General features: G+C 37.8%; 116 protein-coding genes and 1 pseudogene (1 of these 117 running past the window's edge). 48 read left to right on the forward strand and 69 right to left on the reverse strand.

Translation table 11 applies throughout. The features are described from left to right. The first annotated feature begins 184 nt into the window (after positions 1–184). Positions 185–484 (forward strand): hypothetical protein, encoded by a 300-nt coding sequence (locus EXE10_RS04695; RefSeq protein WP_130112526.1) that lies wholly within the window; start codon positions 185–187, stop codon positions 482–484. Positions 485–529: 45 nt separating this feature from the next. Here the strand turns inward: EXE10_RS04695 and EXE10_RS04700 are convergent, their stop codons facing one another. Beyond that, a complete protein-coding gene (locus EXE10_RS04700; RefSeq protein WP_068974801.1) occupies positions 530–718 on the reverse strand; it encodes a hypothetical protein in 189 nt (62 codons plus the stop codon). Between the two features lie 208 nt (positions 719–926). Here EXE10_RS04700 and EXE10_RS04705 point away from each other — a divergent pair, with 208 nt between their 5' ends. After that, a complete protein-coding gene (locus EXE10_RS04705; protein WP_087554547.1) occupies positions 927–1151 on the forward strand; it encodes a DUF6500 family protein in 225 nt (74 codons plus the stop codon). After that, entirely contained in the window at positions 1141–1488 is a 348-nt protein-coding gene (locus EXE10_RS04710; RefSeq protein WP_130112527.1) for a hypothetical protein, read from the forward strand. Before EXE10_RS04705 ends, EXE10_RS04710 begins: the two co-directional genes overlap by 11 nt. A 10-nt stretch (positions 1489–1498) precedes the next feature. On the opposite strand, the gene EXE10_RS04715 is transcribed toward EXE10_RS04710, so the two are convergent. Together EXE10_RS04715 and EXE10_RS04720 are read right to left on the reverse strand one after the other, a co-directional pair. After that, entirely contained in the window at positions 1499–1813 is a 315-nt protein-coding gene (locus tag EXE10_RS04715) for a putative quinol monooxygenase (protein ID WP_130112528.1), read from the reverse strand. A gap of 68 nt (positions 1814–1881) precedes the next feature. Further along, entirely contained in the window at positions 1882–2397 is a 516-nt protein-coding gene (locus EXE10_RS04720; RefSeq protein WP_130112529.1) for a hypothetical protein, read from the reverse strand. A gap of 193 nt (positions 2398–2590) precedes the next feature. Between EXE10_RS04720 and EXE10_RS04725 the strand changes: the two genes are divergently transcribed. Both EXE10_RS04725 and EXE10_RS04730 read left to right on the forward strand, forming a co-directional pair. After that, complete coding sequence (locus EXE10_RS04725) at positions 2591–2779, forward strand: antitoxin (RefSeq protein WP_068974806.1); 189 nt, start codon at positions 2591–2593, stop codon at positions 2777–2779. Continuing rightward, a complete protein-coding gene (locus EXE10_RS04730) occupies positions 2766–3041 on the forward strand; it encodes a type II toxin-antitoxin system RelE/ParE family toxin (RefSeq protein ID WP_087554542.1) in 276 nt (91 codons plus the stop codon). The genes EXE10_RS04725 and EXE10_RS04730 overlap by 14 nt, the downstream gene beginning before the upstream one ends. 32 nt (positions 3042–3073) lie before the next feature. On the opposite strand, the gene EXE10_RS04735 is transcribed toward EXE10_RS04730, so the two are convergent. Continuing rightward, positions 3074–3904, reverse strand: a complete 831-nt coding sequence (locus EXE10_RS04735; protein WP_130112530.1) for a hypothetical protein — start codon at positions 3902–3904, stop codon at positions 3074–3076. 191 nt (positions 3905–4095) lie between these two features. Between EXE10_RS04735 and metG the strand changes: the two genes are divergently transcribed. The 5 genes and pseudogenes from metG to EXE10_RS04760 all read left to right on the forward strand — a co-directional run bounded on the left by metG (position 4096) and on the right by EXE10_RS04760 (position 10076). Then, entirely contained in the window at positions 4096–6153 is a 2058-nt protein-coding gene (gene metG / locus EXE10_RS04740; RefSeq protein ID WP_130112531.1) for a methionine--tRNA ligase, read from the forward strand. Positions 6154–6865: 712 nt separating this feature from the next. After that, complete coding sequence (locus EXE10_RS04745) at positions 6866–7657, forward strand: segregation and condensation protein A (protein ID WP_130112532.1); 792 nt, start codon at positions 6866–6868, stop codon at positions 7655–7657. Then, on the forward strand, positions 7654–8244 hold the full coding sequence (gene scpB / locus EXE10_RS04750; protein WP_130112533.1) for an SMC-Scp complex subunit ScpB: 591 nt from the start codon (positions 7654–7656) through the stop codon (positions 8242–8244). Before EXE10_RS04745 ends, scpB begins: the two co-directional genes overlap by 4 nt. Positions 8245–8285: 41 nt before the next feature. Beyond that, a pseudogene (gene rluB, locus EXE10_RS04755) lies at positions 8286–9137 on the forward strand (23S rRNA pseudouridine(2605) synthase RluB); the annotation flags it as partial. Positions 9138–9635: 498 nt separating this feature from the next. Next, positions 9636–10076, forward strand: a complete 441-nt coding sequence (locus tag EXE10_RS04760; RefSeq protein ID WP_130112535.1) for a hypothetical protein — start codon at positions 9636–9638, stop codon at positions 10074–10076. A 190-nt stretch (positions 10077–10266) separates the two neighbouring features. Here EXE10_RS04760 and EXE10_RS04765 read toward each other — a convergent pair whose 3' ends face one another. The 6 genes from EXE10_RS04765 to EXE10_RS04790 form a co-directional block, all read right to left on the reverse strand. After that, the gene (locus EXE10_RS04765) at positions 10267–12021 is read right to left on the reverse strand and encodes an ABC transporter ATP-binding protein (RefSeq protein WP_130112536.1); all 1755 of its coding nucleotides are present in this window, start codon (positions 12019–12021) and stop codon (positions 10267–10269) included. 11 nt (positions 12022–12032) lie between these two features. Continuing rightward, positions 12033–13172: an ABC transporter permease gene (locus EXE10_RS04770; RefSeq protein WP_130112537.1), complete on the reverse strand. Its 1140-nt coding sequence runs from the start codon at positions 13170–13172 to the stop codon at positions 12033–12035. A 7-nt stretch (positions 13173–13179) separates the two neighbouring features. Continuing rightward, positions 13180–14118 (reverse strand): ABC transporter permease, encoded by a 939-nt coding sequence (locus EXE10_RS04775; RefSeq protein WP_130112538.1) that lies wholly within the window; start codon positions 14116–14118, stop codon positions 13180–13182. A 15-nt stretch (positions 14119–14133) separates the two neighbouring features. Further along, complete coding sequence (locus EXE10_RS04780; protein WP_130112539.1) at positions 14134–16134, reverse strand: M3 family metallopeptidase; 2001 nt, start codon at positions 16132–16134, stop codon at positions 14134–14136. A gap of 110 nt (positions 16135–16244) precedes the next feature. Further along, positions 16245–18047 carry an ABC transporter substrate-binding protein gene (locus tag EXE10_RS04785; RefSeq protein ID WP_130112540.1) on the reverse strand — a complete coding sequence of 601 codons (1803 nt, stop codon included), beginning with the start codon at positions 18045–18047 and terminating at the stop codon, positions 16245–16247. A gap of 21 nt (positions 18048–18068) precedes the next feature. Beyond that, on the reverse strand, positions 18069–19853 hold the full coding sequence (locus tag EXE10_RS04790; protein WP_130112541.1) for an ABC transporter substrate-binding protein: 1785 nt from the start codon (positions 19851–19853) through the stop codon (positions 18069–18071). 673 nt (positions 19854–20526) lie between these two features. On the opposite strand from EXE10_RS04790, the gene EXE10_RS04795 reads away from it, so the two are divergent. Genes EXE10_RS04795 through EXE10_RS04810 form a run of 4 tightly spaced genes read left to right on the forward strand, consistent with a single transcriptional unit; the run spans position 20527 to position 23059 of the window. Continuing rightward, positions 20527–21261: an energy transducer TonB gene (locus tag EXE10_RS04795; protein WP_165382984.1), complete on the forward strand. Its 735-nt coding sequence runs from the start codon at positions 20527–20529 to the stop codon at positions 21259–21261. Between the two features lie 55 nt (positions 21262–21316). Further along, the gene (locus EXE10_RS04800) at positions 21317–22183 is read left to right on the forward strand and encodes a MotA/TolQ/ExbB proton channel family protein (protein ID WP_130112543.1); all 867 of its coding nucleotides are present in this window, start codon (positions 21317–21319) and stop codon (positions 22181–22183) included. A gap of 14 nt (positions 22184–22197) precedes the next feature. Next, positions 22198–22623: an ExbD/TolR family protein gene (locus EXE10_RS04805; protein ID WP_130112544.1), complete on the forward strand. Its 426-nt coding sequence runs from the start codon at positions 22198–22200 to the stop codon at positions 22621–22623. Positions 22624–22639: 16 nt separating this feature from the next. Continuing rightward, positions 22640–23059: an ExbD/TolR family protein gene (locus tag EXE10_RS04810; RefSeq protein WP_087552331.1), complete on the forward strand. Its 420-nt coding sequence runs from the start codon at positions 22640–22642 to the stop codon at positions 23057–23059. Positions 23060–23167: 108 nt separating this feature from the next. Here EXE10_RS04810 and EXE10_RS04815 read toward each other — a convergent pair whose 3' ends face one another. The 5 genes from EXE10_RS04815 to EXE10_RS04835 all read right to left on the reverse strand — a co-directional run bounded on the left by EXE10_RS04815 (position 23168) and on the right by EXE10_RS04835 (position 25554). Continuing rightward, positions 23168–23635, reverse strand: coding sequence for a hypothetical protein (locus EXE10_RS04815; protein ID WP_130112545.1), 468 nt, complete (start codon positions 23633–23635; stop codon positions 23168–23170). 147 nt (positions 23636–23782) lie between these two features. Next, a complete protein-coding gene (locus EXE10_RS04820; protein WP_130112546.1) occupies positions 23783–24127 on the reverse strand; it encodes a zinc ribbon domain-containing protein YjdM in 345 nt (114 codons plus the stop codon). Positions 24128–24218: 91 nt separating this feature from the next. Next, positions 24219–24569: a DUF488 domain-containing protein gene (locus tag EXE10_RS04825; protein ID WP_130112547.1), complete on the reverse strand. Its 351-nt coding sequence runs from the start codon at positions 24567–24569 to the stop codon at positions 24219–24221. Positions 24570–24596: 27 nt separating this feature from the next. Then, positions 24597–25043, reverse strand: coding sequence for an SRPBCC family protein (locus EXE10_RS04830; RefSeq protein ID WP_130112548.1), 447 nt, complete (start codon positions 25041–25043; stop codon positions 24597–24599). Between the two features lie 142 nt (positions 25044–25185). After that, positions 25186–25554 carry a ribonuclease E inhibitor RraB gene (locus EXE10_RS04835; protein WP_068974907.1) on the reverse strand — a complete coding sequence of 123 codons (369 nt, stop codon included), beginning with the start codon at positions 25552–25554 and terminating at the stop codon, positions 25186–25188. Between the two features lie 198 nt (positions 25555–25752). On the opposite strand from EXE10_RS04835, the gene EXE10_RS04840 reads away from it, so the two are divergent. Then, the gene (locus EXE10_RS04840; RefSeq protein WP_130112549.1) at positions 25753–26373 is read left to right on the forward strand and encodes a ribosomal protein L7/L12; all 621 of its coding nucleotides are present in this window, start codon (positions 25753–25755) and stop codon (positions 26371–26373) included. A 48-nt stretch (positions 26374–26421) separates the two neighbouring features. Further along, positions 26422–27072, forward strand: a complete 651-nt coding sequence (locus EXE10_RS04845; RefSeq protein ID WP_130112550.1) for a hypothetical protein — start codon at positions 26422–26424, stop codon at positions 27070–27072. Positions 27073–27110: 38 nt separating this feature from the next. On the opposite strand, the gene EXE10_RS04850 is transcribed toward EXE10_RS04845, so the two are convergent. Continuing rightward, the gene (locus EXE10_RS04850) at positions 27111–28121 is read right to left on the reverse strand and encodes a metallophosphoesterase (protein ID WP_130112551.1); all 1011 of its coding nucleotides are present in this window, start codon (positions 28119–28121) and stop codon (positions 27111–27113) included. A 96-nt stretch (positions 28122–28217) separates the two neighbouring features. On the opposite strand from EXE10_RS04850, the gene EXE10_RS04855 reads away from it, so the two are divergent. Further along, positions 28218–29846 carry a phospholipase D family protein gene (locus tag EXE10_RS04855; protein WP_068974911.1) on the forward strand — a complete coding sequence of 543 codons (1629 nt, stop codon included), beginning with the start codon at positions 28218–28220 and terminating at the stop codon, positions 29844–29846. A 53-nt stretch (positions 29847–29899) separates the two neighbouring features. Here EXE10_RS04855 and EXE10_RS04860 read toward each other — a convergent pair whose 3' ends face one another. Beyond that, positions 29900–30706 carry a lysophospholipid acyltransferase family protein gene (locus tag EXE10_RS04860; protein WP_130112552.1) on the reverse strand — a complete coding sequence of 269 codons (807 nt, stop codon included), beginning with the start codon at positions 30704–30706 and terminating at the stop codon, positions 29900–29902. Between the two features lie 288 nt (positions 30707–30994). On the opposite strand from EXE10_RS04860, the gene hflX reads away from it, so the two are divergent. The 6 genes from hflX to EXE10_RS04890 all read left to right on the forward strand — a co-directional run bounded on the left by hflX (position 30995) and on the right by EXE10_RS04890 (position 35629). Next, positions 30995–32326 (forward strand): ribosome rescue GTPase HflX, encoded by a 1332-nt coding sequence (hflX, locus tag EXE10_RS04865; RefSeq protein WP_087552324.1) that lies wholly within the window; start codon positions 30995–30997, stop codon positions 32324–32326. Between the two features lie 43 nt (positions 32327–32369). Then, a complete protein-coding gene (locus EXE10_RS04870; RefSeq protein WP_130112553.1) occupies positions 32370–32741 on the forward strand; it encodes a hypothetical protein in 372 nt (123 codons plus the stop codon). A 9-nt stretch (positions 32742–32750) separates the two neighbouring features. Beyond that, positions 32751–33419, forward strand: a complete 669-nt coding sequence (locus EXE10_RS04875) for an LrgB family protein (protein WP_130112554.1) — start codon at positions 32751–32753, stop codon at positions 33417–33419. A gap of 91 nt (positions 33420–33510) precedes the next feature. After that, positions 33511–33960, forward strand: coding sequence for a DUF2147 domain-containing protein (locus EXE10_RS04880; protein ID WP_068974916.1), 450 nt, complete (start codon positions 33511–33513; stop codon positions 33958–33960). A gap of 260 nt (positions 33961–34220) precedes the next feature. Beyond that, on the forward strand, positions 34221–34667 hold the full coding sequence (locus EXE10_RS04885) for a DUF2147 domain-containing protein (protein WP_130112555.1): 447 nt from the start codon (positions 34221–34223) through the stop codon (positions 34665–34667). Between the two features lie 512 nt (positions 34668–35179). Then, on the forward strand, positions 35180–35629 hold the full coding sequence (locus tag EXE10_RS04890) for a DUF2147 domain-containing protein (protein WP_068974918.1): 450 nt from the start codon (positions 35180–35182) through the stop codon (positions 35627–35629). A gap of 118 nt (positions 35630–35747) precedes the next feature. Here the strand turns inward: EXE10_RS04890 and EXE10_RS04895 are convergent, their stop codons facing one another. The 5 genes from EXE10_RS04895 to pdxA all read right to left on the reverse strand — a co-directional run bounded on the left by EXE10_RS04895 (position 35748) and on the right by pdxA (position 40722). After that, positions 35748–36593: a hypothetical protein gene (locus EXE10_RS04895; RefSeq protein WP_130112556.1), complete on the reverse strand. Its 846-nt coding sequence runs from the start codon at positions 36591–36593 to the stop codon at positions 35748–35750. Between the two features lie 214 nt (positions 36594–36807). Further along, positions 36808–37659: a symmetrical bis(5'-nucleosyl)-tetraphosphatase gene (locus tag EXE10_RS04900; protein ID WP_130112557.1), complete on the reverse strand. Its 852-nt coding sequence runs from the start codon at positions 37657–37659 to the stop codon at positions 36808–36810. Between the two features lie 3 nt (positions 37660–37662). Then, positions 37663–38475 (reverse strand): 16S rRNA (adenine(1518)-N(6)/adenine(1519)-N(6))-dimethyltransferase RsmA, encoded by an 813-nt coding sequence (rsmA, locus tag EXE10_RS04905; RefSeq protein ID WP_130112558.1) that lies wholly within the window; start codon positions 38473–38475, stop codon positions 37663–37665. A 362-nt stretch (positions 38476–38837) separates the two neighbouring features. After that, positions 38838–39686, reverse strand: a complete 849-nt coding sequence (locus tag EXE10_RS04910; protein ID WP_130112559.1) for a pilus assembly protein PilJ — start codon at positions 39684–39686, stop codon at positions 38838–38840. Positions 39687–39750: 64 nt separating this feature from the next. Beyond that, positions 39751–40722, reverse strand: a complete 972-nt coding sequence (gene pdxA, locus EXE10_RS04915) for a 4-hydroxythreonine-4-phosphate dehydrogenase PdxA (RefSeq protein ID WP_130112560.1) — start codon at positions 40720–40722, stop codon at positions 39751–39753. A gap of 334 nt (positions 40723–41056) precedes the next feature. Between pdxA and rplM the strand changes: the two genes are divergently transcribed. After that, positions 41057–41485, forward strand: coding sequence for a 50S ribosomal protein L13 (gene rplM, locus EXE10_RS04920; RefSeq protein ID WP_068974924.1), 429 nt, complete (start codon positions 41057–41059; stop codon positions 41483–41485). 12 nt (positions 41486–41497) lie between these two features. Further along, on the forward strand, positions 41498–41884 hold the full coding sequence (rpsI, locus tag EXE10_RS04925) for a 30S ribosomal protein S9 (protein WP_111896195.1): 387 nt from the start codon (positions 41498–41500) through the stop codon (positions 41882–41884). A 147-nt stretch (positions 41885–42031) separates the two neighbouring features. On the opposite strand, the gene EXE10_RS04930 is transcribed toward rpsI, so the two are convergent. After that, positions 42032–42301 carry a hypothetical protein gene (locus tag EXE10_RS04930; protein WP_122071981.1) on the reverse strand — a complete coding sequence of 90 codons (270 nt, stop codon included), beginning with the start codon at positions 42299–42301 and terminating at the stop codon, positions 42032–42034. A gap of 155 nt (positions 42302–42456) precedes the next feature. Between EXE10_RS04930 and EXE10_RS04935 the strand changes: the two genes are divergently transcribed. From EXE10_RS04935 to EXE10_RS04955, 5 genes are all read left to right on the forward strand, one after another. Further along, positions 42457–43134 (forward strand): glutathione S-transferase N-terminal domain-containing protein, encoded by a 678-nt coding sequence (locus EXE10_RS04935; protein WP_087552315.1) that lies wholly within the window; start codon positions 42457–42459, stop codon positions 43132–43134. Then, positions 43134–43571 carry a ClpXP protease specificity-enhancing factor gene (locus tag EXE10_RS04940; protein ID WP_130112561.1) on the forward strand — a complete coding sequence of 146 codons (438 nt, stop codon included), beginning with the start codon at positions 43134–43136 and terminating at the stop codon, positions 43569–43571. Before EXE10_RS04935 ends, EXE10_RS04940 begins: the two co-directional genes overlap by 1 nt. A 15-nt stretch (positions 43572–43586) precedes the next feature. Then, positions 43587–44246, forward strand: a complete 660-nt coding sequence (locus EXE10_RS04945; protein WP_068974930.1) for a hypothetical protein — start codon at positions 43587–43589, stop codon at positions 44244–44246. A 449-nt stretch (positions 44247–44695) separates the two neighbouring features. Further along, complete coding sequence (locus EXE10_RS04950; RefSeq protein WP_130112562.1) at positions 44696–45661, forward strand: hypothetical protein; 966 nt, start codon at positions 44696–44698, stop codon at positions 45659–45661. A 12-nt stretch (positions 45662–45673) separates the two neighbouring features. Next, positions 45674–46207, forward strand: coding sequence for a GTP-binding protein (locus tag EXE10_RS04955; RefSeq protein WP_068974932.1), 534 nt, complete (start codon positions 45674–45676; stop codon positions 46205–46207). On the opposite strand, the gene EXE10_RS04960 is transcribed toward EXE10_RS04955, so the two are convergent. The 10 genes from EXE10_RS04960 to acnD all read right to left on the reverse strand — a co-directional run bounded on the left by EXE10_RS04960 (position 46202) and on the right by acnD (position 55880). Further along, positions 46202–47050, reverse strand: coding sequence for a GGDEF domain-containing protein (locus EXE10_RS04960; RefSeq protein WP_068974933.1), 849 nt, complete (start codon positions 47048–47050; stop codon positions 46202–46204). The two genes, EXE10_RS04955 and EXE10_RS04960, sit on opposite strands and share 6 nt — an antisense overlap. Positions 47051–47565: 515 nt before the next feature. Next, positions 47566–48267: a DUF1003 domain-containing protein gene (locus EXE10_RS04965; RefSeq protein WP_068974934.1), complete on the reverse strand. Its 702-nt coding sequence runs from the start codon at positions 48265–48267 to the stop codon at positions 47566–47568. A gap of 556 nt (positions 48268–48823) precedes the next feature. Then, the gene (locus EXE10_RS04970; RefSeq protein ID WP_068974935.1) at positions 48824–49267 is read right to left on the reverse strand and encodes a hypothetical protein; all 444 of its coding nucleotides are present in this window, start codon (positions 49265–49267) and stop codon (positions 48824–48826) included. Between the two features lie 282 nt (positions 49268–49549). Beyond that, on the reverse strand, positions 49550–49753 hold the full coding sequence (locus EXE10_RS04975; RefSeq protein WP_130112563.1) for a hypothetical protein: 204 nt from the start codon (positions 49751–49753) through the stop codon (positions 49550–49552). A gap of 245 nt (positions 49754–49998) precedes the next feature. Further along, the gene (locus tag EXE10_RS04980; protein ID WP_130112616.1) at positions 49999–50577 is read right to left on the reverse strand and encodes a DUF4126 domain-containing protein; all 579 of its coding nucleotides are present in this window, start codon (positions 50575–50577) and stop codon (positions 49999–50001) included. A gap of 118 nt (positions 50578–50695) precedes the next feature. Continuing rightward, a complete protein-coding gene (locus EXE10_RS04985) occupies positions 50696–50839 on the reverse strand; it encodes a zinc ribbon-containing protein (protein WP_086322766.1) in 144 nt (47 codons plus the stop codon). Between the two features lie 231 nt (positions 50840–51070). Continuing rightward, positions 51071–51433: a hypothetical protein gene (locus EXE10_RS04990; protein WP_130112564.1), complete on the reverse strand. Its 363-nt coding sequence runs from the start codon at positions 51431–51433 to the stop codon at positions 51071–51073. 40 nt (positions 51434–51473) lie between these two features. Then, positions 51474–51989: a DUF4411 family protein gene (locus EXE10_RS04995; RefSeq protein WP_068974073.1), complete on the reverse strand. Its 516-nt coding sequence runs from the start codon at positions 51987–51989 to the stop codon at positions 51474–51476. Beyond that, positions 51982–53160, reverse strand: coding sequence for an ImmA/IrrE family metallo-endopeptidase (locus tag EXE10_RS05000; protein WP_068974074.1), 1179 nt, complete (start codon positions 53158–53160; stop codon positions 51982–51984). Before EXE10_RS05000 ends, EXE10_RS04995 begins: the two co-directional genes overlap by 8 nt. Positions 53161–53264: 104 nt before the next feature. Continuing rightward, a complete protein-coding gene (gene acnD, locus EXE10_RS05005; protein ID WP_130112565.1) occupies positions 53265–55880 on the reverse strand; it encodes a Fe/S-dependent 2-methylisocitrate dehydratase AcnD in 2616 nt (871 codons plus the stop codon). A gap of 236 nt (positions 55881–56116) precedes the next feature. Between acnD and EXE10_RS05010 the strand changes: the two genes are divergently transcribed. The 6 genes from EXE10_RS05010 (at position 56117) to EXE10_RS05035 (ending at position 62557) form a co-directional block, all read left to right on the forward strand. After that, on the forward strand, positions 56117–56839 hold the full coding sequence (locus tag EXE10_RS05010) for a YgfZ/GcvT domain-containing protein (RefSeq protein WP_130112566.1): 723 nt from the start codon (positions 56117–56119) through the stop codon (positions 56837–56839). 151 nt (positions 56840–56990) lie between these two features. Then, positions 56991–57515 carry a hypothetical protein gene (locus EXE10_RS05015; protein ID WP_068974077.1) on the forward strand — a complete coding sequence of 175 codons (525 nt, stop codon included), beginning with the start codon at positions 56991–56993 and terminating at the stop codon, positions 57513–57515. A 140-nt stretch (positions 57516–57655) separates the two neighbouring features. Beyond that, the gene (locus tag EXE10_RS05020) at positions 57656–58798 is read left to right on the forward strand and encodes a hypothetical protein (protein ID WP_130112567.1); all 1143 of its coding nucleotides are present in this window, start codon (positions 57656–57658) and stop codon (positions 58796–58798) included. 71 nt (positions 58799–58869) lie between these two features. Beyond that, entirely contained in the window at positions 58870–60096 is a 1227-nt protein-coding gene (locus tag EXE10_RS05025; protein WP_130112568.1) for a TPM domain-containing protein, read from the forward strand. Beyond that, positions 60096–61283 carry a TPM domain-containing protein gene (locus EXE10_RS05030; protein WP_130112569.1) on the forward strand — a complete coding sequence of 396 codons (1188 nt, stop codon included), beginning with the start codon at positions 60096–60098 and terminating at the stop codon, positions 61281–61283. Before EXE10_RS05025 ends, EXE10_RS05030 begins: the two co-directional genes overlap by 1 nt. After that, positions 61283–62557: a TPM domain-containing protein gene (locus tag EXE10_RS05035; protein WP_130112570.1), complete on the forward strand. Its 1275-nt coding sequence runs from the start codon at positions 61283–61285 to the stop codon at positions 62555–62557. Before EXE10_RS05030 ends, EXE10_RS05035 begins: the two co-directional genes overlap by 1 nt. Before the next feature lie 31 nt (positions 62558–62588). On the opposite strand, the gene EXE10_RS05040 is transcribed toward EXE10_RS05035, so the two are convergent. Continuing rightward, on the reverse strand, positions 62589–62834 hold the full coding sequence (locus EXE10_RS05040; protein WP_130112571.1) for a hypothetical protein: 246 nt from the start codon (positions 62832–62834) through the stop codon (positions 62589–62591). A 258-nt stretch (positions 62835–63092) separates the two neighbouring features. On the opposite strand from EXE10_RS05040, the gene EXE10_RS05045 reads away from it, so the two are divergent. After that, a complete protein-coding gene (locus EXE10_RS05045; protein WP_130112572.1) occupies positions 63093–63911 on the forward strand; it encodes an MBL fold metallo-hydrolase in 819 nt (272 codons plus the stop codon). Further along, positions 63904–64485: a dual specificity protein phosphatase family protein gene (locus EXE10_RS05050; RefSeq protein ID WP_130112573.1), complete on the forward strand. Its 582-nt coding sequence runs from the start codon at positions 63904–63906 to the stop codon at positions 64483–64485. The genes EXE10_RS05045 and EXE10_RS05050 overlap by 8 nt, the downstream gene beginning before the upstream one ends. A 61-nt stretch (positions 64486–64546) precedes the next feature. Here the strand turns inward: EXE10_RS05050 and EXE10_RS05055 are convergent, their stop codons facing one another. The 5 genes from EXE10_RS05055 to EXE10_RS05075 all read right to left on the reverse strand — a co-directional run bounded on the left by EXE10_RS05055 (position 64547) and on the right by EXE10_RS05075 (position 70404). Beyond that, complete coding sequence (locus EXE10_RS05055; RefSeq protein ID WP_068974085.1) at positions 64547–65530, reverse strand: SPOR domain-containing protein; 984 nt, start codon at positions 65528–65530, stop codon at positions 64547–64549. Then, positions 65521–66831, reverse strand: a complete 1311-nt coding sequence (gene folC, locus EXE10_RS05060; RefSeq protein WP_130112574.1) for a bifunctional tetrahydrofolate synthase/dihydrofolate synthase — start codon at positions 66829–66831, stop codon at positions 65521–65523. The genes EXE10_RS05055 and folC overlap by 10 nt, the downstream gene beginning before the upstream one ends. Further along, complete coding sequence (gene accD / locus EXE10_RS05065) at positions 66828–67724, reverse strand: acetyl-CoA carboxylase, carboxyltransferase subunit beta (protein ID WP_068974087.1); 897 nt, start codon at positions 67722–67724, stop codon at positions 66828–66830. Before accD ends, folC begins: the two co-directional genes overlap by 4 nt. Next, complete coding sequence (trpA, locus tag EXE10_RS05070; RefSeq protein WP_068974088.1) at positions 67721–68524, reverse strand: tryptophan synthase subunit alpha; 804 nt, start codon at positions 68522–68524, stop codon at positions 67721–67723. The genes accD and trpA overlap by 4 nt, the downstream gene beginning before the upstream one ends. An 851-nt stretch (positions 68525–69375) precedes the next feature. Further along, positions 69376–70404, reverse strand: a complete 1029-nt coding sequence (locus EXE10_RS05075) for an AraC family transcriptional regulator (RefSeq protein ID WP_130112575.1) — start codon at positions 70402–70404, stop codon at positions 69376–69378. Positions 70405–70571: 167 nt separating this feature from the next. Here EXE10_RS05075 and EXE10_RS05080 point away from each other — a divergent pair, with 167 nt between their 5' ends. Both EXE10_RS05080 and EXE10_RS05085 read left to right on the forward strand, forming a co-directional pair. After that, positions 70572–71447 (forward strand): metal-dependent hydrolase, encoded by an 876-nt coding sequence (locus EXE10_RS05080; protein ID WP_130112576.1) that lies wholly within the window; start codon positions 70572–70574, stop codon positions 71445–71447. 63 nt (positions 71448–71510) lie between these two features. After that, on the forward strand, positions 71511–72401 hold the full coding sequence (locus EXE10_RS05085; protein ID WP_130112577.1) for a metal-dependent hydrolase: 891 nt from the start codon (positions 71511–71513) through the stop codon (positions 72399–72401). 24 nt (positions 72402–72425) lie between these two features. On the opposite strand, the gene EXE10_RS05090 is transcribed toward EXE10_RS05085, so the two are convergent. From EXE10_RS05090 to EXE10_RS05115, 6 genes are all read right to left on the reverse strand, one after another. Next, entirely contained in the window at positions 72426–73421 is a 996-nt protein-coding gene (locus EXE10_RS05090; protein WP_130112578.1) for a DUF2804 domain-containing protein, read from the reverse strand. Between the two features lie 280 nt (positions 73422–73701). Then, positions 73702–75834, reverse strand: a complete 2133-nt coding sequence (locus tag EXE10_RS05095; protein ID WP_130112579.1) for a 3-hydroxyacyl-CoA dehydrogenase NAD-binding domain-containing protein — start codon at positions 75832–75834, stop codon at positions 73702–73704. 11 nt (positions 75835–75845) lie between these two features. Then, positions 75846–77051: an acetyl-CoA C-acetyltransferase gene (locus tag EXE10_RS05100; protein WP_130112580.1), complete on the reverse strand. Its 1206-nt coding sequence runs from the start codon at positions 77049–77051 to the stop codon at positions 75846–75848. A gap of 244 nt (positions 77052–77295) precedes the next feature. Further along, positions 77296–77811: a GNAT family N-acetyltransferase gene (locus EXE10_RS05105; protein WP_130112581.1), complete on the reverse strand. Its 516-nt coding sequence runs from the start codon at positions 77809–77811 to the stop codon at positions 77296–77298. An 84-nt stretch (positions 77812–77895) separates the two neighbouring features. Then, complete coding sequence (locus EXE10_RS05110) at positions 77896–78351, reverse strand: GNAT family N-acetyltransferase (RefSeq protein WP_130112582.1); 456 nt, start codon at positions 78349–78351, stop codon at positions 77896–77898. Positions 78352–78573: 222 nt separating this feature from the next. Then, positions 78574–79584 carry an AraC family transcriptional regulator gene (locus EXE10_RS05115; RefSeq protein ID WP_068974096.1) on the reverse strand — a complete coding sequence of 337 codons (1011 nt, stop codon included), beginning with the start codon at positions 79582–79584 and terminating at the stop codon, positions 78574–78576. Between the two features lie 211 nt (positions 79585–79795). Between EXE10_RS05115 and EXE10_RS05120 the strand changes: the two genes are divergently transcribed. The 3 genes from EXE10_RS05120 to EXE10_RS05130 all read left to right on the forward strand — a co-directional run bounded on the left by EXE10_RS05120 (position 79796) and on the right by EXE10_RS05130 (position 85121). Then, a complete protein-coding gene (locus tag EXE10_RS05120) occupies positions 79796–80914 on the forward strand; it encodes a CaiB/BaiF CoA transferase family protein (RefSeq protein WP_130112583.1) in 1119 nt (372 codons plus the stop codon). 405 nt (positions 80915–81319) lie between these two features. Further along, on the forward strand, positions 81320–82573 hold the full coding sequence (locus EXE10_RS05125) for a carbohydrate porin (RefSeq protein ID WP_130112584.1): 1254 nt from the start codon (positions 81320–81322) through the stop codon (positions 82571–82573). Between the two features lie 151 nt (positions 82574–82724). Beyond that, the gene (locus EXE10_RS05130) at positions 82725–85121 is read left to right on the forward strand and encodes a glucose/quinate/shikimate family membrane-bound PQQ-dependent dehydrogenase (RefSeq protein ID WP_130112585.1); all 2397 of its coding nucleotides are present in this window, start codon (positions 82725–82727) and stop codon (positions 85119–85121) included. 131 nt (positions 85122–85252) lie between these two features. Here EXE10_RS05130 and EXE10_RS05135 read toward each other — a convergent pair whose 3' ends face one another. The 12 genes from EXE10_RS05135 to EXE10_RS05190 form a co-directional block, all read right to left on the reverse strand. Then, positions 85253–85657 carry an NUDIX hydrolase gene (locus EXE10_RS05135; RefSeq protein WP_130112586.1) on the reverse strand — a complete coding sequence of 135 codons (405 nt, stop codon included), beginning with the start codon at positions 85655–85657 and terminating at the stop codon, positions 85253–85255. Between the two features lie 37 nt (positions 85658–85694). Further along, the gene (locus EXE10_RS05140) at positions 85695–86864 is read right to left on the reverse strand and encodes a low temperature requirement protein A (protein ID WP_130112587.1); all 1170 of its coding nucleotides are present in this window, start codon (positions 86862–86864) and stop codon (positions 85695–85697) included. A gap of 113 nt (positions 86865–86977) precedes the next feature. After that, positions 86978–87442, reverse strand: a complete 465-nt coding sequence (locus tag EXE10_RS05145) for a YybH family protein (RefSeq protein ID WP_068974102.1) — start codon at positions 87440–87442, stop codon at positions 86978–86980. 460 nt (positions 87443–87902) lie between these two features. Further along, positions 87903–88244, reverse strand: coding sequence for a YegP family protein (locus EXE10_RS05150; RefSeq protein WP_087553746.1), 342 nt, complete (start codon positions 88242–88244; stop codon positions 87903–87905). Between the two features lie 229 nt (positions 88245–88473). Beyond that, a complete protein-coding gene (locus EXE10_RS05155) occupies positions 88474–88920 on the reverse strand; it encodes a hypothetical protein (RefSeq protein WP_130112588.1) in 447 nt (148 codons plus the stop codon). Between the two features lie 274 nt (positions 88921–89194). Beyond that, positions 89195–90202 carry a hypothetical protein gene (locus EXE10_RS05160; protein ID WP_130112589.1) on the reverse strand — a complete coding sequence of 336 codons (1008 nt, stop codon included), beginning with the start codon at positions 90200–90202 and terminating at the stop codon, positions 89195–89197. Positions 90203–90234: 32 nt separating this feature from the next. Next, a complete protein-coding gene (bioD, locus tag EXE10_RS05165) occupies positions 90235–90882 on the reverse strand; it encodes a dethiobiotin synthase (RefSeq protein WP_130112590.1) in 648 nt (215 codons plus the stop codon). Then, entirely contained in the window at positions 90879–91682 is an 804-nt protein-coding gene (gene bioC, locus EXE10_RS05170) for a malonyl-ACP O-methyltransferase BioC (RefSeq protein ID WP_130112591.1), read from the reverse strand. The genes bioD and bioC overlap by 4 nt, the downstream gene beginning before the upstream one ends. A gap of 19 nt (positions 91683–91701) precedes the next feature. Next, positions 91702–92862 carry an 8-amino-7-oxononanoate synthase gene (locus EXE10_RS05175; RefSeq protein ID WP_171478487.1) on the reverse strand — a complete coding sequence of 387 codons (1161 nt, stop codon included), beginning with the start codon at positions 92860–92862 and terminating at the stop codon, positions 91702–91704. Then, positions 92859–94211, reverse strand: a complete 1353-nt coding sequence (bioA, locus tag EXE10_RS05180; RefSeq protein ID WP_130112593.1) for an adenosylmethionine--8-amino-7-oxononanoate transaminase — start codon at positions 94209–94211, stop codon at positions 92859–92861. The genes EXE10_RS05175 and bioA overlap by 4 nt, the downstream gene beginning before the upstream one ends. Before the next feature lie 92 nt (positions 94212–94303). Then, positions 94304–95032 carry a lipase family protein gene (locus EXE10_RS05185; protein WP_130112594.1) on the reverse strand — a complete coding sequence of 243 codons (729 nt, stop codon included), beginning with the start codon at positions 95030–95032 and terminating at the stop codon, positions 94304–94306. A gap of 42 nt (positions 95033–95074) precedes the next feature. Continuing rightward, positions 95075–95395 (reverse strand): DUF6176 family protein, encoded by a 321-nt coding sequence (locus tag EXE10_RS05190; protein ID WP_130112595.1) that lies wholly within the window; start codon positions 95393–95395, stop codon positions 95075–95077. 137 nt (positions 95396–95532) lie between these two features. Here EXE10_RS05190 and EXE10_RS05195 point away from each other — a divergent pair, with 137 nt between their 5' ends. After that, the gene (locus EXE10_RS05195; RefSeq protein ID WP_130112596.1) at positions 95533–96102 is read left to right on the forward strand and encodes a peroxiredoxin; all 570 of its coding nucleotides are present in this window, start codon (positions 95533–95535) and stop codon (positions 96100–96102) included. Between the two features lie 92 nt (positions 96103–96194). Here EXE10_RS05195 and ftn read toward each other — a convergent pair whose 3' ends face one another. From ftn to EXE10_RS05220, 5 genes are all read right to left on the reverse strand, one after another. Further along, the gene (gene ftn, locus EXE10_RS05200; RefSeq protein WP_068974111.1) at positions 96195–96659 is read right to left on the reverse strand and encodes a heteropolymeric bacterioferritin subunit Ftn; all 465 of its coding nucleotides are present in this window, start codon (positions 96657–96659) and stop codon (positions 96195–96197) included. Positions 96660–96922: 263 nt separating this feature from the next. Next, a complete protein-coding gene (locus EXE10_RS05205; protein WP_130112597.1) occupies positions 96923–98557 on the reverse strand; it encodes a PepSY-associated TM helix domain-containing protein in 1635 nt (544 codons plus the stop codon). A gap of 2 nt (positions 98558–98559) precedes the next feature. Further along, a complete protein-coding gene (locus EXE10_RS05210; protein WP_068974113.1) occupies positions 98560–98850 on the reverse strand; it encodes a hypothetical protein in 291 nt (96 codons plus the stop codon). Further along, positions 98816–99064, reverse strand: a complete 249-nt coding sequence (locus EXE10_RS05215) for a hypothetical protein (protein ID WP_228256780.1) — start codon at positions 99062–99064, stop codon at positions 98816–98818. Before EXE10_RS05215 ends, EXE10_RS05210 begins: the two co-directional genes overlap by 35 nt. 123 nt (positions 99065–99187) lie before the next feature. After that, the gene (locus tag EXE10_RS05220) at positions 99188–101401 is read right to left on the reverse strand and encodes a TonB-dependent receptor (protein WP_130112598.1); all 2214 of its coding nucleotides are present in this window, start codon (positions 101399–101401) and stop codon (positions 99188–99190) included. 345 nt (positions 101402–101746) lie between these two features. On the opposite strand from EXE10_RS05220, the gene EXE10_RS05225 reads away from it, so the two are divergent. Next, positions 101747–102811: an SDR family oxidoreductase gene (locus EXE10_RS05225; RefSeq protein WP_130112599.1), complete on the forward strand. Its 1065-nt coding sequence runs from the start codon at positions 101747–101749 to the stop codon at positions 102809–102811. 56 nt (positions 102812–102867) lie between these two features. On the opposite strand, the gene EXE10_RS05230 is transcribed toward EXE10_RS05225, so the two are convergent. The 7 genes from EXE10_RS05230 to EXE10_RS05260 all read right to left on the reverse strand — a co-directional run bounded on the left by EXE10_RS05230 (position 102868) and on the right by EXE10_RS05260 (position 113104). Further along, complete coding sequence (locus EXE10_RS05230) at positions 102868–103404, reverse strand: DUF6155 family protein (RefSeq protein WP_130112600.1); 537 nt, start codon at positions 103402–103404, stop codon at positions 102868–102870. A 9-nt stretch (positions 103405–103413) separates the two neighbouring features. Continuing rightward, complete coding sequence (ligA, locus tag EXE10_RS05235; protein WP_130112601.1) at positions 103414–105447, reverse strand: NAD-dependent DNA ligase LigA; 2034 nt, start codon at positions 105445–105447, stop codon at positions 103414–103416. Between the two features lie 366 nt (positions 105448–105813). Then, a complete protein-coding gene (locus tag EXE10_RS05240) occupies positions 105814–106863 on the reverse strand; it encodes a cell division protein ZipA C-terminal FtsZ-binding domain-containing protein (protein WP_130112602.1) in 1050 nt (349 codons plus the stop codon). Position 106864: 1 nt separating this feature from the next. Continuing rightward, complete coding sequence (smc, locus tag EXE10_RS05245; protein WP_130112603.1) at positions 106865–110317, reverse strand: chromosome segregation protein SMC; 3453 nt, start codon at positions 110315–110317, stop codon at positions 106865–106867. 27 nt (positions 110318–110344) lie between these two features. After that, entirely contained in the window at positions 110345–111040 is a 696-nt protein-coding gene (locus EXE10_RS05250) for a GntR family transcriptional regulator (RefSeq protein ID WP_087553731.1), read from the reverse strand. Positions 111041–111262: 222 nt separating this feature from the next. Next, positions 111263–112177 carry a hypothetical protein gene (locus EXE10_RS05255; protein WP_130112604.1) on the reverse strand — a complete coding sequence of 305 codons (915 nt, stop codon included), beginning with the start codon at positions 112175–112177 and terminating at the stop codon, positions 111263–111265. A gap of 117 nt (positions 112178–112294) precedes the next feature. Continuing rightward, complete coding sequence (locus EXE10_RS05260) at positions 112295–113104, reverse strand: sulfite exporter TauE/SafE family protein (RefSeq protein ID WP_130112605.1); 810 nt, start codon at positions 113102–113104, stop codon at positions 112295–112297. A 30-nt stretch (positions 113105–113134) separates the two neighbouring features. Here EXE10_RS05260 and EXE10_RS05265 point away from each other — a divergent pair, with 30 nt between their 5' ends. From EXE10_RS05265 to EXE10_RS05275, 3 genes are all read left to right on the forward strand, one after another. Next, the gene (locus tag EXE10_RS05265) at positions 113135–113908 is read left to right on the forward strand and encodes a biotin--[acetyl-CoA-carboxylase] ligase (RefSeq protein ID WP_130112606.1); all 774 of its coding nucleotides are present in this window, start codon (positions 113135–113137) and stop codon (positions 113906–113908) included. An 18-nt stretch (positions 113909–113926) separates the two neighbouring features. Continuing rightward, positions 113927–114658 (forward strand): type III pantothenate kinase, encoded by a 732-nt coding sequence (locus EXE10_RS05270; RefSeq protein ID WP_130112607.1) that lies wholly within the window; start codon positions 113927–113929, stop codon positions 114656–114658. 94 nt (positions 114659–114752) lie between these two features. Then, positions 114753–115343: the 5' portion of a toxin-antitoxin system YwqK family antitoxin gene (locus EXE10_RS05275; protein ID WP_130112608.1), read on the forward strand. 165 nt of this gene lie beyond the right edge of the window; only the first 591 of its 756 coding nucleotides appear in the window; its start codon is at positions 114753–114755; its stop codon lies beyond the right edge, outside the window.

The raw sequence follows: 115343 nt of genomic DNA on the forward strand, positions 1-115343 counted from the left end.
CATCCAATGACAACAACAGCGAAAATCACCCAGATTAAAATATTCATATCTTTCCTTTTTTATAATTGATCAATTTTTCATTAATATTTCCCATACAAACTTTAGCTGATAATTTCGCTATAGTAATTTTTGAATTTATTTTACAAAGTAAATCCTTCATTTTCTAAAAATAATAGGTTTAATCATGTTTCGTATTTTTACTTTAATTTTGACGCTTTTGCTTTCAAATACTGTATTTGCAGGAACTGCTGCCTCATCTGTTCGTACAGATTCAGGGCAAGTTGTTTCAGTGGGAGATAGCCTTGCAGAGATGAGTTCACGTATTAATCAGTCACCAGTTTCAATGAATTCTTATGAAACAAAAGAGGGAGAAACCACTGTAACTGTGTCTGATTATACTTATGATATTGATAATATCCGCTACACCTTCACGATCATTAATAATCAAGTTAAAAAAATTGAATGGATACGTAAAGACATTTAAAAGCCGTCAATTGAATAATTAACAGCTTTTCGTTAAAACAAAAGTTTAAGCATCTTCATCTTTGCCATGTTTTAAATCATTCAAGGCTTTTTCACCTTTCAACAAAGTTTCTTGCGCTTTGTGTTTTAAATTATCTGCCACTTTTTCAGCGCCCAACGTTGCTTCTTTTGCTTTGAGCTTTAAATCATCTTTCACTTCAGAAGCTTTATTTTTTAAATCGTCTAAACTGGTCATAGGCTTATTCCTCATTTGTTTGAAATGAATTACCACAGTTTTGTTATACCAATAGAAAATACTTTAAGGCTTAAAAACTGCAATTTGAAACAATCGAGCAACATACTGTAGCGAAAAAATTTAGCCACTTTCTGCAATCAATGCGCATGAATAAATAGCTATTCTAGGTTAGGATTCTATTTACGCTCATCAGGTTTTAGTCAGCATTATGAATCAATATTTAAGAGATAAAATCATCCAAATCTGTGACGATAAAATTGCCAAAAAAGGTGAAAATGTCGGTCTATCTTTTTATGCATTTTTCGCCAATAAAAATGATGATCCTGAAACCTTGATGCAAGTAGCGACATGGTGGATTCAAACACATCAACTCGATCATTTTGAAAAAGCTGTAAAAATTAAAAATATGATTGAGGATGAATATGGAAAATAAAAAACTGACTTATCTTTGGTGGGGAATAGACTTACACAGTTCTGTGGTGACATACGATACCATTTCATGGCTGACAGAAGACGACCGTTTAAATTCAGAATCTTGTTATGAACTCTCTGAAGATTTATTACAGATTGAATTTAAAGATAAAAATCTGCTCATTGATGTGGGTTGGTATAATCCCTTTCAAACCAAGCAAGGTTTTTTTCGGATTGAACTTATCCAGAACATGAATTGGGAAAGACCGCTGTTTAAGCGAAATTTTAGAAAAATAAATACTTTAAAACGACAAATCTCTCAACTGATCCACCAAATTGAGCAGCAACAATTTCAATGATGCAAAATCTTTAAACTGATCTCAGGGGTGTGAGCAATGCCTCATAACTTTGCAAATGGGTAAACACACCATCCTGTCGTTTATGTGCATCAATCAGAGGAACAAGTCTTTGAAAATGCTCAGATTCAACATGTGCGTCCAAAGCAGCACGATCTACCCATTCTTCTATAAAGACAAAATGTCCTCGCTGTTTTAAATCATGATACAGATCGTAGGCGACACAGCCTTGTTCTTGTTTGGTTTTTTCAATCAATTCCTGATACAAAGGCAACACCACATCAATTTTATCTTCTTGAATAAAATCTTCTGCAATCAATTTCAACATGTATAACACCTTGAATATTTATAAATTCACATCGAGTATGCTTTAAGCCTTTTATATTTAACATACTTTTATAAAGGTGGTAGCTGTAATCCTTTATATTTTCGGGTAAATGGTGCTGTGATTCTTTCCATCAGCGTTCTTTTAATCAATATCAAATATACGGCATTGCCACTCCATATTCCGATCAATAAAGGAATTGAAAATATGCTTAGGCTAATGATACCAAATAATACACTCTCGATAATTTCTCCCATTCTCCCATCTAAAAATTGAAAGAAAAAAATTAAGCCAAACCAAATCATAGCAAACACATGCATTACTTTTAAAAATCTGTGTATTTCAAATATTTTATGCGGTGTTTTCAGCAATCTAAATACCAAGCAAAAAGTGATAAATGCCATAAGCATTAGAATTGGCGTGAGGTAGAGCATCACTTCTATGCCCCGCTGTGCAGTTCGGTCTGATGCTGCGACAAATAAATCACCATGATAAAAATTTAAAAACAAACAAAATGGAATCACCAAGCTGGAAACAGCCATTACACTGGCAAATATTGCCGAAAAAAATAGTGTCCAAGATCGCATTGATATTCTCCTTTTTGATCTTGGATAGAGTGTGCATGTGTGAAATGTGATTTAGATGAGAGCAATGTGAAATTTGGGTGAAGTTTAATGATCAATATTGAATTGATTCAACAAATACCACACTACATTTCTCTTGTTTGATTACATTTTGAATATGCTAAAATATGATCAACAATCAACCTGAGTGATCGTGATGAATGAAGTATTTGATCCTTTCGTGTCAGAATTTGACGATGCGGATATGGAACAAAATTACAATGAATGGCTGAAAAACAAAGTTGAACAGTCTATTGTCGATTCACGCCCATCCATTTCACATGATCAAGTTATTGAACGCATGAAGCAAAAGCGCGAAGAAAGATTAAAAAATGTTGACCGTTAACTGGAAAATAAACGCTGTTCATGACTTAGAGGAAATTATTGATTATATTTTCATTCAAAACCCTGAAGCCGCAATAAATCTCGAAGATGAAATTTTAAATACGGCTGAGAGCCTTGCTGATATGCCATACAGTGGGCGTATAGGTCGAGTTTCTGGGACGAGAGAAAGGATTGTACATCCCAATTACATGATTATTTATCAGGTTTTATTTGATTCAATTGAAATTCTCAATATCGTACATACAAAAAAGCATTATCCATAACTTCAAGTATATAACATCAATAAAATCTGTTTTTATTTCACAGTCGCCATAAAATTCACAGCACTAAACAACCAAATCCAAAGTACAAAACAACGCCCTTGATTAAAATGATTCAGTTCTGTGCCATGCAAAATATTATGACGAGTTGCAGTTACAGTAGAACTATTATCCATTTTATAAGCTGCAAGTTCTGAAAAGTACGGATTCAACTCATGGGCAATTTTTGCTTTATGCCACAAACTCTTAATTTCATGACCTTTTAAACCTGGGACGATTTTATAAACATCAACAAACTTGCTATCTTGTTGTTTTAAATAGCCATGTTGAATCAAAACATCAGTAAGCAAGCCTTCCAATTGTGCATACAAAATTGGCACACAACCTGCATATAAACCCAAATCATACAGTTTAAAAGCTTCTTCAATCACATGCTTACGCGAAGCTTTATTTTCACCAATTTCAAGCGCATCAAAAGCTTCAAAAAACTCAGTTTGAAAATGTTGACCATTCACCACATTCAGAAGATTAAAGCGTTTTAAATCTTCAACTTCATGAATCTCTTGCCAAAAATTCAGTAAATACAAAGCATCATTGGCAACTTTAGCATCCAATTCCTGATTGAGTTCATCCGCAAGTACATTGAAATAAGGCTCTTGTTCAGCCAATTGATGTAAGGTTTTCTGTAAATAACCATGCTCATCTTCAGCAATATCTTCAAGGTAGATTTGTGCTTCTTTTAAGATATTTTTCCCAAGTTGTTGCTGACTGCCTTTATTTTGCGGAATACGGGTGACTTCACGATCAAAGTCATCATGGAAATCGTGATCAAGCCTATCATTATCAAAAGTATTTTTATGAATCATGGTCAGCTCACTCTCAGCAATTACAAATTTGGAAATAGACAGCAATATTCTATCCGAATGGTTCGAAGAAGATGTGAAATTGTATAAAAATCTACATTTGAATAGAATTCACCTATTCTATTGTGCATCTTCACAGCAATTACGTTAAAATCAATGCCCTTGCATTAACTTTGAGAAAGAGAGTTATATCCGTGCGAAATATTTTAGTCACTAACGCCCTTCCATACGCAAATGGTCCGATTCACATGGGTCATTTACTCGGCTACATCCAAGCAGATATCTGGGTTCGTGCCATGCGTGCAATGGGTCATAACGTGACTTATGTCTGCGCGGATGATGCACACGGTACAGCGATCATGCTTCGTGCAGAAGCCAATGGCATTACACCTGAAGCGCAAATCGCCAATGTTCAAAAAGAACATATCCGTGATTTTGATGGTTTTGGTGTACATTTCGATCACTACGATTCAACCAATAGTGAAGAAAATAAAAACCGCTCATCTGAGATTTATATCAAAAACCGTGAAGCAGGCAATATTGCGATTCGCCCTGTGACACAGTTATTTGACCCTGAAAAACAAATGTTTCTGTCTGACCGTTTCATCAAAGGCACATGCCCGAAATGTAAAGCAGAAGATCAGTATGGCGACTCGTGTGAAGTCTGCGGTACAACATACAATGCAACTGAATTATTGAATCCAAAATCAACATTGAGTGGTTCTACACCTGTAGAAAAATCATCAGACCATTACTTCTTTAAACTACCTAACTTTGCAGAATATTTGCAAAAATGGACACGTGATGAAGGTCGCCTACCTGTCTCAATTGCCAACAAATTAGATGAATGGTTTGATAATGGCTTGAATGATTGGGATATTTCTCGTGATGCACCTTATTTTGGTTTTGAAATTCCAGATGCACCAAATAAATATTTCTACGTTTGGGTAGATGCACCGATTGGTTATATGTCAAGTTTTGAAAACTATGTCAAAACCAAACGTCCTGACTTAAGTTTTGATGATTACTGGAAAAAAGATTCTAAAAATGAAGTCTATCACTTCATTGGTAAAGACATCGTGTATTTCCATGCATTGTTCTGGCCTGCAATGCTTGAAGGTGCAAACTACCGTACGCCTACAGGTTTGTTCGTGAATGGTTTCCTGACTGTAAATGGTCAAAAAATGTCTAAATCACGTGGTACATTCATCAAAGCAGAAACGTATCTCAACCACTTAAATCCTGAATATTTACGTTATTACTTTGCATCTAAACTTTCAGATAAAGTTGAAGATTCTGATTTGAACTTAGATGACTTTGTTCAAAAAGTGAATTCAGACTTGGTTGGTAAAGTGGTGAATATTGCGAGCCGTTGTGCGAAATTCATTAATACCAAATTTGATAATAAATTATCTGCAACCTGTGCAGAACCTGAACTGGTACAAAGCTTTATTGATGCTGGTGAATCTATTGCCAAATCTTATGAAGCACGTGAATTCTCAACAGCAATCCGTGAAATCATGGCACTTGCAGACAAAGCCAATCAATATATTGATGAGAAAAAGCCTTGGGCTCTTGCGAAAGTTGAAGGCGAAGAACAACAGGTTCATGACGTGTGTTCTGTAGGTATTAACCTGTTCCGTCAATTGGCTGTGTACCTTGCGCCAGTTTTACCGACACTTGCACAGCAGGTTCAGGATTTCTTAAAACTTGAATCTTTCGACTTCGCTTCAGCAAAAACTGTATTGGTTGATCATGAAATTGCATTGTTCCAACCTTTAATGCAACGTGTTGATCCTAAAGCTGTAACTGCGATGGTTGATGCTTCTAAAGACTCTTTAGCTGCTGCTGCCGAAGCTCCAAAAGCTGAGAAGAAAAAAGAAAAAGCCAAAGAGAAAAAACCTGAACCTAAAGTTGGTGAAGCAGAAATTATTGGTATCGAAGATTTTATGAAAATTGATCTTCGTGTGGCAGAAGTTTTAGATGCTGCAACGGTTGAAGGTTCTGACAAACTTCTTCAACTGACTTTAAATGTCGGTGAAGCTGAACCACGTAATGTATTCAGTGGTATTCGTGAGTTCTATGAGCCTCAAGACCTAAAAGGTAAACTGGTGGTGATGGTGGCGAACCTTGCACCTCGTAAGATGCGCTTTGGTATTTCTAACGGTATGGTTTTAGCTGCAGGCAATGGTGAAGGTGTTTGGGTGATTTCACCTGAAAGCGGTGCTAAAGCAGGTGATAAAGTATCTTAAAACTTAGTTGTTTTAAAGAAAGCCTCTACTGATGTAGGGGCTTTTTTAAATTTATACTGCATCCAAATTTATAACATTACACCAATCTCAACTTTGAATAAGGATTTCAAGCAGTAAAGGCGGATTGCTCTGCATAACGACAGATAGAAATAGGAAAACTGTCAATAAAATGAACTAAAAATACAAAAACTGAAGCCTATCAAACAATCCCCCAAATAGACTTTTAAAAAATATATCAATATTTGATCACGAACACTTTAAATTTTTTGAGTTATTCCACCAAGTAGCTCAAGCCACTTATAATACCGACAAATATCACACTAAATTAAATATTATCAATACATTTCACATATTAACCACTCTATCAAATTGATGAATAACCATAACAATACTTATTAAAATTCACTTTAATTTTCCATACTTAGAATGATATAAAAACAATAAACCATGAACAAAACCATCAAAAATCAAGCATTTCTTTTAACTAATGCACTTCTATTTTGCTTAAACATTCACATCACGCTACAAAATATTCCCTATTTATTTTCAGGTTTTTTATCGTTTTTTGAATTAAACAATGTATTCCTTACAAATTTTGCATTAAAATGAGCCATTATCTTTTCATCATTCGTCACCACCCTCTCCTAAATTTCATAGAGTGGTCGCACGGATAAAACATGCCTTTGAAAATTCGCGTGGCTAATAAACTGTAATGAATCAAGCAACCCATAATTCTATGGAAATGATTACCAACATCCGTGTATTGGATGAATGGCAAGAAGAAATTCCAGAGGATTTATATATTCCCCCAGCTGCATTCGAAATTCTGCTTGAACATTTCGAAGGACCACTCGACTTTTTAATTTACCTGATTCAGAAAAGTGGTTTTGATCTATTACAATTAGATATTGCCCCGATTGCCACTCAATATTTGTCTTATATGGACAATATGAAGTCGCTAAATATCGAACTTACCGCTGACTATATGGTGATGGCAGCTTTGTTAGCAGATTTAAAATCTCGCTTATTGTTACCAAAACCGAAAACAGTCAATATTGAAAAAGATCCAAAACAAGAACTGATTGACCGTTTAGAAACTTATTTACGGATCAAAAAAGCGGCTGAACATTTAGGGCAAATGCCTGTTTTAGATCGAGATACTTATCCAACCAATGTTGCGATTGGTCATATTCCTAAAGTATATGAAGGTTATGACGTCGAGATGTTAAGAGATGCTTTGTATTGCATTTTTAATCGTCCCGAGCCTGTTACGCATAAAATTGAACAAGAACCTGTTTTACTTGAAGAGCGTATAGCCTATATCGAACACATGGTGGAGTCTGGTGAAGTTCTCAGTTTTCAAGAATTACTCAAACCAAACCAAGGTCGTATGGGCATGGTTGTGACATTTATGGCAATCTTAGAACTGACTCGTCAGCAGAAAGTTCAGATTATTTCATCGGGTGTCGAAGCTCCGCTTTCTATTCAAGGAGCAACTGCATGACCATTGATCAAAATAATGCCTTCAATGTAGATGAGCTACATCATGAAGTTCTGATGCAACTTGAAGCGATTATCTTTGCCAGTGATGCGCCAGTTTCGATTGCTCGCTTAAAAGAAGCTTTTCAAAATCAATATTCAAAACAACAATTGCAAAATTATTTACAGCAATTGTCTGTATTACAACATGGTCGCTCAATTGAACTGATCGAAACTGCACAAGGTTATCGTTTTCAAGTTCGTGCCAAATATCGCAATGTGATTGCACAAGTTTGGCCAGATCGACCAACGAGATTATCCCCATCACTGTTAGAAACAGTATCAGTGATCGCTTATCATCAGCCTGTAACCCGTGCTGATATTGAGCAAATACGAGGAGTTACGAATAATAGTCAAATACTCCGGACTTTATTCGACTGGAACTGGATTAAAGAATCTGGTTTCCGTGAACTCCCAGGTAGACCTGCGTTGTTAGTGACAACGCCACAGTTTTTAAATGCTTTTGGTCTAGTATCTTTAGATCAATTGCCTCCCCTGCAGGACGCCAAGGAAGCTTTTATGGCTTTGGATGTGCAAGCTCCAAAATCTTAAATAGGTGCTCTGTTGATGATTATTTCTAAGGTTATGCTGTCATGAGTGAAAAATTGCAAAAGGTACTCGCACGAGTTGGTTTGGGCTCTCGCCGTTATATGGAAGAGGTCATTGCGGCTGGTCGTGTAAGTGTCAATGGGCAGGTTGCTCAAGTGGGCGAACGTATCGAACCAGGTGATGAGCTTCGCATCGATGGTCGTAAAGTTCAGTTCCAAATTGAAGACGAAATTCGTCGCCGTGTCTTGATTTATTATAAACCTGAAGGTGAAATCTGCTCTCGCAATGATCCTGAGTCTCGTCCGACTGTGTTTGATCACTTACCTCCTATTGCCAACGATCGCTGGGTCATGGTAGGTCGCCTGGATATTAACTCTACAGGTCTGCTCCTATTTACAAACGATGGTGAACTTGCCAATCGTTTAATGCATCCCTCAAATGAAATCGAACGTGAATATGCCGTTCGTGTCATGGGAGAAGTAACGCCTCAACTAAAAAACAACATGATGAATGGCGTTGTTTTAGATGATGGTCCAGCAAAATTTGAATCTTTCTCTGAAATTGGTGGAGAAGGGATCAACCGCTGGTACCAAGTCGTAGTAAAAGAAGGTCGTAACCGTGAGGTTCGCCGTATTTTTGAATCACAAGGTCTAAAAGTAAGTCGCTTGCTTCGTACACGTTACGGCACAGTGATTTTGCCTCGTGAACTTCGTACAGGTCGTTGGATGGAATTAGATAAAACTGAAATTGATAATTTGACTAAAGCTGTAGAACTTAAACCACGTCAAGGCACGGGTTTATTTGGTATGGCAAAACGTCGTACTGAACGTATGCAAGATAAACCGATGGCAGCACGTCGCGGTGGTTTCTTACGTCAACAACGTCGTGATAGCGAAGGTGATGATTTTCAATCACAAAATCATCATGGGAATAACCACCAACAGCAAGAACGCCGTGGTTTTCAACCGACTATGAACCAATATGGTCAAAACCGTTCTGAAAATCGTAGCGAAAACCGTTTTGACAATCGCAACGATCGTTCTGACAGCCGCAATGAACGTTCTGAAAATCGTTTTAACAAAGCACGCTCTGCGGGCAATGGCGGTAATAGCTACAATAAAGATCGTAGCGACAATCGTGGTAACACGTTTAACAGCAATCGCTCAGACAATCGTTATGGTCAACAAAACCGTAACAATCGTGTTGAAGGACGCTACAACCCAAATGAACGTTTAGAGACTGGTGACCGTCAAGAACGTGAGCAACCTGAAAAGAAAAAACCATTTGTTGTGAACAAAGGTTTTAAAAAGTTCTAAGTCATCAATAGACTAAAACTTGAAAAGCCACTATCTTTGTATAGTGGCTTTTTTGATTGGGATAATGAAAATAATAAAATGAATAAACGCTATTTCATCTTGATTCCACTATTTTGCATTTGGTTAATTGCGAGTCTTGTAATCGCCTATCAAGGGCAATTTTATTCAGAATACCTGATTGAGTTTCTAAAAAAACAACCACAAAACTACCCATATCCAATTTTCCAAGTGTTAACCTTATCCTTTATTTATGGAATATGGCTTCTCAGTTATGCTTTTCTTTTTTGTTCCAATTGGGGCGTAAAGCATCCTTATATAACATATACCTTGTGTTCAATCCTTCCGATCCTCTTATCGTCCTATGGATTTTTCATCGCCTTTGTATCTTCACTTCATGTCATTGCATTTATTCTCATCAGCATCGCAACCACATTACTGCACTTTTTATTGCTTCCAGTACTGATTCCCGTCTATCGTAAATATGTTTATCCAAACAAAGTACATCTGCATCTTAATTAAGTGCAAAAAAGCCACTGCTTAGAGGGATGAGTAGCACAGCTAAGTAAGATCACTAAAAATTATTTTAGTTATAAGAAGTTCCCCCTCTTTTCCAAAGAGGGGTTAGGGGGAGATTTCAGAATTTTTCCCAATAATTTTACTTAGCCGATCAGTATTAACTCCTTAAAGTGGCTTCATCCAAATAAGACAATCAAATATATTCACTCGTCCCTTGCGGAATCGCACTTAACAAACGCTTGGTATATTCATGCTTCGGGTCTGCATACAACTCATCTGAATTGGCGATTTCAACAATATCACCATGATTCATCACCATGATTTGATCAGAAATATATTTCACCACAGACAAATCATGTGAAATGAAGATATAGCTCAAACCATATTCATCTTGTAAATCTTGCAATAAATTCAATACTTGCGCCTGAACTGAGACATCCAGTGCAGAAACAGATTCATCACAAATCAAAATTTCAGGTTTTAAAGTCAAACAACGTGCAATCGCAATACGTTGACGTTGCCCGCCTGAAAATTCATGCGGATAACGGTGAAATGCCTGAGCAGGTAAACTGACTTTTTCCAGTAAATCCAAAGCCATCTTCTTACGTTCTATATCATTTGCACCGATCTGATGAACTTGCATGGGCTCCATCAAAATTTGCCCCACGGTAAAACGTGGATTCAATGATGCGTAAGGATTTTGGAAAATGATCTGAATCTTACGTTGATACTGTGCAAAATCTTTGTCAGACATTGCCAAAATATCTTTGCCTTGAAACAAAGCCTTGCCGCCTGAAGCTTGTTGCAAACGCATCAGTAATAAGCCAATGGTGGTTTTACCTGAGCCTGATTCCCCAACTAAACCTAATGTTTTGCCTTTAGCCAATTGAAAAGATGCACCTTTCACCGCTTGGAATTCATCTTTAGCAAAGAAACCTTTACGACTAAAAAATGATTTTTTCAAATCTTGCACATCGAGAATGATTTCTTCATTGCCTGTTAAACCACGTTGACGATCAGCCTTTTTCGCTACTGATAAGTTCCCATTTTCAATAGCTTGATCATCTTTTTGCATCATAAAATCATTGATCGTCGGTAAGCGATACGGACGACGTGAAAGTTGCGGACGGCACATTAGCAGTGCTTGGGTATAAGCATCTTGCGGATTTTCCAATACTGCTTTAGCTAAACCTTGTTCACGAATCTCACCATGACGCATCACAATCACTTCATCTGCAATTTCACCAACCAATGCCAAATCATGGGTAATAAACAACATCGACATTTGACGACGCTTACGCAATGATTCTAATAAATCAATAATTTGTTTTTGAATAGTGACATCGAGTGCCGTGGTTGGTTCATCAGCGATCAGTAATTTCGGCTCACAGGCAATTGCCATTGCAATCATGACACGCTGTTGCTGACCACCTGACAATTGACTCGGATATGCATCAATCTTACTTTCAGGTGCTGGAATGCCAACTTCTTTGAGTAACTCCAAAGCACGTGCTCTTGCCTGTTTGCGCCCATAGCCCAAATGAATCCGCATAATTTCAGCAATCTGATCGCCTACGGTAAAGACTGGATTCAATGAAGACATCGGCTCTTGGAAAATCATGGCAATCTCTTTACCACAGATTGCTCGCATTTCCTTAGTACTCAGGCTGAGTAAATCCTTTCCTTCAAATATAATTTTACTTTTTTCAGCAATTTTAGACTGACCTTGGGGCAGTAAACCCATGGTTGCCAAAGACGTAACCGATTTACCACTGCCCGATTCACCCACCAAAGCCACAGTGGTATTGGCTGGAATTTGAAAAGAAATCCCTTTCACAGTTTCCACAAATTGCTTATTTTCACCCTTGAAACTAACGCTCAGGTTTTCAACACTCAACAAAACATCAGAATTTGTTGATGCAGAAGTTGTTGTTGCTTGTTCTAACATCGTTCTGCTCCTTATTTGAGTTTCGGGTCTAATGCATCACGCAATGCATCGGTGAACATGGAGAATGCTGTGACTAAAATCGCCATCGCGACTGATGCAGCAACCAATTGCCACCATTTACCTAAGATCAATTCACTTTGCGCTTCATTCAACATACTGCCCCAAGACACGACACCGACAGGAACACCAAAGCCCAAGAAGCTGAGTATCACTTCTGATTTGATAAATGAAACCACAAGAATCGACATTTGTACCAAGGCAATATGACTCACATTCGGAAAAATATGTACAAACATACGGCGCATATTACTGACACCAATCGCTTTGGCAGCCAGTACATACTCACGAGAAGTATGTTTCAAATATTCCGCACGAATTAAACGAAATACCCCAGTCCATCCTGTTAGTCCGAGAATGAGGACAATGGAAAGAATACCTTTCTGTTGAAGCACCGCAGCGATTGCCAAAACCAAAAGTAAGTATGGAATAGAAGTGAAAATGTTATAAAACCAGTTCAGTACATCATCCACCCATCCACCAAAATAACCAGCGATTGCCCCTAGAATTGTCCCAATCAAAACTGCGACAAATGCTGCGACCACACCGACAATAATTGAGGTTTCAGCACCTTTAATGGTTTTTAACAGAACATCTTGTCCCCATTTATCTGCACCAAAAGGCAAGGTTTGTTTGAGTTCACTTTTTTGATCAAGTAAATGCCCACCCAACTGTTGATCAATCGCTTTCATATCTTCTGCAAGTGGATCTTGAATACCGTAATAATCAATCGCACCACCCGAAGCTTGTTCTGTTGCAATTTCAGCATTCAATTCTTTAATCACATCTTTCAAAGGGTCAACAGGATTTTCAGGCAGTGCTTCGACTGTTGCTGCTTTTTTAGCAGGATCAGTATTGCTTTGATCAGCCCCTATAAAGGTCGGCGGTGCATAGCTGACAGCGACTTCTTTATTCCAATCTTTTGCAATCAAGCCTGTCATCGACAGAATTAACATGACAAAAAAGCATAGCACGACAAATAAGGATGTCATCGCGATACGATCTGCTTTCAGGCGTCGCATTGCCAACTTCCACAGTCCAGGTGAAGTCTGTTCATCTTGAGCATCTACTTTTTTAGATAAAATTCCAAGCATGGCTCACCTACTTCAACTGTACGCGTGGATCGACCACTTTATAAATCAAGTCAGCCACAAGGTTAAAAATCATCGTTGCAGCAGCGACATATACCGTAATCGCTTTAATAACAGGAAAGTCACTCCGTTCCACCGCAATAATCACCTCACGACCTATCCCAGGAATCCCGAAGAATCGCTCAATTAAGAAAGCACCAATCAGCAATGCAGGTAAGCTCGACATCACATCGGTAATAATCGGAATCGAAGCATTACGAAGAACGTGAATACCGAGAATACGTCCCTCACTTGCCCCTTTGGCACGTGCAGTCCGCACATAATCTTGATTGACTTCATCTAAAACAAAACTACGGTATAGACGTAAAGTGGGTGCAATACTCACCACCAACATGATTAGAATTGGGAGTAATGAATATTTGAATAGATTTTCGCTAAAACTATCGCTCCAACCTTGGACAGGAAACCAGCCCATTTTATAAGCCAGCCCATATTGGAACACGATGATGTAAACCAAAATACTGATTGCCATTGCCACCGTACACAGCATCATCACCATACGATCTGTCAAAGAACCACGCACTGAAGCAATCGCTAAAGCAAGGATAATTGAAATCACGGTTTGTAAAATAACCAGTGGAATCATGATAGTGAGCGATGGTCCCAGACGAGTCAAAATAATGTCTGATACTGATTCGCCTGTACTCCAACTATAACCATAGTCAAAAGTGACGATTTGTTTAATGAAAATCCATAACTGCACATAATAGGGTTGGTCAACACCCAACTGTTGACGAATATTTTCAATTTGTTCTGGATTCGCCATTTTCCCTGCAAGGATATAGGCAGGATCTCCACCAACCCAGTTAAATAGGAAGAAAATCAGCAACACGACTCCCAACATGGTAGGAATCATTTGCCAAATACGGCGTGTGATATATGCCAACATAGTTTTAAATCCCGATTAACGTTGACCCGTAATTTCTTTAAAGAACGCTTTGTTATCTGGTTCTCTGCCTAAGAAATCCACCACCAATTGCGCAGCTTTCTTCTGACCACCTTGTGACAAAATCGCCTTACGATAACGCGCGCCAACTTCTGGATTATTTAAGTTATCACCAAATGCTGAGAGCATGTCGAGTGCCATGACTTCCGACCACATATAGCCATAATAGCCAACTTGATAACCGCCCATGATATGACCAAACTGTCCTGGGAACTCTGTGCTTGGGACATGACCGAGTGCCATATCTCCTTCGAGTTTTTTCCAAACATCTAAAGGCTGCGTTTTAAGTGCATCTTTCGTATGCAATGCCATATCAAATTGTGCATATAAAGTCTGACGTGCATAACGCAAACCACGACCATAGTTATGTACTGCTTTGAGCTTTTCAATCAATGCATCATCGACACGTGGACAATCTGGTTTACAGTAATCTGCAAGTGTCGATAAAGTTTCTTTACGACGCGCCCATTCCTCATACATCTGCGAAGGTGCTTCAACAAAATCTCGTTCTACAGAAGTGCCTGATTGTGAGGCATAGCGTGTATTAGAAAGAATGCCATGTAGTGCATGACCAAACTCATGTACAAAAGTTTCTAGTTCATCACTATTCAAACCTTTGCGGTTAAAGTTGGTGACCAATGCTGAAATCGGTTTACGTCCTGTTAAAGTACTTCCGCCATGTACACTCCACACCGCGGCATGACCATATTTGCCTTCACGCGGAAATTTATCCATATACAAGCCACCTAAAAGCTGACCTGTTTTTTTATCAGTGACATCATAGTATTCAACTTCATCTTGCCAAGTTTCAACTTTGGCAGGTTTGAAATCGATGCCATAAAGGTTAGATGAAATGGCAAATAACCAATCTTGAGAAGCTTGAGTTGGGAAATATTCACGTAGTTTTTCTTGATCTACCTTGTATTTTTCTTGGCGTAACTTCTCGCTCCAATACCCCTCACTCCAGCGATTAATCTCGGCTTTTTCAATCGGAATATTTAAAGTTCTAGCTTTAAATTCACGTAAAATTTGTACTTCTTGCTTTTCTAAAGGTGTCACGGTTTTGTGTACATCATTTAGGAAGTTATTGACTGTTTCTGGATTTTTCGCCATGCGATTTTTCAGAGTCCAATCTGCATAACTGGCTTTACCAAACAACTGTGCCAACTCATAGCGCAAGTCCATCGCTTGCTTCAGCAATACTAAATTCTTTTCTGTACCACGACGAGTATAGGCGATTTGATAACGCTTACGTGCTTCATCACTATCAGCTAACTGCATGAATGGAAGATATTCAGGATACTCAAAACCGAGCAGATAATTACCCTTTTCATTTTTCTTCAAATTGGCAATATAACTTTCTGGCAAACCTTTTAATTCAGCTGGGGTAAATTCTAATTTTTCAGGATTATCACGCACATTACGCGCATACTCTTGTTGAATCTTGGTCAACTCGTCCAAAATCACTTTTAAACGTGCTTGCTTTTCCGCAGGCAATTGCACGCCTGTATCTTCAAAACCATCTAAAATATCTTGACGAAACTTTTGATCAATCTCATTGTCCGCTTTGGATTTCACAATTTGCTGATACAAATTTTTATCTTGATATACTTCAGTAAGAAACTGACTAATTTTAACTTCGCAATCATCCGCTGCTTTGCGTAGATCAGCACTTGGATCGACATTACTCATTAGCCCCACTGGACCATAAAAGTCTTCAAATGTTGAGAAAATCTGATCCCACTTTGCTAAAACATCCGCGGCAGATGCATTTTTCTTTAATTTAATTTTAGCAAATTCAGCCAATTTTGCTTTCGTCCCTGCAATATTGGCATCGCACTGTGTAGGAATATCTTTAGCTTGAAGCTTAGGTAAAGTACTACGTTCAGTATTGGCAAAAGCCAATTGCCCCATTCCTATCGTAAGCACACATAGTGTTGTGAGTTTGAATGCTTTCATTTTCCATTTTCTCCATTCTTCAATTTATTAAATTTCTAATTTCAATCTATTTACATTTCAAAATTTAGCCTAGATACCACATCCAGCCTAATGTGAGAAATTGATTTAACTTACTTTTTTAAATCAAAATACATCCATTCAGATGGTAAAATCGGATGCTTTTTAAAACCAATCACGCGTGGTTGCGCCAAGGCATTACGATAACGTGAGGACGCAAATTGCACAGGCATATACACTTCCATTATTCTTGCCATTTTGCGATATAAAGCATCTCTCTCAGGACCCGGTTTCATTTTTTGCGTCTGCTCATACAAACGATCATATTCAGGAATTTTCATACAGCCATTATTGGTGGCATGAATATTTTTGCCATAAAACAACTGCATAAAATTATCTGCATCAGGATAATCCGCCACCCAAGCAGACGCTTTAAACATGGTTTTACACTGCTTTTCTGCTTTTAATGATTCAGCAAATGGCATCGACTTGGTGGCCATTTTGATTTTGATATTATCCAAAGTCTTTTTCCAAAACTCAGCACCCTGCTGACTACGTGCAGTATTCCCTGTCGTCATTTCGATCACCAAAGGTTCACCATTGGGCAATGTCCGCCAACCATCAGCGCCGACTTTATAGTGATAACGATCTAAGAGTAAATTGGCAGCTTTGACTGAATAAGGAATACTGCTTTTATAGTTCGGGTCATGACCGACAATACCTTGTGGAATTGGATATTGTAGTTTTTCAGCATCACCTTTCGATAACACTTTGATCTGTGTATCTGCTGAATATGCCATTGCCATCGCACGGCGTAATGCAATCTTATCTTTGCTTAAACCACCAACAACAGGATTCCGCATATTCCAATAATGATAGTCAATAGATGGATCAAGAATACGAGACAGTTGTACACCTTTTTTGGCTAACTCAGGTTTCAACTTTCCATCCTGAATGGCTTGAACCACCAAATCACCATCTAAAATAAACAGATCAGTTTCATTCTTACTAAAAGACAACCAACGTGATTGTACCTCTTCCATCACTTGAATATCGACCACACCAATTTGAGGCATTTTTTTGCCTTTCATTGCATCTACGATTTTTTGATCTTCAGATGTAGATGCTTTGAAATCCCAAATATAACTACGAAAATCAGGATTGGCTTTGAGGATGATCCGTGAACCTGGCACCCATTTTGATAAGACATAAGGTCCTGTGCCCACTGGATTCTTCATTGCAAATCCTGCTTTATCACGATAGTGTTCAATCACTTCACGTGCAACAGCCCCTGCGGGTTGATGCGCCAACAACATTGGAAAATTTTGATCAGGTTGTGTCAATTTAATCACTAATGTATAGCGATCAGTCGCTTTTAAACCCTCAACTGGACGATCATAATTAAATTTGCCTGTTTTTTTGGCATCTGCAAGAACACTGTCCATTCCTGCCACTTTGCCATCAAGCAACCAGCTATTCGGTGAATGTAAACTAGGATCTAACAGTCGTTTATAAGAATAGACATAATCTTGCGCAGTGAGTTCTCGTGGTTTTCCTTTAAATACAGGATCTTTGGCAAAAAAAATGCCTTTTTGAATTTTAAAAGTATAAGTCAGACCATCCGCACTGACTTCAGGCAATGCCACAGCAGTACGTGGAACCAGTTTTGCAGGTGAGGCTAAATAATCGTATGTGTACAAACCTTCAAAAATAGAATTATGCACATGAGCAGAATAGAGATCTTGTGTACCTGCTGGGTCAAACCCTGTCTCCGCAACTGGGAATACATAGCGTAATACTTTATTTGGGTCTGCCGGACTTTTTGCATCTACATTCATCGTCACTGTCGAAGCCATGCTCGCAAACAGAACACTTGCCCCAATCTGTTTAAACTTCCGATTAAAATTATCCTTCATCTTTTTCTTCAACTTCATCATTTATTTTTTAACTGGCTGAATATCGACATATTGCCACACGCTATTCATCATTGGATGTGCTTTATAACCTTGCACTTGCGGATGCATTAGCCAACTACGTAAGCGTGTGCTCCCCACAATCCATGGATTATCCGCTTCAATTTGACGATTCATTTTTTCATATAAAGGAACACGTTGCTGAGGTAGTAATGCTAAAGCTTGTGTGTAAAGTGAATCATAGGCTTTGGACTGATAACAACTGATATTACCTCGACCAGAGTTCGGTCCATATAAAAGTTGTGCGAAGTTTTCACCTTCGGGAAAATCAGCAATCCATGCACTACCCCACAGCATATATTTACATTGCATGGCGGCTTTCATATTGTCAGCAAAATTACTCACAATAAACTCACTGCGCAATCCAACTGCATCTAAATTCTTTTTCCATAATTCAGATAAAATCGCATCTTTTGAACTACTTTGCATCAAGAATTTGATGCTTAAAGGCTTACCATTTGGCAAGGTTCGATAACCATCTTTACCTTTTTTATAACCAAAGCGATCGAGTAATTTATTGGCAAGTAAAGGGTTATAAGCAATACTACTTCTATATTTAGGGTCATAACCTTGCACCCCCTCTGGAATGAACATTTCAGCTTTTGTTGCTTGCCCTTTATATAATTGTTTGATCGACTCTTCATCATTATAAGACATCGCAATAGCACGACGTAACGCAATCTTATCGAGACTAAAACCACCAATCACAGGATCTTTCATATTGATCGAGGTATAAGTCACTTCAGGATCTTTATTTTGAAATAACTTAATGCCGAGCTTTTGTAGCGCTGGTTTGAGCTGCTTGCCATCTAAAGCTTGCGGGACAGCATTTGAAGTAAGTTTATCGTAATCAAGTTGCCCCGATTTAAATGCTAACCAACGTGATTGTTCTTCTTCGATAATACTGATATTGACCTTGCCGACTTGAGGCATCTGCTTGCCTGACATTTCCTTGACCAGCTGATTGTCCCATGCAGTGCCCGTGGATTTGTAATTCCATGTAAAACCACGATAGTCAGGGTTTGCGACCAATTCAATTTTACTGCGTGGCACATAGCGACTGAGTTGATAAGGCCCTGTTCCAACTGGATGTTGACCTAGACGATCACCATAAAATTCAACCACTTCTCTAGCTGTAGCACCAAAGGTCACATAGGCAAGAATATACGGAAAATTATAATCAGAACGCGCTAAAGTAATTTGTAAGGTATATTTATCCAGTGCTTTTAGCCCAGCAATCGGTGCGTCGTAGTTAAACTTACCTGTTTTTTTTGCAGAATCGACCAGTTGATTTAAGCCAACTATTTTACCGTCGATGAATGAGAACGTTGGTGAAACATTTTTAGGATCACTGATCCGCTGAATCGAATAAATATAATCTTGCGCAGTTAGCTCACGACGCTTTCCTTTAAAAGCAGGATCGTCAGTAAAATAAATTCCTGATTTTATTTTAAATGTATAAACTTTGCCGTCTTGCTCAATTTTAGGTAAGGTCTGAGCGGTGTTGGGAACCAGTACTACTGGTCGAGCAAGGTAATCATATTTTAATAATGGTTCAAAAATTGCCTCTGCAATATTGCCACTATAAAAATTATAAGTTTTGACCATATCAAAACCATCATCTGGTGCTTCAAATGCTAGATTTAAAACTTTATTTGGCTGTGCAGGTGTTTTCGCAACTGCTAGCTCCCCACCACTTATTGCACACGCCAGTAGCACAACTTGTAAAAACTTCGATTCCAAATTCATACCTATCTATTTTTATTTATCAAATTGGGTTAAACATCCTGTTTATATTTCCATCATCTTCATACGCCATTTGGCAATGCTTTAACCAGTAAAATAACACTAGAGAAAATTAGATGTTATAACAGTTTAAATTTAAATCAAATTTCATTTTTTAAGTCCAACTCAACCCAATTTAATTTATTTTTATCTTAGGGTCTGTTGACATTTGTTGCGTAAAAATAAAGAGATAGTAAATTGATTAAAACGAGGAATAAATGCTCTGCATCCTGCACTATATTGTCCTGCATTGTAGTCACATGACTATTTTCCACATCAATCTTTCAGGTGATAAAAATCTTAGATCTTTTGTACTCACCATACGAATAGGATTTTTTTAGTAAAATGCTATATATTTTTTAGAGTTATAGCGATATAGTTTGCACTTAGTTCACGGATAACAATACAGCAATATCGAGAAATACAATAAATAGATAATTTCCAATACAGTTATGACACATATTTCTTAAGCTAACTGATGAGTTTGGTTATCTAAATAATGACGTATAGGTTTTCATTGGTATTTTTCAAATCTTGTTTAGGCAAATTTAGACCAGATTTGTGAAATGATTTTAAATCAATCAAAAATTAAATGTTGTCAATATTTTATTGTTTAACGCTTATTATGGGAGTAAAGATGGGCAAGCGTTTTACAGAATTAGAAAATAGCACAACCAAGCGCTTCGTTAGTTTGGGTATCGTTATTCTCCTACATCTTATCGTTCTCTATGGATTAAGCACGGCGCTATCAAAAAAAGTAGAAACGCCAACAGAAGTTCCTGTCGAAGCCCTTATTTTTCAGGACACTGCACCAAAATCTGAAAGCTTACATGTGGTTAATCTGCAATCTAAATCCGCTGTCGCAGTAAAAAAAACAGCGGAAACGACACACGCCAAAAGCAATAAAAAACCATTAAGGAAAGCTAAATCTACTTCATCCAATTCAGCAAGTTCGGCAAGTTCGGCAAGTTCGGCAAGTTCGGCAAGTTCGGCAAGTTCGGCAACAGATACCGAATTACCAGCTTCAAGTCCACAAGCCTCATCAACATCAACAGCATCCTCTTCAACCACTACAATAAAACCAAAAGGTGAAACACGTGGTGTCACCGCTGGGGAAAAAGCCTGTAAGCGCCCAGAATATCCAGATGACGCAATAGCAAAGAAAGAACAAGGGAGCGTTATTGTTTCACTCTTTGTCAGTCGTAATGGTGTTGTAAAAGAATCGAAAATAAAAAAAACCACTGGGAGCAAAGCTTTAGACCAAGCAGCTGCTAAGGCTTTCAGTTTATGTAGTTTCAAACCCGCATTAAAAGATGGTGAACCTCAAGATGCGTGGTACGACATTCCTTATGAATTTGAACTGGATGAATAAAAACTAATGCACAAATTAACAATGAATAAATTAATAAAAATTTTGGAGATAACAGATGTATAACACGCGATCAATTCAACGTTTTATCTTCGCAGGAATCTTAGCAACGAGCACTTTACTTCCTATTGTTTCAGTGTTTGCAGAAGAAGCGTCCACAACACCTGTAGCTGTAGAAACAACAAATACAGTATCAACTGATGTACCTGTACCTCCACCACAACCTGTTGCTGTTCAGCCTGTAGCTAATCCATACGGCTTTGAAGCTTTATGGAATGATGGTGATGTGATTACAAAGTCAACAATCTTCATTTTATTACTCATGTCAATTGGGACGTGGTACATCATCATTACCAAGTTAATCCAACAAGCAAAAATTCAACGGCAAGGCAAAGAAGCTGAAGTTAAATTTTGGGCAGCGTCTTCAATTGATACAGCCGCTGAAACCTTAACCGAAGCCAGTGTCTATCGCTTTATTGCTGAAAAAGGCATTAACTCTACTAAAAAGCATGGTGGCAACTTACTTGAACGAATCGATTTCAACACTTGGGTGACGATTTCTATCCAACGTGCCATTGATAAAATCCACAGCCATTTAAGTGGTGGCTTAGCTTTCCTAGCAACTGTTGGCTCAACCGCACCATTTGTTGGATTGTTTGGTACAGTTTGGGGAATTTACCATGCATTAACAGCGATCGGTATTTCAGGTCAAGCCTCGATTGATAAAGTCGCTGGCCCTGTTGGTGAGGCATTGATTATGACTGCAATCGGTCTTGCTGTCGCAGTCCCTGCTGTACTGGGTTATAACTGGTTAATACGTCGCAACAAAGCTGTTTTAGACAACATACGTGCTTTTGGCTCAGATTTACATATGGTCTTGCTCAGTGGCGAAATCAAAAATGATTCGAAAAGCGATAGCAAATAAGAGAGCCAACAATCATGGGAATGAATATCCGCTCAGACGATGATGAAAATGATTTGATTGCAACTATCAACACTACTCCTCTGGTGGATATTATGTTGGTTTTGTTAATTATTTTCCTTATCACTGTCCCCGTTGTGATCCATACTGTGCCTGTAAAATTACCTGAGGAAAAAACTGCGCCTTATGTCACTCAGCCCATCAATATTCAAATTGCCGTCAATAAAGCAGGTGATATTTTTTGGAATGAAAAGTACATTGCAGACAAAGCAACACTGATCAGCCGTCTACAAGTTGAAGCTAAGAAAACGCCTCAACCTGAAGTTCATATACGCGGTGACCAAGTTACAAAATTTGCAGCCATCGACGAAGTAATTAGTGCGGTCAAACATGCAGGGATCGGTAAAATCGCTTTTGTCACTACACCTGTCGCAGCACCATAGTTGGGAGAAACATCTTATGGGTATGAATGTTGGTTCCAATAAAGACGATGATGATGTGATGTTAGACGTCAATATGACACCACTTATTGATGTGATGTTGGTATTGTTAATTATGTTTATTATCACCATACCAATTCCCAATAACTCGATTAACATTGACTTGCCTAATGGCGCGCCACCACCACCAACCAATGAGAAACCACCTGAGCCTGTTAACTTAAAAATTGATGCGCAAGGTAAAATTTTTTGGAATGGTCAGCCCGTTGCAGATAAACAGGCTTTAGAAGTTTTGTTTAATGGTGTAGCACAACAAAAAGATCAAGACACGATCAAAGTGCAACCTGACAAAATGACTGAATATAAAGATGTTGCAATGGTCATGGCGGCTGCTCAACGCTTAAATGTGAAAAAGATTGGTATTTCCGCCAGTCAATAAGCGTCAAAATTGATCTAAAACCGCTCAACATAATTGTATGGGCGGTTTTTTATATAAGTAAAAGCGGTTCTTTAATAATTCATAAAGACTGTACAATTACTCAAACCGCTACATCCGCGTTTGTTCAATTAAATCAAATTGTTCAGAAGAATCATGTTGTGCAATCGTCGCGTGTAACGCAAAGTTTGCCCCACCTACATTATTCCAGTGCTCAATAAACCACTGCATACAAACCTGTGAAGCAACAGACCAAATATCTATGCCTTGCGCTAAATATTCAGCCTCGAATGACTGAGGATAAACCCCATCAATCAAAATCAAGCTTGGATCAATGACACTCGGATAACGAGCTTCGCCATTGACTAAAACAAAATGTTCAGAATGATTTTCATCTAAAAAGAACACTCGAATTGGAAATTGTTCTGTAAATTGCTCAGAGAATATCTCAAAAGCTAAAGTTTTCACTTCAAGCGGATAACGCTGTTGAATGAGTTGCACTAATACAGGTACAAGTAAGCCATCGAATGTTTTTAAATGGTTTAAGATCTGAGATTGAACGTCTTGATTTTGATTCATCTTCGCTATTCTTATTCAACAGTTATACACAAAAGGATGCTATTGAATATTCAATAACATCCTTACAACACACCCAGCGAAGAGTGATTAAAACTCTCCGCAGTTCTCAATAGATCACGATTGTTGTTTACTCAACCTCAATGCGTATTAAGCTTTTTTCACAAACTCAGATTTTAGTTTCATCTGACCAATACCATCAATTTTACAATCAATATCGTGACCATCACTGCTATCTGCAACTAAGCGAATATTCTTCACTTTCGTACCGACTTTCACCACTGACGATGAACCTTTGATTTTCAAATCTTTAATCACAGTGACCGTATCGCCATCTGCTAAAGCATTTCCAACAGCATCTTTAATTATGGTTTGCTCATCGGCTTGCCCTTGCTCATCCTCTTTCCACTCATGGCTACATTCAGGGCAAATCAACAAATCTGCGTCTTGATAAGTATATTCAGAATTACATTTTGGGCATGCAGGTAAAGACATAATAAAGCTCAAGAACAATTCAAAAAGACGATCATATCATTTATATATTTTTCATCAACTTAAAAACCATATTTAAATTAAGGAATAAATACTATTTCAATGTCGTCAATACATCGATCAATACCGTGACATGATTATGCCCTTCATTTTTCGCTGCTGTAAGCAAGGTCACCGTTTCATCATCGGTCAATTGCTTTAACTCAGCCAATTGAGACTGAACACTTTGCAACTCAGCCTTATACCTTTGCTGAAACTCATCCCAACGATTTTTAATATCTTCGTGATACCATTTACGCAGTTCATTGGATGGCGTGATTTCTTTTAGCCACAGGTCAATTTTAGCATCTTCTTTTTTAATACCACGTGCCCACAAACGATCAACTAAAACTCGTTTACCGTCATTTTCAGACGGCACATCATAAATACGTTTGGTTTGAATCATTTTTATGCCTTATTTCTTATTTAAATTTTACTGATCTGGAATACTTGGGTTCACAAGAAGCCCGAACAATTGTAGTGATTCTTGCCATCCTAAATAACAAGCCTCAACAGGAATCATCTCTGGAATTCCAGACTGAGTAATATTGACCTCAGTACCAACAAGCACGCCTTTGATCTCGATAATCACTTCAATTTCCCCTGCTAGTTCAGGGTTATCAAAATGATCAAAATACCGAATCCGCTGATTGGGAATCAGTTCAACATACGTTCCGCCAAAAGAATGTGTCGAACCTGTAGAAAAATTGGTAAAAGACATCCGATACGAACCACCAACTGCTGCATCCATCTGATGAACCTTGGCAGTAAAACCATGCGGTGGCATCCATTTTACAATAGCATCTGGGTCTAAAAAGGCTTTATACACTCGTTCTGGTGGGGCACTAAATACACGGTGCAATTTCACAGTATTGCTCATACTCATATCCTTGAGTGTTTTTCTTAAAAATTCAGTCTACTGCGATCTATTATTGAGCTTTGTATGGCTTTAGTAGTTTGAAACTTAAATAAAAAAGCATATCAGACAAGATATGCTTTTTTTTACTTTCGATCGATAAGAATTATTCTTCTAAATCTTCATCATCAAAGACATAAGCTGTGCAGCCCCAACCATCGTATTCGCCTTCATGTTGCTCTGCGATCTTGGTAAACCATTGTTCTAAATCGTCAATGTCTTCATGCTCAGGATACATATTGACATAAACCGTAATCACCCATTCATTCGGATCAACTTCCTCATCTAAATATAAAGAAATTTTCTGTTCTTCATGAAGTAAATAAATGGCACACTTTTCAGCCAATTGCTGAGTTTTAAAATACAAAGAAAATTCAATTTCATGAATTTCTTCAAGATCGTCACCATCTTCGTGCATTTGCCAAAGCAAATTACCATTGTCATTTTCTGGGAATTTTTCTAAATCACGAGTCATGGCATCGTCCTCATTTCAGTTTTAAGTATTGAATTTACAATATCAAAGATTTATGACAGTTTTAAAATATTGCCGATTCACACACAAATTACTACTTTTATTTCACATTGTTTTGTAATAAAAATAAATATTATCAATTGAAAATGACACGCCTGATGTGTTGGGCGAAAAATAATTAAAGAAAAATATAGGTGTAGAATGCCACAATTTAGCCCACAACAACGCCAAGAAATTTTCTCACTCCTTCAACAAAATCGTAAAGTTGAAGCGGTCAAATGGGTCAAGGAACATTCAGGTCTAGGCTTAAAAGAATCTAAAGACTGGGTTGAACAACTGATTGAAAATCCTAACTTTGATGATAGCGATAGTCATCATCTCGACTCTGGTAATTTAGACTTTGAACCCGATGAAACGCTTTACCCTCTTCATAGCAGTACTTATAAGGCACTTCAAAGCCAATATGACACAGGTGAAATCTATATCTTTTATCAAGATGGTCGCAAAGAACTCATCGATGAAGATCATCCTGAATGGGATGCCATCATGGATCAATTTGCTCATGGAGAACACTTTGAAACAGCCGATGAGTTTTTAGATGCAATGGAAGTGAGAAATGAGGAAATTTTTCATCGAGATTATCAAAGTGACACTACAAATACTTCCCAAAACCAACACTCATACTCTCGCCCTATGTCAACACAGACTCAACCCGTAGGCATCGAAGATCAATCTAAGAAAAGTGGTCTTTCACGTCTTGTTATGATCATTGTGATCGTGATTATTGCGGTCATGGCTTATCAGTTTATTGGCAAGTCTTGATATTCTATTGTTCGTCAAACCAAGCCTTTACATAGGAAAATAATAAAAATGAACCAATTAAAGGAACTTAATCCTGAACAGTTACAGACCTTTATTGATTACATACATACTGATCGATTAGATCAAGCTGAAATGTTCTTGATCGAAACAATCAACTTAAAACCCACTGCGGCAAATAATTTGGTTCAACTTCTGCACGAAGATGCAGATGCACTGCAAATGTTTAAAGAAAATCCTCAAATTTTAGATCAACAGCAAACTGATTCAAACACGAAATCCAAAATAGAATCAAACACTTTTGAATTCAGCTTTCATTCTAGTAAAATTAAGATGACGGATAAAGATGGAAAAACCACCGAAATTAATGATCAAAGCCCTGAATGGGACAATATCAAAAAACAACTTAACATCGACTTATCGCAACCCGATGCGCTATCCAATCTTGCAAAAAACTTGATGGATGGACATTTACACATGAATAGTACCGAGTCCAAAGGCTTTGATTCGAAAAGTTTTGACTCAATTTTTACCAACAATCAAACCACCGAGACCACACAGCATACAACTTCAAATCACCCCAATATGCCTAATTCCGGTGTAGAAGATTTAACAAAGTCGAAGAAATCTAACTCAATTTTACTTATCATTGGATTGATAATTTTCTGTGGCATTCTTGGATTGTACTATTTTAAAGCTTGAAGACTTTAATCTGAGCTCACCCAATGCTCCACAAATAACTAACTCAATTCAATAATATCAATGGTTGGCGGTACTCGAAAACGGAATGGAACACCAACCATTCCCGTTCCAACACTGACAAACACATCCGCATTGGCATGTTTATATAATCCACGTTTATGTCCCAAAATTGATACTTTTTTCATGACATAACTGGTCAGCCACGGCAATTCAACTTGTCCACCATGGGTATGCCCTGACAGCATCAAAGGACGTGTTGAAAGTACTGGAACCATATCCACAGTATCTGGATTATGCGAAAGAATTAACCAAGGTTTATCTTGTGGTAAATCAGGCATATAACGCATATCTGCTTTACCTGCCCACAAATCACCTACCCCAATCAGCCTAAAATCATCAAATTCGACAATTTTACCTTCAATATCCATGACATTATTGACTTCAAGCGCATGTGCCAATAAAGCTTGAATCGGAGGTCCAGGATATTGTTCATCGTGATTACCATTGACAGAATAAATAGGTGCTTGAATGTCTTTTAAAATCGACAATTCTTCTGCTAATTTATTTTCAGGCTCGTAAGTCCAATCTCCTGCAACAACAACAAAATCAGGCTGTTCCAAGTTCACTTTTTTGACAATGGTTTTGAGTTGACGCTCATGCCCTGAAAAAAGTCCAATGTGTAAATCCGCAAGTAGCGCCACTTTAATCGGTTTAGTAAAGGCTTTTTCTTGTCCTAATTTATATTGGATATGTTGAACATGCACCGTATGCGGCTCTATAAAGCGTGCATAAATCAATAAAGCACTAAGCAAAAATATAAAAATACTTTCATGTAAAGAAAATTGACCGATCCAACCTGCATAAATGCTAAAAAATAACAACGGAATTAATAAATAAGACAGGTAGAATGCTAATAAATGGACAAATGACTTAAAAGGATGGATCGTTTCAGTTCTAGACTGGCTTAACCATGCTTGGCTTATTCCCCAAACTGCAAGCACGATAAAGCTAAGATAAAAAATTGAGCTTATAGTTAGGGTTGGAAACATATTCAATCTCTTAAGTACAAAGTACTCGTCATCTCATTATTTATCTTTCAGAATATCCTGATTATACTCTAGCACGGATGAATCTCAGAAAATATTATGCAACGAACGATCAATCGTAATACTCAATTACAGCAAAAACATGACAATCAACCTGCAAAATCATGGTTAATTGTGATCAGTTCATGCCTTTTTCTTAGTCTTTCAGCTTGCAGTACACTTCCGAAACAGGAAACAATTAAGCCAGAATATGCTTTTGACACAGACACTCAAGATACTGATTTAGCAAAAATTATCACACCTCTAAAAAGTCAAAATCCTGAACTCACAGGCTATCATGTTTTATATGATCCTCTTGAAGCGATTGCCGCACGAATTAATCTAATCGAAAAAGCTGAAAAGACTTTGGATCTACAATATTACATTTGGGACAATGACAAAATTGGTTCATTGGCATTGTATAAAATCATCGAAGCCGCAGATCGTGGGGTGAAAGTTCGCTTACTTATTGATGATAATAATGCAGGTAAAATGGAAGGTGTTTATCTGGCACTTGATCAACATGCCAATATTGAAGTAAAGCTCTTTAATCCCTATCGTTTTAGAAGTTTACGCCCTGTAGATATGGTTTTAGATTTAAAACGTATCAACCGCCGTATGCATAACAAAACATTTACCGCAGATAATCAAATTTCATTGATTGGCGGGCGCAATATGAGTAATCAATACTACAATGTCAGTGATAATTATCAATTTTCAGATGTAGATGTGATGCTCGTTGGACAAGCAGTTGATGATATAGCACATTCTTTCGATGAGTATTGGAATCATAGCTATGCCTATCCCGTGAGAAATATCGTTAACCATAACAAATACACCTTACGCTATGACAGCTTAAAAGAACAACTCACCAAACATTATCAAGAAATTACCGTACAAAACTATTTAGATCTTAGTAACCGTACTCACGATTTTGATCAATGGCTCAACCATAACATTCAACTTGATTGGGTCAAAGCTGAAGTTGTGAAAGATGCACCAGATAAAATCCAAGCAAAAGCCAAGAAAGAACAGCATCTTGACTTCCAAATGGTTAATCGCTTAGAAACACCAACTGAAAAAGTAGATCTAATTTCAGCTTATTTTGTCCCTCAAAAAGAAGGGAAAGAAAAACTGACTGAATTGGCGAACAAAGGTGGGAGTGTTCGTGTTCTGACCAACTCATTTAAAGCCAATGACGTTGCTTTAGTTCATGCTTTTTATGCAAAATATAGAAAAGAATTACTCAAAAATGGAGTAGAACTTTATGAGTTTCTGCCTGCTGTTTCGGAAGAAAATCTATATGCAAACTCCAAAGAAATTTCCAAAAAAGCAAAAGTGAGTTTAAAAGGTTTAAGTCGTTCAAGCCTACATGCAAAGCTTATGGCACTTGATTCAAAACAAGTTTTTATAGGTTCTTTTAATTTTGATCCGCGTTCAGCCAATTTAAACACAGAAATCGGCGTAATTATTAACAGTCCTCCATTGGCAAATGCAGTGCATAAAACCATGGATGATAATTTAAAAAAATATGCTTATAAATTAGTGCTTGATTCAAAACAAAATATTAACTGGCTCAAAGAAACGCCTTCAGGCATCGTGACGCTACGTAAAGAACCTAAAATGAAATGGTGGCAAAAAGCTGGAGTTAAGATGATTTCATGGTTGCCAATTGAAGGCTTTATGTAAGCCTTCAATAGATAAATCATGTAAAAAATTCAAAATAGATTAGGCGCTTAAACTTACCCTAATACTTCTTTTTGCAAATCTTCTAAACCCTGTTGCATCGTTTGCTGAACCAATGCCGTCAAACTTTCAACAGTATGACCCTCGGTTGAAATTGCTGGAAAAGTTTTTAAATGTGCTGTGACTTTCGGCATTTCCAACACACCCTGCACATTTTCAACAAAAGTTTCATTGCCGATAAATGGTACAACGTTGTCTAACTGACCTTGTTTATTGACATAGCAAATTACACAAGTTTGCACTGGTTTTTTCGCTTCAATCGCTGCACCGAGGATACGACCATGGACTTTTTTAACTTTCGTGCCATCGGTCGTAGTCGCTTCTGGGAAGAATAAAACGGGAATATCTTTCGTTAAAAATTCAGCAATTTGCTCGCGAATACGAACTGAATCACCCGACCCGCGTTTGATGAATAAAGTCCCTCCACCTTTAGCAAGATTGCCTAAAACAGGCCAACTCTCGATTTCAGCTTTCGCCAAAAAAAAGACTCGCGCACCTGAACCCAAAACAGCAATATCTAACCAAGAAATATGATTACTCACCCACAGCGCAGGTTCACGTGGAATTTCCCCATGCACACGAACATCGACATTAAAGACTTCGCTTAAACGACGGCAGAAATACTGAACATAACGAGTATTTTTAGGATTGTTTGGATCTTTGTAGAGCTGATGGCGATAAACCAAATAAAAACCTTCAGCGACCGCTGAAGTCCCTGCCACCAATTTTTTACTGTATAAAAATAGTTTTGAGAATGGATTTAAACTTGATTTCGACTTTTTGGTTGCTTGTTGTTGAGTCATAGACATTCACTAAACAGAATATATTTCATATTAAACTGAGATTATTGTATACGCATCTTGAACAACTTGCATTGATCATAAAGACATAAACGATAATTCGTACACTTAAAATTTAGCATGGCAAAATGCACAAAAATAAGCATGATTTAATTTTAAATGTTTCATAAAAATTTACTTTCAAATCAAACCCCATGAATTTAATTGTCATACTCAAGCGCCTGTTTAGGATTTACAGCACAATTTCCTTTAGAATGAATCTATTCATTTAATGTTTGAGTTTAATCATCTGTGGAATACTTACAGCAAAATCAAGGTGGTGAAAAAACCATTTTAGTCAGTGTTAATGTACAAATCTTGGAGGATTTGGATGCTGAAGAATTTCGTTTGCTGGCAAAATCTGCAGGTGCGGAGATTTTTGAACATTTAACTGTACAAAGAATTAAACCTGACCCTAAGTTTTTTATCGGTTCAGGAAAAGCAGAAGAAATTGCTGAACTGGTGCATGTTGAAGAAGTACAACTGGTGATTTTTGACCAAGCCCTTTCCCCTGCTCAAGAGCGTAATTTAGAACATATTTTAAAATGTCGTGTGATTGACCGCACAGGCTTAATTCTCGATATTTTCGCGCAACGTGCGCGTACCCATGAAGGTAAATTACAAGTTGAACTGGCTCAGTTAGATCACCTTTCTTCACGTTTAGTTCGTCGACATAGCAATCTCGACAGTCAAAAAGGCGGGATCGGTTTACGTGGACCTGGTGAAACCATCCTTGAAACAGACCGCCGTTTACTGCGTATCCGTATGGATCAACTTAAAGATCGCCTAGAAAAAGTCCGTAAAACACGTATTCAAGGTCGTGCAGCACGTCAAAAAGCCAATATTCCAACGGTTTCTCTGGTTGGTTATACCAATGCTGGAAAATCAACGCTATTTAATATTTTAGCCAAAAGTGATGTTTACGCAGCAGATCAGCTCTTTGCTACGCTAGATCCGACATTGCGACGCTTAAATTGGGATGGGATTGGTACATTGGTTCTTGCTGATACTGTCGGTTTTGTGCGCAATCTGGCTCATTCTTTGGTCGAATCTTTTAAAGCGACTCTAGAAGAGACTTTAGAAGCCACATTATTGCTCCATGTGATCGATTCAAGTAGCCCAGACATGATGGAACAAATTGATGCAGTAGAAACAGTCTTGCATGAAATAGGGGCTGATATTCCGACCCTAAGGGTCTATAACAAGATTGATCAAAGTGGTGAGGAAGCTAAAATCATTTATGCAAAACCTCATCAACCTGAACGTGTATATGTCTCAGCCCATAGCCAACAAGGCTTAGACTTACTCCGCCAAGCAGTACATGAATGTTTAATGGGGCAAATTCAGCGCTTTGAAGTGCGTTTAAAACCAGCTTATGGAAAATTGAAAAATCAACTCTATGCACTGAATGTCATTGAATCTGAGCACTATGATGATGAAGCAAACTTACTTTTAAATGTCCGCATGGCGCCCCATAAGTTAGAACAATTAATTAAACAAGCGCATTTACCCATTGATGAAATCCTAGGAACGAAAGCCAATCAGTTCAAAAAACCATTAGAAGAGTTTGAAATAAAGCCTTAAATCGGTTAAAACGTGAAAGATCAAACTTTATAAATCAAAACACATGGAACAGTTAAAACGCGTTGATTGGCAAGCTTGGATTTTTACCATCGGGTTAATTATTTTTTTCCGAGAAGCTTCTGTTTGGGTCATGTCACAGTTTAATCATCCTGAACTTGGAAATTTAACAGGGCTTCTTAGCTTGTTATTTGTACTGGTCATTTGGCGTAGATTTAAAAAGATCCCTGCTCGTCTGGTCGATACGAATAATAAATTGATGAGAGAAAGCGGTTTTGCTTTTTTACCCGTCTGCGCAGGCTCACTGATCATGCTCGTCAGTATGGGCAAAGAAATTCCGTTATTTTTGGTTGTCATGTTTATTAGCACGCTGATTCCATTGTGGATTTACGCAAAAATGGCAAAAAAGTGGTTATAGGAGATTGAAATGTTAAGTGTACTCACCGGATTTTTCATCACCCTAATTGCTTACCTTGCTGCAAAACCGATAAATAAGCGTTTTCCTCAAGTTCCACTTTTAGTGATCGCGATGTTTCTCGTGATCGGTATCTTGCTTATTTTGAGAATACCTTATGAAAAATATAATGCGAATATGAATGGATTATTTAGCCACCTCTTAGGCTATGTCACTGTAGCTCTAGCAATTCCTTTGGCATCCATGCGCTATGACGATCTACCACTCAAATCTGTGGTCGGTATTTTAGTCTTCGCCAGTGTCAGTGCAGTTGCCTTACCGATGAGCTTGGCATACTTACTGCATATGTCTGAACCAACCATCATGGCGTTTGCAACACGTGCTGTCACCACGCCAATTGCGATCAACATCGCAACTTTGTTGCACTCACCAGTCACTTTAGTGATTTTAATTGTTATTTTATCAGGTGTGATTGGATCAGCATTTTCATCCATTATTTTACGTAATATCAATGATGAACGTGCCTCTGGTCTTGCTCTAGGCCTTGCAGCACATGCGATTGGAACTGCTCAGGCATGGCAGCGCGGTACAGTTGCGGGTCGTTATGCTGCGTTTGGAATGGCAGTAAATGCTGTATTCACCGCAATCTGGTTGCCAACATTTATACTTTTTATAAAATAATTGCGACTTTATTCACTTTTCACGTGATTGCATAGAGTAATTATTCAGCTTAAGATAAATTAAATTACCCATTTCGATAAGGATTCGATAAATGAGGCTCAATAAATTTATCTTAAGTGCTTTATTCTGTTCTATAAGTTTTAGCAGTATGGCAAAGGACATCACTGGTATTTGGAAAAATATTGATGATAAAACAGGCTCATCTAAAGCTGTGCTCGAAATTCGCAAAGAATCCAACGGAACCTATACAGCTAAAATTATTAAAATTACACCACGCCCAGGTTACACACCTAAAGAAACTTGTATCGACTGCCCTGCGCCCTATACAAACAAACCAATCTTAGGTATGGATGTACTTAAAAACCTTAAACAAACGGATGAAGATGATTTTACTGGTGGACGAATTATAGACCCGCTAACAGGTAAAATTTATTCAATGAAAGCCAAACTTAATCCAACGGGTAACCGTTTATCACTCAGAGGATATGTCGGTGTTTCAGCATTGGGGCGAAGCCAAACTTGGATTCGTGAAAGCCAATAAATCGCTAATATTGCCCAATAAGTCTAGTCTGCTGATCTTTGATCAATGTGGTTCTTAGTCACACACCGACTAAGATTACTACTCTGCACTAGACTCTGCATATTATTCGAAATTAAAACACCAAACCAAAATTTTATAAATAATGAGCAATAATGTTTCTCTCCATGTATATATTTGTATATAAATCATAGGACTTGGTTTTAGATGGATGAAGCAATAATAATTTTTATGCCAAACAAGGCTTTACTAGGGGTGTATAAATGAAAAAAGGACTTTTCAGCTGTATATTATTAGGGATAACAAGCTGGACACATGCAGCCGATATTATAGGAACTTGGCGAACTGTTGACGATAAAACAGGATATGTACGTGCTTATATTAAAATTGAAAAACAAAGCGATGATACTTATATCGGTAAAATTATCAAAGACTTTCCAGCACCTGGTGAACCCCCACTGACTCAATGCCGTAATTGCCCTGCTCCATTTACCAATAAACCGATTATTGGGCTTACTATTCTGCAAAAAATGAAAGTTGATCCAGATAATCCCAATCACTATATTGACGGTGAAGTCCTTGATCCTCGTGCAGGAAAACTTTATCACGGGAAGGCACGCCTAAATGCAAGTGGAAACCGCCTAACGCTAAGAGGCTATATCGGTATTTCCATGATTGGGCGTAGTCAGACATGGATCAGACAAGAATAGCGAAAGGATTCATTTGCTCTGTCGAATAGAGTAAATCACGTCTTTATATTAAAAACTAATTCTACTCAATAAAAACCACTGCAATATCAATACTTAGTAAATTGGCTATATCTCTTAAGTTTTAAATATAGTCAATTTACTGCTATTTAATACAGCACAAAAAAATATTCAAACAAAAACTCACATTAATATTTTTTTTTGTGATATAAAACACAATAATATTTAAGTCATTCATAAACACATTATTAATTAATAGAATTTAATTATATAATGTAGATTATGAATTAAAACTAAATAAATTTATTTTTGTTAAAGTAAAACGATCTATTGGTGATATACATAAGCTTTAACAAATGAGAAAAAATTCTTCTCGAAAGCTATATGGGTATCACCGTACTCGGTCATACCTAAGCAAGGTTAGAAGTTGACTCAATGCCAACTTTAACTACGGTGGTTTCAAAATGGAGTTCTCTTAAATCAAACCTCATTTGAACTATTTAAAGGAATATAATATGAAAAAATTTAATAAAATCATTTTATCAGCATGCTTACTTGGATTTAGTAGTGTCACCCTAGCTCAAGATATTCTAGGCATGTGGCAAAGCATCGATGATAAAACAGGTGCGCCAAAAGGCGCTGTTAAAATCACAAAAGATGAAAATAATATTTATACAGGTACCATTACCAAATTGACACCGCGCGTTGGTTATACACCTAAAGAATTTTGTGTTGACTGCCCTGCACCATTTACCAATAAACCCATGATTGGACTAGGTGTAATTCAAGGTTTGAAAAAGGTCGATGACTTCAACTATGTTAATGGAAAAATTTTAGATCCCAATACAGGAAAAATCTATAGCTTAAAAGCAAAATTAAGCCCTAATGGCAAACGTCTCGTTTTAAGAGGCTATATGGGGGTATCTGTACTAGGAAGAAGCCAAACATGGATTCGTTTAGACTAAAACCTAGTTCTACACTAACAAATGCTGATCATATTTTCAAAACATGATCAGCATAAACTTAAATCCAAATATTAAGTCAACAGCTCGCCCAAAATAATAATCAGCACTGATAACAATATTAATCTGTTAAATGATGGAGACCATGTAAAGTCATCATCAAACCTTCTTTTGCAGGAATGGCTAAACTAAAATTATTTTTTAAACTCGCAGCAAAATCACCTTGATAAATTTTCATGCCTTGATGGGTTAAATTCGACTTGGCATCAATATATATTTTCTCTCCAATGCCTTCCCATAAACGACAAAAACCGTAGTCTTCAGACAGATAACGTCCCGTTTCTGGATCAACCATGACATCAAAGAAACGATAATGCAGTCCTTGATCTACGACATCTAACGAGTCTGGTACATATTTTAACTCAGGATAATGTTTCATCAATTTTTCAAATACTGCGCGTTTAATCACCATAAATCCTGTTGGTGCTTCACTCATTTCGATAAAGCCATCTTCTTGAATGTAAATATCAAGATGTTCTTTACCTTCTTCAACTCGCGCATTAACCGTATACCTCTGATAATTTGCTAAAAATTGCTCATAAGTCATCTTTTCAGGTAAGCCATCGGCAGGCCAGTGATCACGTTTCAATGGATAAACACCTGCTGCAATATCATAATCCGCTTGTAATAGACGGAAAGCTGCCTCTGCGCTAAATCCAATATCAGAATCAATCCAAAACAAATGTGTCCATTCAGGATTTTCTAAAAATGTCGCAACACAGTTATTTCTTGCACGTGTGATTAAGCTTTCACCTTGCATCAATAAAAATTGCAAAGGCATACCCTTATGTAAAGCTTGATGCTGAAAATTAAGCAGTGAGGTCAAATAATTATGAAAAAACTTGCCATCATGACTTGGAGTCACAACTAGCGGATAAATCGACTTTAGCTCTTCAATTGTTAACATTTTTTATTTCCATCATTATTCAAAGCCAATGAGCACAAACTTTATTAATTCAATATTTTCTTTAAATTCTAAAATAATCATTTTAGTTTGCAACGCTTTGATATTATAAAAAATCAATCTTCGAAACAATTGAAATCATCGTGAATTTAATGATTATTTATTTTCACTCAAAAAGTAGCGAAAAAAAATGCCACAAATCAGCGGCATTTTTTAATCATTCCGAAAACATTGGATTATCGACTTTAAAAACCTCTTTATCCTCTAAACGATAAGCAATCAATTGACGTCCCCAAACACAGCCACCATCGACATTTTGAATATGAGGATTAATCGTCCTGCCCTGTAACGCAGCCCAATGCCCAAAGACAATTTGATGCGTTTGGGCTGTTTTAGACGCATACTCAAACCAAGGTTTAAAGCCTTCAGGCATTGGCTCATCTAAGGCATCTTTAAAGCTAAACTCTAAACGCCCGTTTGTATCCGTTAAACGCATACGAGTCAAATAATTGGTAATGCAACGTAAACGTGCATTTCCTGTTAAATCATCTGACCAGACATCTGGTTCAGTGCCATACATTTCTGTTAAAAATGTATCTAAAACTGCAAAATCCTCATGTGAAATAACCGCTTCGACCTCTTTGGCATATTGAGCCGTTTGAGCTGCATCCCAAATATGCGGAATACCCGCATGGGTCAAAATGGTTTGATCATTAGGAAATACACACAGGGGCTGTTTACGCAACCAGTCAATCAAGTCATCACTTTCAAGTGCGTGAATCACATCATCGATACGATCTTTGTCTTTGAGTTTTTTAATCCCACGCGCCACAGCAAGTAAATTTAGATCATGATTTCCCAGTATCGTTGCTGCCGCACCACGTTCACAGAGTTTTTTAATGAAACGAATCGCACCGACTGAATTTTCACCACGTGCAATCAAATCACCTGCAAACCAAATAAAATCTTGGTCTGAATCAAACTGGATTTCTTTTAACAAAGCTTTTAGTGCTTCAAAACAGCCTTGTACATCACCAATCACATAGTTATATCGAATTGCACGGGTCATCTATTAAGCCACCATTTGATCTGACAATGCCACAAATTGTGCCAATGTTAATGTTTCAGGGCGTGCCATTGGATCAACCCCTGCATTTTCAAAACCGTCTTCCACCAACATACCTTTTAAGCTATTACGTAATGTTTTACGACGCTGCGTAAAGACATGTGATACCAAACGCGCTAAAGCTTTTTCATTTTTTGCCACAATCGGTTTAATTGCATAAGGCTCTAAACGGAACACCGCAGAAGTCACTTTCGGTGGTGGATTGAATGAACCAGGCGGTACTTCAAATAAGAATGTCGGTTTACAGAAATACTGAATCATCACCGACAAACGACCATATTCTTTGGTATTTGGCGAAGCTGTGATGCGATCTACCACTTCCTTTTGCAACATAAAGTGCATGTCTTTAACTTTGTCACCAAACTCCAAGAGATGGAATAAAAGCGGTGTTGAAATATTATATGGCAAGTTTCCAACAACACGTAAAGGACGATCTTGCTGGAAAAGTTCAGTGAAATCATATTTCAAAGCATCTGTTTCAATGATTGTTAAACGCTCAGGATGCGGCACACGTCCTGGTAAACCGGCTGCCAAATCACGGTCAAGTTCAACCACTGTGAGTGCATCACATTCACCGATTAAAGGCGAAGTTAATGCTGCCAAACCAGGTCCAATTTCAACAATATTGTCACCTGAACGAGGTGCAACAGAACGTACAATTTTAGCAATCACACGTTGGTCATGTAAGAAGTTTTGTCCAAAACGCTTCCGCGTATGATGCCCTTCATCTTTTGGGTTTAAGGCATTAATTTGATACATAAAAAAATCCAACGTGAAAAATTGATACAAAATCAGTAATAAGTGAAATCAAGCACCGAATGAACAGCAGCAATTAGACCAGTTTTGAATACTGTGATGCTAAGAAGGAGAAACGGTACACATAATTTACAAAAATGAATGAGTCTAAAATCATGCGATTGCTTTAGCTCATTTTGAGATTTTAACACAGCTCAAGCTTAAACGTGATACATCACTCAATCCACAACGATCTTTTCAATGATCTAATCTCCAACTATACATAGATATTGAATCATTCAACAAAAAGGCATAGCGCAACATTAAAGTCTTGCTATGCCTAGTTGATATATGATGCCAATTATTTTACAGCATTGGTTTTATCATTAATGTGAATTCATCTCTAATCTATTAATACGCGTAAAAAGATCTTCTGATTTGCTAATATTGTCTTGTGAAGCAAGAAAGACTCGCATTAATGAATCTCTATTTTTCTGTAAATCTATTGTGGCTGCTTTTAAAACCTCATCGGTATCTTGCTGAATGGCAAGCAAACTGTCTCGTAATTCTTTCGCTGTAATTTTATTGACACCTAATTCTGCATTTCCTTCAAGTTGTGCTTTTAAATATGCGTTAAATGTTTCTAGATCAGCTTCAAAATCTTCCATACTTGAACGAGAAAACTCATCATTTTCCATCATATTGGTTAATGATCGCAGAATACGTTCAGCGATAAACACTTGATTTTTAGCAACAACCACTTGAGTTGAAGGATAGTTATCTCGCGCCATTTGATCAACCATCAAATTATATTCAGCTTGAATACCTGGAATGACATCCATAGTTGCTATTCTAAGATCATATAAATGATTAATTTGTTTACTATTCTTTACAAGAATATCAATATTTGCACTAATCTCTTGTCCATCTTGCAATATTTGATTGGCTTCTTTGTCATTTGAATAATCTTTCTGAATCACAGCTAAAGCGTCTTTGAGTTTTGTTTGGCTATTTTCGAGTGCTTTTATTGTTTCTATGCTTCCCGAAGCCATTACCTGTTCAGTTTGTTTAGGAATCAATAAAGATAGAACCTTTAGATCACAAAGACTTTTCTGATCTGTCCCCAACGAGCAGGCAGACAGCATGGAGGCGATCATGACCGCCCCGATCATACTCATCCACCTAAAGCTCAATAAGGAATAATCTGCTTTTTTATGGCGTATCTTGTTATACATTTTCAAACCCTTTCTTATGTTGTTTTAAAGCAATTTTTTTAAATAATAATTTTTAAATAACCAATTATTTACGACGCGCTAACTCCAATGCCAAATCCACAGCTACATGTAAACTTGAGCTTTTGGCTAAACCTGTTCCTGCCAAATTAAGTGCAGTACCATGATCCACCGAAGTTCGTATAAATGGTAAGCCCAAAGTAATGTTAATGGCTTCACCAAACCCTTGAGATTTTAGCACAGGTAAGCCTTGATCGTGATACATTGAGAGAACAGCGTCTGCATCTTTTAAATTTTCAGGGGTAAATAAAGTATCCGCCGGCATGCTCAGACTCATATTCACGCCTTGCACTCGATAGCTTTCAAGCACTGGATTAATGGTGTCAATTTCCTCATGCCCGAGATACCCCCCCTCACCTGCATGTGGGTTTAAACCACATACAAGAACACGAGGATGCTCAATTTTAAATTTGGTTTTTAAATCATGATTTAGAATGTCGATGACTTGATGCAAACGCTGTTTGGTAATCGCATCTGCAACATCACGTAAGGGTAAATGTGTCGTTGCTAATGCCACACGTAGCGTTTTGGTGGCAAGCATCATGACTACACGATCCACACCAGCAAATTCTTGGTAATACTCAGTATGCCCACTGAAATGAATGCCAGCATCATTGATTACGGACTTTTGTACAGGTGCAGTTGCCACGCCAACACTTTGCCCTTCCATTGCAAAATAAGCAGAACGACGAAGCTGTTCTAATACATAAGCTGAATTTTCAGGATTTAATTCACCTAAAACCACATCTTGATTTAAAGGCACATGCTCGACAAATAATTGACCTTGCAGTGATGATTGCTCTTGTTGTTGATATTCAATAATTTCAATATTTTTATTTAAAATTTTGGCACGATCACGCAACATATGAATGTCTGCTAAGACCACGACTGGGCGCTCATCGGCACGATCTGCCAAACTCAAACAAATATCAGGACCTATACCTGCAGGTTCGCCACTTGTGACATATAAAGGAAGCATGACAATCCACTCAAGCCAATCTAAATTAATTCTATTATACGCGTGAATAACTATTTTTCTTTTCTAAGCTTTTAAATATTTGCTCATCAATATTCATGGTTATTCAGCTTCGATTTTGATTATCAATTGAGCGCTCCTCAATTCTAATACACTGATTAAACAGCTCAACAATTCATCCCAATTAAGCTTTGCTTTTTAAATCAACAATCAGTACAATAATGCACCTGAAATTCTAAATTTCGATTGTGGATTCTTCATGTTTCAGATAGAATTCGCACTCCTTTTGTTTGGACAGATTCCATAGTCCAAACCAACTATAATAGGTAGTGGTTTAATGAAAACTCTCAGCGCTAAGCCTGCTGAAGTTCAACACGACTGGTACGTTGTTGATGCTTCTGGCAAAACTTTAGGTCGCCTTGCGACTGAAATCGCTCGTCGTTTACGCGGTAAACACAAAACTTCTTATACTCCTCACGTTGACACTGGTGACTACATCGTTGTTATCAATGCTGAGCAAGTACAAGTGACTGGTAAAAAAGCACTTGATAAGAAATACTATCGCCACACTGGTTTCCCTGGCGGTATTCGTGAAACTAATTTCGAAAAATTAGTTGCTCACAAACCAGAAGAAATCTTCGAACGTGCTGTTAAAGGCATGTTGCCAAAAGGTCCTCTTGGTTATGCAATGATCAAGAAAATGAAAGTGTACGCTGGTACTGAGCATCCACATACTGCTCAACAGCCACAAGTTTTGGACATCTAAGGGATACTGCACATGGCTACTAATTATGGTACAGGTCGCCGTAAGACCGCAACTGCACGTGTTTTCCTATCAGCTGGTACTGGTAAACTCGTAATCAACAACCGTACTCTTGAACAGTACTTCGGTCGTGAAACTGCTCGTATGGTTGTTCGTCAACCACTTGAGCTTTTAGAAGCTACTGAAAAATATGACCTTTACATCACTGTTGCTGGTGGTGGTATCGGTGGTCAAGCTGGCGCTATCCGTCACGGTATTACTCGTGCATTGATCGCTGCTGACGAAACTTTAAAACCTACTCTTCGTCAAGCTGGTTTCGTTACTCGTGATGCTCGTGAAGTTGAACGTAAGAAACTTGGTTTACGTAAAGCGCGTAAACGTCCTCAATTCTCTAAACGTTAATTCGTTTACCGAATCGGACAAAAAACCTTGGCTTTTGCCAAGGTTTTTTTATGTGCTAAATAAGCTTGAAATCCAATATGATTCGATAAATCAAATCTCCAACACTGATAAGTTCACTACATTCTTTATTAATCAATAATTTTTAAATTACTCATGACTTGCATATGCATCCCCACCTGGAATTTCAGGGGCTAGTGGTGTGTGTGAACATACAGCCGCATGAGGATTATCTTCACAAGGTACGACTACAGTACAATTTTCTATGCCAGCGCAAGCGTCTTCAGACAAATGCTGTTTTGTATCGTCCTTTTGATCTACTGTATTTGGTTTTGCCACTTGTGCCATCTCAGCTAGTTTTGAACTAGGAACACTGTTGCACGCACTCAACAGAAATACCACAACCAAGTTAAAACACATATATTTACTCATTATTTTATTTAACATTTTCCATTCCTATTTCTATCTATTTAACCCTATAGACTAATACTAGACTTAAAATGCTCGACGGCAGATGATTTTGTTCGCTAATTTTAGTATCCTATCCTATTCACTTTAACACCAATTTGGGAAATATGACCGTCGAAAATGCACCTCTGCAAGGGATTACACTGTATAGCCACGAGGATGACTTTCGCTCACATTGGATTAGATTTCTACTTGCTGAAAAGCAAATCAAACACAATTTAATTATTGTCGATGAAGATGATGAGGATTTAGCAAGCCTGAACCCATACAATCAGTTGCCAATGCTCATTGAGAATGACTTAAAACTATTTAATACCACAATTATTTCTGAATATCTTGATGATCGTTATCGTCAAAACAAACTCTATGCTGACGCCCCTGCGCCACGGGCAGAACAACGACAGTATATTTGGCGTTTAGAACAAGACTGGCTAAGACTTGCTGACATCATGTTACGTCATCCAGACACACTTGATCAGATCGCTAGTCAAAAAGCACAAAAACAATTACGTGATACTTTGGTTTCACTCACCCCACTATTTCAACATTTTCCATATTTCATGTCGGAACACTTTACAATTTTAGATTGCATGTTAGCGCCAATTTTCATACGGTTAAAACAAATGGGAATTGAATTACCCAAACAGCAATGTCGTCCAATTTTTCTATACTGTCAGCGGATTTTTAGCCGCCCTGCTTTTCTGAAATCTATGACATTTCAGGAAAAAAACCGATATAGTGAATTTTTAAATCCATCGTTAGCAAATCAAAAGAGTAATTTCTAATGTCTGAACAAGAATTAAACCTCACTCCAACGCGTCCATATCTTGCCCGTGCAATTTATGAATGGATTTGCGACAATAACTTAACACCATATATGCTTGTGGATGCCACTAAGCCTTATACAGATGTTCCGCAACAGTTTGTAAATGATGGACAAATTGTTTTAAATATCGTTCCTCATGCAGTACACATGCTAAATATTGGCAATGAAGCTGTGACTTTTTCAGCACGTTTTGGTGGTGTATCCAAGGACATTTATGTTCCAATGAATGCCATACTCGGACTCTATGCCAAAGAAAATGGACAAGGATTATTCTTTGATCCTGACGAATATGCCAATGTGCAAACAGATGAAGATGCTTTAAAATCAAACACTAGCCAAGAGGCTGAAACATCAGACACGACTAAGAAGAAACCAAGTTTAAGAATCTTAGAATAGAGCAAGGAGAACTGAATGGCTTTTGATCTCGTACAATACTTCGTTGAGCAGGTAAAAATTCAAAAGCCTCAGCTCCTATCTCAGTTGTCACCTGAACAACGTCAAGCAAATATTGAGGAAATTAATGCTTTGACTTTAGGTAAATTGATCACGCTATGGCGCAAAGATGAAGACGTCCTGTACCAAGAAATTTTTACACCAAATCATCTATATATCCAAGAAATTTCACGCCATCTCACAACCTCGACACAGAACAAATCTAGTTTAGAAAAAAAAGTGCTTGAACAGGCCACTACAGATATTCTTGAATTACAAATTTTAGAATTAAAACAGCTTGATACCGCAGGTAGTTTAGGTAAACGTGGTTTAAGAGAGTTGGTCATTGGTCAAATTGAACATCTTTCTGGGCAAGCTAAAGATTGGGTTTGGTCAACAAATGAACTAACCGAACTGATTGGCTCTCAACCTATTGAGCAAGAAGAGATATCATTAGATGAAACGATGAAGGAGTTCAATCAAATGGTTAATGTTCAACATACCGATGCACACACAGATCACCCTGAAACAACTGTAATAGAAACAGTAAATCCAACTTGGGCTAAAATTGCTGAACCAATCGTGGCACTGGTTGTGTTATATATTCTTTTTGAAGCTGTTACTAAAGTATTTGCTTAGTTTTTTTAAAACATCACTTAAAAAATAAAAGCGATAGAAAGCGGTCATGATGATCGCTTTTTTTCATAATTAAAAAATTTTAATCCTTTTATTTTTTTAGTGATTAAAATCACAAGATAATAAATATTCATGATTGCAACTACATTAATTTCATTTATATTAAGTTTAACTAAATAATTTATTAGAATATTTAAAATATATAATTAAATTAGGGATAGATTTTCCATAATAATTAGTGTTAATTTAAAGTTATGGAAAAATTGAATTTTAATCACAAGTTAATAATTCATAAAGAAAATATCATTAAGGATTAAAAATCTTTAAATCATATTTATCAGCCATAGAAATACACTTGAATTTATAAAATGAAAGAATCAACCATTAATTTTAATTAACAACACCTGTTAAAATAAACAGACATTTTAATTTCTAATTTGATAAGTGATATTATGAACAATCAATATATCAATATCGCAATCTCAGGGTTAGGTTTAACAACTTCTGATGATCTTAAAATAAGACTGAGAAAAATTTTACCAACGAGCATAGGTATAAATTGGACAACGATTGCCGATCAAAATATAAGCTGCATTTTGATTAATGAACAATTTTTTGAAAATTCCAATATTCAAAATATTATTCAAAATAAAAATATTCCCTATCTCAAAATTTCAAAGCATAGCGAACAAACTGAAAGCGCGGAAAATAATTTACTCTGTATTCCGATCTATGATGAATGTACTTTAAAAAATTGGGTCAATGTTAGACTTTTAAATCGTACAACTGATACAGAAGAGACAATTACGAACAATAAGATTTCGCCAGATCAAAACCAAATTAAAGACAGTGATTTTTTTGCAGCGCTCTACAAACAAGAAAGCCGTAAAATTATTTTAAGTGATCAACTGGGTACGGTTGCGATCATTGATCACTATGCGCACCTTGTCTGGTTAGAGGCAACGCGTGATGAATATCAAACTGACCGCTCAATTTCCTATAAGGCGGCGACGACTTCTGACTTTATTAAAGTTTCACGAAAACGTCAGTTGAATTTAGAAAATTGGCTATTTAATCTGATCTGGAAAAATCCAGACCTTGTCAGCTTAACCCCTATAAATCATCATTATCGATTAAAATTTTGGGTTCAGCCCAATGAAATGGATAAAAAGCTTTTGTTACAACTCACGGCTGCATTTATCAGAGGGGCTGATATTCAACATGTCTCAGATAAACTCAATATTCCTGTGACACTCGTTCAACATTTTATTTCAGCCAATTTGGCGATTCAAAATGCTGAAATCATTTCAGCAAAAGAAAGCTTATTTGATAAATCACAACCCCATGATGAGCCTTCTGAAAATAAAGGAATCTTGAAAAGCTTTTTTGGAAAACTAAAAAGTAGATTTAAGTTCTAAAGGATTACTCAAATGATTATGCAGAAATATAAAATCGTATTTGCAGGTTCTATGGGTGCAGGTAAAACTGAAGCCATTAAATCACTTTCTGAAGTTCCTGTATTGGCAACGGAAGTCTTCAATACAGATGATCAAAGCCACAAAAAACTCAATACCACTGTTGGGATTGATTATGGTGAAGTAACTCTAGATGATGGCAGTAAAGTTGGGCTTTATGGCACACCAGGACAAGGACGCTTCGACTTCATGTGGGGAGTGATCTGTAAAGGGGCGATTGGGGCAATCTTATTGATTGACCATAGCTTAGAAAACTCTTTAGATGAACTCAGTTATTATATTAAAACCTTTAAACAATATAGCGATAACATTGTCATTGGCATTACCCATATTGATGATGATATGAACAAATCAACCCATCAATACCGCCAATGGCTCATGGATCATCGACTTGATTTTCCAGTATTTTTTATGGATGCTCGTCAAAAAAGCGATGTATTACTCTTGTTAGAAACCTTGATCACATCCATTGAAGTCAAATACTTATAGTGGCTTTTGAATCGTAGTTTGCGACTTTCCTTGTGCTTTAGACTGATACATCAGCACATCTGCTTGATGCGTTGCTTCATCCATATTTTCAGGTAACTTATTATAAATATGGATCCCCATGCTGAAATCCACACCAAACTGTTGTTTCAATCCACTCAACCCAAATCGTTCACGCAGTCTTTTTGCATAATCTTCAATGCCTGACAAGTCTGTATCGTGTAAAATCACCACGAACTCATCTCCTCCCAAACGAGCAACCACATCTGAATGACGTGTTGCCTGCTGAAGCACTTGCGCAAATTCAATCAATACCGCATCACCTTTACTATGCCCATAGGTATCATTCACAGCCTTAAAGCCATCTAAATCAATGATTCCCACAGCCAGTGTTTGTTCTTTTTTAGGGTTTCTCTTTTTTAATATTTGATATTCTAAATTCAAAGCACGTGTATTATTTAAAGATGTCAAAGAGTCCTTCATTGCCATCAAGGTCATATCATTTAAATTTCTTTTGATTCTCAGCAATAAAAACGCCACTGTACTAAAAAAAACCAGTCTGACACAGGCATTCCAGAAAGGAATTACAGGATTTGAATAATGATGACCTGCACCATAATCTGCATATAACCATGTCAATGCAGATAAAATGACAGTCGCAATCACGATATATTTATTGTCATACCATGCTGCGATTGAAACTGGGATTAAATAGAAAACTGCAAAGGAATACTCATAACCTGTTGCGAGGTCAATGATTCCCCAAGTTAATATAATAAGCAGAAGAGTCAAACGACGAATAACAGATGAATCAATAAATAAAAATGTCTCCAATTGTTTAATCATATAACCCTATCCTTGATGACAAAACACAAACGAATCAACATGATTCAAAGCAAACTTTATTAAAAATTAAAATATTCAATAAAACAATGTAATTTATATAATTATTTTTAAAAATTCTGAGGGTGAGTGGGAAAACACAACTCTGGTTTACTTCAACTATTAAAACTTGGTAAGTTTTAATCCTATTGCCTATACACTTTTGATCTATAGCGTCCTAAGCCGAATCGAGACCTTTTGGGTATGTACTACACGCACGTTGTACGCAACTGGTAGCAATCTACTCTTTCCGATCCCTTCACCCTTGAAGTAAATATTAGCGAAACTGAGTCAGAATTATTTCCCTATGATTCAGCGTTTTTGGGTAAATAGAGGAAATTTTCCCGTGTATTGCAATAAACAAAGAATTTTTTATTCTCAAGTAATTTTTAATCCCATTTTATTCTCATAAACCATAACTTATAAGAAATATATTTCTCACACATTTAAAACATTAAATTTTTTCAAAGACGCCGTCATTATTTCTTTTTACTCATCTCAGACAACAAGTCCAATTGAATCTCCTGAATTTTGGCGAGTTTATCCCACTGATGCATCAATAGATGATCAATTTTTTCATGTAAATGACGTATTTCTAATTCTGCCTTTAAATTGATCTGATAATCATTTTGTGAGCGTAAACGATCTTTTGCTTCTTGACGATTTTGACTCATCATAATGATGGGAGCTTGCACAGCTGCTAGGCATGACAAAATCAAATTCAGCAGAATAAATGGATAAGGATCAGCTGGTTGTTTCACCATAACAACGGTATTCACTAAAATCCAAATCGTCAAAAATAGTGTGAAGCAAATTAAAAAAGCCCAACTACCACCAAAAGTCGCTATTTTGTCCGCAAGTCTCTCCCCCAGTGACCAATTTTGTTCAACTTGCCCTTCGGTATTTTTTGTTATCAATTCATGTTGTTGCATACTATTTAAGACTTCATACTCAAGGTTTGAAACTTCCCCTTGCTCAGATTGAAGCAATGTTTGCACATACTGCATACGATATTTGGTTAAATCTGCTTTACATATAAAATCTTGCTTGGAACAATCGGGGTAATCTTTAATAATTTCTTCCATAATCACGCTACGAATCGCACCCAAAGGAACAAGGTGATGCTGTGGGAAAGATTGCTTACATACCAAACAGACGTGATTTTCAATTTTTCCATTCATCAAATGATCCCCTTATGATTGAAATACGAAATATTTTTCATTTATTTAGGATATTTTAAAATGGATTAAATACCTGATCTATCTTGGAATTGCTTTTATTTTAAAACAGCTTAGTTTCTTAATGCTTTAGATTTTTAATTTCTTATTATTTACAACGAATTTTTTAGGGCGAGTGGGAAAACACAACTCTGGTTTACTTCAACTATTAAAACTTTGTAAGTTCTAATCCTATTGCCTATACACTTTTGATCTATAGCGTCCTAAGCCGAATCGAGACCTTTTGGGTATGTACTACACACACGTTGTACGCAACTGGTAGCAATCTACTCTTTCCGATCCCTTCACCCTTGATGTAAATATTAACCAATTCGGCTCGGGATTATTTCCCTGAGATTGCCCCAATTAAAGTTTATTTGAAAAATTTTCCCAAATAATTTCACCATAAAAGAAAAAATTTCCAAATAGGCATTATTCATGATTTTTTATTGCAAAAAACCATGAATATCTGCAAATTTAAACATCAAGTTTAAGTGGGTAAATCATTCAACATCATCAATTAGGCGAGACGTTGCTCTTGTAGCTTTTTCTTGTGCAATAATTGCTTATATTGCTCAGTCATTGCCTCAACATTCTCTTTTAAGAATAAATCTAGCTGCTCAGACACCTTGGCTTGATTTAAATTTTTATAAACCAAGTCGTAGTTTTTCTTACGTGTTAACAAGCCTAAAAATTCTTTATTTTCAGTCACCACTTGAATATTACTTTCAACTTGAAAGACGGGTTCTGATTGACTCGACTGGGTATTGAGCTGAATATCCAGATACTGCTGTGTTTCAGTATTTAATACAGCAAAGGAAATTTCAGTCTTATTCAATGGACTCATAAATATTCGACGCCAATTTATGGCATAAAACTTCGCCTGAATTTGGTTAATGTCATCTGTTTCAAATGACTGGGTATTTTGCTCAGGCAAATTAATCTCGACCTCAAATTTACTCATTGTATTCACCTATCCATGTGATATTTGTATTATGGTTAATTTAATAGCACTTATATAACTGTTTTAAAACAATTATCTTATGTTAACACATTAAAATTTCTTGAATTTTAATGGCTATTTTTCACACTTTCACATCGTTTTTTTGACGTAGTTTTGCTTAGTTTTTATACGCCTTTGGTCTATATGCCTTTTAGACGTATTTATAATTTAACTGCATTGTTTAAGTTTGATCGCACTGCCCTTGTGAATAACACCAAAACAGTGCGTAGACGTAGATACCAATTATTTACAGCATATTTGACACAGGCTTATTTTCTCACGTGGCCAATTGGTTCTTGCTCTTTTTAGCGCCAAATCCCAAGTTGCAAAGAAGCCCAATTGGTTTTGATTTTGAGCCATAGGTAAATGTTCACAACCTTTGCTCATGTTATGAATTTCATACGTACCATTGGCTTGTGCTTCGGAATTGATAATGAATCTGTCCATATAAAGTTCCCCCAAAATTTATTTCACAAGTGTTTAATTTATTAATCCATACAATAAGTATGCCTTTTATTAATCCCATACTAAAAATATGGTTTTATTGAGCAAAAATCAATCCTTTATTGCTGAAATTTATTCTTTTTTTAATTTCAAATTGTAAATATAAAACAATTACTTAATTTATTGTTCTGATTTAAAAAATGCACTCTAAGAGTGCATTTAAGATGGAACGATGATCATCCTAGTGTTTAGGATAATGGACTGACTGCATTCTCTTTTTTCTTTTTCATCACCCAGCGTACAACAATGATCATGGCAATAATACCAACGATCACCACCAATACAGGAACAACAAAAGACAGTAATGAAACGACGAGCGCACTGATCCATTCTCCTGTCGATACTACAGGGTTTGCAATCCCACCTGTGGTTGCTGTGGATACGCCACGTACGGCAACGGTACTGAGTTGTACTGCGGATGCTGTTCCACCACCCACAATCAGTGCTGCCGCCCAACTGGCAAATTGTGACATTTCCCCTGTACTCACAGCCATAGTCGTCAGTGTTCCTGCAACTAATGCTGCTGGTGTTGCAATGGTATCGAGTACGTTGTCCACCCAAGGTACATAGTAAGCCCCGATTTCACAGACTGTTGCCACTGCAAGCCCGATACAGACCGATGGCATCGTGAGCCATTCAAAACCTTTCATCGGTTCAAACCATCCCATGATGGCTGCAACACTCATGACCAATAAAGGTACAAATACACGAAAACCGCATGCCGCACTTAGACCAATACCAATACATAGACTGAGGATTGTTTCGATCATGACGTGTCTTCCTTGTTTTATTTATTGTTTAAACTTTTTATACGTTAACAAAAAAGCCCTATGGGATGATAGGGCTTTTTCTTAAAACAGTGAGTAACTGTTTTGTTGGTGCTGCTTAGGCATTCTTGTTGTTGAATTGATTGCCAAGGCATTTGGTACACGGTGGTAGACGATCTGTACCAATTTCTAAGTAGGTGCGGTGTCCGCATTTGACACAAAAATAGAAGCCTGTTCCGGGTTTTTGACCAGCAGTAACCATTTTTGTTCTCCATAGGTATTTAGAAATGGTGAATTCAGTATACTGCTATCGAAGTAAATGTCTATTGTCTATTTTGAAAAATGATGATGTCATTTTTGCAAGAAATGACCTGAACGAATTTATTGTCATTTTTATTGCAATTTTGAGATATAAATCGCCACTTTTTGTTTTTTCTTCGCTTATTTTTTCCAAATTGAATCGAATTTTCTATGCAATTCTATTTGTTTCAATTTATTTCTGCATATCGAGTGGCATGCCGTCTACTCCAAATACAATGCCTCTCTCTTTGAGTTTTTCACAGGCTGCGTGATGGACAACGCCTCGTTTGCTGACTTTGGTTTCGAGTAGTCTGCGTAGTGTGGCTTCGCTGACGTTGGCATGGTGGACGACTTCCATGCGTACTCCCCAAAATTTGTCGTTTGCAAAGCGGTCGAGGATCTCAGCATCTGCATCGGGGTTCATGGCAGCAGTCGCTCGAATCGCTTGATTCGGGTCAGTTAAGAAAGGTTCAAGTTCGGCTGTATTGGCTGCACCACTTGCCAAAATATAGCGGCGTTCTTCTTCGGCTTTTTGTTCGGGGGATTTTTTGGGCATAGTTACAATTTTTAATTTTACAAGTAAAAAACTCTACTTTTTATAAGTTCTTTATAAGATCTAATAACTCAAGAAAATTTATACATTCAACATTTACAGACGACAATGCACATACTCTTGGAATTTTATAGTTTGTCGGCAACGCTCCTTTATTCCCCGAATTAACAGGTTGCTTACTCTCTTCGGTTACCAATATCGCTTGTCTGATTTTCGCAGTTGCTACGCAAAATAAATCCCCTTCATCTACCCCTTTACGTAAATTATTTTTAATTTCTGCATCTGTAATACCTAATTCCATCTGAATATTTACAGCTAACTCCAAGATTTCTTGTGTAGGAGTTAGTATAACTATACCCAACCCCTTAAAATGATTATGAATTTCTTCACTTTTACTCTTCACTTCTTCAAAATTTCTTCTTGTTACTACTATTATTTCTAATTCAACTAACTCCTCGATTTGTTCCCAAAGTTGTTGAAAAACTTTTAGATCTCTTGGGAATCTCTGCCAAATATCAATAAGCGTTGAAGCATCTAAGATATAAATATCTTTACCCATAGATACTCCTTTCAATTTCTTGAATATTCTTTATTTTTACTCCATCAAGATAATTACTAGCTTTATTTAAAGTAACTAACTTACTATGTAAAGCTTCAATTACAACCCGCACATATCCATCACCAAAAATTTGTTTTGGTTCTAAAGATCTTCTTCTCGGTATGCCCTTTTGTTCTTTTACAATGCTAAATCTATTCCTCTCAAACTCTTCTTTACGATATAACCTAAAACTATCATATTCAAATTGACTAATTAAATTGAACTCCTTAAGACGTAATAATATTACATCTGGACTTACAGATAGTTTATCTGTTATAGGTTTAAGCCATTGAGCAAACCTCTCAACTTCTTCTGGTTTTTCTTTTATATCTAACTGCTTAAGCACATTGTCACTTACGAGAATATTAGCAGCTAATAGATTTGCCTCTCTTTCGATTCTTTTATCAGAGTAAATAATTTCATTCGTATCAATAATTGTTTTCTTATGCAAAAGTATATGTGCTAATTCATGGAACAAAGTAAAGACAGATAAGCTATCACTAAACTCATTATCCTTCTTAATGAAAATGAGAGGTACTTTTTCATTATAAAAACTAAAGCCAATCACAGTGCTATCATTAGGAATTTTCCATGCGCCACTGTATCCAGAACTTAGAAATACAAGAATATTTTTATCTTCTATTAGCTTTCTGTAGTCCTTAAAAGTCATTTTTTTAGAATTATCAATTCCTAACCATTTACGAATTTTTTCACCTTGCTTAGTAAGAGAGTGATTTTTCAGATCAGGACTTTGAAAATACTCAACTTCAATATCTAAATCATTTTGTAAACCTAAGTAAACTTCATGCTGAGCAATAACATTTTCAATAATTTTTTTGATTTTTAGATCTATGATTGGCATTTGAGAGTCAAACGTACGAAATTGAGGTACAAATATCTCTTTCTCTTCAATCGGCTCATTTTTAATAAAAAATAGAATGCTTTCGCCAAATAAGTCAGCCAATTTTTCAAGCTGGTTATAAGTTATTGTTGGATCTTCATTTTCTTTTAATAAGCCTTCCAACTTTTCAACTTTCACATCAATTTTTTTTGCCAAAAGCTCAACACTGACATCGTACTTAAGACGACACCATTCAATTCTATCGGGGTTAACTCTAATATATTCACTCATGATGAAATAATAGTTCTTAATGTGAACAGAGTAAATTTTTTATTTGTTTAATATGTATTTAACTGTATCGTACTTCGGTATCGAAGTACGATACATTATTTTAATTAAACATTCCCTTCCAAGAAATCCTGTGCAAAGCGTTGTAACACACCACCCGCTTCATATACATGCACTTCTTCTTCAGTATCCAAGCGACAAGTTACAGGCACTTTCACGATCTCATTCTTACCATCATTCGTAGAACGCTCAATCACCAAAGTCAGATCAGAACGAGGCGCAATATTACCGATCACGCTATACAACTCAGTACCATCAAGCTTCAAGGTCTTACGATCCGTACCTGCTTTAAACTCAAGCGGTAACACGCCCATACCTACAAGGTTAGTACGGTGAATACGTTCAAAACCTTCCGCAACGATCACTTCAACACCTGCAAGACGCACACCTTTCGCAGCCCAATCACGGCTAGAACCCTGACCATAATCTTTACCTGCAATAATGATCAGCGGTTGCTTACGATTCATATAAGTTTCGATCGCTTCCCACATACGCATCACTTCACCCTCAGGCTCAACACGCGCTTTCGAACCTTGCTTGATCGTACCGTCAGAACGAACCACCATTTCATTGAACAGTTTAGGGTTGGCAAATGTTGCACGTTGCGCAGTTAAATGGTCACCACGGTGCGTTGCGTATGAGTTGAAGTCTTCCTCAGGCACACCCATTTTGTGGAGGTATTCACCTGCTGCCGAATCCATCAAGATGGCATTCGATGGCGACAAGTGATCGGTGGTGATATTGTCAGGAAGAATTGCAAGTGGACGCATATTTGCCAAAGTACGTGGCGCAGCCAAAGCCCCTTCCCAATATGGCGGACGACGGATATAAGTACTTTGCGGACGCCAATCGTATAGCGGGCTCGCAGCCTGTACACGCTCACCCAAATCAAACATTGGGATATACACTTTCTTAAACTGTTCAGGCTTAACCGCAACTTTTACCAGTGCATCAATTTCTTCATCCGATGGCCAGATGTCTTTTAAGTAAATTGGATTACCGTCTTTGTCATTGCCCAATGAATCTGTTTCGATGTCAAAACGAATCGTACCCGCAATTGCATACGCCACGACCAAAGGAGGCGAAGCTAAGAACGCTTGTTTTGCATAAGGATGGATACGACCGTCGAAGTTACGGTTACCTGAAAGTACCGCAGTTGCATACAAGTCACGGTCAATAATTTCCTGTTGAATCACAGGATCTAACGCACCTGACATACCGTTACAGGTCGTACATGCATACGCCACGATACCAAAACCAAGCTTTTCAAGATCACCCAACACGCCTGCTTCTTCAAGATATAAAGCTGCTGCTTTAGAACCTGGTGCAAATGATGATTTCACCCAAGGTTTACGCACTAAACCAAGTTCATTGGCTTTACGAGCCAACAAGCCTGCTGCAACAGTATTACGTGGGTTTGATGTATTGGTACAAGAGGTAATCGCAGCAATGATCACCGCGCCATCTGGCATTAAGCCTTCAGCTTCTTGCGCGCGAGCAGCTTCTAAATTACCTGCAATACCTTTGGCTTTTAAATCAGCCGTCGATACACGTGCATGTGGGTTTGATGGCCCTGCAATGTTACGGGTTACAGTTGAAAGATCGAAACGTAAAACACGTGGATATTCAGCTTGTTTCATATCCGATGCCCAAAGACCGATTTCTTTGGCATAAGTTTCAACAAGTTTAACCTGATCTGCTTCACGACCTGTCAGTGTTAAATAATCAATGGTGTTCTGGTCAATGTAGAACATTGCCGCAGTTGCGCCATATTCTGGGGTCATGTTGGAAATCGTTGCACGATCACCCACTGACATGCTGTCTGCGCCTTCACCGAAGAATTCTAAATATGCACCCACCACACGCTCTTTACGCAAGAACTCAGTCAATGCCAATACGATATCCGTTGCAGTAATGCCCGCTTGACGCTGCCCCACAAACTCCACACCAATAATGTCTGGAAGACGCATCCACGATGCACGACCCAACATGACATTTTCAGCTTCGAGTCCTCCGACACCAATCGAAATAACGCCAAGCGCATCAGTATGTGGTGTATGAGAATCTGTACCCACGCAAGTATCAGGGAATGCCACACCTTCACGGTTTTGCACCACTGGAGACATTTTCTCCAAGTTGATCTGGTGCATGATGCCGTTACCCGCAGGAATTACGTCGACATTTTCAAACGCAGTTTTTGTCCATTCGATGAAGTGGAAACGGTCTTCGTTACGACGGTCTTCCACAGCACGGTTTTTCTCAAATGCATCAGGGTCAAAACCACCGTATTCCACTGCCAAAGAGTGATCTACGATCAACTGGGTTGGTACAACTGGGTTTACTTTTGAAGGGTCGCCACCTTGATCGGCAATCGCATCACGCAGACCTGCAAGGTCAACCAATGCAGTTTGTCCGAGAATGTCATGGCACACCACACGTGCAGGATACCAAGGGAAATCGTGGTCTTGTTTGCGGTTAATCAGTTCTTTTAAAGATTGTTCGAGAATGGCTGGGTCACAGCGACGAACTAGCTGTTCAGCCAATACTTTTGAAGTGTATGGAAGTTTTGCGTATGCGCCTGGCTGGATGTCTTCAACGGCTTGACGCACATCGAAGTATTCGAGCTGGGTACCTTGCAGTGGTTTGCGGTAATTGTTATTCATTGAATTGTGCCTCTTGCATCATTTTGTACTGCGTGTCTGATGCTCGAATAGTACACTGCCGAAAACCCATTTCCCAAATCGTTTATATTTCATAAACTTAGATACAAAAACAGGGGTTTTGGAAATATTTAGTAACAACTTGCTCGAATTATTTTTCTTAAATGTGCATTTTTTATAAAAATAGCGGAAAATAAGGCTAATTCTTTAGTATTAGATTTAAATTGGATGAATATTTCATGAGCTATTTAGCGTTCTCCTCTTTCACTTTAATCGGTGTTGATGCACAAAAATTCCTGCAAGGACAAGTGACTGTAAATACAGAAGCTTTGGCTGAAAATGTATCGCAATACACTGCAATTTGTGATTTGAAAGGCCGTATTCATTTTGGTTTGTGGTTAAAAAAACGTAATCCTGAAGAATTTGAAATCGTGACCACGCAAGACCAAGCGGAAGAATTTGCCAAACATATTAAAAAATATGGTGCATTTTCCAAGATGAAACTTGAGCAAATTGGCGCTGTTTTTCCAACTTTAAATGGCACAACAACTGACTTTTCTGACAGTGAAACTGATATTTCTGCTTGGGAAGTTGCTGCGATTCAAAATGGTCAAGCTTATATCAATCAAGCGATTGAAGGTCTATTCCAACCTCAGGAATTGCGTTTTCATCAACGTGGTGCTGTGAATTATGACAAGGGTTGTTATTTGGGTCAGGAAGTGATTGCACGTCTTTGGTTTAAGGCAAAACCGAAAGCATGGTTACATGTGGTTCAAGGTTCAGGTGATGTTCCTGCGCAAGGTGAACAATTGAATAAAGGCGTGCAAGTGGTAAACAGCACTGCTTTTGAAAATGGTTTTATTGCCCTAGTCGTTGCTCGTCCTGAAGCTTTGACTGAGCTTGAAGTGACTGTTTTAGACTTACCTGAAAGTTTAAGTGGTGATGTGGCGAGACCGCAGTAAATTTTTTTTGTATAAAGGTAACCACCAATCTATGGTTACCTTTTATCTTTTTTCCAGTTTTTAATTTATAATAAAACAATAAAATTCATTATTTTAAATTAACCATTTTTTAACTATACTGTTTCAAAATTATTGAACAATAAATATTACCATGTCAACTCAAACACATTTTAAAGACCCAAAACATAAAATCTTCGCGTTGTATTATGGCATTTTTGCAGTACTTGGTATCATCTTATTAAGTTATCAACTACTTTCTATTTCTTTATCTATCATTGTTTTTATTCTTGTTTTTATACTTTATGCTCAACTCGTTTTCATGCTTATTGGCGCTATTAAATATTGGAAACTGGAAGTCACTGGTTTAAAAATCTTATTTTGGATCAGCTTGAGCCTTGTCCCTCTTTTTATTACTCCATTAATTACTTACATTCCCAAAGTAACTTCGGGGCTGTTTTTTTATATACAAAGTTCTTTTGGAGCAACTGGAGTAGGCTTTGACTTTCACATTGCTTATGATACTCGACTCACGCTTTTGAACCACTCAGCATGGGGTTTTGGACTGAATATCATTGAATTTTTTATATGGATTCGATTTAAACATATTGCAGAAATCAACCATATTTCTATTCCACCTTTTAAAAATGAAGATTTAGAACTTAAAATTTATGATTAAAAAGGCAAAAATTATGACTTTTCGTTCTCTTATGAGAGCTCTTAAAAGTGTGGAAAGAATTAGACCTAAGTAATAAAAACTTGGGCTTTTTCTTATTTCTGTTTAAAATCTTTAAGAATATCTAAAAATATATGATAAAAATGCAACTATTAAAATATTCACTATTTCAAAATTTCTTCGTTTTCATTTTCACTCTATTGTTCAATGTAAGTACCTACGCCCTATCACCTGAGCTTTTACAACAACTTCAACAAGAAAATATAGTCGATACTACTTCAGGTCTTGCTCCACAAGAGATCCAATTACTTAAGTCTCAAAATGAAAAGCTTGAGAATGAACGTCATGTTTCGGTAAAAATACTCATCTTAAATGATGCATCAAAACAGATTGATGACCCAAAGCAATTAGATGAAATTTCAGACCAAATTAAAAGTTCAGAACCTAATATCGAAGATCATATCTTCATTTTAATTGGTAAAAAAGATCATATTAACCGCGTAATTTTAAATCATGATAATAAAAATATCGTCAACGAAACTCATGAATATGGAAACTATATTAGCCATAACAATAAGCTTACACCAATCGAATACATCATTTTAGAACCGCTTTTAAAAGAAAATAAATTGTACCCAGCCTTACAAGCATCTCAAACATATATAGAGGAAATTTCACTAAAACAGCAACCCAGCTATGAGACGTTTTATTATGACAAAAAACGGTATGAAGACAGCCTACAGGCGTACTACATTTTTTATATCAGTGGGGCTTTCGTTTTTTTGTTTTTCAGTATTGCACTGTGCCGATTTTTTTATCAAAGCATCAAAAACCACACAGAATTGGTCAACAAAGCTCAGAAAATGTACAATTTAAGTCTTTCTTCCACTAGCATGAATAAGTCTAAAATTTACATTTTTTCAGCCGTTTACTTAACATTTCACATACTCCTAAGCATTACACTCAGTGCTTACTACTTAGACTTAAATTTTTTATTTCTATTGATTAGCAATATCGCTATCTTGTTATTTTATTTATCAATACTTTGGTTTTCATCAGCAAAGACATTAGACGAAATTTTCAGTTTTAAGAAAGTATTAGGCACTACTGGGGTTATTTTTCTAATTACCATTATCTTTACTATTTTGCCAACGAGTAGTTTAGGTCTCTATTTCGTATTTATAAGTTTTATGATTATTGTTTCTTATTTTTACAACAAACTTATTTCATCTATTCTAAAGTATTTATTTAAGGTCGATAACTTTGATTTTCATTCAATATATTGAAGATACGGAGATCCATGTAACTTACGCAATTGATTATTTTAAATTAAACAAAATTCGGATAAACCATCCTTATGCAACATGATTATAAAACACTGTATCAGCAGTTGATTCTTTTTACCTGTACATTACTGCTCAGTGTCATCAGTCATGCCCTGTCACCTGAGCTTTTAAAACAACTTAAAAAAGAAAATATAGTCGATACCACACTGACGCTTTCGGACAATCAAATTGCTAAATTGAAAAGTCAAAATGAGCAACTCTACCAAGAGAAGAAAATTGATCTTAAAATTCTTATGATACCTTCTACAAATGACTTGTCTATTGAACAGTATACAAATAAAGTTTTTAATACACTTAAAATTGGTAATCAGAAGCTCGATAATGGTCTACTTTTAGTTGTTGCGAAAAATGACCATAAAATGCGTTTTGAAGTTGGTTATGGTTTAGAAGGTGATTTTCCAGATATTCAAGCAGGACGAATGATCCGTAATACCCTTGCACCAAATTTTAAAAATAATGATTATTATCAAGGTTTTTATCAGGTACAGCAGTCTCTTTTAAAACTCGATATTTTATTTAGCAACACCCTAGATAAGCAAAAAAATATACTGACTGCTTTCAATTTTTATGTGCAATTATTTTTATCCATTTTACTCTGTATTCCATTATATTGGTTGTATACAAGAGCAACTGTGAATTGGGGAACCAGTGCAGGATTCGGTATATTTACAGCATGTTTAGTTTTTGAGATATTTATACATATATTTATTTTTTCTTATTTGCAGACACCTAAAATTGCTTTTTTTATTTGCTCACTCATTCCACTTTATGCACCTTTATTAATACTTATATTCTTACCCAAAAATCAAAATCATAAATTGCTCAAATCTGTTTTATATAGTTTACCTCTACAGATTTTTTCAATATTTGGATTGGGGATCTTTTACTTTGTAGACTTTTTCCCAAAAGCTGCACTCGTTTTACTTCAATGTTTAGCCATCATTTTTATCTTAATTTTTTTACGCTATCTACAATTTTTATACCGCTTTCATCATCATACTGAAAATGCTTATCTCACTTCATTTTATAATCAATATCTAAAAGAAAAAGAACGTCAACAAGCGATTGATGAAGAATTTAAACGAACCAATGTAGCAAATCATTCAAACGATTCATCCTCAAGTAGTTCATCATCTAGTAGCAATAGTTCAAGTAACTCAAGTAGTAGTTCATCATCAAGCGATGATCGAGATTCAGGCGGAAGTTCTGGTGGTGGCGGAGCATCAGGGAGTTGGTAATGAACAAGTTTATCTATGTTTTTATTCTTCTTTGTATCACAACACTCAGTCATGCCCTGTCACCTGAGCTTTTACAACAACTTAAAAAAGAAAATGTGGTCGATACCACACAGACGCTTTCGGACAATCAAATTGCTGAATTAAAAAGTCAAAATGAGTATTTATATCAAGAAAAGAAAATTGATTTAAAAATCCTCATGGTGCCATCTACAGAAGGCGCTTCAATTGAACAATATGCTGAGAAAGTTTTTAATACAATTAAAATTGGAAATAAAAAACTCAATAATGGTCTACTTTTAGTCATCGCCAAAGATGATCGTAAAATGCGTTTTGAAGTGGGTTATGGTTTAGAAGGTGAGATTACCGATATTCAAGCAGGACGAATCATTCGCCATATACTTGCACCAAATTTTAAAAATAATGATTATTATTATGGAATAATTGCCGCACAACAAAGCATTGCACAATTAAGTGAAGGCTTTGTAATTACCGATAATGGTGGATATAGAGACAATCAACTAGAGCATGCGATCTTTATCTTCAAAACAAGTGTTAAATTATTATTTGGTATTTTGATCGTTTGGCTTTGGTTTTACGCCTTCAATAATACGGCTGGAAGTCGTGATGCTCGACAAGGGGTCGCATTTTTTGTCACCCTATTTTTCAGTCTTTTTTGCACTGTTTTTTTAAACGTAATTTTTGATCTTGGTTTTTGGTCTTTCATTGGCTTAAGTTTCTTATCAGCATTTTTCAGCGCAAGTATTTTTCCAAAATATCATCAACATCCTCGATTCAATCGCATTGTATTGATTTCATTAACTGTTATATTTTCAATTACACTCACTTATTTGATATTCTGCTATTTATTCAAATCACAAAAAGGAGCTGTCTCAGAAGATTTTTCAAATATTTTATCTTTTGCACTTTCCTTTGTTCCAACTATTTTGATGGTCGTTGTTGGAATGTTTATCAGTAATAAATTATTTTCAAATAAGAAAGAAGATCCCAAACGACTTCCAGACCCATTTCCAAACACTTCTCCGAGTTCCAATACAACAGATCGTTCTTCATCGAATCGCTCATCATCTAGCAATAGTTCAAGTCATTCTTCGAGCAGTTCATCATCAAGCAATGACCGTGATTCAGGCGGAAGTTCTGGCGGTGGCGGAGCATCAGGGAGTTGGTAATGAATAAGTTTATCTATGCTTTTATTCTTCTTTGTATCACAACACTCAGTCATGCCCTATCACCTGAGCTTTTACAGCGACTAAAAAATGAGAATATCGTTGATACAACGTCGACGTTGGATCAAGCACAGATTGAAAAACTTAAACAAAATAATGAGACTATTTTCAAACAAGAAAATATTGATCTGAAAATTTTGATGATTCCCTCTTTAGCGGGTGAGTCGATTGAACACACTGCCTTACAAGTCTTCAATACCATTAAAATTGGCAATGAAAAACAGGACAATGGTGTATTACTGCTCATCGCAAAAAATGACCGAAAAATGCGGATTGAAGTCGGTTATGGCTTAGAAGGCAAAATTACCGATATTCAATCTGGACGAATTATCCGCAATACACTCGCGCCGAATTTTAAAAATAATGATTACTATACAGGCATTGCACTTGCACAAAATCAGATAGGTCAAATACCAGACCTAGATATCTCACTTCCTCAAACTGTAGAAAATCTGCAACAGAATCAAAATGAAGAATTAGAGGCTTCATCTGAGAACAATTATGTCTATGTAAGCCCAAACACTGAAAATCCAGATACGATTTATTTAGATCAACCATCAAAACATTTCATGAATTACTTCATCGTACTGCTGTGGAATGTCATGGTTAGTGCGATCATCGTGATTTATTTTGCACCGATTTACCAAACACTCAAACAACGCAATATCAAAATCCAAGGCATGTCTTTGTTCATGATCATTTTTATGCCCATTCATCATTTATTTAGTTGGATCGTGACTGGCTTAAATTTCTTCTTACTTTTCGGTTTGTATGCACTTGTGCTTTGGCTAGTTGCTAAATTCAACCAACACTGGGATATTTATCAGCATTTCAAATATCGCTCTTTTTCTAAAAAAGGGGCATTAAAATACGCCAGTTTCTTTATCGTGATTCCACTCGGATTATCTTTCTTTCTTCCCAATACATTTATTCCAGTGGCTTTATTTTTCTCTTTTTGTCCTTTCTTACTATTTTTTCTATGGGCAATTATTGCCATAATCGCAAAACCTTATAAAGCGTATTATCCACCTGAATACCAAGAATGGTTTAAAGATGCCCCACCGAGCTCAAGCAATTCTTCATCATCTTCAAGCAGTTCATCCTCTAGCTCTAGTTCATCGAGCAGTAGCTCTTCGTCTAGTTCAAGCTCGTCTTCGAGTAGTAGTCGAAGCTCAGGTGGCGGTTCTGGTGGTGGCGGAGCATCAGGCGGTTGGTAAATAAACAGGGTTCAATAGGTTTTGATGCAACTCAAAACCCATGAAAAAGTTTATTCATATCCTTACAGACATAATCTTTAAAATGGTAAGCACGCGCATGTTTGGCATCAAACTTTGCCGTTAAATCGCCCTTTTGAAAAACATAAACCCGATCGTCTTTACTCACCAAAAATTCTGCACCTAGTTTCATCAATAAGGCATCAATTTTATCTTGATCTGCAATACTGTCATCGGCTGCAACTTTGTCATAATTACGTTTAATGCTTTTGATAAACATGTGATTGCTCGTACTGTGGGTTGAATAAATTAGAGGGTGCGATTTAAGCAGAAATACGAAGAAAAACCTATATTTTGCATGCTTATTTTATGATTTTCATCCGCTAAAGCGATGACAAGTACCAAATCAAAGGATGATCACTTAACTTGATTGAATTTTCAAATACTTAACAATTACATAAGCACATCATTTTTAAATTGGTATTTAGCTCAATTCAGTTTATAAACGATACAACAATCCTAAAAATAAATTTAGATTATGATTTACAACGTACATCATTTACATTGTGGAACCATGTGCCCTGTCTGTGCGCCTTTGTATGGACAAAAAGGCATTCATGCGAAAATGGTCTGTCATTGCCTGCTGATCGAAACAGATAAAGGACTGGTTTTGGTCGATACCGGTTTTGGGATGCAAGATTATTTGCATCCTCAAGCACGTTTAGGCAAACTTTTTTCAAAAGTGAGCGCCATTCAATCTGACTTTAATCTCACGGCAATTTCACAAATTCAAAAACTAGGCTTTAAACCATCCGATGTTAAACATATTTTGGTCAGCCATTTAGATCTTGATCATGCAGGTGGAATTTCAGATTTTCCACAAGCCACTATTCACATTTTATCCAGTGAATATAATGCCGCGCAAAAAATATCGGTCATGAATAAGTTACGTTATCGACCACAACAATTTAAAAATCACCGCTATTGGAATTTTCTAGAACCTCGAAATGGTGAAGCTTGGTTTAACTTTCACAAGGTACAAGGCTTTAATATTTTCAATGATGAAATTTTACTGATTCCACTGTTAGGACACACCACAGGACATTGTGGTATTGCCATTAAACAACAAACGGGATGGTTATTTTTCTGTGGCGATGCATATTACAGTCACTTAGAACTTGACCGTAAGAATAAGTTACCGCTTTTAGATAAACTTGAATTTGCCTTTGCTGAAAATAATTCTCTACGCTTAAAGACATTGTCTGAAATTCAAAACCTTGCACAAACAGAACCTCAAATCGACATCATTTGCGCACACGATCCTACTGACCTAGACCGATATATTCAAAATGCTTAATTCATTATTACGCTACACCATCATATTATCAGCCAGTGTACAACTCACGGCATGTATCACGACCTCTGCACTTCCTGATCATGAACGTCCACAGCAATGGGGAACACTGGTTAATCAGCAACATAATTTTTATCGCATCAGTGACACCGTATTTCGGAGTGAACAACCCAATGCCGAGATTATTCCTGAGCTGAAAAAGCATGATATTGATGTAGTGATTAATTTAAGAAGTCGTGATAAAGATAAAACCGCTCTTTCACAGCAAAATTTTCAATTGGTACATGTGCCAATTCATACTTGGGCACTGGATCGTAATAATCTGCTGTCGGTGATGAAAACCATCAAAACTGCAAAAAATAAAAACCAGAAAGTATTAATTCATTGTTATCACGGTTCTGATCGTACTGGTGCAAGTGTGGCGATGTATCGGATTATTTTCGAAAATTGGTCAACGCAGGATGCTCTGAATGAAATGAAATACGGCGGCTATGGTTTTCATCCAATTTGGGTCAATATTGAAAAGCAATTTAGCACTGAAAATATTCAATGGATTCGCCAACAACTCGCAATCTAAGACTCAAATACAAAAAAAACCTCTTTCAGAAAAAGAGGCTTTTTTGATTATTCAATGAGAATTAACGGCGATCTAAAGGCGTCCATTCATTCACCCAAGCCGATTTCATACCTAAACTCGCATCAGAATTAATTTTCTTACGCATTGCATCAGCGGCTTCACGATCTTTCGATGGACCGACCATGATACGAATCCCCTTCGATGTTGGGCTCTTGGTCACCTTATAGCCTTTGGCACGTAATTTTGCAGCAACAGCATCGGCATTGGCTTCATTGGCAGCCAGTGCCACCTGAACCATCCATTGCTTATCACCATTTTCCAATAAATCACGTGCTTTATCCGCTTCAGCCTTTTTCTTCTCGGCTTCTTGAGCTTTACGTTTTTTCTCAGCGGCTTCATCAGCAGCTTTTTTATCTGCTGCTTTCTTTTCAGCAGCTTTCTTCTCTGCTTCAGTTTTACGCTGTTCTTCAGCTTTACGTTTCTTTTCTTCTGCTGCTTTTTTCTCTGCATCTGCGGTAGCTTGACGCTTCTGCTCAGCTAACTTTTTTTCAGCATCAGCTTTTTGTTTGGCTTGTGCATTTTGCTGTTCAAGTTTTTTCTGTTCTGCTGCTTTTTGTTGCGCTTTGGTTTTTTCATCCTGAACGAGTTCAGGTGGAATGTCTGTACCTTCTTGAGCAGCGGCACCACGTCTTGCATTGGCAGCCGCATATTCTTCGGCAGCTTTACGTGCTGCTTCTGCTTCCGCTTGTTGTTGCATACGTAAGAATTCGGCAGCTTTGGCTTCTTGTTCAGCCACAGCTTTTTCACGAGCACGTTTTTGCTCTTCAAGCAAACGTTTTTCCGTTGCGACATCTACTGTTAATGGTTGTAACTGTACGGGTGCACCCGCAGGTTCAACCTTTTTCGGCTGTACTTGCCCAGCCTGTGGTGCCGTTTGATTTTGGTGAATTTCTTCTTTGCCTTTGAGAAGCAATGCTGCCAATAAAACGCCACCACTCAATAAAACAACACCGCCCATCCAGCGTTGTTTGTTATTCATTGACATTCTTCTAAATACTCCCAGACCGCTTCTAAGGTATGAAACGAACCACACACCAAAATCAGCTGATTATTATTGGTTTCTGCAAGCGCTGATTTAAATGCTGCTTGTACACTATTAAATTGTTCAACTGTCTCACCCTGCAAAGCAGCTTGCAATTGCTCCATTGACGCTGCACGAGGCACAGTGAGTGGTGCAATTTTCCACTTTAATACAGTATTTTTCAATAACTTGACCACAGAATCTATATCCTTGTCAGACAGCATTGAAAAAACAGTGATAACTTCTGTGTACTGTTTATTGTATTCTAAGAATTTTCGCAATTGCTTTAACAAAAAATCAACACCATGCGGATTATGTCCCGCATCAAAAATAACAGTTTTTTCTTGTGTTTTTGTGAATTTATCTTGAATTGTTCGTATTTCAAAACGCCCTTGTAACTGCGCATTTTGAATTCCTTGAGCAATGGATTGCTGTGAAACTTTTAACCCACTCACTAAAATTGCAGCCACAGCAGTCGAAATATTTTCAATTGCCAAATGACCCAATGGTAATTTTAAAGTCACACCAGAACCCGCAAAGTCCCACGTTTGACCATCACTTGAATCTTTGTAGAAATAATCACGACTTACGGCATAGAGTTTTGCACTACATTCATTCGCTTTATTCTGAATGGCTTGCGGAAGTTCTTGTACACCGCCAAAAACCACAGGAATATTGGGGCGAATGATTCCTGCTTTTTCAAAAGCAATTTTTTCAATGGTATCGCCTAACCAATCGGTATGATCTAAACCAATATTGGTGATGACTGCGACATCAGGATCAATGACATTGACCACATCTAAGCGACCACCTAAACCGACTTCAAGCACCCAGACATCACATTGCTTTTGTTTAAAAATGACAAATGCAGCCAGTGTTGTGGCTTCAAAAAATGATAGGGATAAATCACAGATACGACGTGCTTGATCGACTTGAACAAAGGCATCAATTAAGGTTTGATCATCAACCTCTTGCCCTGCCAGTTTGACACGTTCATTAAAACGATAAATATGCGGTGACTGATATAAGCCAACATTGAAACCTTGTGCATTGAGAATGGCAGCAAGCGTTGTTGTCGTTGAGCCTTTACCATTGGTTCCAGCAACCGTTAAAACCTTTGCATTGGGCTTCATGACACCCAATTGTTCAGCCACAGGAATGACGCGCTCTAAGCCTAAATCAATCCCTGTAACGTGAACATGGCTCCAATAATCGAGCCATGTTTGTAAATCATCAGTATTTAATGGTGCTGTTTGGTTGTTCAAGGCAAATTCATCAGTTTCGCTACAATACGATATACAGTATCACGTAATGCATGACGATGGACAATTTGATCGACTACACCATGATCAAGCAAGAATTCTGCACGTTGGAACGGTTCTTCCAGTTTTTCACGTACAGTTTGTTCGATCACGCGCTTACCTGCGAAACCGATCATTGCTTTAGGTTCTGCAATATGTACATCACCGAGCATTGCCAATGATGCGGTTACACCACCGTATACTGGATGAGTTAACACCACGATATAAGGTAAATGTGCATCTTTCATTTTTTGAATCGCGGCAGAAGTACGTGCCATTTGCATCAAAGACAACATGCCTTCTTGCATACGCGCACCGCCAGAAGCAGCAAAACAGATCAATGGTTGTTTATCTTTAATGGCTTTTTCCGCAGCTTGGACAAAACGGTCACCAACTACAGTCCCCATAGAACCGCCCATGAAGTCAAATTCAAAGGCACATGCAACCATAGAAATATTTTTAACTTGTCCTTGCATCACCACAAGTGCTTCAGTTTCACCTGTTTTTTCCTGCGCTTCTTTCATACGCTCTGGATAAGGTCGGCTGTCGACAAACTTTAATGGATCTTTAGCTAAAAACTGTTGACCCAATTCAGAACTAACATTGTCAAAGAACCAATTTAAACGATCACGTGCTTTCATTTTCAAATGTTCATCACATGATGGGCAAACATAGGCATTGAAAGACATCGCAGTACGCGTCACAAGTGCATGACATTCAGGGCACTCAATGGTCGGTTCAGTAAACGTCGCTTTAAGTGTCTGTTGTTGGTCAGGCATATGAATGCCTGGAACTGTGCGATCTGTCCACGGCGTGGTTGCGCTGAGGATTTTCCCTGATTTCACTTCTTGATTCATACTAACTCATCGAGCGCTGCTCGAAGCTCCTTGACTTTATTCACCGCGGCTTCAGCGGCTTGTTCTGGTGCAAGATTTGCAAATGGTTTAACAAAAGCACTACCGACAATCACAGCATCGGCAACTTGACCCACTGCTTTTGCAGAAGCTGCATCACTGATCCCAAAACCAACACCGACAGGAATATCTGTCACCTGTTTGATTTTTTCAATACGTGCTGCCACTTCTGTGGTATCCAATGTTGCTGCACCTGTTACACCTTTTAATGACACATAGTAAATAAAACCACTGGCTTGATTCACTACATGTTGAATACGCTCATCAGTCGATGTTGGTGCAAGCAAGAAAATTTGATTCATATCGTACTTTTGTAAGACTGCATCTAAATCTTTTGCTTCTTCTGGTGGTAAATCCACAAGAAGTACACCATCTACACCACAGTCATTCGCATAAGCCACAAACTTTTCATAACCAATCACTTCAACTGGGTTTAAATAGCCCATTAAAACAACAGGTGTTGTGGTATCTTTTTGACGAAATTCTTTGACCATATTCAAAGCATCAAGGGTATTGGTACCTGCTGCGAGCGCACGCTCTGCTGCAAGTGCAATCACTGGACCATCTGCCATTGGATCGGAAAATGGTAATCCAAGTTCTACAACGTCTACGCCCGCTTCAACCATTTGATGTAACAACGGTACAGTTACATGTGGTTGAGGATCGCCCGCCATAACATAAGAAACCAAAGCCTTACGCTGTTGAGATTTAAGCTGTGCAAAACGAGTGGCTAAACGTGACATAGGGTTGTACATTCCTTGAATTGTTTAAACTTGAGGAGTTTTAGATGAATAAATTGTTTGGAAGACTTTAGAATACATTGACTTATTCTTTTCATCATCCAAATGTATAAATACAAGACATCGCCCAGCATTGTAACGCTATTTTTTACCCAAAGGATAGAGTCACATGAACGCCGAAACGTATCTGTTTTATATCACAACTCTGCATCAAAAATCATAAAACAACCCACGGGTACATTTAGCGCTATTTTCAAAAACAGAACAATGATCAAAGCTACCTATTTTCAAGCATTAAACAAAGTGAGTTATTTTAAATAAAATAAATATAAATCATACATATACAATAAAATCATTCGATTAAAATATGATGCTTATTTTTCTAAAAATTGCAAAAGCTATTTATTCTCATTGCCATCGAAGGATTTATTTCAGGCAAAATAGAAAATTAAGCAACTGATGTTACGCAGAAAGTATATTTTAGGACACGCCTACTTTTAAGGTTTGAGTGGCTCATTATCGTCGATGAATATCACTAAACAATTGGTGATTGTGATTTCAAATCAGTAGTGCTATCGCGTTAGGCGACAGGGATTTCGCCGTTGGACATGAGGAATATATTCCGAAGACAGGAGATCTTGCGAAGCTTTGCTTTTCATATCCAACAAGGGATTTTGGTTACCTTACGAAATATATTCCTCATCCTTCAAAGTGACAAACGCCTACCCAAAGCAATTCAAACTTTGCAAGGCAGATGGGGCTGTGCTAGCTTAAGAATATTGTTATAAAAATTTTGAGCACTCTCAGTTTTAGACGTAGTTTAAATGCGTAACATCAATTTTTAATAAACCTATTTATTTCAACTGCTGTTTTTTCTGCAACAAAGTCTGCCCACTAAACGCTTTATACGCTCTCGCCAAAGCAGACTGATCAGAATACCCCAAACGCATCGCAATATCGGTCAACTGCACATGACTTTCCAATAACTGCTCACAACGTTTCATTCTTTCAACTTCAACAATCTTTTTAAATGAGCTGTCTAATTCACTTAATTGACGCTGTAAAGTACGGGTTGAAATATGTAATTCCTGTGCAATATCTTCAATTTTTGGTGCCTGTTCTTTAAGTTTTAAATATTCAGCCACAATCAAATGTAACTTATCGACCAATGTTTCATACTTTTGCTTAGATGCAATCGCTTCCTCAGCTTGTCTCACCAGAAGTTGCATCAAAGACGGATCCGCTTGCTGGATTTTAAGATTTAAGCCCTCTAAACCCAAAACAAAACGATACTCAGGCTGATTAAACAGCACCTCACAATTGTAAAACTTTTGATAATGGTAAATCGCCTTTTGCGGTGGATGCGCAAAATGCACACTCAACAATGGAAATTGATCTGCGGGAACAATTTTACGTGCCAAATGCATCATCAACGCATTGGTAAACTCATTGATTAAAATATAGCGCTCATGATGAAAAGGCCAAATCAAGTGAACATCTGTCCCTTGTTGCACCATTTGCATCGGAATAATTTCATCCCCATCGATCACTAAACGGCTAAATCGCAACACATTTTGCAGTGCTTCAGCGACAGTCGTACTCCGCGAAGCCATATAGCCCAACACACCAAAATGCTCAGGGCGTACATATTCCGCAATTTCAAAAACCAATTGTGGACAATCCAAAGCCTGTTTGGTCTTTTCCATCAACTGATGGAAGAATAAATAGGAAGATTGGGTATCTATAGGCAGGGATAAAATTTCAAGTAAGCGTGTTTTTTCATCAACATTGAGAAAATCAAGTGTTGCTATTTCCATTCCTCGTTCAGACACAAACATCTGCCAAAGATGAAAATAACCATTCGGAATCTGTAAATCTTGCATTTTCCTACACTCTTTTAATTCTTAGGATCAATTTATCGTACTGATCATTTTGACATTACACATTTTCATTCTGTCGTAAAATGTATAAAAATTGGCAACATCTGTCAAAACAAACTTGTAAATAAGCGACATACTGAAATCATCTAAAGTGATGCAAGTAAAACAAAATGAATGCATTAGTGAAATATCAAGTTGATCCTGTGGTTCGCACCAAGCTCGACTTTAAACTAGAAGAAGTACCACGCTTCTGGTTCGGTGGTGATCCATTCCGTACTCGATTATTTGACGCACTCAGCCTGACCTTTCCAGATGGTGAGCGTTACTTTATCGAAAGTGTGCGTTTATTTCGTGACAAAATCACTGATCCTGATTTGCAACAACGTGTTGCCGATTTTATTCGCCAAGAAGCCCAACACGGTCTTGCCCATGACAAAATGAATCAAGTCATGAAAGATCAAGGCATGCCTGTTGATCAATTCATTACTTTTTTACATAAAATTTTTAAATTTGAACTGACGCAACGTTCGCCACAATACAACATTGCCATGACTGCTGCGGCTGAGCATTTGACCGCATTAATGGCAGATACTTTTTACAGTAAAAAAGAAACCTTAGCTGAAGCTCATCCTTATGTCCGTGCCTTGCTCGCTTGGCATTCTATTGAGGAAATGGAACATCGTGATGTGGCATTTGATGTGATGAAACAAGTCGGTGAAGTTCCGGAAAATTTAAGAAAGTTCACCTTGGCTTTTACCACATTTATGATGATTAATTTCACACTCTACCGTGCCAATATCATGTTAAGGCATGATGGTTTTAGTCGTATAGAACGTTTGAAAATGGCAGCCAAAGGCTTGCCGTGGTTCTTTGGTCAGAAAGGCATTTTTTCTGCCATGAAAACTGAATATATGGATTGGTTTAAAAAAGATTTTCACCCCAGTCAGCATCCTGTTATTCGTCAATACCAAGTTTGGGTGGATACCATGGCTGAAACCAATGATCCAATCCAAGCGGGTGAAGCTTTTTGGCAAGCAGGTTTATAACAACTCAATGATGTAAATCATAAAGCTTGGTTTAAATTTTGAATAATTGCGAGAAATAAAACAATGAATGCATATGTAAAAGGAAAAAATGAACAACATCAGGTTGATCCTGTTGTTCGTAGCAACCTCGATTTTAAATTAAATGAAGTGCCCCGCTTTTGGTTCAATAATGATCCATTCCGCACTCGAATGTTTGATGCTCTAAGCCTGACCTTTCCCGTCGGTGAGCGCTATTTCATTCAAAGTGTTCGTGCGCTTCGTGACAAAATTACCGATGCTGACTTACAGCAGCGTGTTTCAGATTTTATTAAACAAGAAGCTCAACACGGTATTGCCCATGACAAAATGAATGAGGAAATGCAACGCCAAGGCATGCCTGTTGATCAATTTGTTAAATTCATGAGTGCTCATTTTGATCATATTTTAAAAAATCGATCTAAGCAGTACAACATTGCCATGACCGCTGCAGCTGAACATTTGACAGCACTGATGGCTGAAACCTTTTACAGTAAAAAAGCAACCTTAGCGGAAGTTCATCCTTTTGTTCGTGCTTTGTTTGCGTGGCATGCCATTGAAGAAATGGAACATCGTGATGTGGCTTTTGATGTCATGCAAGAAGTTGGTGAAGTTCCCGAGTATTTAAGGAAATTTGCTTTGGCTTTTACCACGGTACTGATGTTTGGTTTTACCTTTTATCGTACCAATATCATGCTAGGCTATGACGGTTTTACTCGCATACAACGTGCAAAAATGGCAATAAAAGGTTTACCTTGGTTCTTTGGTAAAGACGGAAAATTATCCGCTATGCGTGAACAATATATGGATTGGTTTAAACCTGACTTTCACCCGAGCCAGCATCCTGTTATTCGCCAGTATAAAGTTTGGGTGGACACTTTGGCAGAAACCGATGACCCGATTGCAGCAGGTGAAGCATTCTGGAAAGCTGCGCTTTAATCAAATCAAAATATTAGAACAACATTACCACTTGGCATAATGTTGTTCTAATAAACCATACTCATGATTTAACTGAATAATCTCACCATTTTCCATCTCTATTGAGCCACTAATTCGTGATTGCCACTGACTAAATTGACTACCAATTAATCTCAAATTTAAATTTTCAAATCTCCGCCAACCTGTTTCGACCGTTAGATTTAACCGCTGATCCAAAGAGCGAATTGACCAAACATTATTGTCTATCTTTTCAAATAATACGTCTGCAATTGCAAATAATTGACCATTCACCCAAAGACAATTTTCATTGCCAAAACTTTCATTGACACCCGAAGCAAGGTTTAACCCAATCCGATGACCATTTTGATCCCAAAAATTACACGACAACCAAAACCATGCCGTTTCTGGTCTTAAAAAGCCACAAGTATCATCTAATGAAGCTAAAGTTTTCTCATTAAAATGAATGATCTCTTTATTTTTATTAATAAAAAAACCTTCAACAGCCAAAGTGGTTTTCTTCTGTGTATATGTCCAACCATTGATGCCATTTGGACTACATAAACTTAATGGCTCAGTGCCTGCACAAAAAATTCGTGCTTTAAGTTGCACCTCTCCATGACGTGTCGCTTGTATATAACGCACCCCATTGGCATGTTGTATTTCAAATTCAAAAGGCGACTTACTAAAATAACTATGGCTATACTGTGGTTGTTCATCCAAAACAGTACCACGACCTAAAATCGTATTGGCATTCCATTCTAAAACTTCATCATTTGAATGGTTATAGAAATAAATAAAACCATGACCTGCCCATCCAATATCAGCAATGGCGATGCCAATCGAATAGTGTTCATGCTGAATGCTACAAAATTTAAATTTCTTATATTTTAATTGCTTGCGCCAACCTGTTAAGGTCTTTCCATAAGGGGTTTTATAAATATATTGATCTACGCCAATCACAGATGGAAGCTCCTTGAAACGCCCATAACGTGGTTGACCATTACTTTGTATTAAATCCATGTGAATTCCCAATCCTTTATTTAAGGGAAATTATTAGACTTTAGTCGATCTTTTGATTATTACTATTTTTAGCTATTTAGCAACATCCTGATCACTCAAAATATATCATGTTAAATAATTATTCTAGGATTTCCCTCCAATCACCATGAAATGAATAAAAGTACAACTATGACAATACGTTCAATAATCAAAAAAAAGAAAAGAGGCTTTTGCCTCTTTTCTTTTATCTACTTTTTAAACTCAACTATTAAATTGCCACTTTAAAATTGATTCAAATGTCTTAATCAATTTTTCCACGTGAAACAGCATCTTTCAGCCTTTGTGGCGCTTTGAAACGCTCACCGTATTTGGCTTCAAGTTCATTGGCACGCGCTAAAGCTTTGTCTAAACCATATTGGTTTAAGAACTGAATCGCACCACCTGTCCACGGCGCAAAACCGATTCCGAAGATCGAACCGATATTGGCATCGACCACAGACTCAAGGACATTTTCTTCATAACAACGTAAAGTGTCGAGTGATTGAACAAACAAGATCCGGTCAATCATTTCCTGTTCAGAAATATCAACATCCTGTTTCCAGTGGCTCAAACCATCCCAAAGATGCTTTTTGCCACCTTCTGGATAATCATAGAAACCTGAACCCGCGGCTTTGCCTTTGCGGCCAAACTCATGAATCATGGTTTTCAGTACATCTTCAGCTGGAGAATGTGGCAAGTCTTTACCTTCAGCTTGCAGAGCCTTACGGGTCTCATTGGTCACATGCTCAGATAAAGTCAATGCAACTTCATCCTGAATCGCCAATGGACCTACAGGCATACCTGCTTTAAGCGCTGCCATTTCGATACGTGCAGGGTGTACGCCTTCTGCAAGTAAACGCAGACCTTCATTCACAAAGGTACCGAATACACGGCTGGTGAAGAAACCACGACTGTCATTCACCACGATTGGTGTTTTACCAATTTGCTGTACGTAATCGTAGGCTTTGGCTAAAGTTTCAGCAGAGGTGTTTTGTCCTTTGATGATTTCAACTAAAGGCATTTTGTCGACAGGGCTAAAGAAGTGTAAACCGATGAAGTTTTTGTCGTCTTTAGAGGCTTTTGCTAAACCTGTGATTGGCAATGTCGAAGTATTTGATGCAAATACACCACCATCAGTAAGGAATGCTTCTGCTTCCTGAGTGACTTTGGCTTTGAGTTCCTGATTTTCAAAGACCGCTTCGATAATTAAATCACAACCTTGTAGATCAGACGCATCAGCCGTTGCAGTGATTAAGCTTAAGACTTGATCACGTTTCTCAGCAGTCATACGCCCTTGAGATACTTTTTTGTCCAAAAGTTTTTGGCTATAGGCTTTGCCTTTTTCTGCATTTTCAACAGAAACATCTTTCAGTACAACAGCGATGCCTTTAGAAGCAGTTGAATAAGCAATACCTGCACCCATCATCCCTGCACCAAGCACACCCACTTTGGTCGCTTGCCATTTTGCGACATCTTTTGGACGGCTTGCACCTGCTTTAATTGCATTTAGACCATGCCAGAATGTCCCGATCATGTTTTTCGCCACTTGCCCTGTTGCAAGATAAGTGAAATAACGTGATTCGATGGTCAGTGCTGTATCCACATCGACCTGAGCACCTTCAACCGCAGCAGCCATAATCGCTTCAGGCGCAGGATAGCAACCTTTGGTTTTATCACGCAGCATTGCAGGAGCAATCGCAAGAATCTGAGCCACCGCTGGGGTTTTCGGATCACCACCTGGAATTTTATAACCTTTCACATCAAATGGTTGTTGTGATTTCGGATTAGCTTTGACCCATGCAATTGATTTCTCCATCAATTCTTCAATTGAGTCAGCCGTGTCATGGATTAAACCTAAAGATTTGGCTTTATCAACACCAAACTGCTTACCTTCCATCAGGAATGGGAATGCATTTTGTAAGCCCAACAGGCGTACCATTCGCACGATCCCGCCACCACCTGGCAGTAAACCTAGAGTCACTTCAGGTAAACCAAATTTAGACTTTGGATCATTTAAGGCAATACGTGCATGACAGCCGAGAGCAATTTCCCAACCACCGCCAAGCGCTGTACCGTTCAATGCTGCAACCACAGGCACACCTAAAGTTTCGATGTAACGCAGTTCTTTTTTCATCAGCTCAACGATTGCCATGAATTCTTTGGCATCTTCAGGGCGAGCCTGAATCAAATCGTCTAAATCACCGCCTGCAAAGAAAGTCTTTTTCGCTGAACGGAAAATAACGCCTGTTACACCTGAATCCGCTTTAAATTTTTCTACAGTTTCAGTCAGTGCTTTTTGGAAATCTGCATTCATGGTGTTTGCAGATTGGTTTGGAGAATCCATAGTCAGAATAACAATGCCATCCGCATTTTTTTCATATTGAATTGCGCTCATTCTTATTCTCCTTATACCAACTCAATAATGGTCGCAATACCCATGCCACCACCTACACACAATGTCGCTAAACCACGTTTTTTGCCTTGACGCTCAAGCTCATCAAGTAAAGTACCTAAAATCATGGCACCTGTTGCACCCAATGGATGACCCATGGCAATCGAGCCACCATTTACATTGACTTTTTCCACAGGAACATTTAATTCGTTAATGAAACGCATCACCACAGATGCAAATGCTTCATTGACTTCAAACAAGTCAATATCATCAATCGTTAAGCCTGCTTTAGCTAAAGCTTTACGTGCAGCAGGTGCAGGACCTGTCAACATGATTGTAGGGTCTGTTCCTACAAGTGCTGTTGCTAAAACTTTGGCACGTGGTTTTAAACCTTGTTCTTTGACTGCTTTTTCTGAAGCAAGCAGTACCACCGCAGCACCATCCACAATACCTGATGAGTTCCCTGCATGATGCACGTGATTGATCTTTTGCGCTTCAGGATATTGTTGAAGAGCAACCGCATCAAAGCCCATACCACCCATCATTTCAAAGCTTGGGTTTAATTTTGCCAAGCCTTCAGCAGTTGTCGTTGGTTTAATAAATTCATCTTTATCTAAGATCACGACGCCCGCTTTGTCTTTTACAGCCACGATGGATTTATCAAAATGACCTGCCGCTTGTGCAGCTGCCGCTTTACGCTGTGAGTTTGCCGCAAACTCATCCACATCGGAACGGCTATAGCCGTCTAAAGTCGCGATAAGATCTGCGCCAATACCTTGTGGGACAAAGTTTGATTTTAAATTAGTTTCAGGATCAAGCGCCCAAGGTCCGCCATCTGAACCCATCGGGATACGTGACATGGACTCTACACCACCTGCAACCACGACATCTTCCCAACCTGAACGGACTTTTTGCGCAGCCATATTTACAGCTTCAAGACCTGATGCACAGAAACGGTTGATTTGCACACCTGCAACATCATTGTCCCAACCTGCGGCAATTGCAGCAGTTTTGGCAATATCCCCACCTTGGTCTGCAATCGGTGTCACACAGCCCAGTACGATGTCGTCTACTTTAGAGGTATCAAGATTGTGACGATCTTTTAATTCATTGAGTAATGTGGTGAGTAAGGTAATCGGTTTGACACTGTACAGTGAACCATCTTTCTTTCCTTTTCCGCGTGGTGTGCGAATGGCATCAATGATGTAAGCCTCGCTCATAGCTGTTCCTTCTTATGACTTCTAAAATTGTTATGTGACTTTGAGTGTACTTTATAAAGTGTAGAGTTCAATGACGAGAACGAAACAGTTCAATGATATTTTTTGTCAATGCATCATGGGACCCAATTTTTAATTTTTACAACAAATCATTAACTTATAAAATTATTTTAAAATAATATTTGGTAGAAATAGCAAATCAGCCACTTTTTTACACTATAGCGTTCAATTTAGATCATCTTAAGCATCACAGTTTTAATTGCATTGCACAACGTGTCTCAGCGTTAAAACCGAATTTCACTTCATTCTCCAAAGTTTGTTTTAAATAATCTGGCTGTTCAAAGCTTTCGAGAATGATAAAACCTAATTTCTCATAAAATGGGCGATTCCAAATCACGTTTATAAAAGTCGTTAAGGTTACGGTTTTGAAATTTTCTGTTATCGCAACAGTAATTGCATGCTCAATCAGTTTTCGTCCAATGCCCTGCCTTTGCAAATCTGACCTCACATCAAATTCAATAATATAAAAGTCTTGATCTTGCTTTTCGGCATATAAAAAGCCCACCACTTGATCTTGCTCATTTACAACAGAAAAAGCATGCGCATCTGTAATCAGTTCATGATGAATTTCAGCCGATAATACGGGGGCATCAACCAACCAAGCCAAGTTTGGAACACTTAAAAATGCTTTCGTTGCTGATTTTTCCACTTCAATAAGTTGTGAAATATCCGATAGCTCAGTTGCTCTTATCAAGTATGACATTTGCAATAAACTCTTTTAAATTTAATCACTTTAAGTAATAACATTTGACCCAAATTATAAATATTTATATTCAAACTTCACTCATTATAAATCAAGATGATAAAACTGATTAAATGCAGAATCTTCATAATCCGAAAATGTATCTCCTTTACGAAAGCCAAACTGTTTATACAGCGTCAAAGCTGGTGTAAAAGATTCATGCGTCCCTGTTTCTAAACTGAGTTTTTGATATTCTCGCTGACGAGCAATCAATAACAAATACTTCAAAATTTCTGTTGCTGCACCTTTACGTAAATGTTTTGGATGAGTACGCATTGATTTCAATTCAGCATGCGTAGCTGAAAGTTCTTGAATCGCACCACACGCTAAAAGCTCTCCATCATCCCAAGCAGTATAAAAACTGATATCTGGTTTTTGTAACCGAGATAAATCAAGTGCAAAACTATTTTCTAATGGGCTGTTTTCATGCATACCATTCAGATGAATTCTTAATAAATCTTGGACTTGAGTATCGTTAAAATCACCGAGTTTAATGAGCATATATTTATCCTTATTTCTTATTTAAATTGATTGTATATAGCTTTGAAATTTACTCTACTTTTAAATCAAAGAGCAGAAGAAAAATGAACCAATAATAAAAACTCAACAATTCGTAAAATAGGATTTTTAAAACTCAAATACCCTTTTCGATTTTCATAAAAGAAGCCCAAGACAAACTTGAGCTTCTATTTACTATCAATATTTATGCATTCACATGATTAATTACAGATAACCATGTAATTGACGATAAAGACCTGGAGTCACACCAGTCCACTTTTTAAATGCACGGTGGAAAGTACTGGTTTCACTAAAACCGACTTGCTGTGCAACATCTTCCAAAGTTAAATCAGGATTTAACAATAAGTGAATGGCTGCATCACGGCGTAAAGCATCTTTAACACCTTGATAGCTCTTGCCTTCTGCAGCTAAACGACGACGCAAGGTCTGTGGTGATAAATACAGCATTGAAGCCACATCGTTCAAAGTTGGCATTTCCTCACCAATTTGACTCTTCAAAACTTCACGAATACGCGAAGTTAAAGAGTTGGTGTTTTTGAATTTCACCAACAATTGTGCAGGCGCAGCTTTTAAGAATTCTTCTAGGCTAGCTTCATCTTGACGAATCGGTAAATCTAAATAATCTGCTGCAAAAGTAATTTCTGTACGTGGCATGTCAAATTGCATTACAGGTGCAAAGAACAATGCATCATATTCATCTGCGTGATTCGGACGCGGATAACCAAAGTGAACACGCTCCAAAGGAATACGGCGCTCGATGAGCCACGATGCCAAGCCATGCCAAATCATCAACATACTTTCTGTGATGAAGTGGTCTGGGTCCATGGTTTTTGGAATAAGTGGAACAAGACGTGCTTCATGCTTATCACGTTCCACCGCAACAGACCATTCATCACCGAATAATTTATAGAATTGTGAAGATAATTCTAAAGCTTCACCTAAAGTCTTCGCGTGAATAATCAGTTGACACATGATGGCAAAAGAACCCAAACGACGTGGTTGAATATCAAATCCAACATGCTCATCCTGAGTCACCATCCACAACATTTTCACAAAGCGAGTATATTGCTCTGGCGAAATACGTGCTTTAGGTTGACGAAGCAACTCCGCTTCTATGCCCACATGTGACAGTAAAGTGTCTACATCCATGCCTAGGCGCTTAACACCGGTTAAGGCTGCATTCACAAAATGGATACTAATCGTATCACGACTCATGGTTAATCCTTCAGTCTCTCTGATGTTCACTAACAATTGACCTAAATGACGCTAAAAAATATTTGATTGGCGATTTACAACAGTGTAAATTGCCGAATCACATCATAAATTGCCGAAATGATCAAGGTAAATGGCTGAACATGACATTGTTTTGTTAATTTTATATTTCTAATATAGGTATAAAATCAACACTATATTGGTAAAAACAATTATGACAGCAGCTTTAAAGGGATTGAAAGTTCTCGATTTTTCAACTTTGTTACCTGGCCCATTTGCAACTTTATATCTTGCAGACTTAGGTGCAGAAGTGATCCATATCGAATCACCAACTCGTCCAGATCTGGTTCGCCTCTTCCCTCCTTATGCCAATGGACAAGCCACATCGCATAGTTATCTGAATCGCAATAAGCAATCAGTCACTTTGGATTTGAAAGACCCTGCCAGTGTTGAATTGGTAAAACAAAAAATTTCCGAGTTCGATATCGTCGTTGAACAATTTCGTCCAGGAGTAATGCAACGATTAGGCCTAGATTATCAAACTTTGGCTGAAATTAATCCTCGTTTGATCTATTGTTCAATCACAGGTTATGGACAAACAGGTTCGTATAAAGATAAAGCTGGGCATGATATTAACTATATTTCTTTGTCTGGTGTTGCAGGTCATAGCGGTCGCCAAGACAGTGGCCCACCACCGATGGGAATCCAAGTTGCAGATGTTGCAGGTGGTTCTTTACATGCAGTGATCGGTATTCTTTCAGCGGTTGTAGAGCGTCAACAAAGTAATCTTGGGCAATATATTGATATTTCCATGACCGATTGCGTGGTTGGGTTAAATAATATGGCAGCTGCAGCAAGTTTGGCTGGTGGTCAACATCAACGTCGGGAATCAGAACAACTCAATGGCGGCACATTTTATGACTATTATGAAACAGCAGATGGTCGCTATTTGTCGATTGGGAGTTTAGAGCCTCAGTTTATGACAGGTCTCGCAACAGCACTAGAATTGCCTATTTTAATGGCAAAAGGCGCTTCTTTTGATCCTGAAGATCGAAAAGAAGTGAAACAAGCACTGCGTGAAAAAATTAAAACCCGAAATTTTGAAGATTGGAATCAACTCTTTGCGCAACTCGATGTGTGTGTAGAACCTGTTTTAAACTTAGAAGAAGCTTTAGATTCAAACATTGCCAAAGAACGCCAATGGGTAGTGAATGTACCTTTAAAAGAAAATTCTGAGCAAACTGAACCTCAATTGGCTTGCCCAATCAAATTCTCACGCTCACAAATGCAATATCAATACATTGGACAACAACTTGGTGAAGGATCATGGTGAAATATAAATTCAAAAATAAAATCATGATTTTTGTGTGAATCTTACTTACAAATTGGTTGTTTTATTTACAATTTATATAATCTGTAATCATAAAAAGCGATGTAGTCTACCTAAAAGATTATGTCGTTTTTTTAATTTTAGATATTTCCCAACCATAAATATCAGCTCATAAGCCTACCTTAAGCCAAGTTAAAATCTTTTACAAAATAATAAATTCATCAACAAAATCAAATAAAAAGTTAAATTACCTCGATTAATTATTATCTAAAAATTACAAGCAAAAATATCACAATATGATAAAAATATTGCAAATATACAAAATAACTGTAAATATTATTATAATTTTATACAAATATGAGAGTACTATATACTTTAAGTTACAAAGTGTTATTAAGGTCACCAAATATGAATAAATCTAAAGATCATTTTTTTTGGGCGACAAGCCTTCTCTCTCTATGTTGTACTTTTCAAGCCGTTCATGCTGCTGAAGCATTTGATGTTGAAAGTCCATGGATGTTTGGTGATTGGAATGGCAAGCGTACCGAACTTCAACAAAAAGGTTATGATTTCAGTTTTGGCTATACAGGTGAACTCGCCAATCTACTCGATGCAAATCATCACTCTAGCCATGGCACAGAATATGCTGATCAATTTGCGATAGGTGCACATGTCGATTTAGACAAAGTCTTAGGCTGGAAAGATACCGAAGCTCAATTCACCATCACTGAACGTAATGGTCGTTCACTTTCACAAACTTCTGATGCTCTAGCAGGACATTTAAGCTCAAGCCAAGAAGTCTGGGGGCGTGGTCAAACGTGGCGTTTAACTGATTTTTGGATCAAGAAAAAATTCTTTGATCAAAAACTAGATGTGAAAATCGGGCGTTTTGGCGAAGGTGAAGACTTCAATACTTTTGATTGTGATTTCCAAAATCTTGCACTCTGTGGTTCACAAGTCGGCAACTGGGTGGGTGATCAATGGTATAACTGGCCAGTCAGCCAATGGGCAACCCGTGTCAAATACAACCTCCAACCAGACTTATATACACAAGTTGGGGTTTATGAATATAACCCTGAAAATCTTGAACGTGGTAAAGGCTTTAATTTAAGTACTGATGGTTCAAAAGGTGCAATCATTCCTGCTGAAATCGTATGGCAACCCAAACTCAGCCCAGCTCGATTATCTGGTGAGTATCGCTTAGGCTATTACTACAGTACAGCAGATGCGACCACCATCAAAAACTCATACAAAACTGATCATAAACAAGGTGCTTGGGTTGTAGCGAAACAACAACTCACTGCACACAATGGTGATGCAAATCGTGGCTTAACAGGTTTCATCAACTTAACATTCCATGATTCAGACACCAATACTGTCGACAATATGCAAAATATTGGCTTGGTTTATAAAGGTCCTTTCGACGCTCGTCCAAAAGATGATATCGCAATTGGTTTTTCTCGTATCAGCATCAACGACGATGTCAATAACATTGAAACTCGTCAACAAAATGAAGAATACAACACTGAAATTTACTACGGTGTTCATGCAACCAATTGGTTAACTGTGCGCCCAAATATTCAATATATCCGCCATGTTGGCGCATATAAAGATGGTGAAAATGCGTGGGTTGGCGGGATCAAACTGCAAACCGCATTCTAGTTTATAGATAATAAATATTTTGGTGTGAAGTTGCATGCTGTGATCTATACCAAGATATTTAAAATCTAAAAATTCAAAAACTGTGCTTAATCAATCCTGTGAAGGATGAATCAAGCTTTCAATTATTAATCAGATATATAGGTGGTCTATTATGCAAACTCCATCTTCAGGGCTGAGAACATTTACTGTTGCGATTGCAATCGTATTTGGACTGGTTCTATTGATCGGTGGGATATATCTTGCAGTGCTTGGTGGGTCTTGGTATTACATCATTGCAGGTTTACTATTCTTAATTACCGCAATTTTATTACGCAAATTAAAAAGTTCCGCATTATGGGTCTATGCCATTTTGGTATTAGGTACTGTGGTATGGGGCTTATGGGAAGTTGGTTCTGACTTCTTCGCCCTTGCCCCACGCTTAGATATTTTAGGCGTATTTGGTTTATGGTTACTTATCCCTGCAATTACCCGTGGCTTTGTGAATAGTAAAGGTGCAAAAGTTGCCTTAACAGGTTCTTTGGCAATCACGATTGCTGTGATGATCTATTCGATTTTCAATGACCCTCAAGAAATTCGTGGGACATTGAGCAGTCAGCAACCAGCAACAGCACAAGCAATTGCAGGCGTTGCAGAGGGTGACTGGCCTGCTTATGGTCGTACTCAATCAGGTTTACGTTATTCTCCACTTGCTCAGATCAACTCAGAGAATGTCAAAGATTTAAAAGTTGCTTGGACATATAACACGGGTGATTTCAAAACTGACAATGACTCAGGTGAAACCACCAATCAGGTAACGCCAATTAAAGTCGGTGACAATATGTACATTTGTACAACTCACCAAAAATTGGTTGCTTTAGATCCAACAACAGGTAAAGCAAAATGGACATTTGATCCGAAGTTAAAAGCGGATAATACCTTCCAGCACTTAACTTGTCGTGGTGTATCGTATTTTGATGCGAACAATACTGTTGGTTTTGAAGCAAGTTTAGCTACGAAAAAATCTACTTCTGAACAATGTCCACAGAAAGTGATTTTACCTGTCAATGATGGTCGTTTAGTCGCGATCAATGCAACGACGGGTAAACCATGTACTGACTTCGGTCATAATGGTGAAGTGGATTTACAAAAAGATATGCCTTTCCCTTATCCAGGTGGCTATATCCCAACCTCCCCTCCTGTTGTCACAGGTACAACCATTATCATTGCGGGTTCAACCACAGATAACTATTCAACTGAAGAACCATCGGGTGTCATCCGTGGTTATGATGTGAATACTGGCGCATTGTTATGGGTCTTTGATACAGGTGCAGAGGATCCAAATAAAATTCCAGGTCCAGGTCAAAAATATGTCCAAAACTCACCAAATGCTTGGGCGCCTTTAGCATACGATGCAGCACTAGATATCGTGTATGTGCCTACAGGTGTAGGAACACCAGATATTTGGGGAGGTAACCGTACTGAGCTACATGAACGCTATGCAAACTCAATGCTTGCGATCAATGCAACCACGGGTAAATTGGTGTGGAATTTCCAAACGACCCATCATGACTTATGGGATATGGATGTACCATCACAACCAACCCTTGCAGACATTCAGGACAAATCAGGTAAAACAGTGCCTGCAATTTATGTCTTAACCAAAACTGGGAATGCCTTTGTTTTAGATCGTCGTACAGGTGAAGCGATTGTTCCGATCACTGAAAAACCAGTACCACAAACGGTAAAACTTGGTCCACAGACCAAAGGTGAACGTTATTCTCCAACACAGCCATTTTCAGATTTTGATTTAGCGCCAAAAGATAAATTAACCGATAAACAAATGTGGGGCGCAACCATGTTTGACCAGTTAATTTGTCGTGTGTCTTTCCACAAACTCAACTATGACGGTATTTATACACCACCTTCAGAAAATGGAACATTGGTTTTCCCTGGTAACCTAGGTGTGTTTGAATGGGGTGGTATGTCTGTCAACCCAGACCGTCAAATTGCGGTGATGAATCCAATCGGTTTACCATTTGTGACCAAACTAATCCCAGCTGATCCAAACCGTAAACAAACTGCAAAAGGTGCAGGTACAGAAGCAGGCGTGCAACCGATGTATGGTGTTCCATATGGTGTTGAAATCAGTGCATTCCTTTCACCATTTGGCTTGCCTTGTAAACAACCTGCATGGGGTTATGTAGCGGGTGTAGATTTGAAAACCCATGACATCGCTTGGAAACGCCGTATCGGTACCATTCGCGACAGCTTACCAGGTATTCCATTACCTCCATTCAAAATGGGTGTGCCAATGTTGGGCGGTTCAATCTCAACAGCGGGTAACGTGATGTTTGTTGGTGCTACGCAAGACAACTACATCCGTGCGATCAATGTCAGCAATGGTGATGAACTTTGGAAAGGTCGTCTTCCTGCTGGTGGTCAAGCAACCCCAATGACTTATGAATCAAATGGTAAACAGTATGTTGTGATCATGGCGGGTGGTCATGGTTCATTTGGTACCAAAATGGGTGATGCTTTAGTGGCTTATGCACTTCCTGATAAAAAGTAATCTATTGAGATACTAAAGACCAAATATTCCATTTAGATACAAAACAAAAACAGGTCTTCGGACCTGTTTTTTATTACGCTCAATAAAACATTACTTAAAGCTTATATACTTTTCGCTAATCATTTTAAAAATCAAAAGCTTCGGCTTTTCACTTCACCATTAAAATAAAAACAATCTTCAACTCGTATTTTTTGAACAGGTGATAGCGCATCAAAATCAAACCATTCATACTCAGAATGCTCATCACTCAGCTGAATCATCTGCCCTTCTGCCAATATACATCTAAAAATAAATGCATGAGAATTTACAGCGGAATGAAAATACACACCCGATAAATATTCAATTGAAATATCGCAACCAAGCTCTTCTTTACATTCTCGAACCAAAGCCTCATGTATGGTTTCCCCCTGATCCAAACCACCGCCAGGGAGCTCCCAAGCACAATCAGCATAAGTAGCTTTTAACAATAGAACTTGTTGTTGATCATTCAATATCACGGCATGCGAGCTTAAACGATAAAAATCATGGAATCCCATAGCCTCATCTCACAGAACATTCACCTACGAAGAAATATTAACGTGCCAAAAAGCATTTAGAAAAAATTAACCGCAAAGCATAAACAACCGAAATTGCAAATATTGCATAACCGATATGTTCAAACCATATCGGAATCATACAGATAATGACTGCTGAAATTGGATAGAGCCATCGCTTTATACCTGACAAATGGTGAATATCTTGAAGTAACCACAAACTCGAAGCATAGACGATGAGCGAAAATACAATAAAATAACATACAACTTGTGAGGAGACTTCTGCTTGCCCTGCCACGACATTGACCGCAGCAGCCAAACCTGCACCCAAAGCAGCAATACTGACAAAAATCAAGAAATGCCCATAGCCCCACGTAAACGCACGCTTACGACTATTTAAATACTCAGCAACATCATGATCAAAATATGCCCACCACATGGTAAACATCATCAATAAACCACCGATACAGAGAAATATCAGTTCTGTACTCAATAATTGATGGTTGATCGCATCGGATATCGCATTAAAACAACCAATAATCGCCTCACCCAAAACGATAATAGTCAATAAAGCATAACGTTCTGAAATATGATGCGGATGCCACGGCGTCATATTATTTGCTTCAGCAAAAACTGGTACAAAAAGTTCAGCAACAACAAGTAGTAAAAACAAATAGATTGTGAAATTAATCGGTGTAAAATGGAAAAGTAACCAGCCAATTTGTACAAAAATGATTCCATATGCATAACGTAGTGCAGTACCTTTACGTTCAGGATCATTATGAGCAACACGGAACCACTGTGTCACTAAACCGACCCGCATAATGAAATAACCAATAATAATCACATCAAAATCTTGCTGTTGGAATGCTAACGGAATTCCCGCAGCGATCACCAATGAACCAATGATCTGAACAAACGTCACGATTCGATAAAAAGCATCGTCATTATCATATGCAGAAGCGAACCAACTAAAATTCATCCACGCCCACCACAATGCAAAAAACACCATAAAATATAGTGTTAGCCCATGTGACAAATGATTTTCCACTATACTATGATGTAGTTGCTGCCCTGCTGTTGCAATGACAATCACAAAGATCAAATCAAAGAGTAACTCAAGCGATGTCGCAACACGATGATTTTCTTTAGGATCTCGTGGACTAAGCGGTTTTAGCCAACCATATTTTTCTAAGCGTGAATTTGACATTATTGGTGCATTTTTGAGGTTATTTTACTAATTTTTTCAAAAAATCGGCAATCAATCAACAAAAATAAAGCCCTAAATAGGGCTTATCTGATAAAGACAAAAAATTCTCGGTATCAAACCACCAATCTCAATTTTGGCTTATCTTTAAGTACAATTGCTTTACCTGTTGCCATATCGATAGGCATAGAAATATGTTGATGCACAACCAACCATTGCCCTGCTTTCTTTTGTAGACACAATGTCGTTCTACACCAAGGCATTTGTAATTTATCTTTGAGTAAAGCGTTTTCAACTTTTGAATGACAATGCAATACAGCCAAATCATCTGATGCATGAATCTTCATATCACGTCGTACGATTTGCATATGCTCATTGAAATATGGGCTCAATTTTTCCCATTCTTTTTTATATTCATCTACGCCATCAAGTTGTGAGCTAACATCAAACATACTGACATCATCAGCACACTTGCCTACGAGGTTCTCAATCTTTTGACCAATGACAGCGGCATCCCATAATTTAATTTGTGAAATGACTTCATTCGCAATATTTTGATTACCATCGATTTCAACTTTCATAAAAAACACCTCAGTTATTTTTATTTGTGATGAATTTAACACTTTATGTGTTTTTAGTTAAATAATTAAATGTTATTTTTTAGTAATAAAATCATCAACTTTATTTACTTATTCGAATCACAAGAATATTTGTTTAAATCATAGAACAAAAGATATAATAACATTATTTTTTTCAATTAGTTACAACCAGCAAAAGGATATTAATAATGATAAAAGTGAAATATAAGCTTATATATTCATAATTATTATTTAGATAGTTTTAACAAATAGTCAAAAACTAGTCTTAATTTATTTTTATTATTCAGATCAACTTCAAAAAATTTTGAAAACTTATCTTAAGATCCCTCCAAAAATTTACTTTTGATTACATTTCATACCAAAAGCCATAATCATTACGTAGTTATTTCTGTTCTAAATCAAAAAAGGCATACGCCAAGTGCATGCCTTTTTTGATTCAAGATCAAGACTCAACAGTTAAGTCTTTAATTTTATCTGAGGGTCCATTTTTCTTTACAGATTCAATACCATTGTCACGTGCTGCATCACCTGAGTAAAATTGACTAGTGCCAATGATTTGATGATTCGCAGCTTTCAAATTAAAGTAAGGTTTTCCATTCTTCGCTTCTAAGCGATCATAACGTGCATCATCTGGGCTGTTTTTCTGTATTGATGCTATACCATTTTGTGCAGAAGCTTTTGCTTTGTATAACTCACTGGTCAGAATCACTTCTCCATTTCCAGCTTTTAACACAAATCGATATTGACCGTCTTTTGCTTGACTAATTTCATACCATCCTGACATGGCTCACCTCTTGATTATTTTCAGTTTATTGTATTACACAGCGTTGAATGCATAAAAATTACGCTATTGATATGAAATATAAATGACTTTGTCTTTTTTAAAAAGACTATTTTGTTATAACTTTATGGTTAATGTAACTGTATGTATTCACGTCACACTATATTTATAATAATTAATTTTCAATAAGATAAAACGAGACAACGCGCAACACATGTAAAAAAATATAGAGCTATCTTCTTCCCACAAGTTGAGGATATTTAATATTTAACAATCGCTCGACTTCAGCATCATTGCCGTGTAAAAAACGCTCGATACCTGTACGAAAAACATCAAAAGGAGTCTGCTCATTGTCAAAACTAGGCATGACTTCTGACTTAAATAACCCAAATAAATGTGATTTCGGCTGCTTTTGATAGATCTCAGCATGACAAATAAAATTATAATCATTCGGTGTATAGGTCACAAAAAGTCCACCTATTTTCCGCTCTGAATGAATATGTTGGATTTCGAAATAGGGAAATGTACCATGGTTCTCTTCCATAAAGCCCCAAGTTGCTTGTTGTATCCAATTGATTTGATCAAAGCTATTGAGAATATGCACTGCGGAACTACTCTCAAAGTCCAACAAACTTATTTCTAATTCTTTAAATAATTCAATCTTAATCTTATAACCCATATCACAGACCTTTTTATTTAAATTTGCGTTCCAATCGAGCTGTTCTAATTCTTTATGAGACTTTAATAGAATTATTACACAAAAAACGCAATAAAATTAAATAAAAAGCGATAAAATGATAAAATTCTTACACTGACAGAATAAGCAACAAGCTCATTAAAGCGTGCTTTTTTTGATACACAAACAAATCATCATCGACGATCGCTATCTCATTATTCTTTTTATAAAATATAAATCACGAAATTTTATTTTCACACCAAATCAATGAATCTGGCTATAAATATCGATAACCTATCGTTTCCACAGCCTTTTTCACTGTTTCTGTTTCATCTACAGGATGCAGCATAAATACATAACTGTCAGAATCCATATCCACAAAACCAATCTTTAGACCCTGTTTCAACACGACCTGATGATACTGCTCAAAAACACCATCCTCTGAAACCACAGCATCGTCACCCAATAGCGCAAGATCAGGCAATGTTAATTCCAGTTGCCAGTTATCCTTGAGCATACTTCGTAAATGCCACTCCAGATCTGTCACTTCCTGCTTCCAGTCCATAGACACAAATAAACGGATATTTTCCTGCCATAAATCATCCATCAACTGCCCGATACTGCTGAAAAAATCATCATCTGTATTTTTCATCTGATGAATATAATCAAGTGCAACACTTTTACGGGGATGCTGTTTCAGACAGATTTCAGCCAGTTGTGCATACGCCTGTTTCAGATGTTCATCCAGTTCAGGATACTCTTCAGAACATTCTTCAGAATCTGCCCCAAGCTCTGACTGTTCATGCAAAGGACGACCAGCAAACTCAATGGCGGTTTTTTCCTTTAAAGCACTCAGGCTGTTTTTAATTTTATGAATGATTTTCGGATCAGTCACTTCTTCATGTAAATCAGGAATCTGAAACCATTGCACACCTTGACCTGCCTGACACTGACGAAGTTCAAGCTGATCACCCAGTTTCGCAATAAAGTAAAGCAGTGTAGGAAAATTAGCATCATCCACATCATAAAAAATCAGTGAAACAGGCAGAAAAAAACTGCCTTCCTGCGTGGTATAGGGAATACCATCCTTAGAAAGTTGCACATAGCGAAAGCAGGCGTTGTCTTTCCCAAACAGTCGCTTAAAAAAACCTGATTCAGGTGTGGAAAACTCATAAAGTCGATGTTCAGCCTGAGTGAAAATTTCATCAAACTCAGATGAACTCAAAATCTTCTGATCCAGCACCTGCCCTGCAAGCTGTTCAGATTTATAATAAATTCTGGGCATTTCAGCTAACTTCTGTTCTTTTAACAGCCAAGTTACACAGAAATATCAGGAATATCCATCCATAAACTGTGTGGAAAATGTTTAACCAAATAAGTTTTTAAATATTCCGCAGTATCTTTGGAAATCAGTTCATCCTGAGATTGATCTTTTAAGTTATAAGCCAATGCATAAAGTTCCAAACCACGACTTTTCAATGCTTCCAGACTCAAGATCGTATGGTTAATACTGCCCAAACGCCCTGAAGTCACGAGAATCACAGGCAATTTTTTCTCAGCTACATAATCAATTGTAAGTAGTTCTGTGGTTAACGGCACCATCAAACCGCCTGCACCTTCGAGTAATACGACCTCATATTTTTCAACAAGTTGAGCAGTCGCATTTTCTATTTTTTGAAAATCAATCTCACGACCATCGATTTTGGTTGCCAGATGTGGCGATGCAGGATAGCTAAAAATCTCAGGCATGGTCAGCTTGCTTTCATCTTCAGGAAACCAACCCATGCCCATAATTTCACGGTGCTGTTCAATGTCTTCTGAAATATCTACATTACCCGTTTGGATCAGCTTTTGCGTGATGGTTTTCTTACCTTGTTCGTTCCATAACTTTGCCAGATAGCCTGTGGTGTAGGTTTTGCCAATGCCTGTGTCGATTCCACTGATAAAGTAAACTGAACCTGTCATGGCATTCTCCGCGCGATACAATAAATCGGATGATAGGACAAAGGATATGACGCTTTACCCAATTCATCCTGTGTTAAAAACTGCTGATAATTCAAATAAAAATCCTGCAAACTTTGCTTTGTCCAACGGAAGTTGGAAGCTGTAGCCGTCACACCTGTGGCTTTTAAATGTTGCAAAATTTGCTTTGGATGTTCGAAATTTAAAGCTTCAATCTGTTCGGAAATATGCAGAATTTCAAAACCATTTTTTAGTAGCTTTTCCTGAATATTTTCAAGGCTTAAATAATCTAAACCCTGCCCTGTTAACGTCTTAATTTCCTGTAAATTCTGCTGACCAAACGTCGAAAAACACAACAAGGCTTGAGGATTTAAACTGTGTCGTGCTTTGGCGAATACAGCCTCTAAATCCCCCATCCATTGCAGAACAGAACTTGATGCAATCAGGTCGTTATTTTGAGGAAAATTCAACTGTTCAATATCACCTATCAGGAACTCAATCTTTTGCTGAGTTTGAATCGCTTGAATCCGATCTGACTGAAAATGTTGCTGAACTTCGGAATAGAGATCATTCAAAATCAGATGCTTGATCTGCAAATTTTCAATGAGTAGATGACTTAAATTGCCTGAACCACAACCCATTTCAAAAACTTGATTAAACTGCTTAGGACAATATTGTGCTATTAAATCAAATAATTGCTGTGCAATTTTACGTTGCACAATGGCATGTTCAGGATAGCTTTGCCCTGCTTGTGCAAAGCGCAACGCCACTTGCGTTTTATCAATATGTTGTGGATTTTTCATTGCAATATTCATCATCAATTCACAACAACGTCACAAGTTGCTCAAGCTCAGATTGCTTGATTTGTGCAGTGAGCGAAATGCGTAATCGTGAACTGTTTTGTGGCACTGTCGGTGGACGCACAGGCATGATGTAAAAGCCTGCATCCTGCAATGCTTTGGCTTTTGCCACTGTTTTTGTAGATTCACCGATAATTACAGGCACAATATGCGAACTTGAAGGACAGTCAAAACCTTGATTTTTCACTGCATCTTGTAGATATGTGCTGAGCTGTTGTAAATGCTGACGTTGCAAATTTAAATTCAGTACTTTCTGAAATATAAAATTAGTCCACGCCATACAGATCGGTGGTTGTGCTGTACTGAAGATCAATGGACGCATCGCATTGATCAAATAATCCCGAATAATTGCATGACAAATCAAATATCCACCGACTGAGGCAATGGCTTTACCAAATGTCCCGACCAAGAGGTCAATATCATCCATCACGCCATATTGTTCCGCACACCCCAAACCTAGCTCGCCTCGTACACCAATCGCATGCGCTTCATCGACATAGAGCATCACTTTAGAAAATTGCTTTTTGATCCGAACCAGTTCAGCCAAATCCGTTTCATCACCATCCATACTGAAAATAGATTCAGTCACTACAATGATTCGATCATAAGCTTCATCATCATGATATTTCTGTAAAAGTTGAGTGAGATGAGCTAAATCATTATGGCGATAACGCACATATTTCGCAGTCGATAAGCGAATGCCATCAATCATACTTGCGTGAATCAGTTTGTCGGCAAGAATCAAAGTTTTACTGTCTGCAAGTGCAGGTAAAATCCCGATATTCATGTGATAGCCACTGTTAAATAACAGTGCAGCACGACCATGAAAAGCCTGACTTAAACTCGCTTCAAGCTGTTCATATTCAGGAAAGTTTCCTGTGAGTAAACGAGAAGAAGTCGAACTCATCCAGCGTTGATTGTTCGGTGTTTCATCAAAGAACTGTTCACGTAATTGCAGATCAGCATTCAGCCCCAAATAGTCATTCGATGCGAGATTCAACATGCGTCGATCATTGATTTGAATATAACGATCATGCTGAATATTGGTGGTGAATTGACGGAAATTGCCCTGTTGCTTCAATTGATCAAGTTGTGCTGAAAAATGCTCCAGTAAATGACTCACGATGCATTCTCCATATCGCTTTTCATATTTTTAACGACGTCAACCAGTTGTTCTAACAGTGTTTTCAATTCATTTTCAGAAATAATATAAGGTGGCATCACATAGACCAGTTTGCCAAATGGACGAATCCAAATCCCACGGCGCACAAACTCTTGTTGCAGGGTTTTCATATCGACGTTAAAGGTCAATTCCACCACGCCAATCGCACCTAGAACACGCACATCTTTGACAAAATCAAGCTGTGCCAAAGGCTGTAAATGACTTGATAATTGCTGTTCAATGCGCTGAATATTCGCTTGCCAATCCTGTGAAATGAGCAATTCTGTACTTCGTACCGCCACCGCACATGCCAATGGATTTGCCATAAAAGTTGGACCATGCATAAACACGCCTGCTTCGCCCTGACTGATGGTTTCAGCCACTTTTTTTGTGGTCAGCGTCGCTGATAAAGTCATATAACCGCCTGTCAAACCTTTGCCGATGCACATAATGTCAGGCTCTACACCTGCCCATTCCCATGCAAAAAGCTTGCCTGTACGTCCAAAACCTGTGGCGATTTCATCGAAAATCAGCAGAATATTGTATTTTTCACAGAGCAATTTGGCTTGGCGTAAATATTCAGGATGATAAAAACGCATCCCCCCTGCACCTTGTACAATTGGTTCAAGGATTAAGGCAGCTATAGTTTCATGCTTTTCGGATAAAGTTTTTTCGAGTTCAGCAATGTCAGATGGATTCCATTCCTCATCAAAAGCCGTTTGTGGTGCAGGTACAAAAATTCGATTGGGCAAACTTGAACCAAAAATCTGATGCATACCTGTGACAGGATCACAGACCGACATCGCATTCCATGTATCACCATGATAGCCTGAGCGCGGTGTAACAAAGTTGGTCTTAGCAATTTTGCCTTGCGCAGACCAAAACTGAACTGCCATTTTCAACGCCACTTCTACAGCAACAGAACCTGAATCGGCATAGAAAATTTTATCCAAACTCGGTGGAGTAATTTTGAGTAGTAATTTTCCAAGTTGAATCGCAGGATCATGGGTAAAGCCACCAAACATGATGTGCGACATATTCTGTAATTGATCTGTCACAGCTTTATTCAGTTCAGGGTGGTTATAACCATGTATCGCACACCACCATGAGGACATGCCATCAATCAACTGCCGACCATCTTCAAGTTCAATAATCGCACCGTGTGCCCTTTTCACTTTAAACGTCGGTAGCGGGTTGGTCATAGACGTATAAGGATGCCAAATATGTTGTTGATCAAATGCCTGATCACCGAGTTGATCATTCAACGAATCATCTAACGTTTGGCTTGATTCAGTATTTGAATCGGTCATCCTTAACTCCATGTAACATTTATCACAATAAATCTATTTTACAGATGTTAAACCTGCATGAATGATAAATAAATTGCGAGATGCACCACTTATCAGGATGTTTGCTTTATTTTTTGTAAATATTGGCAGATTTTGTCAGTGATTAGCTCAACTTGGAAAACAGGCAAACTATGTGAGCCACTGATTAGCTCAGCCTGCAAAAACTTTGCATCTAATTTCTGAAGATTATCCAAGACTTTGTAACTAACTAAGTAATCCTGCTTTCCAAAGAGATGGTACTGATGACCTGCGTAGCTTTTTAAAATATCAACAAGATTTAAACCCTCTAACAGGTTTAGTCCATCCTGTAACAGTTCTATTTTCTGCGCCTGAATCAAACTTTGCAACTTTACAAAATCTGCTTTAGTACTTTCCACACCCTGGCAGACCATATAGCCAAATTTCTTTAAGGTCTCAATTGCATCAGTTTCAAAGGATTGTTTAAAACTTTGGAATGTCATTTGTGGCATTGCAGTTTGCCACGCATCATTGGCAACAAAACAGGGATTGGATGCTAATGTAATCAGCACTTTTTGTTGCTGATATTGCTTGGAAATTTGATAAACCAATAAAGTGGCAAGTTGTCCACCCAAAGACCATCCGATAATCACATCATAATCTTTGGCATTTTCAGTTTGGCGTTGCAATTCTGCATTATCCAAAGCATTGAAAATATTGATCAGTTCAACTGCATGCCCCTTATTTTCTAAAGCCTGTTTAAATGATGCCAACAGTTTTGTACCACCGCCCCAACCTGTGATGAGTAAAATTTTTTGGTTCAAAGTAAACTCGAAAATATTCTAAAATTAGAAATAGTATAAAACCTAAGAATTATCCAAATCTACCAGCAACGTTGCTTTATAACCCTTTTCCCAATTTTGCTTAAACTGTTTATGCATCGCATCTATTGGAAACTGACTTTCACGTCCGACTTGTTGCGCTTTGGCAATGTCTTCCACTCGCATATAAGCAATCAAATAATCCTGTCCATCAAGCGCCACATGAAACCATGATTCAACAAAAACACCTTCAGCTTTTAAAGTTTCAATCGCCTCAGCTTTTCGTGCATTCAATTCAGTCTGCCATGCTTCAACATTCTGCATTGAATTAGCTTTTAATTTAATCAGCACTGCACCGACATCCATTGTTTTTCTCATTGTATTTATTGAAAATGTGAGAATAGATCATAAATTTATTTCGCATAAATACCAACACTTCTCATCGCGCATACAATCTAAAATTTGCTATGATCAAAACAGCTTAAATGTAGGAAAAATCTGTAATGAAATTCGTTAAACTCGTAAGTATGAGCCTACTTTCCATTTCTACATTAGGCATGTTTAATTTCGCTCAAGCTGAAAGCTCAATTTTTTCCAAAGTCGATGCTGATCAAAAACAATGGGTGGGCAAACCAGCACCTAGTTTTAAATTACAAGATCAAAATGCAAAATGGCATGAACTCAGCCAATATAAAGGCAAATGGGTCGTACTCTATTTTTATCCAAAAGATAACTCACCAGGTTGTACCCAAGAAGCCAATCAATTTAAAACGCTTTACCCACAATTTATTAAAAATAATGCCGTGGTTTTAGGCGTAAGTTTAGATGATGTCGAGTCACATCAAAAATTCTCTGAAAAATTAGGTTTAAACTTTCCAATCCTTGCTGACAATGATCATCAACTTGCAAGTCAATTGGGGATTATTCGAAATCTTGGTATTACAAAAATCGCTAAACGGGAAACCTTTCTGATTGATCCACAAGGCATTGTGACCTATCACTATAGCAGTGTGAATACACAAACCCATGCAGGGCAAGTTTTAGCAGATATTCAAAAGTTTTCTAAAAAGTAGCCCATAAAAAAGCCTTTAGACATTTACCTAAAGGCTTTTATTCCACCTGATCCCAACCTTCTCCTCAAGGAGAAGGAATGAACAAAGTAATCTTACATTTGCGATTGAATATAGTTTGGTAGACCAATCAACTCAATCAAACGCATTTGTTTTTCTAACCAATACGTATGATCTTCTTCAGTATCCGACATTTGCTGACGAAGCATATCACGCGTGACATAATCACCTTTTTCTTCACACAGCTTCACGCCTTGCGCTAACTTTTCACGTACATGATATTCAAGTGCCAAGTCTGCTTTTAAGCAAGTCACCACATCTGTACCCACTTCGATGTCATCACGATCCATATTTGGTGTTCCCTCAAGGAACAAGACACGGCGAATCAAAGCATCAGCATGTGCACCTTCTTCTTGGCTTTCATGGTCGATACGTTCGAAAATTTTGCTTAAACCCCAATCTTCGTACATACGAGAATGGATAAGATATTGATCACGAGCAGCCAGTTCACCACCGATCAACATGTTTAGATAGTCTACAACTTCTGGATTGCCACGCATTTCAAAAACTCCATACCCTTTTGCGATATTATGGACAAATTTAGTTTGGATTGCAAAATTTAATATGTGTAAGTTTATGATTTTTATAAACATAAAATGAGAAACATACGCATTTACAGTCACATTCATAAATTTTTCAGATAAAAAATAAGCCCTTGCAAGGTTTAACTCACATTGCAAAGGCTTATTTATGTATAAATCTGCGACTGCTTAATTTTGTAACCATTACTAATGGTTCTTATTTCAAACAAGATACATGCAAATTATGGCTCAATTTTCGCATTTGACCAAATTGATCCAAGCTCGGCATGCTGTTGTCTGGTCCGTGCTTGTTGGTAAAAGCGTAGAAAAGCCAGAGCGAATAAAATGGCAATAAGATCAATCCACCACAAACTTCCATGTGAAGCCCATAAACCAATATTAGGTATTAACAATGCAATGATCGAAGTCAAAGGCAATAAAAACAACAGGATTGCAGTCATTAATAATAAATGTGGCAATGCCGTCGCCGCACCTCGAACAAATGCATAAATCACAGCAAAGACAAAGATGGTGTAATAGCTATACATCAACACCTGATTCATACTATTTAAGTTCGGCTGAACTACAAAGCTCCATTTTCCGAGCAACATTCCACCTGCAATTGCACCAACACAGCCGATACACGAACCCACAGTCAATGCAGCGATAAAACGTACATCTTTACGTTGTTGCGGTGGAGCTAAGTTTGGGTTCTTTAGCCGTTTATGCCGTGATTCAATCCATAAAATATTACCTGAGTAAAACAAGAAAGCCCCACCAATCCCCAAGATCACATAGAGCCAACGGGTAATATTTCCACCATAATTACCAAAATGCAGACTGAACATCGAGCGGATAACTTTGTCCATTGCACTGCTATGGGTATTTAAATTATTGGTATTATAAGCTTGAGTTTGATAGGGGTTGAACATCATCACATCAAAACTTTCCCCACGCAGCATTTGATCTGGACTATACACACTGGCACGTGCAGAGGCATTCGCTGGCTTGTCGAGATTATTAAAACTAATTGAAGAGATTTGATAACCTTGCGCCTGCTCGCCTATATGTTGTAAAACTTTTTCAACATCCAACTTCGGTGCGGGATCTACAATTTTGACTGCGGCAGGTCGTTCAAACAGTGGCTTGTTTTTACTGACCAAAGTCCCCATCGCATCATAAAATAAGTCATGAAATGCAAATACGATGACTGAAACACTGATCAAGATATGAAATGGCAAACTGGTGATGCCGACAACATTGTGTGCATCGAGCCAAAAACGTTTTTTGTTTTTGCCCTTTCTGATCGCAAAATAATCTTTCACCAATGTAGGTAACAAGACAATCAAGCCCGTCATGATGGCTAAAAAGTACAATACCGCCACAATACCCATCGCATAAACGCCCAATGCATGATGTCCCAACATGCCTGGAATCCCTGCTGTTTCATGTAGTTGTTCGATGAGCCAGCCGAGTTTGGAGAGATTCTCCTGCTCAACCTTTAAAGTACCATCTGCATTTAAGGTCGCAAGCATGGCATTTTGATGGGTATCAAAATCATGATCATCTTGCCCTTTCTTCTCAGGTGCTTTCCATTGGATGGGTGCTTGATGAAATTCTTTCGAGTTTAAGTTCAATTGAAAACTTTTTAAGGTTTCAGGGTAATCAGCCTGAACTTTACTTACCAATTCATTATATTGATTGGGCTGTATCATGGCTAAATTTTGCGAAGGCGGAGATGCCCAACGACTCAAATCGTGTTGAAACATACTCAATCCACCTGCAAAGAAACAGATGAACAAGAGGATTCCTGAAGTTATACCGACCCAAGTATGTAATTCTTTGGCTAATCGGATCATGTCCGTACGAACTTTCATGTCTATCTCCGCAACCAAAACACAAGACTATAAGCGATGATATTCAGTCCCAAATAAAGTAGAAAAGCCTGCCATCCACGTGGAATAAAATAGGCGATAAAAAACAATGGACACCAAATCCATGGAATCGACCACATCCCGAGTTGTGGCGCAACGCCACGATCAATGTGTTCAATACCCCACATGGTAATTAATGCAGAACAGGCAAATGCAAAACTTAATCCTAAGAATAAACCGACAAAAGTTTTACTCCACCAATCAGGTTGTATCTTTTGAGCGGATCGCATCTTCATACGGAATATACCTTTTCAGTAAGGGAATGAAGGGAATAAAAGACCAAGTCACAATCAGTGTCATACACCACATCAATATCGCCACCAATTTTGGCAATGCGTAAATCAATAAAGGCAGTGATACACAGACTAGGACGACACCCAAATAGAAGAATTTTTTTGTAAGCGGTATTTTTAAAATATGTTGATTGACATGACTGCTATAAATCAACACGCTCCCCAAAAAGCATAAAAATATTGTGAATAATTTCATTGCCATACACTCTAAGTATTTAATGCAAATCTCGATGTATAAAATGCAAAAAAGCCCTCTGCATCGCAAAGGGCTAATCATTTTTTAGAAATCGAAAGTCACACCGAGTTTATAGGTACGCCCTTCACCCACAATTGCGTAAGCATCATTAAAAACGCCTGACCAGTAATTTTTATCTGCAATGTTATTTACATTTGCTCTAAAGGTTGTTGCGACACCACCAATTTTAGTTGCATATTTCGCACCCAAATCAATAATTGTAAAATCTGGAATTTCGTACTTATTATCTGAGGTTAAATATTGCTTGCTTACATAGGTTGCACGCCCATTTACACTCAATCCCTCTACTTGAGGAATTTTATAATCAAGTGATAAACCTGCTGTAAAGTCTGGAACACCGTAAACTGTTTTACCTGTTTTATTGGCAGTGCCTGATTTAGTATATTCCGCATCTGTATAAGCCAAATTTGCCAATAGACTTAAATCATCAGTTATATTTCCAGCAGTAGATAACTCCACACCACGTGATCGTGTTTGCGCATCATCTTTTACCGCTTTTGTCACGGTATCCAAATAAACTTCTGGCTTTTCTATTTGATATAAAGCAAGTGTATTCATCCAAGAACCCACTTGGAATTTACTACCTAACTCATATTGCTTTGTTTGATATGGTTCAAATGTTTCACCTTGATTTGTTGCTGTTGGATAAGTTAAGGCTGATACAGTCACACCTTCAGATAAGCCTTCAACATAGCTTGCATAAAAAGACAGATTTGCATCAAATGGTTTTACAACGATACCTACACTCGGTGAAACTTTGTCTGATGAATATTGCGTTTTCTTATATAAATTTTTGGTATCAATATCCTGATAACGCCCACTTAAAATCAATTGTAAGCGATCATCTAACATCGACAATTGATCTGTTAATGTATAACTAATGTACTTATTATCCCCATATGGTCCTACAACTGGATAAGTTGAAGGCATTGTTACACCTGATCCAACATTTGTATCGTAAATATTAGTCACAAAATACTTTGTAACAGGTGAATAATGTTGATCAAATTTACGTGTTAGATAATCCGCACGTAAGCCTAAGGTATGCTTGATTGAGCCTGTTGCAAACTTACCTTCAAAACCTAAATTAGCGGCAACATTATGTTCTTGGGAACCTACTCGATAATACTGCGCCAATGCATAATGATCAGTGCCTGCATAACTTCCAGTTAATCCATTTCCTTTTGTCCCAGTAATACTACCAACCATCATACGTGTGCCAAACAAATGCCCACTATACTCACGTTCAGCATAACCTACGCTACCATATACTTTAAAATCCGGTACGATTTTATACTCAGCAGATAAACCCGCATATTGGCTAGATTCTTGCCCCTGTAAATTCTTGAAATAATTAGAATCACCATCGGGTGCTTTGAGCACAGTGCCTAATCCCGTAATCCCTAAGGACGGGTTTGAGCAAGTAAAGCAAATCATGGCTGGAGAACCATTCTCTCGCTTATCACGTACAGCATACGCATCAAAATTCACTTTTAATCGATCAGTCGTATAATCTAAAGCAAAAACACCTGAAGCATTTTGATCGTCCATACCATCTATAAGATGTTCGCCTTGCCCATAACTTCCACTTGCACGAACTCCAAACTCACGGTCTTGTCCAAAGCGTCTTGAAACATCAAAGCCAGATTTGTAGTAACCGCCATCTTCATATGTTGCAGAAACTTGAGTTAAATCTTTACCTGCACGTTTTGTTTGTGCCATAACAACACCACCAACACTACCCGTTGGCGACATACCCGTAGTTAAGGCACTTGGTCCTTTTAAAACAGTTATAGAATCTAAAATATCAGTTGAAGTTCGTCCTGACGGTGCAACCCCATAAAAACCATTCAAATTCATATCTTCCCAATTTACTGAAAAACCACGAATTTGAAAATTTTCATTTAAATGTCCTGAGTTTGTTGTCGCACGCACACTCGGATCATTTTTGAGGACATCTCCTATCGTCGCTGATTGAAAATCCTCCATCACTGCTTTTGTATATTGATTAAAGGAGAAAGGAGTATCAATAACTTCTTTATTTCCCAACGCACCTAGATCTGCACTTTGTGATAACCGACCATTATTAAAAGTTTTCTTTGACTGTTCTTGTTCTGCATTTACAGTAATCGTCGGCAAAGTTGTCGTATCATTCGCCCAAATTGTTTGTACACATCCAACCCCAAAAATTGCGGATGTAATTGAATTGACCAATAACTTCTTTGAAAAATGATTCATAAAAATGCAAGCCGACATAATGAGAATGATTATTATATACACTGTGATTATTATTAAATATTGTAAATTTTAATGTTAAATTAAGTTTAATAGTAAAACTCGATAAATGATAATTATTAGCATTTAAACCAATTTAATCTGTTTCCTTGCCAGTCACACCTCTTCACATATCTCACTAGATATTCATATCTATTCAAACTAAGATGAATAGAAATAAAAGTGCGCGAAAATATGAATTATTTAATTAAATTCAAACCATTGGTCTCTGCCAAATAACAGTGATATAGATCGAAAAAATCGCTCACTTTAAATCTTTATTGAAATCCACATTGAAAGGAAAAGATGATGTCTCAGGGAAAAACATCAGCGCCAATTCTCGTGACGGGTGCAACAGGTTATATTGCCAGTTGGGTGATTCAAAAACTCCTCGAACAAGGTTATACAGTACATGCCACGGTTCGTGATTTAAATAAAAAACCAAGTTTTGCACATTTAGAAAAAATCGCAGAACAGACCTCAGGTACATTAAAGCTATTCAAAGCCAATTTACTTGAAAATGGTTCATTTGATGAAGCGATGCAAGACTGTGAAATTGTTTTGCACATGGCCTCGCCTTTTGTCGTGACCAACTTTAAAGATGCGGTTAAAGATATTATCGAACCTGCGATTTTAGGGACTGAAAATGTTTTAAACAGTGTCAACAAAACTGAATCGGTCAAACGTGTTGTCGTAACCTCAAGTATTGCTTCAACCTATGGCGATGCTATAGATATTCTACAAACAGCCAATAATGAATTTGATGAATCCAACTGGAATACAACAAGCTCAACGACTCATCAACCCTACCCTTATTCTAAAGTGATGGCTGAACGTAAAGCTTGGGAAATGGCTGAGGCGCAAGATCGTTGGTCTTTGGTCTGTGTTAATCCAGCCCTAGTTCTTGGTCCATCACTCACGGCGAATACGCAATCAGGCAGTGTGGAAGTGCTTGAACAGTTTGCCAATGGGATGACCCTGCTCGGTGTTCCGCCAATGTGGAATGGCATTGTCGATGTACGTGATGTGGCTGATGCGCATATTTTGGCAGCATTGAATGACAATGCATCTGGGCGTTATATCATTTCAGGTGGTTCACTCAGTTTATTGGAAATGGGGAAAATTTTACGTCAGCATTTCGGACAAAAATTCCCGTTCCCGCGTAATCAAGTGCCTAAAAAAGCATTTAAATTCATTGGTCCTATCTTTGGATATTCAAAAGACTTTATTGAAAAGAATATGGGTTATCCGATCTTTTTTAATGCCAATAAGAGCAAGCAAGAATTGGGCATGAGCTATCGCAATATTGAAACCAGTCTCACAGAGCATTTTCAACAGCTATTAGATGATGGTGTGGTGAAGAAGTATCTTTAATTATCAAATTGCGAAGAGCATCAATTATCAAATCTCTTCGCAATCATCTCTACACGCTATTCGTTTGACAATATTTCTTCATCATAAAATTCATCGAATGTGTCACATAACTGATCATGGAATCCCCAACCTATACCTGAGGTTGCATAGCAGATTGATTCCATTCTATCTTTATAAACTTCTAGCAAATTGAGTTCTTTCATCCATTCAAGTGCCTTTAAATACATGCCTTCCATACTGTTATAGAAGCTTTCACTAATATCGCCATAATTACATGTATATTGCACACCCTTTTCAACATAAAAAACTGCTAGATCAATCAAATTATCCTTCATCCCAAACAGTTTTTTAAAATCCATCACTGCTTTTCTCGCAACAGATAAACGACTATCACCAAAACCGTTCCTCGGGAAAAACTCATTTTGAATAATCGCTTTTTGCTGTTGAAAATAGTCTTCTTCGGTTAGCGTATTCAACTGCGTGTCATAATATGCTTTAACCGCATCTAATTTTTTGTACAATTCTGCAATTTCAGCAACTAACTCTTTTTGCGGCTTGTTCGCCAACAAGGTTTTTAGTTTTACTACGCTCATCATACAATCCTATTGCTGAATACCATACTCAGCCATCAAAGCTAAGAACTCTTGCTCATTCAACACTTGAACACCCAGTTTTTCAGCCTTTTCTAACTTAGAACCTGCTTTTTCACCTGCAACCACGCATTTGGTTTTACTCGACACACTGCCACTCACACGTGCACCCAAAGCTTGCAACATTTGTGTCGCATCATCACGTCCCATGGTTGCCAATGTCCCTGTAATCACCCAACTTTCACCATTTAACGGCTGACGAGTTGGTGCAATTGGCGCATCCCAATGAATCCCTGCTGCCAATAAACGATCTACCACTTCTAAGTTATGTGGTGCATTAAAGAAATCGACAATCCATTCAGCCGTAATATCACCCACATCTGGCGTCTTTTTCAATGATTCTAAATCCGCATTGCGAATCGCATCCAAAGTTTGGAATGTATTTGCCAACATACGCGCAGTCGTTTCACCAACACCACGAATACCGAGTGCATAAATAAAAGCAGCAAGCGTCGTTTTCTTACTATTTTCAATTGCATCAAACAGGTTTTGAACCGACTTCTCACCCATTTTTTCAATCGTTAATAGCTGCTCACGATGCTCATGTAAATGATAAATATCAGCAACATCTTTGAGTAAATCAAGATGCAGTAATGACTCAACCCAACGATCACCCAAACCTTCAATATCTAAGGCTTTACGTGACACAAAGTGGCGAATCGCTTCAATCCGTTGCGCTGAACAATACAAACCACCTGAACAACGCGCCAAAGCCTCACCTTCAGGCATGACTACGGGTGAAGAACACACAGGACAATTTTCAGGTAAATGGACTTCAACCACATCATCAGGACGGAATTCCAACCAAACTTTTTCAACTTTTGGAATCACGTCACCGCTACGATAAACACTGACGGTATCGCCAATACGGACATCCAAACGGTGAATTTCACCGATGTTATGCAAAGTCACATTGGAAACAGTTACACCACCAACAGCAACAGGATTTAAACGTGCGACAGGAGTCAATGTCCCAGTACGTCCCACTTGCCAGTCGATATTTTCAACTGTAGTTAATGCTGCAACTGCAGGGAATTTATAAGCCGTCGCCCAACGTGGTTCACGACTTAAAAAGCCGAGCTTTTGTTGTTGTTGTAAGTCATCTACTTTGATGACCATACCATCAATTTCAACTGCTAAATCTGGACGCTCCTGATTGATCTGCTCGTATTTTTCTTGGACTTCTTGGATACTGTCACATACAAAATGACGCTCACCGACTGCAAAACCAAAATTGGTCAACCATTCCAAACTTGCAGACATGGAGTGAATGCCGTGATTTGGTTCGCATTGCGCAATGCCGTAAGCGTAGAATGCCAATGGACGCGAAGCCGCAATACTTGGATCAAGTTGACGTAGACTTCCTGCTGCAGCATTTCGTGGATTGGCAAAGGTTTTTTCACCTTTGGCTTCATTTTCAGCATTCAGCTTTTCAAAGCCAGCCTTAGGCATCAATACTTCACCACGTACTTCTAACAAACGTGGGACTTCAACTTTATCTGATGAAAGCACTTTTGGTAGGTTTCGGATGGTTTTGACATTTTGGGTAATGACTTCCCCTGTTTCACCATCACCACGGGTTACACCACGAACCAAAACACCATTTTCATACCAAAGAGAAATTGCTAAACCATCGAACTTTAATTCGACATCATATTGTATTTTCTGATTTGGTAAACGCTCTTCAATACGGCGTGCAAAAGCAAACAATTCTTCTTGATTAAAGACATTGCCCAAAGACAGCATCGGCACTGTGTGGGTAATGGTTTCAAACTTAGATAATGCCTTACCGCCGACTTTGTTGGTGGGTGAATCCGCTTGGATTAATTCGGGATGTTGTTGCTCTAATGCTTTGAGTTGGTGAAATAGCTGATCATATTCACTGTCCTCAATGCTCGGCTCATCCATCACATAATAAGCGTGGTTATGCTTTGCAATCAGTTGAATGAGTTGACGCATTTGCATCACGACAGGATTATTTTCCATACAATATTTCACCATTTAAAAAGGCGGAAAACTCCGCCTAAATTCATCACCACAATTATTGTGTATTCAAAATTTTACTAAAATAAAAAATAGATAATTACTCATCGGAGTCTTATATCCATCATTTTAATTTAGGGATTAGCCTTCGGCTCGACCTACTTTTCTTTCGGGAAAAGTAGGCAAAACCATTGTCATCCGCAAAACTCGGCAACCACCAACTTTTGAATTAAATATCGCAGAAACATTCTATATCGAATTTAGTCCTGCCTCGAACACGTTGCGGATGACTTTTTCGCGTATCCAATCATTAATAGATCAAATACGCTTTAATAATCTATATTTGCAAAAGAAAGACTTAAAAATATATTAAGCTTCTTGCCCTGAGCGATAATCTATCGCCTTATGGCGCCAGTGCTCTTTTAACTGCGGTGTAAACTCAAGATTATTTTCATCATAAACCGTACCATCAATCTCGCGCGCAATAAGACCCGCAATACTTACCATCGTATCAAAGCCTTTTTGCACATCAGAATGTGGTAAAGCTAAGAAGAATGCTAAACCTTGAACTTGCTCAGTTGATAAATTTTCTAAGTCAAAACCATCAGGACCATTTTCTGTTACACGCAACACAGAAAACAAGAGATGACTTTCCTCTTCAGGACTCTCATAACGATGGAAACATGATAACTCACCAAAACGTAAACCATATTTCAACAACATTTTTAAAGTTTTATCACCGGACAAAGCTTTACGTGGATTTGGATAAACATTCAAAGCAATGATGGTTTCTGCATTCGATAATACACTTTCATCATCATACTTTTGCTGTGCTGTTAAATGTACATCCAAGATACTGCTTTCTTCATCAAATTCTTTAATTTCAGCCGTTTCCACATTCTGATTCAACTGAAATTCTTCTTTTTTAGCTTCTGCCGTTTCAACAGTCGCAACAGATTGAGCATCTAGAGGACTAGCTGTATCAACTTCAACATTCTTAACTGATTCAGTAGTTTCTACTTCTTCCGTAGCACTTTCACTGTCAGCTTTTACTGAATCAATTGTAACAACTTCATCTGCAACAGGTGTTTTAACGGTTTCTACATGTGCAGTTGCCGATGAATTCGTTGCAGCATTTTCCTGAAGATCATCAATCTTTTGTTGCTTTTCTTCCACAACTTCAACTGCATCTAAAGCATTTAAATTTGGTTCTACGCGCGCTGGCTCTTTAGATTCACGATCTGCCTGCAACTGATCGCGCACATGACGCGGAATCACAGGTTGATTACAGTCTTCATTGACATGCAATTCAGATTCTAAAGATGGTGCAGCATCGTTGGGCTTTCGTAGCACCATTCGCAATCCAATTAGGATAATGATTACTGCAATAACAATTCCAATAATTGTGGTGACTTCCATACTACGACTCCGCGGCTAAACCGTATTCTCTTGCCTCTTCCAAATTCACAGTGACGAGTTTTGATGTGCCTGGCTCAGGCATCGTCACCCCTAGCAAATCGGTTGCCATCGTCATTGCAACTTTATTATGTGTAATGTAAATGAATTGAACCTGATCAGAAAGCTCTTTTACCAAATTACAAAACCGACCGACGTTTGCATCGTCTAATGGCGCATCAACTTCGTCCAAAACGCAAAATGGCGCAGGATTTAAGCGGAAAATTGCAAAGACCAATGCCAATGCTGTCAATGCTTTTTCCCCCCCAGACAATAAAGCCAATGAGCTATTTTTCTTACCAGGTGGACGAGCCATTAATTTGATACCTGATTGCCAATCATCTTCCAAGCTTAAACTTGCTTCACCACCATCAAATACTTTCGGGAACAACACTTTTAATTCTGAATTGACGCGATCAAAAGTGCCCATAAATAATTTTTTGGTTTCTTGGTCAATGGTCTTCATGGCATCTTTCAGTTGCCCAACAGTATTTTCCAGATCTTGCATTTGATGACTTAAATCATCAAAACGCTTAGAAACCTCTTCATATTCTTCCGAAGCCGCTAAATTCACTGCACCCAATTTTTCAAACTGACGCTGTGCTTTTTCAAACTTTTCTTGATGCGCAGGTAAATCAATCACCACACCTTGTTTGATCTCAGCATTCATTTCTTTGAGTTGATCAGAATAATGCTGTAAATCCGATTTGGCTGATTGCCATGACAAGCGTTTTTCTTCTAACTTGGTTCGTAATTGCTCATCATTTTGTTGATGTAAATGACGCATTTCTGTCAGTTGTTGCTGTTTCGATTGAACATTGTTCAATTCAACTTGCCATTCAGACCATGTCTTTTGCAGCTTCTCAGTTTGTTGCGATTGCTCTGTGAATTGCGATTCTAAACTTGGCAATTCCAATTGAATTGGATCGACAAATTTCTTTGCCTGTTCCATTTGCGCAATGATTTGCTGATATTGCGCTTTCGAGAAAGTTAAATCTTTTTCTAATAATTCAATCTGTTGCTTATTCTGTTCAGCCAAACGACGCGTGGTTTCAAAATCTTGTTGCTTCAACTGCAATTGCTGTTGTTGCGCTTCAACCTGTTCATTTAACTCATCAAGCTTGTATTGCAAAGTCTTGTATTCAGGTAAATTCTGCTCAAGTTTGAGAATGACCGAATGCATGTCGATTTCTAGATCATCTTTCTGCATCGCATCTTCTTCAAGTTGCTCATCCAATTGTTGTAATTGGCTGTTTAACTGAACTTTTTGCAACTCAAAAGCTTGTGAAGCACTTTGCTGTTTGGCAATTTGCACATCAAACTGTTGCAGATTTTTTTGCTGATTTTTCAGTGTATCTTGATCTGCTTGAATCTGCTTTTGAATATCAGCAATTTGCTTATTTAATTGCGGTAAAATGCTTTCAGCTTCAAGTAATTGAGGCTGTAAAATTTCAAGCTGTGCTTCAATTTCTTCTAAGCGAATACGATGACTCAATGCACCTTGCGCCGCTTGGCTAGATTCATCGAAATATAGACCGATGACCCAATCTTGCCCGATGTGATAACCATCTAAGCTGAGTAAACTTTGCCCTGCTTTTAATTGGTTTTGAATTGCCAATGCATCAGCAAGATTTTCGACAATTGCCACTTGATTCCACAATGAATATTGCGGAGATTCAATCCAATCCGCCAAACAAGGCAATCCATTCAATTGAATTTTATCTTGTGAATTTGAAGCTTTGAGCTGACGTGCAATACTTTCGGTAAATGTCGCCCCTGAATCGATGATTTGTGCAGAGAGCCATTTGGCTAAAAACTTTTCAATTAGTGTCGCGTATTCTTTGCCTTGTGCATTCAACTTCAATACTTGCATCAATTGCACAGCATTGGAATCCGTTTTCACTGCACTTTTCGTCATGAGTTGATTCAAGTTTTTCTGTTCAGATAGCAACACTTGTACTTCTGATTTTAAACTCGAAATTTGGGATTTCTGTTGATTACTTTGCTCTTGGAATTGCTCTAACTGTGCTTTGGCATCCGTCAGTTTTTGTTCCAATTGCACAATCTGTTGTTGTGCAGATGACTTATCTTGCTCCAGTTGACTTAGATCTTCTGTTTGGAACCGATTTTGGATCTGTGTCGCTTGGGTTTTTAAGGTATCTTTTTGCTGTTCGATGCGTGCCACATTTTTAGCAAGCTGTTCAATCTGCGCCTGCATTTGTGCTTTTTGTTGTTGTTGCTTTTCAACCTGAACTTTGACGTGTTCATATTGTTGTTGCGCTTGGAGTTGCTGTGCTTTTACATCACTAAACGCTTGGCTACGTTGCTGAGTTTCGGATTCAGAACTATGTAATTGCTCAGACTGCTGTTCCAATTGATTATGCAAAGTATCCAATTGCAATTCAATCAATTGAATCTTTTCTTTAGTCTGAATTTTTTGCTGTTCAAAATTACTCAATGCTTCTGAATTTTGTTGGAACAAACTTTGTTTTTGCTCCAAAGTCATTTTCAATTCAGAAAGCTTTTTCTCAGCCTGTTGCCATTCATTTTGCAAAGGTGTGGATTGTTGAATCAGACGTTGGAACAATTCATTGGTCGATGTTAAATCATGTTCCAATGTGCTCATGTCAGAACGAACCAGTTTGAAATGCTCACCTAGCTCATTCATTTCAACCGTATATTCTTCTTGCAAACGAGAACTACGTTCACATTGGAACGATAGAATTTCGATTTTTAGAGTCCGAATTTCTGTTTCTAAAGTTTTGTATAAAACCGCAGATTCAGACTGACGTTTAAGGGTTTTAAGCTGTGATTTTAGTTCTGACGCAATATCTTCTAAACGATCTAAATTCTGCGTGGTGTGTTCTAAATGTTGTAGCGTTTCACGACGACGAGCTTGGTAACGGGAAACCCCTGCCGCTTCTTCGATGAAGACGCGCATTTCTTCAGGTTTGGCATCCACCAAACGGTTAATCATGCCTTGTTCAATAATCGCGTATGAACGTGGTCCTAAACCTGTCCCGAGAAAAATATCAGTAATATCACGGCGACGGCATTTGGTGCCATTGAGAAAATATTCAGATTTACCATCACGATTGACCTGACGGCGAACTGCTAATTCGCTATAGGCATTGTATGCGCCACCCAGTTTACCGTAAGTATTCTCAAAACGAAGTTCTACACTTGCCATTCCCACAGGTTTACGTTTTGCCGTTCCTGTAAAAATAACATCTTGCATGCTGCCACCACGAAGTTGACGCGCACTGGACTCCCCCATAACCCAACGAATGGCATCAATCACATTGGATTTACCACAGCCATTTGGACCAACCACCGCTGTACGGTTATCTTTGAATTGTAATGTTGTACTATCGGCAAACGATTTGAAGCCTGAAAGTTTTAAGCTGCTTAAACGCATAATGTCCTAGTTACTTGCTAACGCTACTTAGCGACGCGATCTCCGCGCCCAAGCGAGTTCGATTTGTTTCATCCGTGTCAGAGATTCCAACACTAAGTTACGCAAGTGTCGACAAAAATCTTCCATAAATAAAGTAGCTTGTTGTGATTTTCGGATTAAAATTGCATCAATCACTAACTTCAGCAATTCTAAAGCTTCTTGAAGCTCACGTCTTGAAGTATTTAGCGTTAAAAAATAACTTCTGCGTAAAGAAGGCAATAATTCTTTATAAAATTTCATCAAGTATGGATTTCCTACCATATCTTGCTGTTCCGCAAGAAATTGGAAGATGCCATCGTAGAATTTTTCGGTATTGCCTTGTTTCACCTGTTCAACCAGATGATTCATCATATTTTGAATGGCTTCGGCTTCATGATTGCGCCACGTTTCACTCATACGTGAAACAACTTGCCCAAGGAGTAATGCACTGGTATCGAATAGCGCACGAACTTGTTGTGCTGACATTTCGGAAACAATCGCGCCACGGCGTGGATAGATTTCTATCAGGTGGGTTCTTTCTAAAAGCAATAGCGCTTCGCGCACCGAGCCTCGACTGACATCCAGTTCTTTGGCGATACGTAGTTCTTGTATGCGTTCCCCTTCCACCAACTCGCCACTAATAATTTGTTCGCTAATATGTTTGGCAATTTGTTCCGAGAGGCTATCCACTTCTTCCAAATGCATATCTCCTTTTTGATTTTTTATTTTTCACAAAAGCATAGACATACTTAATTGTCATATTTTAAGTTTTACTCGATTTAGCTCGATCAAATCCATGACATTGTCAGACAATTTTAAAGCATTTTAGGTCAATTTTATTTTTTGAAGAAGTATTGTTTGTCGGGAAATAATGAGCAATTTACTGATATTTAATATATTCATTACTATATACACCTAAATTTGTAACTAAGGCATTTCAAATTGTTGAATAGTTTTAATCACTTGTTGTCTATATTCTTGCCATTTTGGAATCACATGAAATCTATTTTTACGTGTAATAATTGATATCCCATGTGTTTTATATCTGAAACTAATGACACAATTGGCAGTCGAACCACAGTAGATCCCAACACTTTCATCATCAGGAACATCAGGTGGCGATATCCAAAATTGAAGAAGCTCATTTGATAGGCAGTTTTTAGGTGTCAGATCATCTGCTGCTTTATTAGCTAACTGCTCCAAACCAAATCGAGCACCCTCATAGCCTATACGCTTCGATCCTGCGTGAGCTTTTAACTCTTCAATATCATAACAACTCAAATCTTTATAATTTTGTAGACCATTGATATCTTTTGCTCGAAAAATGTTTTCAGCTTTCTCACCACGCTGATTTGTCAATCTGGAAGCTTGTGGTCGCCCAATAGTTGTATATGTTGATATTGAAAATACATAGTTGTCTTCTTGAGTCAAAGCATCCCCTCTACTATTTACTGGAACAGGCTGACCACTGGCAGTTATAGCAAAGTCTATGGACAATATTTGTCGCTTTTCGTTGGGGTCTTTGGGTCGATCATAGTCAAATGGTCCATAGTAACTATCCAATATATTTCCTACACGTCCTTTCTCGTCAATCCCTCCATCTAAGTAACTCATGGGAATTTTTAGCTTCAATGGTTCTGAATATATATTTGGAACCATCTTCCAATCTACATCAACATATAAAATTCGGTCTATAATTTTGTATTCAGGTGCATATCTTTGATTAAATTTCTGCAAATCCTGCTGTTCCAATTCATCATAGTCAATGCATGAATACAGTCCGAAACTTAAATTCAGCAATAAAATTACTTTGATATTTCGATATAAAACCCTTCGATTCATTTATTTTCTTCCAATAATATTTGTACATCATTGTAATTTTATTTCTAGTCATGTCCGCATATTACACAGTGAATATTATTTCACACAAATAACATTCACCTATTTCTAATCATCATCTCAGAAAAACGGCATCACACCTTTAAAGATAAAATAACAACCCACCACTGTCAGCAAACCTGCAAAGCACTTTTTTAACATCGCTGGAGATAATTTATGGGCAACTTTTGCCCCAAATTTTGCTGTAATAAAACTCATGACACTGATACCAATAAATGCATAAATATGCACATAACCAATCGCATTTTTAATTTCAGTGGATTCTTGCGAACCAAAGAACATAAAACCGAGTGCACCTGCGATGGCAATGGGTAAACCACATGCAGCAGAAGTGGCAACGGCTTTTTGCATCACCACACCATTTTTATTTAAATACGGCACAGTCAAACTACCACCACCGATTCCAAAAATCGCAGAAGCAACTCCAATTCCACCACCCGCCATCATTTGCATCGGTGCAGATGGTAGATGTTTGGATTCATCCACTTGAACATTTGCACCTTTAAACATTTTAAAAGCCACCCACAGCGCAAATGCTCCGATAATGAGTTGTAAATGCTGTCCTGACAAAATATCAGCAACACCAGCTCCAATAAATGAACCAATCACTAAGCCTGGTGCGAGATTCTTAAACACATTCCAAAGTACTGCGCCTTTTTTATGATGCGCGGATACAGAACTGATCGAAGTAACAATAATCGTTGCCAGTGAAGTGCCCAGAGCCATATGCATAATCACACTTGGGTCATAGCCCATTTGAGTAAAAACCACATAGAGAATCGGTACAATAATTAATCCACCGCCGACACCAAATAGTCCTGCGGCAAATCCAGCGATTGCACCAATACCTAGATATATGATTAACTCCATAAATGTTCCTTTACATTTCTCAGATTCAACATGGATTTAGAGACTCGTCATCTTAGACAACTGCTTACAGAAGCCAACCAACTTCCTGAAATTCTGTTATTAAAACAGACCACAACATCAACCAATGATGATGTCCGTGATATTGCTCAAAGCGGTGTAAACACGGTGCTGGTCTGTAGTGAAACACAGACGCTGGGACGAGGTCAGCACCAAAGGGAATGGGTTTCCCCGATCGGGAATATTTATTTAAGCACATTGCTTGAAACTCGAACACCCATAGATGGACGTTTAGCACTAGAAATTGCGTTAAATATCTTACAAATGCCATCCCTGAAGCATTTAACAAATCTGCAAATCAAATGGCCCAATGACCTTTACAGCACACAAGGAAAATGGGGAGGCATCTTAGTTGAACCGATTTCCCCCAATCAAGCGATTGTCGGTGTAGGCATAAATTTATTGCCCATTCCTGAGCAAGACGTCAGCCAACAAGCCACGTCAGTTGTGCAATTGGGTGTGCAATATCCGAATCGCATTCAAATGATCAGTGAACTTTATCTTGCCATTCAACAAGCTGGACAATGGTTTAATCATGGTTGCTACAACCTCGCTGCACGTTTTAACCACTACGCGGCATTTATCGATCAAGCGGTGTATTTTGAACAAATCAATGATTCAGTTGAAGGCATTTTCAAAGGGATTCATGATGATGGTTCGGTCAACTTACTGACAGCAAATGGTTCAGTGAATGTTTATCAAGGACGTTTACGTTTAATCGAATCATCTACAGATAAAAAACAATAAAGACATTTAGGTACGCAAATGAAAGCACTTTGGTTAGATATCGGAAATACCCGTTTAAAATATTGGATCACTGAAAATGACCAAATTACAGAGCAAGCTGCGGAATTGCACTTACAATCCCCTGCTGATCTCTTGCTCGGCTTAATCCAACATTTCCGTAGTCTAAATTTAGATAAAGTCGGTATTTCATCGGTTCAAGACAAAAAGAACAATGAACGTATTATCCAAATCCTAAAGCTCCTTGATATTCCAGTGAACTTTGCCAAAGTTCATGCCGAATATGCAGGTTTAAAATGTGGTTATGACCATATTGAACAATTGGGAATCGACCGTTGGCTTCAAGTTCTTGCAGTTGCCAATGCCAATGAAGACCTGTGTGTGATTAGTTGTGGTACAGCATTGACCATAGATTTGACCCAAGGTTTTCAGCATCTTGGTGGCTATATTTTGCCAAATCTTTATTTACAACGTGATTCACTAATTCAAAACACCAAAGGCATTAAAATCCCTGATGTTGCTTTTGAAGAGCTTTGTCCGGGGAGAAATACCATTGATGCAGTGCATCATGGTATCTTTCTAGGATTATTGAGCACCATTGAAAAAGTGATGGAGCAACAGCCTCGTAAACTGATTCTCACAGGTGGCGATGCCAATTTATTTGCAAAATTTCTTGAAAAATATCAGCCGCAGATTGAAACCGACTTATTACTCAAAGGTTTGCAGTTTTATATCAATCGACAAAATAGTTGAAAATAAATACAATTTACACAGGGCTCAAAAGCCCTATTTTTTATTCATGATAAAAAATGATAAATGCCATAACAGCGCATAAAGAGAAATGCTAATGAAAAAACTTCCTTTATTTCTGAGCTCATGCTTACTTAGCTTAACCATGGTGGGCTGTACGAGTTTACAAAGCACACCATTACAACCTGCTTCAGGCAAGGTCGTAACTTCCGAAGCAATTATTGCCTATTTTGCACCCGATGCAGGCGAAGAAGAATGCGCTTGTGGTTCAACTATGGATAAAGGCTACTCTCTCACACCTGTTGAAAATGGTTATTTCCGTAAATTATTGGGTCGAGATCAAGAAGGTCGCTTCTTACTACAAGACTTCTACCAAAGTAATGGTCAACCTCAAACCAGTCCATTTTGGGTTAAAGATCCAAAAGGTTTAAATAGTTTTGATGGTAAATATACAGATGGTGATGTGATTGGTTACTATGACAATGGTCAAATAGAGTTCAAAGAACACTATAAAGACTACATGTTACAGGGCAAATCTGAGCTATATTATAAAAATGGTCAACTCAATATGGTGACTGAATATGCAGATGATGTCGAAGTGGGTGAGACTAAAACCTACTACAGCAATGGTCAACTCGCTTCCTTAGAAAATAAACTTGATGAGGAGCATAAAACGCATAAGCTGTGG

The sequence above is a fragment of the Acinetobacter sp. WCHAc060033 genome, from assembly GCF_004209125.1.
Classification (GTDB): domain Bacteria; phylum Pseudomonadota; class Gammaproteobacteria; order Pseudomonadales; family Moraxellaceae; genus Acinetobacter; species Acinetobacter wuhouensis.

What these genes read in the sequence shown, in the direction of transcription:
- EXE10_RS04695 (WP_130112526.1), top strand. Translation starts at nt 185, where the DNA reads ATGTTTCGTATTTTTACTTTAATTTTGACGCTTTTGCTTTCAAATACT.
- EXE10_RS04700 (WP_068974801.1), bottom strand. Translation starts at nt 718, where the DNA reads ATGACCAGTTTAGACGATTTAAAAAATAAAGCTTCTGAAGTGAAAGAT.
- EXE10_RS04705 (WP_087554547.1), top strand. Translation starts at nt 927, where the DNA reads ATGAATCAATATTTAAGAGATAAAATCATCCAAATCTGTGACGATAAA.
- EXE10_RS04710 (WP_130112527.1), top strand. Translation starts at nt 1,141, where the DNA reads ATGGAAAATAAAAAACTGACTTATCTTTGGTGGGGAATAGACTTACAC.
- EXE10_RS04715 (WP_130112528.1), bottom strand. Translation starts at nt 1,813, where the DNA reads ATGTTGAAATTGATTGCAGAAGATTTTATTCAAGAAGATAAAATTGAT.
- EXE10_RS04720 (WP_130112529.1), bottom strand. Translation starts at nt 2,397, where the DNA reads ATGCGATCTTGGACACTATTTTTTTCGGCAATATTTGCCAGTGTAATG.
- EXE10_RS04725 (WP_068974806.1), top strand. Translation starts at nt 2,591, where the DNA reads ATGAATGAAGTATTTGATCCTTTCGTGTCAGAATTTGACGATGCGGAT.
- EXE10_RS04730 (WP_087554542.1), top strand. Translation starts at nt 2,766, where the DNA reads ATGTTGACCGTTAACTGGAAAATAAACGCTGTTCATGACTTAGAGGAA.
- EXE10_RS04735 (WP_130112530.1), bottom strand. Translation starts at nt 3,904, where the DNA reads ATGATTCATAAAAATACTTTTGATAATGATAGGCTTGATCACGATTTC.
- EXE10_RS04745 (WP_130112532.1), top strand. Translation starts at nt 6,866, where the DNA reads ATGAATCAAGCAACCCATAATTCTATGGAAATGATTACCAACATCCGT.
- scpB (WP_130112533.1), top strand. Translation starts at nt 7,654, where the DNA reads ATGACCATTGATCAAAATAATGCCTTCAATGTAGATGAGCTACATCAT.
- EXE10_RS04760 (WP_130112535.1), top strand. Translation starts at nt 9,636, where the DNA reads ATGAATAAACGCTATTTCATCTTGATTCCACTATTTTGCATTTGGTTA.
- EXE10_RS04765 (WP_130112536.1), bottom strand. Translation starts at nt 12,021, where the DNA reads ATGTTAGAACAAGCAACAACAACTTCTGCATCAACAAATTCTGATGTT.
- EXE10_RS04770 (WP_130112537.1), bottom strand. Translation starts at nt 13,172, where the DNA reads ATGCTTGGAATTTTATCTAAAAAAGTAGATGCTCAAGATGAACAGACT.
- EXE10_RS04775 (WP_130112538.1), bottom strand. Translation starts at nt 14,118, where the DNA reads ATGTTGGCATATATCACACGCCGTATTTGGCAAATGATTCCTACCATG.
- EXE10_RS04780 (WP_130112539.1), bottom strand. Translation starts at nt 16,134, where the DNA reads ATGAAAGCATTCAAACTCACAACACTATGTGTGCTTACGATAGGAATG.
- EXE10_RS04785 (WP_130112540.1), bottom strand. Translation starts at nt 18,047, where the DNA reads ATGAAGGATAATTTTAATCGGAAGTTTAAACAGATTGGGGCAAGTGTT.
- EXE10_RS04790 (WP_130112541.1), bottom strand. Translation starts at nt 19,853, where the DNA reads ATGAATTTGGAATCGAAGTTTTTACAAGTTGTGCTACTGGCGTGTGCA.
- EXE10_RS04795 (WP_165382984.1), top strand. Translation starts at nt 20,527, where the DNA reads ATGGGCAAGCGTTTTACAGAATTAGAAAATAGCACAACCAAGCGCTTC.
- EXE10_RS04800 (WP_130112543.1), top strand. Translation starts at nt 21,317, where the DNA reads ATGTATAACACGCGATCAATTCAACGTTTTATCTTCGCAGGAATCTTA.
- EXE10_RS04805 (WP_130112544.1), top strand. Translation starts at nt 22,198, where the DNA reads ATGGGAATGAATATCCGCTCAGACGATGATGAAAATGATTTGATTGCA.
- EXE10_RS04810 (WP_087552331.1), top strand. Translation starts at nt 22,640, where the DNA reads ATGGGTATGAATGTTGGTTCCAATAAAGACGATGATGATGTGATGTTA.
- EXE10_RS04815 (WP_130112545.1), bottom strand. Translation starts at nt 23,635, where the DNA reads ATGAATCAAAATCAAGACGTTCAATCTCAGATCTTAAACCATTTAAAA.
- EXE10_RS04820 (WP_130112546.1), bottom strand. Translation starts at nt 24,127, where the DNA reads ATGTCTTTACCTGCATGCCCAAAATGTAATTCTGAATATACTTATCAA.
- EXE10_RS04825 (WP_130112547.1), bottom strand. Translation starts at nt 24,569, where the DNA reads ATGATTCAAACCAAACGTATTTATGATGTGCCGTCTGAAAATGACGGT.
- EXE10_RS04830 (WP_130112548.1), bottom strand. Translation starts at nt 25,043, where the DNA reads ATGAGCAATACTGTGAAATTGCACCGTGTATTTAGTGCCCCACCAGAA.
- EXE10_RS04835 (WP_068974907.1), bottom strand. Translation starts at nt 25,554, where the DNA reads ATGACTCGTGATTTAGAAAAATTCCCAGAAAATGACAATGGTAATTTG.
- EXE10_RS04840 (WP_130112549.1), top strand. Translation starts at nt 25,753, where the DNA reads ATGCCACAATTTAGCCCACAACAACGCCAAGAAATTTTCTCACTCCTT.
- EXE10_RS04845 (WP_130112550.1), top strand. Translation starts at nt 26,422, where the DNA reads ATGAACCAATTAAAGGAACTTAATCCTGAACAGTTACAGACCTTTATT.
- EXE10_RS04850 (WP_130112551.1), bottom strand. Translation starts at nt 28,121, where the DNA reads ATGTTTCCAACCCTAACTATAAGCTCAATTTTTTATCTTAGCTTTATC.
- EXE10_RS04855 (WP_068974911.1), top strand. Translation starts at nt 28,218, where the DNA reads ATGCAACGAACGATCAATCGTAATACTCAATTACAGCAAAAACATGAC.
- EXE10_RS04860 (WP_130112552.1), bottom strand. Translation starts at nt 30,706, where the DNA reads ATGACTCAACAACAAGCAACCAAAAAGTCGAAATCAAGTTTAAATCCA.
- EXE10_RS04870 (WP_130112553.1), top strand. Translation starts at nt 32,370, where the DNA reads ATGGAACAGTTAAAACGCGTTGATTGGCAAGCTTGGATTTTTACCATC.
- EXE10_RS04875 (WP_130112554.1), top strand. Translation starts at nt 32,751, where the DNA reads ATGTTAAGTGTACTCACCGGATTTTTCATCACCCTAATTGCTTACCTT.
- EXE10_RS04880 (WP_068974916.1), top strand. Translation starts at nt 33,511, where the DNA reads ATGAGGCTCAATAAATTTATCTTAAGTGCTTTATTCTGTTCTATAAGT.
- EXE10_RS04885 (WP_130112555.1), top strand. Translation starts at nt 34,221, where the DNA reads ATGAAAAAAGGACTTTTCAGCTGTATATTATTAGGGATAACAAGCTGG.
- EXE10_RS04890 (WP_068974918.1), top strand. Translation starts at nt 35,180, where the DNA reads ATGAAAAAATTTAATAAAATCATTTTATCAGCATGCTTACTTGGATTT.
- EXE10_RS04895 (WP_130112556.1), bottom strand. Translation starts at nt 36,593, where the DNA reads ATGTTAACAATTGAAGAGCTAAAGTCGATTTATCCGCTAGTTGTGACT.
- EXE10_RS04900 (WP_130112557.1), bottom strand. Translation starts at nt 37,659, where the DNA reads ATGACCCGTGCAATTCGATATAACTATGTGATTGGTGATGTACAAGGC.
- rsmA (WP_130112558.1), bottom strand. Translation starts at nt 38,475, where the DNA reads ATGTATCAAATTAATGCCTTAAACCCAAAAGATGAAGGGCATCATACG.
- EXE10_RS04910 (WP_130112559.1), bottom strand. Translation starts at nt 39,686, where the DNA reads ATGTATAACAAGATACGCCATAAAAAAGCAGATTATTCCTTATTGAGC.
- pdxA (WP_130112560.1), bottom strand. Translation starts at nt 40,722, where the DNA reads ATGCTTCCTTTATATGTCACAAGTGGCGAACCTGCAGGTATAGGTCCT.
- rplM (WP_068974924.1), top strand. Translation starts at nt 41,057, where the DNA reads ATGAAAACTCTCAGCGCTAAGCCTGCTGAAGTTCAACACGACTGGTAC.
- rpsI (WP_111896195.1), top strand. Translation starts at nt 41,498, where the DNA reads ATGGCTACTAATTATGGTACAGGTCGCCGTAAGACCGCAACTGCACGT.
- EXE10_RS04930 (WP_122071981.1), bottom strand. Translation starts at nt 42,301, where the DNA reads ATGTGTTTTAACTTGGTTGTGGTATTTCTGTTGAGTGCGTGCAACAGT.
- EXE10_RS04935 (WP_087552315.1), top strand. Translation starts at nt 42,457, where the DNA reads ATGACCGTCGAAAATGCACCTCTGCAAGGGATTACACTGTATAGCCAC.
- EXE10_RS04940 (WP_130112561.1), top strand. Translation starts at nt 43,134, where the DNA reads ATGTCTGAACAAGAATTAAACCTCACTCCAACGCGTCCATATCTTGCC.
- EXE10_RS04945 (WP_068974930.1), top strand. Translation starts at nt 43,587, where the DNA reads ATGGCTTTTGATCTCGTACAATACTTCGTTGAGCAGGTAAAAATTCAA.
- EXE10_RS04950 (WP_130112562.1), top strand. Translation starts at nt 44,696, where the DNA reads ATGAACAATCAATATATCAATATCGCAATCTCAGGGTTAGGTTTAACA.
- EXE10_RS04955 (WP_068974932.1), top strand. Translation starts at nt 45,674, where the DNA reads ATGATTATGCAGAAATATAAAATCGTATTTGCAGGTTCTATGGGTGCA.
- EXE10_RS04960 (WP_068974933.1), bottom strand. Translation starts at nt 47,050, where the DNA reads ATGATTAAACAATTGGAGACATTTTTATTTATTGATTCATCTGTTATT.
- EXE10_RS04965 (WP_068974934.1), bottom strand. Translation starts at nt 48,267, where the DNA reads ATGAATGGAAAAATTGAAAATCACGTCTGTTTGGTATGTAAGCAATCT.
- EXE10_RS04970 (WP_068974935.1), bottom strand. Translation starts at nt 49,267, where the DNA reads ATGAGTAAATTTGAGGTCGAGATTAATTTGCCTGAGCAAAATACCCAG.
- EXE10_RS04975 (WP_130112563.1), bottom strand. Translation starts at nt 49,753, where the DNA reads ATGGACAGATTCATTATCAATTCCGAAGCACAAGCCAATGGTACGTAT.
- EXE10_RS04985 (WP_086322766.1), bottom strand. Translation starts at nt 50,839, where the DNA reads ATGGTTACTGCTGGTCAAAAACCCGGAACAGGCTTCTATTTTTGTGTC.
- EXE10_RS04990 (WP_130112564.1), bottom strand. Translation starts at nt 51,433, where the DNA reads ATGCCCAAAAAATCCCCCGAACAAAAAGCCGAAGAAGAACGCCGCTAT.
- EXE10_RS04995 (WP_068974073.1), bottom strand. Translation starts at nt 51,989, where the DNA reads ATGGGTAAAGATATTTATATCTTAGATGCTTCAACGCTTATTGATATT.
- EXE10_RS05000 (WP_068974074.1), bottom strand. Translation starts at nt 53,160, where the DNA reads ATGAGTGAATATATTAGAGTTAACCCCGATAGAATTGAATGGTGTCGT.
- acnD (WP_130112565.1), bottom strand. Translation starts at nt 55,880, where the DNA reads ATGAATAACAATTACCGCAAACCACTGCAAGGTACCCAGCTCGAATAC.
- EXE10_RS05010 (WP_130112566.1), top strand. Translation starts at nt 56,117, where the DNA reads ATGAGCTATTTAGCGTTCTCCTCTTTCACTTTAATCGGTGTTGATGCA.
- EXE10_RS05015 (WP_068974077.1), top strand. Translation starts at nt 56,991, where the DNA reads ATGTCAACTCAAACACATTTTAAAGACCCAAAACATAAAATCTTCGCG.
- EXE10_RS05020 (WP_130112567.1), top strand. Translation starts at nt 57,656, where the DNA reads ATGCAACTATTAAAATATTCACTATTTCAAAATTTCTTCGTTTTCATT.
- EXE10_RS05025 (WP_130112568.1), top strand. Translation starts at nt 58,870, where the DNA reads ATGCAACATGATTATAAAACACTGTATCAGCAGTTGATTCTTTTTACC.
- EXE10_RS05030 (WP_130112569.1), top strand. Translation starts at nt 60,096, where the DNA reads ATGAACAAGTTTATCTATGTTTTTATTCTTCTTTGTATCACAACACTC.
- EXE10_RS05035 (WP_130112570.1), top strand. Translation starts at nt 61,283, where the DNA reads ATGAATAAGTTTATCTATGCTTTTATTCTTCTTTGTATCACAACACTC.
- EXE10_RS05040 (WP_130112571.1), bottom strand. Translation starts at nt 62,834, where the DNA reads ATGTTTATCAAAAGCATTAAACGTAATTATGACAAAGTTGCAGCCGAT.
- EXE10_RS05045 (WP_130112572.1), top strand. Translation starts at nt 63,093, where the DNA reads ATGATTTACAACGTACATCATTTACATTGTGGAACCATGTGCCCTGTC.
- EXE10_RS05050 (WP_130112573.1), top strand. Translation starts at nt 63,904, where the DNA reads ATGCTTAATTCATTATTACGCTACACCATCATATTATCAGCCAGTGTA.
- EXE10_RS05055 (WP_068974085.1), bottom strand. Translation starts at nt 65,530, where the DNA reads ATGTCAATGAATAACAAACAACGCTGGATGGGCGGTGTTGTTTTATTG.
- accD (WP_068974087.1), bottom strand. Translation starts at nt 67,724, where the DNA reads ATGAATCAAGAAGTGAAATCAGGGAAAATCCTCAGCGCAACCACGCCG.
- trpA (WP_068974088.1), bottom strand. Translation starts at nt 68,524, where the DNA reads ATGTCACGTTTAGCCACTCGTTTTGCACAGCTTAAATCTCAACAGCGT.
- EXE10_RS05075 (WP_130112575.1), bottom strand. Translation starts at nt 70,404, where the DNA reads ATGCAAGATTTACAGATTCCGAATGGTTATTTTCATCTTTGGCAGATG.
- EXE10_RS05080 (WP_130112576.1), top strand. Translation starts at nt 70,572, where the DNA reads ATGAATGCATTAGTGAAATATCAAGTTGATCCTGTGGTTCGCACCAAG.
- EXE10_RS05085 (WP_130112577.1), top strand. Translation starts at nt 71,511, where the DNA reads ATGAATGCATATGTAAAAGGAAAAAATGAACAACATCAGGTTGATCCT.
- EXE10_RS05090 (WP_130112578.1), bottom strand. Translation starts at nt 73,421, where the DNA reads ATGGATTTAATACAAAGTAATGGTCAACCACGTTATGGGCGTTTCAAG.
- EXE10_RS05095 (WP_130112579.1), bottom strand. Translation starts at nt 75,834, where the DNA reads ATGAGCGCAATTCAATATGAAAAAAATGCGGATGGCATTGTTATTCTG.
- EXE10_RS05100 (WP_130112580.1), bottom strand. Translation starts at nt 77,051, where the DNA reads ATGAGCGAGGCTTACATCATTGATGCCATTCGCACACCACGCGGAAAA.
- EXE10_RS05105 (WP_130112581.1), bottom strand. Translation starts at nt 77,811, where the DNA reads ATGTCATACTTGATAAGAGCAACTGAGCTATCGGATATTTCACAACTT.
- EXE10_RS05110 (WP_130112582.1), bottom strand. Translation starts at nt 78,351, where the DNA reads ATGCTCATTAAACTCGGTGATTTTAACGATACTCAAGTCCAAGATTTA.
- EXE10_RS05115 (WP_068974096.1), bottom strand. Translation starts at nt 79,584, where the DNA reads ATGAGTCGTGATACGATTAGTATCCATTTTGTGAATGCAGCCTTAACC.
- EXE10_RS05120 (WP_130112583.1), top strand. Translation starts at nt 79,796, where the DNA reads ATGACAGCAGCTTTAAAGGGATTGAAAGTTCTCGATTTTTCAACTTTG.
- EXE10_RS05125 (WP_130112584.1), top strand. Translation starts at nt 81,320, where the DNA reads ATGAATAAATCTAAAGATCATTTTTTTTGGGCGACAAGCCTTCTCTCT.
- EXE10_RS05130 (WP_130112585.1), top strand. Translation starts at nt 82,725, where the DNA reads ATGCAAACTCCATCTTCAGGGCTGAGAACATTTACTGTTGCGATTGCA.
- EXE10_RS05135 (WP_130112586.1), bottom strand. Translation starts at nt 85,657, where the DNA reads ATGGGATTCCATGATTTTTATCGTTTAAGCTCGCATGCCGTGATATTG.
- EXE10_RS05140 (WP_130112587.1), bottom strand. Translation starts at nt 86,864, where the DNA reads ATGTCAAATTCACGCTTAGAAAAATATGGTTGGCTAAAACCGCTTAGT.
- EXE10_RS05145 (WP_068974102.1), bottom strand. Translation starts at nt 87,442, where the DNA reads ATGAAAGTTGAAATCGATGGTAATCAAAATATTGCGAATGAAGTCATT.
- EXE10_RS05150 (WP_087553746.1), bottom strand. Translation starts at nt 88,244, where the DNA reads ATGTCAGGATGGTATGAAATTAGTCAAGCAAAAGACGGTCAATATCGA.
- EXE10_RS05155 (WP_130112588.1), bottom strand. Translation starts at nt 88,920, where the DNA reads ATGGGTTATAAGATTAAGATTGAATTATTTAAAGAATTAGAAATAAGT.
- EXE10_RS05160 (WP_130112589.1), bottom strand. Translation starts at nt 90,202, where the DNA reads ATGCCCAGAATTTATTATAAATCTGAACAGCTTGCAGGGCAGGTGCTG.
- bioD (WP_130112590.1), bottom strand. Translation starts at nt 90,882, where the DNA reads ATGACAGGTTCAGTTTACTTTATCAGTGGAATCGACACAGGCATTGGC.
- bioC (WP_130112591.1), bottom strand. Translation starts at nt 91,682, where the DNA reads ATGAAAAATCCACAACATATTGATAAAACGCAAGTGGCGTTGCGCTTT.
- bioA (WP_130112593.1), bottom strand. Translation starts at nt 94,211, where the DNA reads ATGACCGATTCAAATACTGAATCAAGCCAAACGTTAGATGATTCGTTG.
- EXE10_RS05190 (WP_130112595.1), bottom strand. Translation starts at nt 95,395, where the DNA reads ATGGATGTCGGTGCAGTGCTGATTAAATTAAAAGCTAATTCAATGCAG.
- EXE10_RS05195 (WP_130112596.1), top strand. Translation starts at nt 95,533, where the DNA reads ATGAAATTCGTTAAACTCGTAAGTATGAGCCTACTTTCCATTTCTACA.
- ftn (WP_068974111.1), bottom strand. Translation starts at nt 96,659, where the DNA reads ATGCGTGGCAATCCAGAAGTTGTAGACTATCTAAACATGTTGATCGGT.
- EXE10_RS05205 (WP_130112597.1), bottom strand. Translation starts at nt 98,557, where the DNA reads ATGAAAGTTCGTACGGACATGATCCGATTAGCCAAAGAATTACATACT.
- EXE10_RS05210 (WP_068974113.1), bottom strand. Translation starts at nt 98,850, where the DNA reads ATGAAGATGCGATCCGCTCAAAAGATACAACCTGATTGGTGGAGTAAA.
- EXE10_RS05220 (WP_130112598.1), bottom strand. Translation starts at nt 101,401, where the DNA reads ATGAATCATTTTTCAAAGAAGTTATTGGTCAATTCAATTACATCCGCA.
- EXE10_RS05225 (WP_130112599.1), top strand. Translation starts at nt 101,747, where the DNA reads ATGTCTCAGGGAAAAACATCAGCGCCAATTCTCGTGACGGGTGCAACA.
- EXE10_RS05230 (WP_130112600.1), bottom strand. Translation starts at nt 103,404, where the DNA reads ATGAGCGTAGTAAAACTAAAAACCTTGTTGGCGAACAAGCCGCAAAAA.
- ligA (WP_130112601.1), bottom strand. Translation starts at nt 105,447, where the DNA reads ATGGAAAATAATCCTGTCGTGATGCAAATGCGTCAACTCATTCAACTG.
- EXE10_RS05240 (WP_130112602.1), bottom strand. Translation starts at nt 106,863, where the DNA reads ATGGAAGTCACCACAATTATTGGAATTGTTATTGCAGTAATCATTATC.
- smc (WP_130112603.1), bottom strand. Translation starts at nt 110,317, where the DNA reads ATGCGTTTAAGCAGCTTAAAACTTTCAGGCTTCAAATCGTTTGCCGAT.
- EXE10_RS05250 (WP_087553731.1), bottom strand. Translation starts at nt 111,040, where the DNA reads ATGCATTTGGAAGAAGTGGATAGCCTCTCGGAACAAATTGCCAAACAT.
- EXE10_RS05255 (WP_130112604.1), bottom strand. Translation starts at nt 112,177, where the DNA reads ATGAATCGAAGGGTTTTATATCGAAATATCAAAGTAATTTTATTGCTG.
- EXE10_RS05260 (WP_130112605.1), bottom strand. Translation starts at nt 113,104, where the DNA reads ATGGAGTTAATCATATATCTAGGTATTGGTGCAATCGCTGGATTTGCC.
- EXE10_RS05265 (WP_130112606.1), top strand. Translation starts at nt 113,135, where the DNA reads ATGGATTTAGAGACTCGTCATCTTAGACAACTGCTTACAGAAGCCAAC.
- EXE10_RS05270 (WP_130112607.1), top strand. Translation starts at nt 113,927, where the DNA reads ATGAAAGCACTTTGGTTAGATATCGGAAATACCCGTTTAAAATATTGG.